The organism is Streptomyces cavernicola (assembly GCF_029968035.1).
GTDB classification, from domain to species: Bacteria; Actinomycetota; Actinomycetes; order Streptomycetales; family Streptomycetaceae; genus Streptomyces; species Streptomyces cavernicola.
Window position 1 is genome coordinate 1 of the sequence record NZ_JASCIQ010000031.1, and the last position, 114,139, is coordinate 114,139.

The window sequence follows — 114,139 nt, forward strand, 5'->3', positions numbered from 1 at the left end:
CCGCGCTCCCACCATCCGCTGCACGAGGTCGGCGTACATCTCGCCGACCTCGTTCGGCGTCCAGCGCCCGTCGACGTTGAACCAGCGGGCCACGTCGATGCAGAGGGAGAGCACGGCGAGGGTGGTTCCGGAGACGTCCGGCACCTCAAACTCGCCCGCGTCCACGCCGTCGCTGAGGATCCGGCGTACGGCGGCGTCGCAGCGGCGGCGCAGCAGGACGACCTCGGCGCGGTGGTCCTCGGCGAGCGCGTCCAGCTCGTACTGGACGACGCGTGCGGTGGTGTGGTGGCCGGCGTGCCAGACGACGAAGGAGCGCACGGCCTCGGCGAGGCGTTCGGCGGCGCTGCCGGGGCCGTCCGCGGCGGACTCCAGGATGTCGAGCGCCTTGGTGTGACCGATGGTGCTGATCTTGTGGAGCAGCTCTTCCTTGGTCTTGTAGTGGATGTAGAGCGCGGCGGGGCTCATGCCGGCGCGGCCGGCGATGTCACGCGTGGTGGTCGCGTGGTATCCGCGCTCGGCGAAGGCCTCCACCGCGGCGATCAGCAGCCGCCTGGCCGCGTCGGGCGTCACCTCGCCCCACGGCATGTCCTCGCCGCCGGTCTCCTCCGCGGTACTCATCCAGGGCCCCTTCCCTCTCGCAGGACGAACACCATACCCCTGCGGGTGAGCAAGCGCTTAGGGTTGGGGCCCGGTCCTTGTGCTGTCAGGACCTCTGAGACGGAGTCCACCAGTCATTGCAACCGAACCGCGAAGGCATACAGCCTGGTGATCTGGTGCTTGCTGTCGTTGTCGTCCGAGACGAGGTACAGCGGGTATCGGCCCTCGTACTGCCCCGTCTTCCACCGCGGGCCAAGAGCCATGCCCTCGACATTGCCCAGCAGCGGATTGACTTGGGCCGACTTCGCGTCCACTACTCCCTCACCGCCGGCCGGACAGTCTCGTAGGTCGAAGAGTTGCTTGCTGGCGATGAAGTGGTCCGCTGTCAGTGGGTAGATCGACTCTTCGTCGGTGACGTCCTGTGCACCGTCGAGCTTCAGATCCGTGACGTGAACGGCGTTGCCGATCCCCTCCGTGTACGCGCGCTGCAGCGCAAGCAGCCGGTTCTCTCCGACGGCCACCAGGTCCACGAGGTTCAACCCCGCCGGCATCCGCAGTGGGTACTGGCGGTCCGGTTTGTAACTCTTGCCCGGGGAGCCTTTGTAGCGCTGGATACGCATCAGGTTGTTGCCTCGGTCGTCGCCGTCCTGAGCCAGCGGCGCCTCCAACGCCACATACAGATAGCTGCCGTCCGGACTGACGGCGAGCGACTCGATCGTGCGGCCCTCCTGTGCGCCGCCCTTGGGCCATTCCCTGAATGCATCCGGCAGGGGAAGCTCGTCGCCCATCTGGTCACCGCTGTCAACGTCGAATCGACGGATGGCCGGCCCGGTTTCCGATGCCACCAGCATCGTCTTTCCGCCCTGCTCCACGACCAAGGCTTCCCCGTCGAAAGGCGGGTCGTAGATGTTCTTGCCGTCGCTCAGTGTCGTGCCCGTATCAACCTCGGGCTTCAACTCGGTAGCCGCGCCCAGGTTCAGCGGGAAGACCCTGCCCGGCTCGTTGTCCGCGATGGCAAGCGCCTCGTCGGACGACCCTGGCAGCAGGGTGATGCCGGACAGGCCGGAGACGTTCTCGTTGTCCACTTCGACCTTGTCGAGGGCGTCGGAGTAGTCCAGCAGCGTTGCCCCCTCCGAACAGGCCCCACCGGCCGGTTCGGGATTCCACTTCTCCCACATGGCCAAGGCCGGGCCCACTCCCAACCCCAGCGCGAGGCCCGCTGCCCCGGCGGTGAACAGCCATCGCAGGCGCGGCCGGCGCGGCTGTTCCGGACCCGGATCGTCGCGCTCCGGAGATGGCGGTAGGGCCGCATTGCGTACGAAGTCGAGTCCGCCCACACCGTTCACGGCCCGGGACTGCGGTTCCTGATGAATCCTGGGCCTGAGGGCCTCAAGTTCCACCTTGACCTGCTTGAAGAGCGCATCGAGCCCCAGCATCTCGGGCCCGTTCGAAATTCCCCCACGCATGACCTTCACGAGCGCTTCGGTGAAGGCGGTGCAACTTTCAGGGTGAGGAGCGTGGGACAACCTGTTACGGGGGGCCGAGGTCATCACATACGAGCCGTCGGAAACGTTGTCGTCCGGGGGCGTCAACGTCTCCACGGCCGCCTTCGGGCCAAGCTCGGCGCCGGACAGGGTGTCTTCCAGGAACCGACCGCTGTAGCAGCAGTCGAGAAGCAGCACACGGCGCCGGGCCGACCCATGGTCGCGCATGGCCTGGCGGATGTACTTGGAGTGCACCGAAGCGTACGACTCCTCTGCCACTGAATCGGGAAGGGTCAGGTAGAGCTCCTGGTCCTCCCTGTCCACCACGCCATGCCCGGCGTAGTACACGATCAGGGTGTCTTTGGCTCTCTTCGCGGCTTGGATGATCGGACGGATCAACGCCGCGCTGTCCTTCGGGTTCGGTACCGACACGATGGACTTGCTGTCGTCAGGTATTCCCCACACCGTTTTGTCGGTCAGGACCGCGCGTAGTTCGGTCAGGTTGTTGGTGACACTGGGCAGTCGGTTGAGGTACGTGTACTCGCTGACTCCGATCAGCACACAGACGGAGTTCTTCGGGTCGATCCGGCCTGCCGGATCGACCGTGCTCACCGGGATCCCCCGGAACCGGGCTCGCCTTCGTCGGGCTCCGGGTCCGGTTCCTGGAGCGCACGGAGGACCCTCTCGACCTGATCGGGAGTCAGCTCGGAGAGCGTGAGCCTGGTGCCGTGCTCCTTTCGGCTCGCACGCCACGCCGCGTACGCCGGCGGCAGTTGGGCGAGGGCACCTGCCGCACCGATCACAGCGACGACGGCCTCGATGCTGACGCCCATCGCACCGGGCGGCAGCTGCCGCTCGACTCCCTCGATGCGGACTCCGCCACGCAGTGCCCTGTCATCGGCGAGCCACGCCCGAAGAGACTCCAGGTCTTCGTTGCGCTCATCCTCGGCGATCCCGACCAGTTCGAACTTGATCTCCATCGCGTCCCCCAACCCTCGCGAACGGGAAGTCGAGCTGCACGTCACCTCGGTCACGGACGACCGTGACAACCACCAATTACGGTACAGATCAAGGGACTTCACGCACCAGTGAACAGGACGGAGATGCCCGGGAGTTCCCGCCCGAGCCGCAAACGTGATACGTGGCCCTACAGATCCAGTTCGGCGCGGACCGTCTTTCCTACGGGAAGCCGGTCAAGCACCGCCCATCGGTCGGCCAGCGTCCCGTACTCGGTCCAGACCGTCGCCAAGATCGAACAGGGGCGGCGCTTTCCGCAGCCGGACTTCGTGGAGCGGGCGGAGGAGATCCTGGACGCGTTCGGGGCGCTGCGGGGTGCGGCGCGGCATCTGTCCCGGCAGCCGGGGTTGGCGAGTTGGTTCCGCCAGTGGGCGAAGTTCGAGGCGGAGGCGGTGAGTCTGTACACGGCCCCCGCTTCCGGACGAGCAACAGCTGAGCGAGCGCATCGCCGCACGCCTGGCCCGCCAGCACCTGCTGGCGACGAGCCGGACACCGCCGACGGCGTTCAGCTTCATCGTGGAGCAGGCGGTGCCGGACCGGCACACGGGCGGGGAGAGTGTGACGCGGGAGCTGTACGACCACTTGGTGGGCGTGGTCGAGCGGCATGGAACGTGGAGTTCCAACTGATGCCTCTGCGGCAGCCGGTGCATGCGGGGTTGGATGGCCCGATGCGGCTGGCCGAGACGGGCGACAATTGCTGGTTCGGCTACTCGGAAGGCCAGGAGAACGGGCGCCTCATCACCGATGCGAAAGAGATCAGCCGCCTCCATCAGCGCGATGCCAGGATGCGCTCACAGGCCCTGACCCCCGAGGATTCCTTGGGCCTGTTGAAGCGAATGCGAGGAGCGCTATGAGCACGTCCGAACTGGCCTGGTTCAAGAGCAGTTACAGCGGCTCGCAGGGTGACGACTGCGTCGAGGTGGCGATGTCCGGGACGGGCTCGGAGTCGACCGGAACGGTCCACGTACGGGACTCCAAACTGCGGCAGAGCCCGCAGCTGGCCGTGACCCCCGAACCGTGGCGGCGCTTCCTCTCGTACGCAAGGCACGCCTGAAGCCGAACCGGTCGGGACCGCTAAGGCGTCTTGAACGGGTCGTGGTCCGCGAGGATCTTCTCCATCCTCGCCTGGTCGACCCGGCTGACCAGCGCCCCCGCCTCCTGTCGGTCCCGGACCACCTTGGCGAGGGTGAAGGACGACGTGACCAGGTACAGCATCGCGATGGCGAGGAAGGCCCGGATCCAGACGTCGACGTCCATGTAGAGGATGGCGATCACGACGGCCGCAAGGGCGACCGCGAAGGACGCCACCGCCATGCCGTAGTACGCGGCGGTGTTCTGCTGCTTGATCGGCGCTTCGGATGTCATGCCCCAGAGCATCGGCCCGCAAGGCCGAAACCCCTATCCGTACAGGTACTCAACTGCGTACTCAGAACGCCGAAACCCCGGTCAGGGCGCGTCCGATGACGAGTTTCTGGATCTGGCTCGTGCCCTCGTACAGCGTCATCACGCGGGCGTCGCGCAGGAGTTTGCCGACCGGGTACTCGTCGATGTAGCCGTAGCCGCCGAAGACCTGCAGGGCGTTGTTGGCCGCGCGGACCGCCGCCTCGGAGGCGAACAGCTTGGCCTTGGAGGACTCGGTGGTGAAGGGCCGGCCGCGGTCGATGAGGTCCGCGACCCGCCAGGTCAGCAGCCGGGCGGCGTCCACGTCGACGGCAATGTCGCTGATCAGTTCCTGGACGAGCTGGTGCTGCGCGATGGGCTTGCCGAACTGCTCGCGCTCGCCCGCGTACCCCACCGCCGCGTCGAGCGCCGCCTGCGCGATGCCGACGCAGCCCGCCGCGACCGACATCCGGCCCTTGGCGAGCGCCGACATGGCGACCGAGAACCCCTTGCCCTCGGTCCCGAGCATCGCGCTCGCCGGCACCCGTACGCCCTCCAGGACCAGCTCGGCGGTGGCCTGGCCGCGCAGGCCGAGCTTGCCGTGGACGGTGCGGCGGGTGAGGCCGGGGGTGTCTGTGGGGATCAGGAAGGCGGAGACGCCGCGGTGGCCGGGCTCTGCGCCGGTGCGGGCGAAGAGCAGGACGACATCGGCCCAAGTCCCGTTCGTGATGAACATCTTGGCGCCGTCGATGACGTACGAGTCGCCGTCCCGTACGGCCCGCGTGCTGAGGTTGCCCGCGTCGGAGCCGGTGCCGGGCTCGGTGAGGCCGAAGCAGCCGACGTACGCGCCGGAGGTGAGGCCGGGGAGCCACTGCTGCTTCTGCTCCTCGGTCCCCCAGGACGCGATGGTCTTGCCGACCAGGCCGAGCGAGACGGAGACGATGCCGCGCACGGACGAGTCGCCACGGCCCAGCTCCTCCGTCACCAGGCAGTACGCGAGGTGGTCGCCGCCGGAGCCGCCGTACTCCTCGTCGATCGTGAGGCCGAGGAAGCCGACCTCGCCGAGCTTCTTCACGATGGACCGGTCGACGCTCTCGGCCCGGTCCCACTCGACGACGTGGGGTGCGATCTCCCGGTCGACGAAGTCCCGTGCGAGCTGCCGGACGGCGTTCTGTTCCTCGCTCAGCTCCAGGTTCACGCGGTCCAGCTCCTTTTAATTACCACTGCTAGTTTTATGCTCGCAGGCCCTACTATGAGCCGCATGGCCCGCCCGCGCAAGCCCCTCCTCAGCCGAGACAGAATCGTCGACACGGCGCGCGCGCTCGTGGACGCCGAAGGGCTCGCGGCGCTCTCCACCCGCCGGCTCGCCGCCGAGCTGGGCGTGAGCGGGCCCTCGCTCTACAACCACTTCCGCACCAAGGACCAGATCCTGGAGGCGGTCGCGGACTCGGTGAGCGCGCGGGTCGACCTGGCGATGTTCGAGGACGGCAGGCCCTGGCGCACCGCCCTGCACGACTGGGCCGTCTCCTACCGCGCCGTGCTCACCGAGCACCCGAACATCGTCCCGGTGCTCGCCCAGGGTCCGGGCCGCCGCCCGGCCGGACTCCGGCTCGCCGACGCGGTGTTCGGCGCGATGACGGCCTCGGGCTGGCCGCCCGCGCAGGCCACCTCGATCGGCGCCCTGATGCGGTACTTCGTGATGGGCTCCGCGCTCGGCTCGTTCGCGGGCGGCTTCGTCGACGACGAGACGGCGTACGACCCGGCCGACTACCCGCACCTCGGCCAGGCCCACCTGCTCGCCGAGCGGCAGGAGAAGGTCGACGAGCGCGCCTTCGAGACCGGCCTGCAGGCCCTGCTCGACGGCCTCGCGGTGCAGTACGAGGCGCTGGCCCCGCGGGAGCGCAACAGGCGCAGCGCGCATGACGATTGACGGCTCCCGGCACGACGATTGACGGCTCCCGTCAATTCGTTCGGCGCCGAAGTGTTCCGCCCGTAGCGTCGTCCCATGAGTTCTTCCACGCCGCGGGCCGGCCGCCGACCCGAGGTGCTCGCGATTGCGGCCGCCACCGTGACCGTCGTGCTGTGGGCGTCCGCGTTCGTCTCCATCCGCAGCGCCGGCGCGGCGTACTCGCCGGGTGCGCTCGCCCTCGGCCGGCTGCTCTCCGGCACCGTGGTCCTCGCGCTGATCTGGGCGCTGCGCCGCGAGGGGCTGCCGCCGCGGGCCGCCTGGCCGGGCATCGCGGTCTCCGGCGTGCTGTGGTTCGGCCTTTACATGGTGGCGCTCAACTGGGGCGAGCAGCTGGTCGACGCGGGCACGGCCGCTCTCGTCGTGAACGTCGGGCCGCTGCTCATGGCGCTGCTCGGCGGGTGGCTCCTGAAGGAGGGGCTGCCGCCGCGGCTGCTCGCCGGGATGGCCGTGTCCTTCGGGGGCGCGGTGGTCGTGGGCCTGTCCATGTCGGGCGGCGGGGACGCCTCGCTGCTCGGGGTCGCGCTCTGCCTGGTGGCGGCGCTCACGTACGCGAGCGGTGTCGTCGCGCAGAAGCCCGCCCTGCGGTACGCGAGTCCGCTGCAGGTCACGACGTTCGGCTGCGCGATCGGGGCGGCGGCCTGCCTGCCGTTCGCGGGGCGGCTGCTCGACGAGGCCGCGCGCGCCCCGCTGACGGCCACGCTCAACATGGTCTACCTGGGCGTCTTCCCGACGGCCCTGGCGTTCACGACCTGGGCGTACGCCCTGGCCCGTACGACGGCGGGGAAGATGGGCGCGACCACCTACGCGGTGCCGGCGATCGTCGTCCTGATGTCCTGGCTGGTCCTGGACGAGGTGCCGGGGTGGCTCACGCTGCTCGGCGGCGTCTGCTGCCTCGCGGGCGTGGCGGTGTCGCGCTCCCGGCCGCGCCGGTCCCGCGACACCGCCCCGGTCCCCACACCCGAGGTCAGCGGGCGGCCGCCCGCCCGGCGAGCACCTTGATGCTGATCAGGGCGACCGCGGCGAGCAGGATGATGTACGCCGACACCGACATCGACGTGCCCGTCAGTTCGAGCAGCAGTACCATCACGAACGGTGCGAGCCCGCCACCCGCGACGGCCGCGATCTGGTAGCCGAGCGAAGCGCCCGTGTACCGCATCTCGGCCGTGAACAGCTCGGCGAACAGGGCGGCCTGGGGCCCGTACATGATGCTGAGGAAGCAGCTGCAGACGAAGGTGCCGACGGCCAGCCAGAGCAGTGAGCCGGTGTCGATGAGCAGGAACATCGGCACCGCCCACACCAGGAGTCCGACCGCGCCGAGCCCGTAGATCCTGATCCGGCCGATGCGGTCCGAGAGGGCCGCGGAGAGCGGGATCAGGGCGAGCTGGGTGAGGCTGATGCAGAGCGAGACCATCAGCACCGACTCGCGCTCCATGTGCAGGTGGCGGGTCGTGTAGTCGAGCACTCCGGTGATGATGATGTAGAAGGTCGCGGTGTTCACGGCGAAGGAGCCGCCCGCGAGGAACACCGTGCCGAGGTGCTCGCGCAGGATCGTGCGCAGCGGGGAGCGCTTGTCGCCGTCACCCTTCTCCTGCTCGGCGAGCGCCTGCTCGGCCTCCTTGAACGCGGGGGTCTCCTCGACCCGCGCGTGGATGTACCAGGCCAGGGCGAGGACCAACAGGCCGACCAGGAACGGCAGTCGCCAGCCCCAGGCCGCGAAGGCGCTCTCGCTGGTGAACGCCCCGGCGGCGAGGAAGACGGTGTTGGCCGTCACCACGCCGATGGGCACGCCGAGTTGGACGAGGCTGCCGTACAGGCCGCGCTTGCCCTCGGGGGCGTACTCGGTGGCCATCAGCATCGCCCCGCCCCACTGGGCGCCGACGGCCACGCCCTGCATGACGCGCAGCAGGACCAGGAGCAGCGGGGCGGCGATGCCGATCGTCTCGTACGTGGGGAGCAGGCCGATGCCCGTGGTGGCGAGGCCCATCAGGGTCAGGGCCATGACCAGCATCGGCTTGCGGCCGCGCTTGTCGCCGAGCTGGCCTGCGATGACGCCGCCGATGGGGCGGGCGAGGAAGCCGACGGCGAAGGTCGCGAACGAGGCGAGGACGCCGGCGGAGGGGCTGCCCGCGGGGAAGTAGAGCTCGCCGAGGACGAGGGCGGCGGCGATGCCGAAGACGAAGTAGTCGTACCACTCGACGGCAGAGGCGAGCGCGGCCGCGGTGGCCACCCTGCGGCGGTGCTTGTCCGTGGGGCCTTGGGTGATTTCGGGCGTGACTGCGGAAGGTGCCGAGTCCATGCGGATGCACACTCCGGTGGGTGCGGGGACGGTGGAGTCGGGGGGCGGCGCCGGTGATGTGCGGGGAACGTACCGACCAGTCGGTGCGCGGTCAACGGGTCGCGCGGTCACAGTTTTTGCTGCGGGTTTGCCCCGGGGTCGCTTTGTTTTTGGGCAGCACGACGGCCCCGGCCGCGGGGGCGTGCGGTCGGGGTCGTGGGTGGGTGCGGGTGCGCGCGGGGCGCGATGTTCCCCTCCCCGCCCCTTCCCGAAAGTCCTGCCGGACGGGCCTCCTCAATCGCCGGAGGGGCTCAAATTTGAGCCCCTCCGGCGATTGAGGAGCGGGGGCCTGGGGGCTGGCCCCCAGTTCGGGAAGGGGCGGGGGCGGGTAGGGGAAAAAGAACGGCTAGTCGGAGACCACCAGCGCCCGCCCGCCCCTGCCCGCCAGCATGTTCGCGAAGGCCGCCGGGATCCCGTCCAAGCCGATCCGCTCCGTGACCAGGGAGCCCAGGTCGAGGCGGCCCGCGCGGACGTGTTCCGCCAGGACCGGCAGGTCACGCGCAGGGTCGGAGTTGCCGTACACGCAGCCGGACAGCGTGCGGCCCCAGTGGAAGATCTCCAGCGCGTTGAAACTGACCTGCTGGTCCTTGCCGCCGATGCCGACGACCGTCGTACGCCCGCCGCGCCGCGTCGACTCCCAGGCCGTACGGATCGTCACCGCGCGGCCCACGCATTCGACGGCCACGTCCGCACCCTGGCCGCCGGTCAGCTTGCGGATCTCGCGCGCGGTGGTGTCGGAGGCGACGACGTACTCGGTGGCGCCGGCCGCGCGGGCCAGCTCCTCCTTCTCCGGGGAGACGTCGACGGCGACGATCGGGCCCGCGCCCGCGATCCGCGCGGCCTGCAGCGTGGCGAGGCCCACCCCGCCGACGCCGAAGACGGCCACCGACTCGCCCTCGCGCACCCGCGCCGAGTGGTGGACCGCCCCGTACCCGGTGAGGACCGCGCAGCCGAGGAGGGCCGCGTCGGCGAGCGGTACCCCGTCGGGCACGGGCAGCACGCAGTCGGCGGCGACGACGGTCTCCTCGGCGAACGCGGCGACGTTCAGGCCGGGGTGCAGCTCGGTGCCGTCGGGCAGCTTCGCGTAGACGTCCGCCGCGCCGGCGAGGGCGTTGGCGCAGAGCCACACCTCGCCGATCGAGCAGGCGTGGCAACTCCCGCAGGACGGGGCCCAGTTGAGGACGACGCCGTCGCCGGGGGCCACGTGGGTCACGCCCTCGCCCACGGAGACGACGGTGCCCGCGCCCTCGTGGCCGAGCACGCAGGGCGTGGGCACCCGCATGGTGCCGTTGGACAGGGACAGGTCGGAGTGGCAGACCCCGGCGGCGGCGAGGCGGACCCGCACCTGGCCGGGGCCGGGCTCGGGGAGGTCGATCTCCACTATCTCCAGGGGAGCGTCGACGGCGGGCAGGACTGCGGCGCGGACCACGTTGCGTACTCCTAGTTCGGAAGTTCAGCCAGTTCGGAAGTTCAGCCGGTTCAGAACTGCAGGGACTTGGTCTGGAGGTACTCGCCCAGGCCGTGCGGGCCCAGCTCGCGGCCGACGCCGGACTGCTTGTAACCGCCGAACGGGGCCTGCGGGTTGAAGCGGCCGCCGTTGATGTCGACCTGCCCGGTGTCCATGCGGCGCGCGAACGCGACGGCCTCCGCCTCGTCGCCGGCCCAGACCGCGCCGGCGAGGCCGTAGACGGTGCCGTTGGCGATGGCCAGGGCCTCGTCCTCGTCGGCGTACTTCAGGATCGACAGGACCGGGCCGAAGATCTCCTCCTGGGCGATCGTCATGTCCGGGCGCACGTCCGCGAAGACGGTGGGGGTGATGAAGTACCCCTTTTCGTAAGGGGATTCGGGGCCGCCGACGACCACGCGGGCGCCTTCCGCCACGCCCTTCTCGATGTAGCCGCGCACCCGCGCCTGCTGCTTGGCGTTGACGACGGGGCCGATGCGCTCGCCGTACTTGGCGGCGGCCGCGGCGGCGAGCTCGACCGCCTCGTCGTACCGGTCTGCGTGCACGAGCATCCGGGTCCAGGCGCTGCAGGTCTGGCCGGAGTTGGACATCACGTTGGCCACGCCGACGTTGACGGCCTTCGCCAGGTCGGCGCTCGGCAGGATCACGTTGGCGGACTTGCCGCCCAGCTCCAGGGCGACCGGCTTGATCGCCGCGCCCGCGGTGGCGCCGATCTGCTTGCCGACGGCGGTGGAGCCGGTGAACGAGACCAGGTCGACGCCCTCGTGCTCGGCGAGCGCCTGCCCGGCGACCGGGCCGAGCCCGGTGACGAGGTTGAACACCCCGGCCGGTACACCCGCCTCGTGCGCGGCCTCCGCGAAGAGCTGCGCGACGAGCGGGGTGTCCTCGGCGGGCTTGAGGACCACGGTGCAGCCGGCGGCGAGCGCGGGCGCGACCTTGGCGACGATCTGGTGCAGCGGGTAGTTCCAGGGCGTGATCGCGCCGACGACGCCCACCGGTTCGAGCAGCACGGTGGAGTTGCCGATCTTCGCCTCGAAGTCGTACGACGCGGCGAGTTCCGCGTACGAACCGGCCACGGCGATCGGCACGCCCGCGTGCACCATCTGCGAGAACGGCAGCGGCGAGCCCAGCTCGGCGGTGACGGTCTCGGCGATCTCGTCCTTGCGGGCGACCAGGACGTCCCGCAGGGCGCCGATCAGGGCCGCGCGCTCGGCGGGCGGGGTCGCGGACCAGCCGGGCAGCGCCGCGCGGGCGGCGCGCACCGCCGCGTCGACGTCCGCCGCGGTGCCGGCCGGGACGTGGGCGATCACCTGCTCGTCGACCGGGTTGACCACCGCGATGGTGTCCGCGCCTGTGGCGGGCCGCCATTCGCCGCCGATGTACATGCCGTCGTGCGCCTTCATGGCACTCCTTCCGAGCCTGCTGCCGTGGTCCTTGACCTGAGTCCGCGACCCAAACTAGCGGTGTTAGTTTTCGGGCGCCAGGGTCCCCCGGGTCATCTGGGTCACTGCGGTCCCGGGTGCAGCGTACGGCCGTACGGAACGGCCCGGCGGTGGGATGCGCCGCCGAGCCGTTCGCCGTACCGGAAGGGTCAGACCTCGGCTCCGGCGGCCACGGTGACCTTCACCGGCGGCGCGGCGCCCGCGAGCGCGTTGTGCCGCTCCTCCCAGGTGGCCAGGGCCAGCGCGCAGGCGTGGTCGACGTGGCGCAGGCCGCTGAGGTCGAGGTGCAGCTCGCGGTCGGCCGGCAGGGACTCCAGGGAGTCGAGCAGCTTGGGCAGGCGCAGGAAGGTCGCGTTGCCCAACACCCTTATCTTCAGGGCGGGTTGAGCGCCCTGAAGCGCGCCTTCCTCGGCGACCGGCTCTTCCGTGACCTCGATGTGGACGTGGCTGACCTGCCAGGCCGTCTTGGCGACGGCGAGGAACAGGCCGATGAGGACGCCCTCGAAGAGGTTGCCGACGACGATCGCGACGGCCGTGACCACCAGGATCGCCAGCTCGCCCCGGTGCTCGCGCCACAGCGGCCCGAGGTCCTTCCACGGCACGAGCTTGAACCCGGCGTGCACCAGGACGCCGGCGAGCGCGGCGACCGGGATGACACCGAGCGCGGCCGGGAACGCCGCGGCGAAGACGAGCAGCCAGACGCCGTGCAGGACCCGGGACGCCTTGGTGCGGGCGCCCGCCTGGACGTTGGCCGCGCTGCGCACGATCACCGCGGTCATGGGGAGCGCGCCGAGGGCGCCGCAGACCGCGTTGCCCGCGCCCTGGGCCATCAGCTCCTTGTCGTAGTCGGTGCGCGGGCCGCTGTGCAGCCGGTCGACGGCGGCGGCGCTGAACAGGGACTCGGCGGAGGCGATCAGGGCGAACGCGAGCACCGTGCCGAGCATCGCCACGTCGGCGAGCGCCGCGAACTCGGCCCCGCCGGGCGGCTGTACGGCGTCGAGCAGGCCCTTGACCTGGACGCGGGCGACGGGCAGACCGAACACGGCGACGGCGAGCGTGGCGGCGGCGACGGCGACCAGCGGGGCGGGCAGGACCCGGGCGGCGGCCTTCCAGCGCGGCCACAGGGCGAGCAGCGCGATGGTGCCGACGCCGACGCAGAGGGCGGCGAGCGCCTCGGGCGAGGCGGCCACGTCGAGGACGAGTCCGGGCAGCCCCGCGAGCTTGCCGAGGCCGCTGCCGGGCGCCTCCAGGTCGGCCAGGGCGTACACCTGCCCGGCGATCAGGACGAGCCCGATACCGGCCAGCATGCCCTGCACCACGGCGACCGAGATGGCCCGGAACCAGCGGCCCAACTTCAGGGCGCCCATGGCGAGTTGGAGCAGTCCCGCGGCGAGCACGAGCACGCCGAGCGCGGCGAGTCCGTACGTCTGCACGGCCTCGTAGACGAGCACGGTGAGGCCGGCGGCGGGGCCGCTGACCTGCAGGGAGCTGCCGGGCAGGAAGCCGGTGAGGAGGCCGCCGACGATGCCGGTGACGATCCCGAGCTCGGCGGGCACGCCGGAGGCGACGGCGACGCCGACGCACAGCGGAAGGGCGACGAGGAAGACGACGACGGAGGCGGTCAGGTCATACCGGAGGGCGCCGCGGGGGCGGCTTCCGGGTGCGGTTTCCGGGGTGGACGGGGGGTTGGGCATCGGTTCGGTTCCCTTCACAGCGGCAGGAAGGCGTCGGCCGCCGGGTCGTGCTCCATGACCAGGCCGGTGTCGATCGCGTAGTACCAGCCGTGCAGGCGCAGCCGCCCGGCCGCCGACCCCGCGCGTACGCAGGGGTATTGGCGGAGTCGGTCGAGCTGGGCCTTGACGTGGCGCTGCACGTGGCCGGCCACCTGGGCGTCGTCGTCGACGCCCGCCTCGGGGTCGCGGACCGGGAGGTGCGGGAGCTGGCGCTCCAGCCAGCCGGCGACGGCGGGCACGGCGGCGAGGTCCTCGCCGTGCACGCGGGCGCGGACGGCGCCGCAGTGCGAGTGGCCGCAGACCACGATGTCGGGGACGCGGAGCACGCTCACCGCGTACTCGATGGTGGCGGCCTCGCCGCTGGCGCCTTCGGCTCCGCCGTACTCGGGCACGGCGTTGCCCGCGGTGCGGAGCTCGAAGAGCTGGCCGGGGCGGGCGCCGGTGAAGAGGGACGGGATCACGCGGGAGTCGGAGCAGGTGATGAACAGGGCCTCGGGGGACTGGCCTTCGGCGAGGCGGCCGTAGGCCTCGCGCTCCTCCCCCGCGGCGGCGATGCGGCCGGGGAAGTTGCGGGCATGGTCGATGAACGAGTGCATGAGGGTTCCTCCTGGCGTTCCACGCCGGGCGGTTGAGGCAGCACCCTTCGCCGGGGCGGCGAAGGGTGCTGCCTCGGTCGGTGTGTGCGCCGGCCGTGCCGCCGTCGGGAAACGTGGTCGGTCGGGGGTGGTGCCGATGTGCGGTGCAGGTCGGGCGCCCGGGGGCCGCGTGGTGTGCGCCGAAGGGGCCGGGGCCGCGCGGTGGCCTACGGGAGAGGCGTCGCGGGGCGGGTGCCGTTCGGGGGCGCGGGCCGGGGCGGGCGGCCGGGGCTCAGCAGCGGAAAACCTGCAGGAGGGCGGGGCGTTCGCCGGGGTCGAGGGGCGCGGCGACGGCGGCGTGCCCGGTGGCGGACCTCGGGGTGCGCGCCGTGTGCGCGGCGGGCTCGCGGGCCGTGCATGCGGTGCAGGGCTCGGTCTGGAGCACGGGCGCGGCGACCGACGCGCGGTTCGCGCGTCGGTGCCGGCAGTCGTCGAACGGGCCGGGGTGGCGGTCCTGTTCGGCGTTGGACGCGCCGAAGCCTCGGGCCGTGCCGGCGACGGGGCCGGCGGCGGGGGCTGCGGCGACCGCGGCGTACGGGGTGTCTGCCGCGGGGTGTTGGGGGCCCGATCGGGCCACGGCGGTGTCCGCGGCGACCGCGAGGGCGAGGAGGGTGCACAGAGCGGCGGTCAGCGCACCGAGCAGGGCGCGGCACCGACGCATCTCAACCCCCTTGCACCTCGGGCACCTCTGGACGGTTCACTCCTGGAACGGCAAACGCCGCTTGCGCCTCGGGCGCTGCGGTGGTCGCCAGGCGGTGATCACCATTGTGCCCAAGTGCCGTGACCAGTGTGCGGGTTGGCATGTGAATGCTGGGTTAACTCGGCAGCCGGGGGTGGCTGGATTCACCCTGCTCAGTGCCGTGCGCGGTCCTTCGCGGCGGGCTTCGCGCCCTGTGCGCCGGTCGTGCTTTGCGTCCGCAGAGCGTCGCGCGGAGCGCCCCGCAGGCCGCCGCGCAGGCCGAGTCCCGCGGCGGTCGTGAGGAGCACGCCGAGCATCAGGAACGGTGCGGCGGCGCCCGCGACTCCGGCGACGAGTCCGGCCGACGCGGGGGCGGCGACCTGGCCGAGCCGGTTGCCGGTCAGACGCAGTGCGAGGGCGGTGGAGCGGGCGCCGTCGGGGGCGGCCTGGACGACGGTCGTCATGGACAGCGGCTGGCCCACGCCGAGGCAGAAGCCGAGCACGGCGAGCATCAGGGCGAGCGCCCACACCGGTACGGGCAGGGCGATCCCGGCGCAGAGCAGGCCGCCGACCAGGCAGGTCACCACGAGCAGGGCGGTGCGGCCGACGATCCGGATCATGGGCGTCATGACCAGGCGGCAGGCGATGGTGGCGGCCGCGCGCAGGCTCAGGAGCAGGCCGATCGTGGCGGGCGCGATGCCGCGGTGCTCGCCGACGACCGGCAGGTAGGCGGTGAGGATGTCGGTGGCGGAGAGCACGGCCAGGCTGATGAAGATGCCGGCGGGGACGCCGCGGGTGCGCAGGATGCGGTGGACGGGGACCCGGTCGGCGGCTTCCTTGCGGGTTCCGGCGGCGGTGCGGTGCTCGATGCGCCAGAGCGAGGTGAAGGCGACGGCGGCGACCGCGGCGGAGACGAGCAGGGCGAGTGCGCTGGTGCGCGCCATCGCGCCGTCCTGCTCGGAGATGAGGAATCCGGCGGCGATCGGGCCGACGAGCTGGCCGAGCGAGGCGCCGATCGTGAAATGGCCGAAATTGCGGTCCTGTTCGGCGGGTGCGGACTGCCGGGCGACGATCGACTGGGCACCGATCACGAAGCAGAGGTGCCCGAGCCCCATGACGCCGCTCCAGGCGGCCATGGCGGTCAGGGAGTTCGCGGCGCCGCTCAGGGCGCAGCCGCCGGCGATCAGGACGACGCCGACGGGCAGCAGCGGCGCGCACCGGCCGTGGTCGGTGCGGCGGCCGAGGGGGACGGCGGCGAAGAGCGGGAGCAGTGCGTACACGCCCGCGATGACGCCGACGGCGCGTTCGTCGGCGCCGAGGGCGAGGGCCCGGTAGGACACGGCGGGCCGTGCCATCGACACCGCCCCCTGCGCGAAGCTGAAGGCGATGACGAGGCGCAGCAGCCACGTCCTTCCGGGCCCTGCACTGCCGTCGGTCATGGGCTCAGACGATCCCGAAGAGGATGGCGGAAGCGAGCACCACGAGCGAGGTGAGCGCGGCCCATTTGACGGTGAACCTGGTGTGGTCGCCGAACTCGACCTTGGCCATGCCGACGAGGACGAACACGGCGGGCACCAGCGGGCTCGACATGTGCAGGGGCTGTCCTGCGATGGAGGCGCGGGCGATCTCCACCGGGGCGATGCCGTGGGCGGCGCCGGCCTCGGCGAGCACGGGGAGGACGCCGAAGTAGAAGCCGTCGTTGGACATGAAGTAGGTCAGCGGCAGGGAGAGGAGGCCGGTGACGAGGCCCATCTGGGAGCCCATGGCGTCGGGGATGGAGCTGACCATCCACTTGGCCATCGACTCGACCATGCCGGTGCCCTGCAGGACGCCGGTGAAGACGGCGGCGGCGAAGACCATGCCGGCGACGTTGAGGACGTTCTCGGCGTGGGCGCCGATGCGGGCCTTCTGGTCGGTCATGTTGGGGAAGTTGACCGTGAGCGCGAGCGCGGCGCCGAGCAGGAAGAGGACCGGGATCGGCAGCCACTCCATGATCATGGCGGTGAGCAGGACGACCGTGAGCAGCGCGTTGAACCAGTACAGCTTGGGGCGCAGGGTGGCGCGGTTCGGGTCGAGCCCGGAGAAGACCTCGCCGTCCTCGTTCTCGTACGAGGGAGCGCTGTGGTCACCCGAGCCGGAGCCGGAGCCCTTGCCCGAAGTGCCCTTGCCGGAGGTGCCGTTGCCGACGCCCGCGCCGACGAGGACCTTCTCGTCCGCGGTCTCGGTGACCGTCTCGGTGACCTCGCCGAGGGAGAGGTGGCCGAGGCGCTTGCGCTCACGGCGGCCGAGGACGTACGAGAGGGCGAAGACGGCGAGGAGGCCGACCGCGAGCGCCGGGATCATCGGCACGAAGATGTCGGTGGCGTCGACCTTGAGGGCCGTCGCGGCGCGGGCGGTGGGGCCGCCCCAGGGGAGGGTGTTCATGACGCCGTTGGCGGTGGCGGCGACACCGGTCAGCACGACCAGGCTCATCTTCAGGCGCTTGTAGAGCGGATACATCGCCGAGACGGTGATCATGAAGGTGGTCGAGCCATCGCCGTCGAGCGAGACGATCGCGGCGAGGATGGCCGTGCCGACGACGATCCGCATCGGGTCCGCCTTGCAGAACCGCAGGATGGCTCGGACGATCGGGTCGAACAGGCCGACGTCGATCATGACGCCGAAGTAGACGATGGCGAACATGAGCATCGCGGCGGTGGGCGCGAGATCAGTGACGCCGTCGAGGACGTAGTCCCCTAGCTTCGCTCCTTGTCCGACGAAGACGCAGAACAGCGCGGGAATGAGCACCAGTGCCGCTATCGGCGACATCTTCTTCATCATGATCAGGACCAGGAAGGTCGCGATCATGGCGAAGCCGAGGATTGTCAGCATTTGGGGCCTCTCACGTTCGCCCTTGAACTCCCACCACCAGGGCCGGCGGTTCGCATGACGTTAAGACCCGCTATTCATCGTTAACAAGACGTTGACATGCGAGCAATAAGAGCAAAACTCCAGGTCACAGCGTTGCCTGCGGGTTCGTGGCCTCCTCGTCGACGGGTGTGAGCAGAACCGGCACCCCGTTGAGCACCGCGGTCCCCGACAGCGGGTCCAGGAGCGTCCCGTCGAGCAGCTGGTTGCTGTTGACCCCGGGCGCGGCCGTCGCGACGGTCGTACGGGTGCCGGGCCGGTCGTGGCCCCAGCCGTGCGGCAGGCTCACGACGCCCCGGCGTACGGCCGCGGTGATCTCGGCGGGGGCCTCGATCTCTCCCCCGGCGCCCTTGACGCGTACGGGAGCGCCGTCGGCGATGCCGGCGCGGGCGGCGTCCTCGGGGTGGATCTGCAGCGTGCAGCGGTTGGAGCCGCGGTTGAGTACGGGCACGTTGTGCAGCCAGCTGTTGTTGGACCGCAGATGGCGGCGGCCGACGAGGACGAGGCCTTCGAGGGGGTCGCGGTCCAGGGCGGCGCGCAGGCGGGGCAGGTCGGCGGCGACGGGCTCGGGGAGCAGCTCGACGCGGCCGCTGCGGGTGCGGAGCACTTCGGGAAGCCGGGGCTTCAGGGGCCCGAGATCGATGCCGTGCGGGTGGTCGAGCAGCCGGTCGAGGCTGAGCCCCTCCGGCTGGGCCCCGAAGCCGTCGCCGTACGGGCCGAGGCGCAGCATCAGGTCGAGGCGGCGTTCGGCGCCGGTCTCGCCGGTGAGGAGGCCTGCCAACTCCTTCGGGTCGCGGCCGTGCACGGGCGCGTGTGGGTCGGCGACGGCCTTGCCGAGGGTGCGCCCGATCACCAGGTCGTCCACGGCGTGCGCCGGCGCCCCGTGCATCCCGGAGACGGCGAGGACGAGCCGAGCGTGGATCTCGCACTCGTCGAGACCGCCGTCCTGGAGCGGTACGGCGGCGCGGGTGTAGCGGACCTGGTTGCGTACGGCGAGGGTGTTGAACGCGAAGTCGTAGTGGGCGCTCTGCGCGGGCGGCGGCGGGGGCAGCACCACCTGCGCGTGCCGCGAGGTCTCGTTGAGGTACGGGTCGACGCTCACCATGAAGTCCAGGCTCGCGAGCGCCGCGTCGAGGCGGCCGCCGTCGGGTGCGGAGAGCACCGGGTTGGCGGCGATCGCGACGAGCGCGCGGATGCGGCCCTCGCCGGGGGTGTCGATCTCCTCGGCGAGCGCGGCGGCCGGCAGCTCGCTCTTGAGCTCGGGGTGGCCGCTGACCCGGCTCGTCCAGCGCCCGAGCCGGAAGCCCTTGCCCGGGGCGGCGGGGCGGGGCGCGCGGTCGGTGGCGGAGAGCGGGAAGAGGGCGCCGCCCGGCCGGTCGAGGTTGCCGGTGAGGACGTTCAGGACGTCGACGAGCCAGCTCGCGAGGGTGCCGAACTCGACGGTGCAGGTGCCGATGCGGCCGTACACGGCGGCGGTGGGCGCGGCGGCGAGCTCCCGGGCCAGCTCCCGGATCCCGGCGGCGGGCAGGTCGCAGCCGGCGGCGACGGCCTCGGGGCTGAACTCCCGTACAGCGTCCCGGACTTGGGCCACGCCCTGCACGTACACGTCGAGACGGCCGAGCGCGATCAGGTCCTCCTCGAAGAGGACGTGGACGAGCGCGGCGAGCAGCAGGGCGTCGGCGCCGGGGCGGATCGCGAGGTGGCGGTCGGCGAGCTGCGCGGTGCGGGTGGCGCGCGGGTCGACGACGGTGAGGGTCCCGCCGCGCTCGCGCAGCGCCTTGAGGCGGCCGGGGAAGTCGGGCGCCGTGCACAGGCTGCCGTTGGACTCCAGCGGGTTGGCGCCGAGGAGCAGCAGGCAGTCGGTGCGGTCCAGGTCCGGCACGGGGATCGCGAACGGGTCGCCGAAGAGGAGCCCGCCGGAGACGTGCTTGGGCATCTGGTCGAGGGTGCTGGCGGTGAAGAGGTTGCGGGTGCCGAGGGCGCTCAGGAGGGCGGGCGGGTAGAGGGCGCCGGCCATGGTGTGCACGTTGGGGTTGCCGAGGACGACGCCGACCGCGTTCGGCCCGTGCTCCTCGACGAGCGGCCGTATCCCTGCGGCGACCGCGTCGAAGGCCTCCTCCCAACTCGCCTCCTGCAGCGTGCCGTTGCGGCGGACCAGGGGGCGCGTGAGCCGGTCCGGGTCGCCGTCGAGCGCGCCGAAGGCGGCGCCCTTGGGGCAGACGAAGCCGCGACTGAACACATCGTCGCGGTCGCCGCGCGCGCCCGTGACCCGGGTCCCCTCGATGGTGAGCGTCAGGCCGCAGGTGGCCTCGCAGAGCGGGCAGATGCGGGGCGCGGTGCGGGACTCGGCGCCGGCCTCGGTGCGGTTCTCGGTGCGGGCGGTAGGCGCGGTACGGGCGTTGCGGGACACGGGCCCTCCCTGGGGCGGCAGCAGCGGCGCACGATCCGCCCCGAGCATACCGACCGGTACGCACGGGGGCGAGGGCCTGGCGGGAGGTTCGCTCGCCGTACTCCCCGGCTTCAGTCCAGGGACCGCGCCAGGTAGGCGTGCAGCAACTCCCGGGTCTCCGCGATCAGTTCGGGGTCCCCTTCGGGGCTCACCCGGAACGCCAGGCGCAGTACGGCGTCCGCGGCCTCCACACCGACCAGGAGGCAGCGGCGCAGTCCGGCGTCGAGCGGGCGTCCCAGGTGCCCGGCGAGCAGGTCGGCGAGGCGGTCGGCGAGCAGGTGGTTGGCCTCGGACGGCGCCTGCACGGGGCCCGCGAAGTCGACCAGGGTGAAGCCGGGGACGACGCGCTTCATCGCCAGGTACTCCTCCAACCCGGCGTCGACCGCGGTCCGCCAGTCGTCGTGCCCGACCGTCGCGAGCCGGCCGGAGATGCGCTCCGTGTACCGGTCGAGGTTGCGCTGCCCGAGGGCGTCGGCCATGGCGCGCTTGTTGCCGAAGAAGCGGTAGACGGAGCCGATCGGCACGTCCGCGCGCTCGGCGACGGAACGCGTGCTCAGGGCCTCGTACCCGACCTCGTCGAGCAGGCCCGCGCAGGCGTCGAGAATCCGGTTCAACCGCTCGGCGCTGCGCTGTTGCACGGGGGTACGGCGGAGGTTCGCCTTCGGCTCAGGGGTCCAGGACATGCGGGTGAGGGTAGCGGCCGAGCCGCCCGTACCCGTTGACGGAACCCCACCGCAATCCTACGGTGGCCCATAGGATTCAGTGATCCAGAGTTTCAGTGATCCAGCGGACGCAGAGATTGCTTCGGCAGCGGGGAGCGCAGATGAGCGGGACCGAGCAGGCGCGGAAGGCGGCGGAGGGGCTGACCTACCTCTCCGGATTCGGCAACGAGCACAGCAGCGAGGCCGTCCCCGGCGCTCTGCCCGACGGCCGGAACTCCCCGCAGCGCGCACCCCTCGGGCTGTACGCCGAGCAGTTGAGCGGCAGCGCGTTCACCGAGCCGCGGGCGCACAACCGCCGCTCGTGGCTGTACCGCATCCGCCCCTCCGCCGCGCATCCGGCGTTCACGCGGATCGACAACGGCGGGGTGCGCACCGCCCCGTTCACCGAGTCCGTGCCCGACCCCAACCGGCTGCGCTGGAACCCACTGCCGGAGCCCGCGCCCGGCACGGACTTCCTGGACGGCCTGTGGACGGTCGGCGGCAACGGCGACGCGACGCAGCGCACCGGTATGGCCGTGCATCTGTACCACGCCAACTCCCCCATGGAACGGCGGGTGTTCAGCAACGCCGACGGCGAGCTCCTGATCGTGCCCGAGCACGGCGGCCTGCTGCTCCGCACCGAACTCGGCCTGCTGCGGGCCGAGCCGGGCGAGGTCGCGCTGATCCCGCGCGGGGTGCGCTTCCGCGTGGAGCTGCTCGACGCGACCGCCCGCGGCTATGTCTGCGAGAACTACGGGGCGCCGTTCCGGCTGCCCGACCTCGGCCCGATCGGCGCCAACGGCCTGGCCAACGCACGGGACTTCAGGGCGCCCGTCGCCGCGTACGAGGACGTGGAAGGGGACGTGGAGGTGGTCAACAAGTACTGCGGCAACCTCTGGTCCGCGGTCTACGACCACTCCCCGCTCGACGTGGTCGCCTGGCACGGCAACCATGTCCCGTACGTCTACGACCTGCACCGCTTCAACGTCATCGGCTCGATCAGCTACGACCACCCGGACCCGTCGATCTTCACCGTGCTGACCTCGCCGACCGACACCCCGGGGCTCGCCGGCGTCGACTTCGTGGTGTTCGCGCCGCGCTGGCTGGTCGGCGAGGACACGTTCCGGCCGCCGTACTTCCACCGGAACGTGATGAGCGAGTACATGGGCCTGATCGAGGGCGCGTACGACGCCAAAGCGGAAGGCTTCGTGCCGGGCGGCGGCTCGCTGCACAACATGATGTCGGCGCACGGACCGGACCGGGAGACCTTCGAGAAGGCGTCCGCGGCCGAGCTGCAGCCGCAGAAGATCGACGACGGCTTGGCCTTCATGTTCGAGACGCGCTGGCCGGTGACCCTGGCCCCGCAGGCCGCCGAGGCGTCCTGCCTGCAGACGGGTTACGACGATGTGTGGCAAGGTCTCCAGCGTCATTTCCGGTCAGGAGACGCCTGAGCAAGATGCCCGAGAGATACGGAGCGGAGCAGCCGTGACCGCCTTTGCCCCGGACTCGATCGTCCTCAACCGCAAGCTGCCGCTGTGGTACCAGGTGTCGCAGTCCCTGCGCGCCTCGATACTCGGCCGCACCCCGGACGCGCCGCTGCGCCTGCCCACCGAGGAACAGCTCGCGCTGCACTACGGCGTGAGCGTCCTGACCATGCGGCAGGCGCTCAAAGAGCTGGAGGACGAGGGCCTGATCAGCCGGCACCGGCGGCGCGGCACGTTCATCGAGCCGAGCGCCGAACGCGGCGCTCCGGTACGCCTGTTGGGTTCCGTCGACGCGATCGTTGCGCAGCAGTCCGGCATGCGCACCGAACTCCTCGACCAGGGCAGCGGTCCGGCGCCCGCCGAGGTCGCCGAGTACTTCCCCGGTCTGCCCGCAGTGGCCTCGTACCACCGGCTGCGCAGCGACGAGCAGACCGGGGAGCCGACCAACCACGCGCGCAACTACGTCCGTCCGGACGTCGCCGAGCGGATCGACCCGGCCGATCTGGAGCGCTGGCCGATGACGAAGGTGCTGCGCGACGTGGTCCGCCTGAACATCAGCCGGATCACGGACACCGTGGAGGCGCGGCTCGCGGACCCGGAGACGGCGACGCTGCTCCAAGTCCCGCTGCTCAGCCCGATCCTGCACTACACCGGCGTCACCTACGACGAGGACGGCGAGGTCCTCGACGTCGCCCGCATCCACTACCGCGGCGACCGCTTCTCGTTCACGGTCACCCTGGACGCCCACTGATTCACGGTCGCCCAGGGCACTCGGGTCACCCAGGGCACCCTGGACGCTCACCCGCCACGCCGTACGATCGAGGCGTGACTCACTCGGACGTGGCAGCCGTTTCCGCCGCCCCGCTGCTCGACGATCTGCTGCCCTGGTCGGTCGCTCCGCTGCGGCTCGGCCGCGACTGGCCGATGGCGCCGGACGCGACGTCGCTGAAGGCGCGTTGGACGGCGTTCGTCCGCGCCGACGCCGGCGAGCGGGACGCGCTCCTGCGGCCCAGCCGCTCCCGGACCCTGATCACCTCCGTCGCCCAGCTCCCCGGCCAGTCCAGCGGCACGGGCGCGCTCGCCGCCGAGTCCGGGCCGTGCCCCGAGCCGGTGCGGGTGCTGCATGGGGCGTTCGACGAGCAGTGGCTGCTCCCCGACCACCGGCTGATCGACGCGGCCCGGCCCGAACTGTGGCGGGTCGCCGACGCCGAGCAGCTGTTCCTGGTCGAACCGGGGCACGTGCCGGACTCCGGCGGTCCCGCGCTCGTCGCCACCGCGCTGCTGCCCGACGGCCGCTCCCCCGCCGGGCGGCCCGGCCGCGTCCGCCCGCTGTTCCGCCGCCCCGGCGGGGCCGAACCCAACCTCGCGCCCGGCCTGCTCGACGCCCTCGCGGCCCGGCTCGGCACGGAGGTGCGCCCGGAGGAGGTGCTCGCCTGGTGCCTGGCCGCGGCCCGCCGCACCCCCTCGGGCTGCCGGGTGCCGCTCACCGCCGACCCCGACGTGTGGGCGCACGGCGTCGACCTCGGCCACCGCATCCTCTGGCTGCACCTGCGCACCGGAGAGCGCCCCAAACTCCCCGGCGGCCGCCGCCCGTACGTCCGCTCCGCGCTCCCCGCCCGCCCCACCGAACTGCTCTACGACCGCGAGGAGGAGGCCCTGCACATCGGCGAGGGCCGGATCTCCCCGGTGCCGGCGGCGGCCTGGGACTTCCACGTCTGCGGAGTACGGGTCCTTCAGCTGTGGTTCGAACGGCGTGCGTGGCCGGGCGAGGTCGAGGGGCTTGCGGCGTTGCGCCCGTCGGCTTGGCCGCAGGCGTGGACGTCGGAGCTGCTCGAACTCATCACGGTCCTGGCGCTTCTCGCCGAACTTCGGCCTCGGCAGGCCGAGTTGGTGCGGGCGGTGGGCTCGGCGCCCCTCTCCGCCGGGGCGTTGCGCACGGCGGGCGTGCTGCCCGCACCGGCCACGTCCCGCCGCCCGGCCTCAGTCCTCGACCACCACGAGGAGGGCCCCGGCGGCCAGTTCGCCCTGCTCTAGCCCCACCCCGCCCCTTCCCGGCTGTGTCCGATACGCGGCTGCCGCCGCGTGGCTGCAGCAACTTCGGGGCTGCGCCCCGGACCCGCGTCGTTCGGCTTTCCCGCCATCGTGGCTGGTCGCGCAGTTCCCCGCGCCCCTGTCGGGGCACGTGAAATTCAGCCCCATCCCGCAAAATCCAGCCCCTCCGGCGTTTGAGATGGGGGTCCCCCCTGCTCGAGCGAAGCCGAGAGCTTGGGGGAGGGGGTCCGGGGGCCGGCCCCGTGCCGACGGCGGCCACGCGGCGGCAGCCGCATATCGGACACAGCCGGGAAGGGGCGGGGAGGGGATCAAAGAAAGGCCTCAGCCCACCCCGCCCCGCGCAGGCCGACGCAACCGCCCCCGAGCAACCAACTCAAGCACCGCAGCGACCGCAACCGCCTGCACCGCCATCAACGCAACCAGCACAAACAGCTGAACCGCCCCGGCCTGCACAGGCGACGCCCCACCGAGCAGCATCCCGACGAACGCCCCGGGCAGCGTGACGAGCCCGACCGTACGGGTCTGGTCCAACCCCGGCAGCAGCGCGTCCGACGCGGCTGGCCGCGCGACCAGGAGGCGGGCCTCCGGGTCGGTCAGGCCCAGGGCCATCGCCGCCTCCACCTCCCCCTTCCGAAGCTCGAGTTCGTCCAGTGCACGCCGCCCGCCGAGCACGGTCGCGGTGAGCGCACCGCCGATGAGGATGCCGGCGACGGGAATCAACGCGATCCCCTTGAGCGGCACGAGCCCGGTGAGCAGCAGCGCCAGGACGACGGGGACGACGCCCGCCCCGATGGGCACGGCCGCCCACCACCAGCTGCCGTCGGCGGTGATCCTGCGTCCGGCGGTGCGCGCGGCCACCGCGTACATCAGGACTAGGAAGCCGAGCAGCAGCGGTACGGAGCGGACCACCCAGCCGATCAGCAGGGCGACGACGGCGAGTTGGGCGGCGGCGCGCAGCCCGGCGACGACGATCTCGCGGGCCCGCCCCCGGTCCTCGGCGGGGCTCAGCCGGGCGAGCGCGGCGACGAGCGCGGCCGCGGCGAGGAGCAGGGCGAGGACCGCGCCGAGGGTGAGATTGACGGGGAGCAGCGTGGTGGATGCGGCATACGCGAGCACCCGGCAACCCTAGAGCGAGACCGGCGCCCGCGCGGCTCCGCGACGGCCCCCGACGGCGCCCGACGGCCCGTGACGGCCGCCGTCACTTGCGCGGCCGTCACGCGAAACCGTCGAGCAGCCGCTCCACGGTCCGCTCGAAGGCCTCGTCCGCGTCCGGGGGCGGCGGGCCCTCGGCGAGGAGGGCGGCCAGGCGCGGGTAGGAGCCGGAGGCGACCTGGCTCGCCATGTACGCGCCGCGCACGGCCTGTTCCTGCTCCTCGGTCCAGGGCAGGGAGCGGCTGCGCTCGGCGATGGCCTGTTCGTTGGCGACGGAGATCATCGCGGTGCCGTTGACCATCGCGATCAGCTCCATCTTCGTGCCGCCGGGCGCGTCGAGCGCCTCCAGGCAGCCCAGGCAGTGCTCCAGATACCGCAGGGCGTTGGGGCCGAAGGCGTAGACCGTGGACATGACGTGGGTCAGCCAGGGGTGGCGGTGCAGGATGGCGCGGGTCTGGCGGCCGATGCCGAGCATGTCGGCCCGCCAGTCACCGCTGGGCGGCGCCGAGAGGTCGTACTCGCCGCTGGCCGCGTCGACCATCAGCTCGTACAAGTCCTCCTTGCGCGGCACGTAGTTGTAGAGCGACATGGTGCCGCAGCCGATCTCGGCCGCGATCCGGCGCATCGAGACCGCGTCGATCCCGTCGGCGTCGGCGATCCGCACCGCCGCCGCGACGATGTCGCTCCTGGTGTACCCGGGTTTGGGGCCGCGGCCCGTGCGCTCGGGGCGCGTCCAGATCACTTCGGGTACGGCCGCTCGGCCCGCCATCGATCATCACCTCCCCCTCATCGTAGTTACGTACACCGTACGTAGTGCGCTACGGTGGGCCGTATGACTTCTACGTACGCTGTACTTAGTGAAGGTCTGGAGAAGCGCTTCGGCGCGGTGCACGCGCTGCGCGGGCTCGAACTCGCCGTCCCCGAGGGCTCGGTGTGCGGACTGCTCGGCCCGAACGGCGCGGGCAAGACCACCGCGATCCGCGTCCTGACGACGCTCCTCGCCCCCGACGCGGGCAGCGCGCGCGTGGCCGGGCACGACCTGATGCGGGAGCCGCGCGAGGTGCGCCGGCACATCGGCGTCACCGGGCAGTACGCCTCCGTCGACGGGGACCTGACCGGCGCCGAGAACCTGCGCCTGTTCGCGCGGCTGCTGCGCGCCCCGCGCTCCCGCGCCGCCGAACTCCTGGAGCGCTTCGGCCTGGCGGCCGTCGCCGACCGGCCCGCGCACACGTACTCCGGCGGGATGCGCCGCCGCCTCGACCTCGCGGCGAGCCTCATCGCCCGCCCCCGCGTGCTGTTCCTCGACGAGCCGACGACCGGCCTCGACCCGCACAGCCGCAACGAGATCTGGGACTGCGTGAGGGAGTTGACGGGTCACGGCACGACCGTGGTCCTCACCACGCAGTATCTGGAGGAGGCCGATCAGCTGGCCGACGACATCGTCCTGATCGACGAGGGCAGGGCCGCACACCGCGGCACCCCGGCCGAGCTGAAGGCCGCGATCGGCAACTACGCCCAGGCCGTCGTCGCCGACGCCGCCGCGCTGCCGGCCGCCGCGGCCGTGCTCGACCGGCTCACCGGCACCGAGCCCGTGCTCGACGTGGAGCGCCGCACCGCCGCCGCGATCACCCTCGACGCCACGCTCACCCTGCCCCGCCTCGTCCGCGAACTCGACGCCGCCGGCGTCCCGTTGGTCGACGCGGGACTCCGCCCGCCCACGCTCGACGAGGTGTTCCTGCGCCTCACCGCACGCAAGGAGACCGCCGCCGCATGAGCACCCTCGCCTACGACACCTCCGCCGTCCTCGGCCGCCATCTCCAGCGCCTGCGGCACGCCTCGGCCATCGCGGTGATGACGCACACCATGCCGGTGGTCTTCCTGCTGTTCTTCGGGTACGTCTTCGGCTCCGCGCTCGCCATGCCGGGGACGGAGTACCGGGCGTTCCTGGTGCCGGGGCTGCTCGTCGCGACCGCCGCGAACGGCATCATGAACGGGATGTTCGGCGCCGCGCAGGACTCCCACCGCGGCGTGATGGACCGCTTCCGCACCCTGCCGATGAGCCGCGCCTCCGTCCCCCTCGGGCAGGCCGCCGCCGACCTCCTGACCACGGCCGCCGGCCTGATCCCACTGCTTCTCGTCGGGTACGCGATGGGCTGGCGGATCGAGGGCACGCCCCTGCAAGCCCTGGGCGCGTTCGGCCTGTTGCTGCTCTTCCGCTTCGCGACCACGTGTGTCGGGATACTCCTCGGTCTGGCCTCGCGCAGTGAGGAGGCGGCGGGGCAGTTGGGCGGCGCGACGTTCATGCTGCCGCTGCTGTCCAACGCGTACATCCCCACCGACAACCTGCCGGGGTGGCTGCGCACGGTTGCCGAATGGAACCCCATCAGTGCGGTGACGACGGCGGTACGCGACCTCTTCGGCAACGCACCCGTCCCGGAGGGCGCCGCCTGGCCGGTCACCCACCCCGTCCTGGGCTCGACCCTCTGGTGCGCAGCCCTGATCGCGACGTTCCTGCCGTGGGCGATCCACCACTACGCCAAACAGGGCTGACCCCGGCATCTCCCCCCCACCCCGCCCCTTCCCGAAAGTCCTGGCGGACGGCTCCGGGGGCTGCCGCCCCCAGCCCCCCGCCCCCGGGGCTGTCGCCCCTGAACCCCACCACGGGGCTCAACCCCGGACCCCGCCCCGGGGGCCAGCCCCCGGACCCCCGCTCCTCAAACGCCGGAGGGGCTGAATTTGGGCGGCGACACGGGCCCCGACAGGGGCGCGGGGAACTGCGCGACCAGCCACGACGGCGCAGCACCCGAACAACAACCGGGGCCGGGGGCGGAGCCCCCCGGGTGATCGTCCCCACGTCAACACCCGGGTGACAAAGCCATTACGCAGGGCTCAGGATCGGGAACCATGCAGAGCTCTCCGCGGCCCCCACAGCCGCTCCCCCTGGACGGCATCACGGTCGTCGCCGTAGAGCAGGCCGTCGCAGCCCCCTTCGCCACACGTCAACTCGCCGATCTGGGCGCCCGGGTGATCAAGGTCGAGCGTCCGGACGGAGGTGACTTCGCCCGCGGCTACGACACGGCGGCAGCCGGTCTGGCCTCGCATTTCGTGTGGGCGAACCGCGGCAAGGAGTCCCTCGCGGTCGACCTGAAGGACCCGCGGGGCCTCGCGGCCGTACGGGCGCTGATCGCGGAGGCGGACGTGTTCGTGCAGAACCTGGCGCAGGGCGCGGCGGCCCGCCTCGGCCTGGACGCGGCGTCGTTGTGCGCGGAGCATCCACGTCTGGTGGCGGTGGACATCTCGGGGTACGGGGCGGGCGGACCGTACGCGGACAAGAAGGCGTACGACATGCTCGTGCAGTGCGAGGCGGGCCTGGTGTCGGTGACGGGGACGCCGGAGCAGCCGGTGAAGGCGGGCATCCCGGCGGCGGACATCGCGGCGGCGATGTACGCGTTCTCGGGGGTGCTCGCGGCGCTGCTCCGGCGGTCGACGACGGGTCTGGGCGGCCCGGTGGAGGTGTCGATGCTGGAGGCCCTCGCGGAGTGGATGGGGCATCCGCTGCACCATGCGATGCACGGGGGCGAGCCGCCGGTACGGACGGGCCTGGCACATGCGGTGATCGCCCCGTACGACGCGTACGGGACGGCGGACGGGGCGCGGGTGCTGCTCTCCGTGCAGAACGACCGGGAGTGGCGGCGGCTCGCCGAACTGGTCCTGGAGCGGCCGGAGTTGGCGGTCGATCCGGCGTACGCGACGAACGCGGCACGGACGGCGCACCGGGCGGCGACGGACGAGCTGGTGGGGAGCGCGCTCGGCCGGCTGGACGTGGACACGGCCCTTGCGCGCCTGGAGAAGGCGGGGATCGCCTGTGCCCGGCTGCGGGATGTCACGGAGGTGGCGGCGCATCCGCAGTTGGCGGCGCGGGAGCGGTGGCGTGAGGTGGGGTCGCCGGTGGGGCCGTTGCGGGCGCTGTTGCCGCCGGTGACGCTGCCGGGCGGGGCGGATCCTGCGATGGGTGCGGTGCCCGCGCTCGGCGAGCACACCGGGGCGCTGCTGCGTGCCGTGGGGATGTCGGACGCCGAGATCGCAGCGTTGCGCCGGGACGGTGTGGTCGCCTGAGCGGGTCGGCCGCCGGAGCAGTCACCGGGGCGCGGTGACCGGTCGGGCGTGGACCGAGCGTGACGGGGCCGGGGTGTGGCCCGCGGGATGCGGGCTCACACTGTCGTGCTCTGCTCTGCCCTGCTCGCTCGGTGGCTCAGTGGCCGCCGAAGAGCGAGCGGGTCAGCCGCCGGAGCGGCGCGAAGAGAGAGACCCTGCGCACACGGGCCACACGGCTCGTGCGCTCGTGCGCCACATCACGCTTGGTGAGCTCGCGCATCAGCAGCGTCGCCTCGGCCGACTCGCGCTGCGGGACGGCGGGGCCGCCCAGCACCGACAGATGGCGGTCGAGACGAGAGCTGGTCGCACTGCTCCCGCACGTGATCGCAGGGATTCGCGCCCTGCTGCGCACTGTTATCTGTTCCATGTCACTCCCCACCCGTACGAGGGCACCCGGCTCGGGCAGGTTAACCCTATCGCCCCGCGCTGACACTCGTGTATCCCGGTCGCGGGATTCACTTCCACCTTAAGGATGTTGACGCTCACTCTCTGAATACGCCTGATTCCAGGGCGAGTTGGACAAGTAGGGCGAGGACGCCTCGTGATGACGGTCCGTCACCGCCGGGGCGGCCGAGAGCCAGCCCGCCCATGCCTCCAGATGGCGGACACGCGGCGTGTCGCGGTGGCCCTGTTGGACCGTAACTCGGCGCGAGAGCCCGGGGCCTGTGATGATCGCCACTTTCCGGCGTGGCGATGTTTACGAAGGCCGATCGCGGGACCGAACTGCTACCCGGCGCGCACCGCCGGTCACGCTCCGCGCCGATTCCGCGCCTCAAGTCCCGCGCGTACGTCCCGAGTTGACTGCCCGTCGGGCGGCGTGGGCCGCGCGGGCGGGAGCCCCGGTCGTACGAGGCTCCCGCCTGCGGTGCGGTGGTCGTTCCTGTGGGGGTGAAGCTGGTGGGGCCCTTGTGACGGGCCGGGACTGCTCGGCGCCGCTGCTACACGGTGCCGTTGAACGTGGGCAGGTATCCGCCCGACTGCCCCGCGGCGGTGGGGTGGTAGGACTCCCCGATGTTGCTCCAGTTGACGCTGTGCAACCAGGAGTCGCCGGAACAGATCTCGTGCCCGGTGAAGGCCTGGGTCGGGTTGCCGAACGCGAAGCCGTAATCGGCGGCCCGCTTGGCGGTGGCGGCGTTGAGGTGGTCGGCGGCGCCGTTGATGGCGGACCGCTCGTTCTCGGTGAGGCCGGCGACGCAGCTGCCGCTCAGCTTGTAGAAGCGGGGGTAACCGAGCACGGACACCTGGGCGTTGGGGGCCTTGCCGCGGATGGCGCTGTACGTGTCGTCGAGTTTGCCGGGAAGCGTCGTATCGACATATTGCTTCGCCTCGTTGACGCGGGCGATGCAGGCGCTCTCGGACTGCAGGACGCAGGTGGTCATGACGTCGGCGAAGCCCGCGTCATTGCCGCCGACGGTGATGGAGACCAGCGTGGTGCCGGAGTTGAGCGGCCCCAGCTGGTTGCTGATGACGTCTCCGGTGCGGGCGCCGGAGCAGGCGGTGAAGGAGAAGGACGACGGTGCGTGGGAGTTGGCCCACAGCACGGGGTACGCGCGGTTACTGCGCTTGCAGTCGCCGCTCCCGCTGTCGTATTCGCCGGCGCCGACCCCCGACGAGTAGGAGTCTCCGAGCGCCACGTAAGCTTCGGCCGCGGAGCCCTCGGTCGCTCCGGCGGTGCCCGCTCCGGTGAGAGCTAAGCCTGTGGCCAGGAGAAGTGACGAGGCGTAAGTCGTGATTCGGGACAGTCTCATGGAACCTCCCTTGAGCAGGATCTCTGCACCTGCCGTGGTAGCACGCAGCGCGCGCACCGGGGAGTGTCCATGCCAAGAAGGTTCGGTGTGGGGACCTTCACCCGGATCAGGTTTGACCTGGCATTCGTCCCTTCACAGGACAACTCCCTTGCTATGTCCGTGAAGTGAGGGAGATTCAATTACCGGCCAGTTTTACCAGCCGGTTCTGAGGCCCTGGCTCTACGAGGGCGCTCTTCGTGTTCTCCGTGGCCGCCGCAGCCGCAGCCAGGACCCGCCCGCCGCGTCGAGCACCAGAGGCAGCAACAGGTAGCAACAGGCAGACGGTGACGGCCGATCCGCCCCCGCCGCCGGGCCGCCCCGTTCCACCGCTCGCCCCGTCGGCGGGCCGCGCGCCCCGGGACATGCCCCGGCCTGAGGGAAATGCGGTGCGTCACCGGCGGGTGTGCCCGATCATGGGCCGCATGCCTGCTGACGACCCTCACGGCAACCTCCACGGCGACCCTCACGGCGCGCTGCCGATCCGGCTCAACGTCGACGACAGCGACTCCCCTTCGGACGTCGTCGACGCGCTGTTCCTCGGCCGCTTCGCGACGGGCGAGCAGCCGTACGCGCACAGCTCGTCCATCGACCGCGTCAAGTCCGGCCTGACGCTGCTCCCGCCGGGCGCGACCGTGCTGCGCGCCGCCCGCGACGACGACCGCAGCGCGACCCTCGCCCAGGGCGAGGGCTGGACGCTGCTGATCTCCCGCTGGAACCGCGGCGCCGACGTCACCGTCACCGCGGTCACCGCGGAACTCGCCCGCGAGATCGTGAAGCAGTCCACGGACGGCGCCGCCGACGAGCCCGAACCCCAGCCCGAGAACGTGACGATGGGCTTCTGGTACGTGTCGCCGCGCCGCGGCCCGCACCGCACCACCCGGCAGATCGCCGCCGGCACGTGGGACGAGATCCGCCCCAACTACACGGCGCCGGTCGCCGAGGCGATGGACCGGCTGATGAAGACCACGCCCGAGGACATCGCGGGCCGCCTGCTCCTCCTGCACGGGCCGCCCGGCACCGGCAAGACCTCCGCCCTGCGCACGCTCGCCCGCTCGTGGCGGGACTGGTGCCAGGTGGACTGCGTACTCGACCCGGAGCGGCTCTTCTCCGACGTCGGCTACCTCATGGACATCGCGATCGGCGAGGACGACGCGGCGGGCGGCCGCTGGCGGCTGCTGCTCCTGGAGGACTGCGACGAGCTGATCCGCGGCGAGGCCAAGCACACCGCGGGCCAGGCCCTCTCGCGGCTGCTCAACCTCACCGACGGGCTCCTCGGCCAGGGCCGCAACGTCCTGGTGGGCGTCACCACCAACGAGGACCTGGAGCGGCTGCACCCCGCCGTGGTCCGGCCCGGACGCTGCCTGGCCCGGATCGAGGTGGGCGGACTGACCCGCGCCGAGTCCCTCGACTGGTTGGGCGCGGAGTTTCCCGGCCGCGAGGAGGCCGTGGGCCGCGAGGGCGCGACCCTCGCCGAACTCTTCGCCCTGCGCCGCGGCACGAGCCCTACGTCCGTGCCGGACCAGCGGGACGGGGCGGATTCGGGGCTGTACCTGTAGACGCGGCCGGGTTGCTTCTTCCCCACCCCGCCCCTTCCCGAAAGTCCTGCGGACAGCCACGGGGGCCAGCCCCCGGACCCCCGCTCCTCAAGCGCCGGAGGGGCTGGATTTTGCGGGCTGGGGGCGGGATTCAGCCCCGGCAGGGGCTGGTTCTTAAGGGGCGCGGGGCTGTGACATCAGCGGCTCCGCCGCGGGGCGCGACCAGCCACGACGGCGCGGCAGCCGAAGGACGAAGCCGGGGCCCGGGGCGCAGCCCCGAGAAAGACCTACTCGTACGCCGCGCGCAGTGCGTCCCGTACCGCGTCGAGGGCGGCCCCTTGGCCGAGGCCGAGGCGACGGGCCTCCCTCGCGAACACCTGCGCGGCCGCAGCCGCACGCCGCTCCGCCGCATCCCCCGCCGCAGCGATGAACGTCCCGTTACGACCACGGGTCTCGATCACCCCGTCCGCCTCCAGCGCGCGGTACGCCTTGGCCACTGTGTTGGCGGCGAGGCCGAGTTGCTCCGCGAGGCCTCGTACCGTCGGAAGTTTGTGGCCCACGGGCAGTGCGCCCGACCTGGCCTGCTCGGAGATCTGGGCGCGCACCTGCTCGTAGGGCGCGCCGGCTTCATGGTCGACGTGGATCTTGAGGGTCACGGAGTCGATTCTGGCGTACGGAACGGAAATTCAAAGGCGCGGGCCGGGGTTCGCGTCGTACGGTCCGTCACCATGACTGTGCTCGTCAGAGAATTCCGCCCCGAGGACGCCGCGGCGACCGTCGACGTGCTCCGCGCGGCCATCCCGTTCCTGGTGACGACGGAGCAGGAGATCGTGTGGGCGGTGGCGCACGCCAACCCCGCGAGCGCCCATCGGCTCCTGGTCGCCGAGATCGACGGCCGGCTCGTCGGCCGTGCCCAGGTCGGCCTCGCGTACGAGAGCGGCACGCCGGGGCAGGCGTACGCGAACGTGTACGTCCACCCGGACCACCGCGGGCAGGGCGCGGGCTCACTGCTGCTGCGCACCGCCGAGGAGCATCTGGCGTGCGCGGGCGCGAGCTCCGTCTACTCCTGGGTCCTTGACGCGAGCGCGAACCGGTGCTTCGCCGAGCGGCGCGGCTACCAGGCGCGCCGCTCCGCGCGCTTCCTGCGGCTCGACCTGGCGGCGGACACGCTGCCGCCGCCGCCCGAGATCCCGGCCGGGGTGGAGCTGCGCACGGCGGCGGACTTCGCGGGCGATCCGCGGCCGCTGTTCGCCCTCGACGCGGCGACGACCGCGGACGAGCCGAGCGACATCGGCGCCGAACTCGACGACTACGAGGACTGGTTGACGACGACCTGGGGTCATCCGGGCCTGGACCGCGACCTCACCGTGGTGGCCGTCGTGGACGGGACTCCCGCGGCGTTCACCGCGGCCCGCACGGACCGGGTCAGCCGCTACTCCTCGGGGATGACGGGCGTGCTCCGTGCCCACCGGGGCCGCGGCCTGGCCAAGCTCGTGAAGGCGCACTCGCTGCACCGGGCGCGGGCGGCGGGCCTCACCGAGGCGTTCACCGGCAACGACGCGGAGAACCTGCCGATGCTGGCGGTCAACAAGTGGTTCGGTTACGAAATCTGTGCGACGGAGGTACGGCATGTCAGAGAACTCGGCATCGACTGAGGACGGCATGGGAGGTAACGGCGGTACGGGCGGCGCCGGCAGCGCTGGCGGCACCGTGGACGTGGTGCTGCGCAAGGCGGGGCGCACGAAGATCGGCTATCCGGCGACGCTGCTGAGCGACGACGGCGTCCACCTCGTCGTACGCGCGCTCTGGGCGGGCGAGGGCGTGCGCGACTTCGGCTTCGTACGCTTCGAGCCGGGCGACGTGTTCACCGAGCACTACTGGCGGGACCGGTGGTACGCGGTGAAGGAAGTCCGGGCGGGCGACGGGGAGTTGAAGGGCTGGTACTGCGATGTGACCCGGCCTGCCGAGGTCGGCGCGGACGGCGTCGTCGTGGAGGACCTGGACCTGGACCTGTGGGTGTCCGCCGACGGCACGTCCGTGCTGCGGCTCGACGAGGACGAGTTCGCCGAGAGCGGCCTCGCGGAGCGGGACCCCGAGGCCGCCACGGCTGCCACAGCGGCCCTGGACGAGCTCGAACTCCTCGCCAGGGGAGACAAGTTGGAGCCCCTGCTCGCGACCTGAGCCCCGCGCGCCCGGCGCTATCCCTCGCTCATCGGCAGCGGCACCGCCCTCCGGGCCTTCGGCTCGTACGCCACCGGGTCGTCATCCTCGTGCCAGTGGAGGACGAAGCGCTCGCCCGCGCGGTACGCGTCGAGGCCCGCTCTGCAGTACGCCACCATGTCGTCCGGCAGGGCGTCCAGGGCGTACCAGCCGAGCTCCGAGCACTTGTCCGGCTCGCGGTTGACGGGGGTGCCGCCCGCCCCGTGGGCCGCCTCGAAGAACCAGCCGATGCGGGGCTCGGCGCCGGGGCCGCGGTGCTGCATGACGAGGGCGACGCGCAGGTCCTCCGGCGCCAGGCGCAGGCCGACCTCCTCCTCGGCCTCGCGGATCACCGCCGCCCGTACGTCCTCGCCGTCCTCCGCGTGGCCGGAGGGGGCGTGCAGCAGGCCGTCCGCGTACCCCGTGCCGGCGCGGCGGGTGAGCAGGACCTCGCCGCCCCTGCGCACGATCAGGTGCACGTCGACCACCTCCCGGTGGCGGCGCGGGCCGTCCACGACCGCCACAAGCGCGTACCGCTCGTCGCTGACCGGGCCGCCCCACAGCCGGGCGTCGCCGGACAGCGACTCGGTGTGCACCCGCCCGGCGAGCGGGGCGAGGGCGCGGGCGAGCCGGGCCGCGGGGATCCCGACCGGGCTCTGCTCGCCCCACACTCCCTCGACCAGGACGAGTCGGCCGCCGGGCCGGAGCAGCGTGCACCAGTGGCGCAGGGCGGCCTCCGGGTCCGGCAGCATCCAGACGACGTGCCGGGCCAGGATCACGTCGAAGCGGCGGCCGCCGTCGAGCGGAGGTCTGCCCGCATCGCCGACGAGCACCTCGGCCCCGGTCCCGGCGAGCTTCGCGCGGGCCCGCTCGACCATGCGGGGCGCGCTGTCGACGGCGGTGACGCGGTGGCCCTGCCCGGCGGCGAGCAGTGACAGGCTGCCGGTGCCGCAGCCCAGGTCGAGCACGTCCGCGGGGGCCTGCGGCAGCCAGTCCGCGAGCCGACCCGCCCAGGCGGCGCGGACCTCGGCGTCGCGCAGGCCGTGGTCGGGGGCCTCGTCGAAGTGGGGTGCGGCTTCGTCCCAGTCGATGGGACGGTCGAGGGTGTCGAAGTCGAAACTTTCCGCGCTTTTCGGGCGGCCGGTGCGGGCGGTGCCGTCAGTGCCGTCGTTGGTGTCGGCGCTTCCTCGGCTCTCGGTGGTCATGAGGCCGATGGTCGCAGGCGCCACTGACAACGGCCGTCGAGCGCCGGTCAGTTGACGCGTCCCGCAGGCCTCACATCCGCTCCGTATCCGCTCCGTCACAGGAGTGCACAGAGGGCGCACGGGGCGCAGGAACGGCCCCGTAGAACGTGATCCACACCCCTGAGCGCGGCCCGACGCACCAGATGGAGTGACGCAGGCCACAGACAGCGGTCCGGCTATGGGTGACGCTCCTCTTCCGGGTCTGTCTCCCGAACGCGGAACCAGGCCTGCTCCACCCTAGGAGGCCGTCATGCGTCGCCAGACCCTGCACAAGCCCCTGACCAGGCCCGCCGCTCACCGCCGCGCCGAGGAGCGCCGCGAAGAGGCGGCCCGGCCGCGCCCCGAAGTCCGCGAGGACATCCGCAGAACATGGTGGCCAGAGAGCTGACCGCCGGCGCGGGGCCCCGATAGGGGCGCGGGGAACTGCGCGACCGGCCACGACGAAAGCCGCAGCCGAACGAACAGCGGCGCAGCCTTTCGGGAAGGGGCGGGGAGGGGAAAAGTCACGCCCCGGCGCCCACCCGCTTGCGGTAGTGGATCCGGTCGTACGGACCGTCCACGCGCCGCTCGACGACCTCGTACCCGTACCGGGCGTAGATCTTCTGGTTCTCCCACATCAGCGCATTCGTGAGCAGCCGCACCTCCGGCACCCCGAGCTCCACGGCCCGCCGCTCCACGAATGCGAGGAGAACACGGCCCACCCCGCGCCCGTGGGCGTCGGGGTGGACCGCGATGGACTCCAGGTAGAGGTGGTCCGCGTGCGGGACGAGGACCACCAGGCCGGTGAAGGGGTCACCGGTGACGAACACCCGGCCCGCCGCCACGTCCGCGGCGTGGTCCCGGTCCATCGGCGCGGGGCGGAGGCCGATGCGCTCGATGTAGCGGTGGTACGCGGCGTCCGTCACCGCGCGTACGGCGGCGACGTCGGTCGTGGTGGCGGGCCGGATGTCAGCAGGAGTCGTCATGCGTCGACGGTACGGTCCGATCGGTCCGGCCGGTCCGAACTGCCGCGTACGAACAGCTTCTTGAGCAGCGGCCAGGCGAGCAGGATCAGGACGACCGCGTACACCGTCACCGAGAACGGCGTGTTCACGAGGCCCGTGACGCTGCCGTCGCTGATCTGCAGGGCGCGGCGCAGCTGCTGTTCGGCGGCCGGGCCGAGGATGACTCCGATGACGGCGGGCAGGACGGGCAGTCCGTAGCGCCGCATGCCGAAGCCGATCAGGCCGATGACCAGGAGGATCACCAGGTCGAGCGCCTCACCGCCGACCGCGTACGCGCCGACCGCGGCGAAGAAGAGGATGCCCGCGTAGAGGTACGGCCGCGGGATGCGGAGCAGCTTCGCCCAGAGCGGGGCCAGCGGCAGGTTCAGGGCGAGCAGCAGCACCATGCCGACGAAGAGCGAGGCGATCAGGCCCCAGACCAGCTCCGGTTCCCGTTCGAAGAGGAGCGGGCCCGGCTGGATGCCGTACTGCTGGAACGCGGCGAGCATCACGGCCGCGACGGCGGTGGTCGGCAGGCCGAGAGTGAGCATGGAGACGAGGGTTCCGGCCGCCGACGCGGAGGCCGCGGACTCGGGGCCCGCGACGCCCTCGATGGCGCCCTTGCCGAACTGGTCCTTGTGCTTGGAGAGCCGCTTCTCCGTGACGTACGAGAGGAACGTGGGGATCTCCGCGCCGCCGGCCGGGATCGCGCCGAACGGGAAGCCGATGGCGGGGCCGCGCAGCCAGGACTTCCAGGAGCGCTTGACGTCGGCCTTGCCGAGCCAGGGGCGGCCGACCGGGATGGCCTCGCCGCTGGTGCGGCGCAGGTGCGCGGCGACCCACAGGGCCTCGCCGATCGCGAACAGGCCCACCGCGACGATCACCACGTCGACGCCGTCGGCGAGTTGGAGCGAGCCGAAGGTGAGGCGCTGCTGGCCGGTCATCTGGTCGAGGCCGATCAGGCCGATGGTGAGACCGATGAGCAGGGAGGCCATGCCGCGGATGCGGGAGGAGCCGAGGACGCTGGTCACCGCGATGAACGCGAGGACCATGATGGCGAAATAGTCGGGTGCGCCGATGTCGACGGCGAGTTCGGCGATCTTCGGGGCGAGGGCGACGAGCAGGATCGTGCCGACCATGCCGCCTGCGAAGTGGCCGATGGCGGCGGCCGCGAGCGCCTGTGCGCCGCGCCCCGCCTTCGCCATCGGGTTGCCCTCCATCGCCGCGACGACGGCGGCGCTCTCACCCGGGGTGTTGAGCAGGATGGAGGTCGTGGAGCCGCCGAACATCGCGCCGTAGTAGATCCCGGCGAACATGATGAACGCGGCCGTCGGGTCGAGTCCGTACGTCACGGGGAGCAGCAGGGCGACGGCCATGGCGGGGCCGATGCCGGGCAGGACGCCGATGGCGGTGCCGAGGAGCACGCCTATCGCGGCCCAGAGGAGATTGAGCGGGGACAGGGCCGTACCGAAGCCGTCGATCAGGGAGTTGAGGGCGTTCATGTCACAGCGCTCCCATCAGCGGACCGCCGGGCAGCGGCACCCCGAGCAGGTTGTTGAAGACGACGTAGGTGAGCAGGGAGAGCCCGGCGGCGATGAGCGGGTCGCGGTCGAAGCGGCGGCTGCCGAGCGCGAAGGCTGCGCCCCAGAAGAGCAGCGCTCCGGCGATCGGGAAGCCGAGCGGGTCGATCAGGACGGCGGTGGCCAGGAAGACCCCGGCGAGGAGCAGGACGGTGCGCCAGTCGGCGGGTTCGGACAGGTCGACGTCCTCGCCGGTCTCGGACTCGCCGCGGCCGCCGCGCAGCACGTCGACGGCGAGCAGGGCGGCGATGACGAGCAGCCCGACACCGACCACGATCGGCACGGTCTTCGGGCCGACGGGGCCGCGCTGGGTGATGTCGACGTCCATGGTGAGCGCGTCGGTGAGGACGAGCACGCCGAGCACCAACAGCAGGACGGACACGCCGAGTTCGGAGTGCTCCTTGAGCCAGGACCGGCGCGGTTCGGGCTGCGCGGGGGGCGTTTCGGTGGTCGTCGTGGTCACAGCCCGAGCTCCTTCAGTACGGACACGACACGCTTGTCCTGGGCGTCGAGGAAGTCGCCGAACTCGTCGCCGGTGGCGAAGGCGTCCTCCCAGCCGTTCTTCTTCATCGACTTCTGCCACTGCTCCGAGGCGTGCAGCTTCTCGACGAGGCCGGTGAGCTTCTCGCGTTCGCTGTCGGAGAGGCCGGGCGGGGCGACGACGCCGCGCCAGTTGGTGAAGTTCACGTCGTAGCCGGACTCCTTGAGGGTCGGCCCGTCGAGGCCCGCGACCCGCTTCGGCCCGGTCACGGCCAGCAGCCGCAGCTCGCCGGACTTGATCTGGTCGAGGTATTCGCCGACGCCGGAGACGCCGAAGGCGACCTTGTTGCCGAGGATCGAGGCGAGGAGTTCACCGCCGCCGTCGAACGGCACGTAGTTGACCTTCTTCGGCTCGATCCCGGCCGCCCGCGCCATGAGCATCGGCGCGATGTGGTCGGGCCCGCCGGGCGAGGAACCGCCACCGACCGGCATCTTGCCCGGGTTCTTCTTCCAGGCGTCGATGAGATCGTCGATGGTCTTGTACGGGGAGTCCTTGGCGACCACCACGACGTCCTGCTCCTCGGTGAGGCGGGCGATCGGGGTGGTGTCGGCGAGGGTCTTGGGCGAGTGGTTGGAGCGTGCGGCGCCGACGACGCCCAGGCCCATGGACATGGCGAGCTTGCCGTTGCCGTGCTCGCCGACGAGCCGGGTCAGGCCCACGGTGCCGCCCGCACCGGGCAGGTTGAACACCTCGATGTTGTGGGTGAGTCCGGCGTCCTCGGCGTCCTTGGCCGCGGTGCGGGCCGTGATGTCGTAGCCGCCGCCCGGGGTGTTGGGGACCATGAAGCGCAGGCCCGGGATCTGCGTGCCGGTCTCGGCGCCGCTGCCCGGGGTGAGCAGCGGCGGCCCGGCGAGCACGAGCAGCGCGGCCCCGAGCAGGGCGAGGGGTGTGCGCAGGCGCACGTGTGCCACCACCTGTCGGTACGTGAAGGGGAAAGAGTCGCTTGTGAGGTGGCCCACATGTTGCCTGGGCGTTAACAAGCTGTCTCTCTTCCGCAAGCAACGGACGTTGTGGTCGTTGTGGTCGGCTACCTAGCCTGACGCGGTGAACGAGCAGACGAAAGTCCCCGTCAACGTGCTTGTCGTGGACGACGACTTCATGGTGGCCAAGCTGCACGGCCGCTTCGTGTCCGCGATGGAAGGATTCGCCGTGGCCGGGGTCGCGCACAGCGGTGCGGAGGCGCTGCGGGCCGCCGAGCGGCTCCACCCCGATCTCGTACTCCTCGACGTGTATCTGCCGGACATGGACGGCATCGCCGTACTGCGGGAGCTCAGGGCGGCGGAGGAGCGGGATCCGGCGCGGCCGCGGGTGGACGCGCTGTTCATCACGGCGGCCAGGGACGCGGAGGTGATCCGTTCCGCGCTGCGCGCCGGGGCGCTGCACTACCTCATCAAGCCGTTCAACCAGGCGGCGCTGCAGGAGCAGTTGAGGCATGTGGCCGCGTTGCGGGCCCGCCTGGACGACCTGGGCGAGGCCCGCCAGGAGGACGTCGACCAGATCTTCGGCACCCGCCCGCCGGGCTCCCGCGAACTGCCGAAGGGCCTCGCGGCGCACACCGCGGACCTGGTCGAGCGGGTGCTGCGCGCCCAGGCAGGCGACCTCTCGGCCTCGCAGTGCGCCGAGGCGGGCTCCCTCTCCCGGGTCAGCGCCCGCCGCTACCTGGAGTTCTTCGCGGACACGGGCCGGGTCGAGGTCACGCTCAAGTACGGGGGGACTGGGCGGCCGGAGCGGCGGTACCGGTGGGTGGGGTGAGCGGGTCCGGTCCGTACAGCTGTCGCTCACCTGTCGTCCCCCGGGCCCGGGGAAGAAATCCGGACGTTCCACCACCCCCCTTTAACGACCTCTGAGCCGCCCCTTAAGCGCACCATAAGGATCCCCAAGACCCCACCTCAGCAGGCGATTTCACGGTTCTCAGCGGCTAGCTTCGACTCTCGCCAACCCCCGACGCGAACCGTTTCGCGAACTGTTTCGAGGAGCCCCATGAACACCCGCCGCACCGTCGCGACCGTCGCCGCCCTCGGCATAGCCCCGCTCGCGCTGACCGCCCTGGCCGCGTCCCCCGCCGCCGCGCACGGTTCGATGACGGACCCGGTAAGCCGCGTCTCGGCCTGTTTCGCGGAGGGCCCGGAGTCCCCGCAGTCGGCCGCCTGCAAGGCCGCGGTCGCGGCCAGCGGGGCGCAGGCCTTCTACGACTGGAACGAGGTCAACATCGCGGACGCCGCCGGCAAGCACCGCGAGATCATCCCCGACGGCAAGCTGTGCAGCGCGGGCCGCGACAAGTACAAGGGCCTCGACCTGCCGCGCGCCGACTGGCCGGCCAGCGAACTCGGCGCAGGGAAGCACACGTTCCGCTACAAGGCGACCGCCCCGCACAAGGGCTCGTTCGAGCTGTACATCACGAAGGACGGCTACGACCCGAGCAAGCCGCTGAAGTGGTCGGACCTGGAGTCGGAGCCGTTCGCGAAGGTCACCGACCCGAAGCTGGAGAACGGCGAGTACGTCTTCGACGGCACCGTTCCCGACAGGTCCGGCCGGCACCTGATCTACAGCATCTGGCAGCGCTCGGACTCCCCCGAGGCGTTCTACACCTGCTCGGACGTGACGTTCGGCGGGGGCGGCGCGGCCGCGAAGGCCCCGGAGGCCCCGGAGGCCCCGGAGGCCGAGGCCCCGTCGGGTGAGCAGATCGACGCCGGCGCCGAGAAGTCCACGGTGGACCACTCCGGCCACGGCGGGGACCACGCGGATCACTCCGAGGGCGCCACGGAGACCCAGCCGTCGGACGAGGGCGCGGGCACCGGCAACGCACCCGAGGCGAACGGCTCGGCCGAGCCCGCGGCCGCCGGCACCGAACTCGCTGAGACGGGCGGCGACTCGACCACCCCGTACATCGCGATCGGCGGCGCCGCGGCGCTCACCGTGGGCGCCGCGGCCCTGTTCGGCTCGGTCCGCCGCCGCGCTGCGACGTCCGGCCGCCACGGCCGCTGACTGCGGCTCGGCTACGCCGCCGCTCCCCCGTACGTCACGTCGAGGGGGCGGCGGCGCACCCGCGTTCAGCCGGCGCTGCCCGCCGGCCGTCCTACGCTGGCCGGGTGCCCGAGTTCCGCATCGCCCGCCGCTGCCCGCTCCCGCCCGCCGAGGCCTGGCACCGCGTCACCGACTGGCCCCGGCACGCGGCCCAGGTCCCACTGACCCGAACGACACTCCTGACGGCCCCGCCCACCACCAAGGGCACGCGCTTCGTGGCCCGCACGGGGGTGGGCCGATTCGCCTTCGACGACCCGATGGAAGTCACCGAGTGGCAACCGCCGCGCGCCGACGCCCAGTTCGGCCACTGCCGCCTACTCAAAACGGGCACGTTCCTGACCGGCTGGGCAGAGATCGAGGTACGGCCACTCGGCACGGGCTCGCACGTCGTATGGCGCGAGGACCTACGAGTACGCGTCCTGCCCCGCGCCCTGGACCCGTTGACGACTTACGCGGGCCGGGCCGTCTTCGGGTATGCACTGCGCAGGCTGCTCTCCTGACAAGGCGTTTCCTCCCCCACCCCGCCCCTTCCCGAAAGTCCTGGTGGACAGCCACGGGGGCCAGCCCCCGGACCCCCTCCCCCAAGCTCTCGGCTGCGCTCGAGCAGGGGGGACCCCCATCTCAAACGCCGGAGGGGCTAATTTTGGGCCGCGATGGAGCCCCGAAAGGGGCGCGGGGAACTGCGCGACCAGCACGACGGCGCGGCAGCCGAACGAAAACCGGGGTACGGGGCGCAGCCCCGAAGCTGTCCGCCAGGACTTTCGGGAAGGGGCGGGGAGGGGAAAAGCCGCCCGCAGGGCAACACCTACCCCACCAACACCCCAAACCGCTCCCGAACCCGATCCACCACAGCCTCCAAGCGCCGCGCCTTCTCATCGGCCGGGTCGAACATCAGCTGGCGAGCAGCCTGTGAGGCAGGACCGAGACCCTCCGCGCGCAGCGAGAGCGCCCGCACCCGGGCCCGCTGCAGCCCGAGCCCCTCGTACATCCCGTACGCGACGCCCCGCAACGCCGCCGAGTGCGCGGTCGGCTCGCGCAGCGCACGGGAGCGGGTGGTCGTGGAGCGGTCGGCGTAGCGCACCGTCAGCGTCAGGGAGCGGCACACCTGCCCCGCGCCCCGCATCCGCGCCCCCAGTTCCGCGGCGAGCGAGAGCAGCGCACGCCGGTGCCGGACCGGGTCCAACTCATCGCGGGAGAAAGGCCGTTCGGCGGCGAGGGAGCGGGCCGCTGCGTTGCGAACGACAGGCGTGCGGTCGACGCCCTGCGCCTTCTCGTACACCTCACGCCCCACCCGCACCCCCAGAATCCGCTGGAGCGTCCCGAGCGGTGCGGCGGCGACCCGGTCGACGGAGTCGAGGCCGTACGCGCACAGGGTGCGGGCGGTGGCGCGGCCGACGCCTTCGAGGGCGACGACCGGCTTGCGGTCCAGGAACTCCCGTACGCCGTCGGGCGTCGCGGGCACCACCCGGGTCCGGCCCGGCTCCGCCTCCCGGGCCGCCATCCTGGCCAGCATCGGGTTGGGGCCCGCGCCGATCACGCAGTCCACGCCGTGCAGGGCGAGCGCGCGGACCCGTACGAGCGCGGCCAGCTGCTCGGTGTCCCGGCCGAAGTAGCGCAGGGCGCCGCGCACGTCGGCGAGGGCCGTGTCGGGCGGCGCGGCCTCGACGACGGGCGTCAACTCGCCGAGCAGAGCGATGAGTTCGGGCAGCAGGGCCTCGCCGTCGCCGCTCCCGGTGTCGCTCGCCCCGTCCAGGGGCCGTACGAACCGTACACAGAGAATCATCCCGCGCTCCCCGGACTCTGGTGCCACAACTTCCGTCCGCCCGCGGGGCCTTCGCCGGGTGGCTGAAGGTCGGCCCACGGGTTCATCTCGTAGCCGGTGGGCATCCGGATCCGCCGCCCCGTATCGGCGGCCGGCCCCGCATCGACGCCCGGCCCCGTACCGGCATCCGCATCCGTATCCCCACCCGCAGCAGGAACCGCCAGCCGCTCCCCCACCGCCCCGAGCCCGCCCGACTCCCGCAGCTCGACCAGCTCCTGCAGATTCCAGGCGGCCGAGCCCACCACGGACAGGCTGCGCGGGCCGCGCCGTTGGACCACGCCGCGGACGAGGAGCAGCCAGGAGTGGAAGACGGTGTGCGCGCACCGTTCGTGGCTGTCGTCGAAGAAGGCGAGGTCGACCAGTCCGGTGCCGTCGTCGAGGGTGGTGAAGATGACGCGGCGGCCGGAGCGGATCGGCGGGGTCTGGGTGGCCGCCTTGGCGCCCGCGACCAGGACGGTCTGCCCGTTCTCGGCGAGGCGCAGCCGCTTCGCGGAGGTCACGCCGAGTTCGCGCAGGAACGCGTGGTGGTCGCCCATGAGGTGCCGGGACGCGTCCATGCCGAGGACGCCGAGCTCGGCGCTGAGCCGTTCGGCCTCGCCGAGGTCGGGCAGTCCGACGGCCGCGGTGCGGCGGCCGCCCGCGAGGGGCAGCTGCTCCCCGTACGAGCCGCGGGCGCCGCGGTGCAGTTCGGCGAGGTGCAGGAGCAGGTCGCGCCGGTTGCCGCCGAACGCGTCCAACGCGCCGACCTGCGCGAGCCGTTCGGCGACCGGCCGGCCGGGCCTGGCGCGCTGCCGGAAGTCGAGGAGCGAGGAGTACGGCTGCCCCTCCTCGATCCGCCGCGCCTCCGCCTCGCTGATCCCGTGCACGTCGGACAGCGCGAGCCGGATCCCCCACCGCGCACCCTCCGAACCGGCAGAATCCGACACCAGTTCGATACGGTGGGCGACCGCGGACCGGTTCACGTCCAGCGGCAGCACCGGCACCCCGCGCCGCCGCGCGTCCGCGAGCAGCAGCCGCTTCGGGTACATGCCGGGGTCGTGGGTGAGCAACCCGGCGTAGAACGCGGCCGGGTGGTGCGCCTTGAGCCAGGCGGACTGGTAGGTCGGCACGGCGAAGGCGACGGCGTGCGCCTTGCAGAATCCGTACGAGCCGAAGGCCTCGATGATCTCCCAGGTCCGCCCGATGGTCTCCGCGTCGTACCCCTTCGCGGCCGCGTGCTGAGCGAACCACACCTTGATCCGGCCCTGCGAGTCGGGGTCGGAGAGCCCGCGCCGCACCCGGTCGGCCTCGCCGCGGCCGCAGCCCGTCATGATGTCGACCATCGCGATGATCTGCTCGTGGAAGACGACGACTCCGCACGTCTCGCGCAGCGGCGCCTCCAGGTCGGGGTGCGGATAGCTGACGGGCCTGCGGCCGTGCCGGGACTCGATGAACGGCCGCACCATGTCGGCGGCGACCGGGCCCGGCCGGAACAGTGAGATGTCCACGACGAGGTCGTGGAAGGTCGAGGGCTGCAGGCGTCCGACGAGGTCCCGCTGGCCGGGCGACTCGATCTGGAAGCACCCCAACGTCTCGGCGCTGCGGATGAGTTCGTACGTCGCCGGGTCGCCCTGCGGGACCGCGTCCAGGTCGACGGCCGTGCCCGTGGCCCGTTCGACCTCCCGTACGGCGTGCGCCATCGCGGACTGCATCCGTACGCCGAGCACGTCGAGTTTGAGCAGCCCGAGCTCCTCCACGTCGTCCTTGTCGAACTGCGACATGGGCAGGCCCTCGCCACTGGTCGGCACGACAGGCGTACGGGCGAGCAGCGAGGCGTCCGAGAGCAGCACCCCGCACGGGTGCATGGCGATCCCGCGCGGCAGTGCGTCGAGCCCTTCGACCAGCTCCCACAACCGCCCGTACTTCTCCCGCTGTTGGGCCACGTCCTTCAGCTCGGGCAGTTCGTCGAGGGCGGCGCGGGCATCCTTGGCGCGGATGTGCGGGAACGCCTTGGCGAGCCGGTCGATCTCGGCGGGGTCCATGGACAGGGCGGCGCCGACGTCCCGGATGGCGTGCCGGACGCGGTAGGTCTCGGGCATGGAGACGGTGGCGACGCGTTCGGCGCCGAAGCGGCCGATGATCGCGCGGTACACCTCGATCCGCCGGGCAGACTCCACGTCGATGTCGATGTCGGGCAGGACGGAGCGCCGCGTGGACAGGAACCGTTCCATCAGCAGACCGTGCTCGACCGGGTCGGCGTGCGCGATGCCGAGCAGATGGTTGACGAGCGATCCGGCCCCGGACCCGCGCGCGGCCACCCGGATCCCCATCTCCCGTACGTCGTCCACGACTTGAGCGACCGTCAGGAAATACGAGGCGAAGCCGTGGTGGGCGATGACGTCCAGCTCCTGGTGCATCCGCTCCCAGTACGCGCGCCGGTCGCCGTAGCCGTGGAGCAGCATGCCGGCGGCGGCGCGGGAGGCGAGGGCGCGCTGCGCGGTGCGCCGCCCGGCGCCGACAAGCCGCGCCTCCGGGAAGTGCACGCTCCCGATGCCGAGGTCGTCCTCGGGGTCGACGAGGCAGGCGGCGGCGGTCCGCCCGGTGTTCTCGATCAGGCGGTACGCGGCCTCGCGCCGGTAGCCCGCGGCCTCCACGATCCGCTCGGCCTCGTGCAGCATCGCGTCGGCGCCCTTGAGCCAGCGCTCGCCGGTGTCCAGGCCGCCCCGCGGGTCGATGGGCACGAGCCGCCGGGCCGCGTCCAGGACGTCGGCGACGGGGCCCTGGCCGGGGTCGGCGTAGCGAACTGCGTTGCTGAGTACGGGAGTTATGCCCTGTTCGGCGGCGAAGCCCACGGTGCGGGCGGCGAGCCGCAGCGATCCGGGGCCGGTGCCCTTGAGCCCGTGGTGGACGGCTTCGAGGCGCAGCGCGTCGCCGTACCGCTCCCGCCAGGGCGTGAGGAGTTTCGCGGCGCGGTCGGGCCGGCCCGCGGCGAGCGCGCGGCCCACGTCGGACGCGGGACCGAGCAGCACGGTGAGTCCGTCGCCGTGGTTGTCGGGCCAGGGAAGGAGTGGCCCGTCGGCGTCCCGGTGTGCGGCGGTGACCAGGCGGCAGAGCTCGGCCCAGGCGGCGGCGCCGTCCCGGGCGAGATAGGTGACGCGGGGCGCGGACTCGTCCACGAAGGCCCCGCCGCGCACGGGGGTGCGCCGCTTCTCCTGCGCCGATCCGGACTCCCGTACGGCGGGGGCCACCGCCAGGTCGACGCCGAACAGCGGGCGGATCCCGGCCTTCTCGCAGGCCGCGGCGAAACGCACCGCTCCGGCCAGGGTGTCCCGGTCGGTGAGCGCGAGCGCGTCCATGCCCCGCTCGGCGGCGCGCTCGGCCAGCCGCTCCGGGTGCGAGGCGCCGTAACGCATCGAGAACCCGGAGGCGGTGCGCAGATGCGCGAACCCCGGCACACGCACCTCCTGAACCCACCTGAACCATCGCTCTCCGCATCCCCTTCTCCACCATAGACCAGTTTCGAACGTACGTACGACCTCGTGGCTCCGCACGATGCCGCTCACCCGTTCGGTCCCGCCCTGCTGCGGCCTCGGGGCTCGCCGCCGAGCGTGGGGGCATGACGAGGACCACACGCGGCGGCGGCCTTGACGGCGACCCGGGCACCGGATTTCTCCACGAGGTCAGAGACGCGGTCAGCGCCCGCACCGGCCTCCTGGTCGTCGGGGTGCTCCTGATCCAGCTCGCCTTCATCGCTTCGTACATCGGCGCTTTCCACAAGCCCGTGCCGCAGGAGATCCCGATCGCGGTGACGGCCCCGAACGCCCCGGTGACCGCGCAGGCCGTCGAGCGGCTGCGGGCCCTGCCGGGCGAGCCGCTGAAACCGCACGCGGTACGGGACGAGGCGGCGGCGGTCGAGCAGATCAGGAACCGGGACGTGGACGGCGCCCTGATCGTCGACCCGCGCGCGCCCGGCGACCGGCTCCTCGTCGCCAGCGCGGCGGGCGGCAGCCTCTCGCAGGCCCTCGAACAGGTCGTCGGCGCGGCGGAGCAGGCGCAGAAGCGCAGGCTGACGGTCACGGACGTGGTCCCGGGCGCGGCCGGGGACGCCCGCGGCCTGTCCTCCTTCTACCTCGTCGTCGGCTGGTGCGTGGGCGGCTATCTGTGCGCATCGGCCCTCGCGATCAGCGCGGGCGCCAAGCCCGCCAACCCGGCGCGCGCCCTGATCCGGCTCTGCGCGATGCTGCTCTACTCGCTCGCGGCGGGCCTGTTCGGCGCGCTGATCGCGGGCCCGTGGCTGGACGCGCTGCCCGGCAGCGTCATGGCCCTGTGGGGCCTGGGCACCCTCCTGGTCTTCGCGGTCGGCGCACTGACTCTGGCATTCCAGGGCATCGCGGGCGTGGTCGGCATCGGCCTCGCGATCCTCCTGGTCGTGGTCCTCGGCAACCCGAGCGCGGGTGGCGCCTACCCGTACCCCCTGCTCCCCGACTTCTGGCGCGCCCTCGGCCCGGCCCTCCCACCCGGCGCGGGCACGTACGCGGCCCGCTCCATCGCGTACTTCAAGGGCAACGGCGCGGGCGGCCCGTTCCTGATCCTCGCCGCCTGGGCGGTCGGCTCGGCAGCCCTCACCCTCCTCCTCTCCCTCCTCCGCCAGGACCGCCGCAACCCCGACAGGGACTTGGCCCGCATGGCGAGGTCGAGCTCGGTCAGCGCCTGACCCCGTCGTTCGACTGCTGCGCCGTCGTGGCTGGGCGCGCCCTGCGGCGGAGCCGCTGATGTCACAGCCCCGCGCCCCTGTCGGGGCCCGTATCGCCGCCCAATCCAGCCCCTCCGGCGTTTGAGGAGCTGGGGTCCGGGGGCTGGCCCCCGAAGCTGTCCGCAGGACTTTCGGGAAGGGGAGGGGAGGGGAAAGAACAACGGCCCGGCCCACCGAAGCGGGCCGAGCCGTCGAACCGTACGTACGAGAGAAGAACCTCAGCCGATCTGCGCCCCGAACGCCTCAAGCGCCTCAGGCACAGGCTGGAAGAACGTCTCCCCGCCCGAGGAGCAGTCCCCGCTGCCACCGGAGGTCAGCCCGAGCGCGGTGTCACCCGCGAACAGCGCACCGCCGGAGTCACCGGGCTCGGCGCAGACGTTGGTCTGGATGAGACCGTTGACGACGTCACCGTTGCCGTAGTCGACCGTGGCGTCGAGCCCGGTGACCTCACCGTCGTGCAGCTGCGTCGTGGAACCGCTGCGCTGCACCTGCTGTCCGACCGTCGCGTCACCCGCCTTGGCGATGGCCTGGGTCGACCCGTTGTACAGGTTGACCTCGCTGGGGTGCGCGGTGTCGCCGGTGTACTTGACGATGCCGTAGTCGTTGTCCGGGAAGCTGGAGCCGGCGTTCGTGCCGATGACCGGGCCGCCCTGCTCCTCCGACCACTCCTGGATCGACTCGGTGCAGTGGCCGGCCGTCAGGAAGTGCGGCTCGCCGCCGACCGTGACGTTGAAGCCGAGCGAGCAGCGGCCGCTGCCGCCCCAGATGGCGTCGCCGCCGGCGATGAACTTCTTGAACTCGCCCTTGCTGCGCTTGAGTTCGACCTGCGCGCCGAGGGCGTCGGTGGCCTTGGTGAGCTTGGCGAGCTCGGCGCCCTGGACCGTGCGGTCGGCGGTGACGACGACCTTGTTGGTCTTCGGGTCGAGGGCCCAGGACACACCCTTGGTGCTGGCCTTCTCGATCAGGTCGCTACGGGTGTTCTTGAGCTCGGCGAGCGAGTGCTCGACGACCTTGGCCTTGGCGCCAGCCTGCTCGACGAAGTCCGCGGCCTTCTGGTCCAGGACGTTCACGACGAGCGACTTGGACTCGGCGTCGTAGTACGCGCCGGCCGCGTCCGCCCCGAGGTCCTTGCCGAGCACCGAGCCGAGCTTGCCGGCCGCGGTGGCGGTGAGGGTCTTGAGCTCCGGGGTGGCGGGGGCGTCGCTCGCGTTCGCGCTCTGGATGGTGACGCCGGCGGCGACGAGTGCGGCTATGCCCGCACCTGCGACGGCCACGCGGCGCTTCTGTATGCGACGGTGCTTCAAGTCACGTCCTCCTGTGGGGGGTCGGGCCCGGATCGGTGGGGTTCACCGGGCCCTGAAGGCGTATCACGGACATAGAAGCGACATGTCTGGCTTTATCCCAATAGTCGCGTCCATGCCAACGGGCGACAGTTACTATTCCCACTTTCACAGGGGGCACACAAGGTCGGCTTCCGGACGCGCACTCGACAACCACGCCACAGCCCCGCCCCGTTCACGTTTTCTTCCCCCTCCCCGCCCCTTCCCGAAAGTCCTGAGCGGACAGCTCCGGGGCTGCACCCCGGCTTTCGTTCGACTGCCCGCTTCGTCGTGGCTGGTCGCGCAGTTCCCCGCGCCCCTGTCGGGGCCCGTATCGCCACCCAATCCAGCCCCTCCGGCGTTTGAGATGGGGGTCCCCCCTGCTCGAGCGCAGCCGAGAGCTTGGGGGAGGGGGTCCGGGGGCTGGCCCCCGAAGCTGCTGCAAGCTTTCGGGAAGGGGCGGGGAGGGGACAAAAAACGAGCCCCCGCCCGACACTTCGGGCAGGGGCTCGCAGAAGCCGTCGACGCAAGACGCACAAGATCAGTACACGCTGACCCCGTACCTGCTCAACGCCTCCTTCACAGGCTGGAAGTACGTCGTACCACCGGAGGAGCAGTTGCCGCTGCCGCCGGAGGTGAGACCGATCGCGCGGGTGCCGGAGTAGAGAGGGCCGCCGGAGTCGCCGGGCTCGGCGCAGACGTTGGTCTTGATCATCCCGTAGACGATGTCGCCGCCACCGTAGTTGACCGTCGCGTTCAGGCCGGTGACGGAGCCGCTGTGGGTGCCGGTGGTGGAGCCGCGCCGGGTGACGGACATGCCGACCGTCGCGTCGGCCGCGCTGGTGATGTCCTGGCTGCCGACGGTGCCCGGGTGCGTCAGGTTGGTGTTGGAGTAGCGCACCAGGCCGTAGTCGTTGGTCGGGAAGCTGGATCCGGCCGTCGGGCCGATGGTCGTCGTACGGGACGAGTTGGTGTACCAGGTGCCCGCGCCGTCGGTGCAGTGCCCCGCGGTGACGAAGTAGTACGTACCCGCCGAATTGCGGACGTTGAAGCCGGCGGAGCAGCGCCAGCTGGAGGCGTAGATCGCGTCGCCGCCGGAGAGCAGCTTGCTGAACTTGCCGGAAGTGCGCTCGATCTTGAGGGCGCCCGCGTTCGTGCCCGCTTCGCGCTTGATCTCGTTGACCTCGGCCTGGGAGACGGTGCTGTCGACCGTCACCACGACGCGGTCGGTCTTCGGGTCCACGTTCCAGGCCGTGCCCGCGACATCGGCCTCAAGGACCGCGTCGCTCGCCTTCTTCAGCTGGGCGCTGCTGTACGTGGTCGCCTCGTCCGCGCTGGCGGCGGGCGCGGCGAACGCGCCTGCCGCTACGAGAGATCCGGCCACGACGGCCAGGGACGCACGTCTCGCGACGCTGCTGCGGGGGGTGGTGCGCTTGATCCTCACTTCGCGTTCCTCCGAGGGAATCGGGGGCCCGCCTGGGAGGGAGCGGGCCCGTGAGGCGCAGCCGGGGGCCAGCGGTTCCGATCCCGCGTCCGGAATCCGAATTCGTTGTGCCCCTGACAAGCGCTGGCTCGGAGTATTCGGTCGGCGCGGAGGCCGCACAAGGGTGCCTTTCGGCCGTCTGCCCATGACGCACTCCGGCCCCGGCGGCGGGTGCGTCGCGTTCGTCCGCGGGTGCCGTCGGGGTCGCTCGTCGAGGTTGTGACGTACGCGCCCTGCTCGGGGTTCCGCCCTCAACTCGCCGTCGGCTGCGTCGAGTTGAGGGGTGTACCGATTCGCCCGCTCCGTCCGGGCGCGGGCATGGCTGGAATCAGTCGGTCCGGTGGGCTTCGCCGCCGTGGCGGCTCAACAACCGCAGTCGCAGCCGCAGTCGCAGCCGTCACAACATCCGCCGTCGCCGCCCTCGCCGCCCTCGCCCCCGCCGCCGCTCCCGCAACAGCTGCAGCAGTCGCCGCAGTTGGAGCAGCAGTCACAGGCGCTGCAGCAGTCGTTGCACAGCCCCTCCTTGCGCTCCCGGCTCCACGGGTCCTCGTGCGTGCCGCAGCACAGCTGGCACGTACAGGCGAGCCCCGCCCACACCAGGCACCCGGCGATCAGCCCCCGCCGGTCGCGCGGCGGCCGAGGCCCGCCGGGCGGAGGCCCGAAGGGCCCACCGGGACCGCCAGGCCCGTACGGACCGCCGGGCCCACCGGGGCCGGGCTGCTGCGGAGCGTAAGGACCCCCGGGCCCACCCGGCCCGCCGGGACCCGGCTGCGGATAGGAGGCGTACGGGTCGACGGGACCGGCCGGACCCGCCCCGCCGCCCGGCTGCTGATGCGAGCAGCTCGTCGTCCCGAAGGCGCGGTCGACGGAGCGCGGCAGTTCGTGCACGAGCAGCCGGTGCGCGAGCGAGGAATCCGTGAACTCCACGTCCCGCAGGGCGAGTCGGATGCCGCGCAGCGCGTCGTCGGCGAGCCTGCGGGCCTCCGTGAGCGAGGCGCCGGTCACGGTCAGCGGGTTCCACGCCCCGCGCGCGGCGTCCTCCTCGCGGTCCTCGACGGCGTCCAGGAGGTGTGCGAGCCGCCCGAAGAGCCGGCCCGCCTCGGCGAGCGGCGCCGCGTTGCCCGGCCGCCCGGCGAGCTGCGCGGTGTGCGCGAAGGCCGCGGCGGTCGCGGTCTCGGTCGGCTCGGTGACGACGAGCAGCGAGGTGCCGGGCCCGGCGAGCGCCTCGATGCCTTCCTGTCGGCTCACGGCCTCCACGAGTACGGCGGTGTCGAAGCCGACGTCGGCCCCGGTGCGCGCCCCGGCCCGGTCCCAGGAGCGGGCGACCCGGCGCGCGGCGAGGGCCACCGGCTTGCGCCCCAACACCCCGTCCCCGTCGGCCACGTGGTCGCGCACCTTCGCCGAGGCGAGGACGAGCGAGACGGCGGCGGCGAGGCGCGCACCCTCGCCCTGGGCGACCGAGGCGCCGCGCATCCCGCGCAGCGGACAGGGACCGGCGGTGCGCCGCCACCCGGTGGCCCGCTCGGCCTGAGCCTCCGTCAGAACCGAGACCAGTAGCCCGTCGTAGTTGGTGACGACCCGCGCGAACTGGCCATGATCACTGCGCAGCGCGAGGCAGAGCCCGCAAAGATGCGCCATCCACTGCGTCTTGAGACCTTCACCGAGCCGGTGGCTGCAGGGCCTGACGATGCCGAACAAGACGGCTCCCCCGTGAGTCGTTGATGACGTGCGACCGCATCGTATCGGCCACGCCGAGCAGCTCGACACGCCCGCCGTCACCCGTACGCGCCGACAAGTCATATTTCACTCACTGTCAGCAGACTTACCTGGCAGGACCCTTGGAGAATGGGGGTGCGTTCTGCACCAGTAGCGTCACGAAAGGCCCATGCGGCGACTAACCGCTTGGTCGGAGTGACGCGACATCCGCATCATGGACGACCATAGGGGTGCGGACAGCAGGGAACCGCTGTGAGAGGAGGCGTCCATGGGATCGGTGCGCAAGGCGAGTGCCTGGCTTGGCCTCGTCGACGACAACGATGACGAGCGTTACTACGACGGTTACGAGGACGAGGCGGCCGAAGGCCCCGAGTCCGGCGAGACCTGGGTGACCGACCCCCGGGTGCGGGTCGCCAGCGAGCAGGCCGAGGATTCCGGCCGCCGGATCGGCACGATCGCCCCGGACGGGTTCCGGGACGCGCGCGCCATCGGCGAACTGTTCCGGGACGGCGTCCCGGTCATCATCAACCTCACCTCGATGGACCCGGGCGACGCCAAGCGCGTGGTCGACTTCGCGGCCGGACTGACCTTCGGTCTGCGCGGCTCCATCGAGCGGGTGGCGACCCGGGTCTTCCTGCTCACCCCGGCCGACACCGCGATCGTCAACGGCGAGTCGGCGAGCCGCCCTTCGGACGGTTTCTTCAACCAGAGCTAGACCGGCAGGCCGCTCACCGACTCCCCCGGACCGCTCCGGTCCTACCGGAACGCGTCGAGCCCGGTGAGCGCCTTGCCGAGTACCAACTGATGCATCTCGACGGTGCCTTCGTAGGTCAGCACCGATTCGAGATTCGTCGCATGCCGCATCACGGGGTACTCGAGCGAGATCCCGTTGGCCCCGAGGATCGTCCGCGAGGTGCGGCAGATCTCGATGGCCTCTCGTACGTTGTTGAGCTTGCCGAAGCTGATCTGCTCCGGCCGCAGTCGGCCCGCGTCGAGGCGGCGCCCCAGGTGGTGGGCGAGCAGGATCCCCTTGTGCAGTTCGAGGGCCATGTCGGCGAGCTTGGCCTGGGTGAGCTGGAAGCCGCCGATGGGCCTGCCGAACTGCTCGCGCGTCTTCGCGTACTCCACCGCCGCTCCGAAGGACGAGCGGGCCGCTCCCATCGCACCCCAGACGATGCCGTAGCGGGCGTGGCTCAGGCAGCTGAGCGGGCCGCGCAGGCCGGTGACCTCGGGGAGGACCGCGTCGGCGGGCAACCGGACCTCGTCCAGGACGAGTTCGCTGGTGACCGAGGCGCGCAGGGACCACTTGTGCTTGATCTCGGGGGCGGAGAAGCCGGGGCTTTCGGTGGGGACGACGAAGCCGCGGATGCCCTCGTCGGTCTGCGCCCAGACGACGGCGACGCCGGCCACCGAGCCGTTGGTGATCCACATCTTGCGGCCGGTCAGGATCCAGTCCGTGCCGTCCTTCTTGGCGTGCGTCCGCATCGAGGCGGGGTCGGAGCCGTGGTCCGGCTCGGTCAGGCCGAAGCAGCCGATGACCTCGCCGGCCGCCATCCGCGGCAGCCACTGCTGCTTCTGCTCCTCGGAGCCGAACCTCCAGATCGCGTACATCGCGAGGGAGCCCTGCACCGAGACGAGCGAGCGGATGCCGGAGTCGGCGGCCTCCAGCTCCAGGCAGGCCAGGCCGTACTGGACGGCGCTCGCGCCCGCGCAGCCGTAGCCGGTGAGGGACATGCCGAGGGCGCCGAGTCCGCCGAGTTCGCGGGCGAGTTCGCGTACGCCGGGGAGTTCGCCGCGCTCGTACCAGTCGGCAATGTGCGGCAGTACGCGGTCCTCGGTCCAGCTGCGGACGGTGTCGCGGATCGCGAGGTCCTCGGGGTCGAGGAGGTCGTCGAGGCCGAGGGGGTCGGCGGGGTCGAACGGCGGCAGGGCGGGGCGGGACGAGGACGACATGGACGGGCCTCCGGACACGTAAAACTAGCAGCGTTAGTTACGGTGTGCTGCCGACAGTACGGCTCGGGGAAGCCGCACGTCCAGAGTGTCCCGGCCGGTGCGCGGCGTCAGGCGGAGGACTCGGCGGCGAGGGTCTCGCGGTCCCGCTGGGCGGGGGCGGTCTGCCGGCCGGGGTGCGGCACCGCGGCCTTGCCGGTCTCCGTGACCGCGTCGGCGCCTGTCGACTCGTCCGGCACGGAGGCGGAGAGGTCCATGGAGCGGGGCAAGCGCAGGGCGGCCAGGGCGCCGACGAGCAGCAGGGCGGCGCTGGCGTACAGCGTGACGTGCAGTCCGTGCACGAAGGAGTCGCGGGCCGCGGTGCGCAGGGCCTCGCCCGCCCCGGCGTCGAGCCCCTCGGCGATCTCGTAGGCCTCGCCGATGGAGTGCCGGGCGGCGGCGACGTCGGCGTGCGGGACGCCGGGCACGGAGTCGAGGCGGGGGCCGTAGGCGGCGTTCATGACGCTGCCGATGAAGGCGATGCCGATGCCGCTGCCCAGCTGGTACGAGGTCTCGCCGATGGCCGCGGCGCCGCCCGCCTGGCCCTGGCTGACGTCGCTGAGCATCGACTCGTACGCCCCGAAGAGCGTGGTCTGCAGGCCGAAGCCGAGCAGGACGAAGCCGGTCAGGAGCAGCGCGAGGTTGTCCTTGTGGCCCATGAAGGTGAGCGTGAGGACGGCGACGGCGGTGAGGCAGAAGCCGAGCGAGACCATCACGCGCGGGCCGAGCCGGGGCAGGATCGAGGAGCCGGTGAGCCCGCCGGCCATGGCGGCGAGGGTCAGCGGCACCATCCTGAGGCCGGTCTCCAGGGGCGAGAGGCCGAGCACGAGCTGCAGGTACTGCGCGGCGATCAGCATCAGGCCGACGAGCGCCAGCATCGCGATGATGATGCAGCCGATGGAGGTGCCGAAGGCCGGCCGGGAGAACAGGCTGAGGTCGACGAGCGGGTGCTCGCGGCGGCGCTGTCTGCGCACGAAGAGCACCAGGAGCAGCGCGCCGACAAGCAGCGGCACGAGCGTCATCGGGCTGACGACGCCCTCGCCGCCGCCCGCGCGCTTGATGCCGAGCACGACGCCGAAGAGTCCGGCCGCGGCCATCAGCGCGCCGACCACGTCCCACGGGCCGTTGCGGTCGCCGAGGGACTCGGGGAGCAGCCAGCGGCCGACGAGGAGGCTGGCGAACATCAGCGGGATGTTGATGAGGAAGACCGAGCCCCACCAGTAGTGCTCCAGGAGGAAGCCGCCGAGCAGCGGTCCCGCGGCGGCGCCGACGGCGGCCACCGCGCTCCAGATGCCGATGGCGAGGGCGCGCTCGCGCCGGTCAGGGAAGACCTGCCGGACGATGGAGAGCGTCGCGGGCATGATCATCGCGCCACCGACGCCGAGCAGGACGCGCGCCGCGATCAGGGTCTTGGGTTCGTGGGCGAGCGCCGCCATCGCGGAGGCGAAGCCGAAGAGGCCGTACCCGAGCAGGAGCACCTTTCTGCGGCCGACGCGGTCGCCGAGGGTGCCGAAGAGGATCAGGAGGGAGGCGCAGACCAGGGGGTACGAGTCGACGATCCAGAGCAGCTGGATCGCGCCGGGCTTGAGGTCCTCGGTGACGGCGGGCACGGCCACGTGCAGCACCGTCGAGTCGATGGCGACGATCGCGAGGCTCACGCACAGGACTATGAGGACCACCCAGCGGTTGGCCCCCTCCGGGCGTCCGATACCCATCCGCTCCAGGAACCGGGAAGCCGAGGGCCGCTTCGGAGCAGCCGTGGTCGTCCCGGTCATCTAGTACCTCCCAGTGATCCCGTACTCAGGCGGTCGGCGGCGGCTCTGCCAGCGGCGTTGGACCCGACCGGGTGTACGAGTGAGCAGTCAGCGTACGCGAGTTCAGAGCGGTGATGGGTGTCCCACCTCTCACGTAGCTGAACGACGCAGTGTGGCGTACGCCACGCCCGGCCCCCTCTCCCCCGTGCTCCCCCGCACCCCCGCGCCCCCGCGCAGAGGGCTCTCTCCCCTTCTACGACCGCCCGGGGGTATGTGGTTCCCCGCTCCGCCCATAATCGAGCCCGTGACCGATCTTGCCCCGTACGTGCCGACCGACCGCCGCGACCGGGTCCGCCGCGCGCTGCGCCGGACCGCGCCCGCGCTGCTCGTGTACGCCGGGGTGCGCGCGCTCGGGCTTCTGGTGCTCGCGGGGTGGTCGGCGGCGAACGGCAAGAGCGCGCACCGGCTGCTCAGCGCGCGCTGGGACTCGCTCTGGTACACCCGCGTCGCCGACTTCGGCTACGGCTGGGAGACCCGCCTGCCGGACGGCTCGGTCCACTCCAACCTGGCGTTCTTCCCGCTCCTGCCCTGGCTGGAGCGGCTCGGCCACGCCCTGACCCCGCTGTCGTACGCGGACGCCGGGCTGTTGGTCGCATGGCTCGCCTCGCTCGCGGCGGCGCTCGCGATCTTCCTGATCGCGGAGCGGCTGTACGGGCCAGGGCCCGTCTCTTCGGGCTTTGCGGATCAGGCCGCGGCGTCTGGTGCGGTGCATCGGCGCGCGGCCGGATCGCCCTCGTACTGGACGTACTTGGGTGATTCGGCCGTGCGGCGAGGCGCCGTGCCAGGCGTCGCGGGCCCGCAAAGCCCGGAGAGACGGGCACTGAGGGCCGGGGTCTGCGCGGTGGCGCTGTGGGCGGTGCTGCCGGTCGGGATCGTCCAGTCGATGGCGTACAGCGAGTCGCTGTTCACGGCGCTCGCGGCCTGGGCGCTGTGGGCGGTGCTGCGGGAGCGGTGGGTGTGGGCGGGGGTGCTCGCGGCGCTCGCAGGGCTGACGCGGCCGGTGGGCGCCGCGGTGGTGGCGGCGGTCTGGGTAACCGCGGCGGTCACGGTGGCGCGCGAGCGCCGGGCCGGATGGCGGCTCGTCCTCGGCGTGCTGCTCGCTCCGCTCGGGGCGGCCGGCTATGTGCTGTGGGTCGGCCGGCGGACCGGCGACGGCATCCTCGGCTATCTCGACGTACAGGCGCAGTGGGGCAACGGGTTCGACGGCGGGATCGCGTTCGCGCGGTTCGTCGGGGCGATGCTGACGTCGTTCCCCTCGGTGCTCGCCGGGCTCGGCCTGATCGCCGGGGTCGCTCTGGTGATCTGGCTGTACGTGCTGTGCGTACGGCAGAAGCAGCCGTACGCACTGCTCGTGTACTGCGGGATCGTCGTCGTGCTCGCGCTCTGCGCCTCGGGGTACTTCGGCTCCAAGCCGCGGCTGCTGCTGCCCGCCTTCCCGCTGCTGCTGCCGCTCGCGGTCGGCCTGGCGCGGTGGCGCACCTCCCGGTCGGCGGCGCTGCTCGCGGCGGTGGCGGTGGGCTCGGCGGTGTACGGGGCGTTCTGGCTGAACGGGTCGGGACCGCCCTGATCCGGCCGTCCCGACGCCACGGCGGCCGCCCCCGGACACAGCGGGTGACCGGCGAGCGGGCCGCAGCGGAATGGGCGGCACTCGGCGCGGAATGAATTCAGACGCCATCCGAAATCACAGCAGATGAAGATCGAATAAATACCGATCCAAGGTCATCAGCTTTTGCTCGGGGCTCTCGAATAACTCCCCCGCTGAGAGCAATCCCACATCACATCGTCATCACAAACCCTCTGATTCGGCCGGGTCGGGCACTCACTCGCTGTAGCGTCGATTGAGTGCGTACTGAACCAAACCTGACCCGTCTGGACCGGCTCTTTGCCCGGCTAGACCGGGAACCCGAACGGCCGGCGGGCCTCGAAGTACCTCGTATGAGTCCGCACCGGATCGTGCTGTTCGGCTCGACGCTGGTCTTCTACCTGCTCATCGTCGTGGCCGTCATCAACACGTCCTGGCTCGTCCGGCTCGACTGGCAGCTGATGTTCTTCCGGCCCTACCAGCAGTGGCCGGAGGTGCACGCGTTCATCGACTACTACGTGGTGCTCGGCCAGCGCGGCCCCACCGCCGTGATGGTCGCGGCCTGGCTCGGCTGGCGCTCCTGGCGGCAGCACACGTTGCGCCCGCTGCTCATGCTGGGCACCTCGCTGCTGCTGCTCAACGTCACCGTCGGCGCGGCCAAGCTGAGCATGGGCCGCGAAGGCCCGCACTACGCCACCTCCATCGGCTCCAACGAGATGTGGCTGACCGGCGACATATTCCCCTCGGGCCACACCGCGAACGCCGTCGTGACCTGGGGCATCCTCGCGTACCTCGCCTCCACCGCCCGGACCCGCCGGCACCTCTCGGCGCTCTCCGCGGTGGTCTCGCTCGGCGTCGGCCTGAGCACCGTCTACCTGGGCACGCACTGGCTGAGCGACGTGCTCCTCGGCTGGGCCGCCGGGCTCCTCATCCTGCTCGCGCTGCCCTGGTTCGAGCCGCTGGTCACCCGGGTCGAGGCCTGGATCCTGGCCAAGCTCGACCGGTACCTGCCGGGCCTGCGCGGCCGTATCCCCGCGCCCGCCCCGGCCGACGGACCCCCGCTGTTCCCGCAGCCGGTCCCCGGCACCGAGGACGACGTGCCGGTACGCGAGCCGGTGGGCGCCGCGCGCAGCGGCCGTACGCCGACGCACTTCAGCACGCAGCGGTACACAGTGCGCTCCGAGCGCTCCCCCGTCACGCCGACCGGCAGCCGCCGGCCCGCGCACGGCGACAGCGCCACCCGCACCGCCCGCTCCACGCCCGCCCACCCGGTGGCGGGCGGCTGACCCGAGGCCCGCGGGGGCGGTACGCACAGCTCTCCCCGCACGCACGAGGGCCCCGACCCCCCTGAGGGAGCCGGGGCCCTCGCCGTACCGGCGACAGGTTCCGTTCGGCGGCGGGCGCTCAGCCCTTCCAGCAGCGCTGCACGGTGCCTTCGCTGACCTCGAAGTTGAGCCGACCCGCGAGGTACTCCATCGTCACGAACGCGCCCGGCGCCAGCCTCCTGACGGTGGACCAGCCGCGCTCGCGGGCCTGCCGCTCGGCGCCCTCGGCGTCGAGTCCGACGTACGCCTCGGGGCTGTCGTCGGGTTCTGCGGGGGGTGTGGGTGTGGGTGCCATGCGATCACCGTAGGCCGCCCGCGGCGGGAAGTGAAAGGGCTGCAGAAAACCCGGGACGGGCGGGCACCCAGGGTCACTTGCACCTTCGAGGTCACGCTTGTGTCACAGGATTGCCACATGTGTTTGCCGATTCCCGCTTCACACGATCGGGCGGTCCCGAATTATTTCGGCCCGCGCCGCCTTTACCTGCGCATGGTCCAGCAATTCGCACGCCCGGGTTCGACCCACCGAATTCAACGGCCTTTCCACGAGCGGCTCCGGCCGTTTCCCGAGAGCCCGCCCCCAATTCCCGGTCACTTTCCCCGGTCCACCGCCCGCCCTGCGCCGCACGGCGGAAATCGGGCACGGGACTCCTGCCGGAGTGGGCGGTAGCAGGGGGTGGTCGTGCCCCCTGACAGGGCGGGTTCAGCGGGCCAGTGCGCGGGAGAGGCGGTCGCGGGCGGATCTGATGTGGGCGGTCAGTTCCGCGGGTTCCAGGACCTCGAAGTCGACGCCCAGGAGCATCAGATGGATCACCATCACGTCTAGGCTCGCGGCCCCCGTGCGCAGCAGGCAGGTGGACTCGCTCTCCGCTTCGAGCGTCCCGGCCGACGGCGAGATGCGCTGGGCGGCGTCGGCGAGCGGCACGAAGAGGCGGGCCAGGGCCTCTTCGGCGTACGCCCTGCGGGAGACGCCCTCGGAGACGTACGCGGCCAGGTCCTGCGCGGGCGGGGTGCGGGGCGTGAAGCGGGGGCCGTGCGGGGGCCTGGGCGTGATGCGGTCGGCGCGGAAGGTGCGCCAGTCGTCCCGGTCCAGGTCCCAGGCGACCAGGTACCAGCGGCGCTCGGTGCAGACCAGGCGGTGCGGCTCGACAGTGCGGCGGCCGGTGCGGCCCGCGTGGTCGCGGTACTCGAAGCGGAGACGTTCGGCGTCGCGGCACAAGTGGGCGAGTTCCGTGAGCACTTCGGGGTCGACGGCGGACGCTTCGGATGCGTGCAGCATCGGCACCGTGAAGGCGTTCAGCGCGCTCACCCGGCGGCGAAGACGGTCCGGAAGGACCTGTTCCAGCTTGGCCAGGGCCCGTACGGAGGTCTCGTCGATGCCCTCGATGCCCTGCCCGGCGGCGGTGCGCAGGCCGACGGCCACGGCGACGGCCTCCTCGTCGTCGAGCAGCAGGGGCGGCATCTCGGCGCCCACGCCGAGGCGGTAGCCGCCGCCGGTGCCGGGTGAGGCGTTGACGGGGTAGCCGAGCTCGCGCAGCCGGTCGACGTCGCGGCGGACCGTGCGCGGGGTGACGCCGAGGCGGTCCGCGAGGGCGGCGCCGGACCACTCGCGGTGGGCCTGGAGCAGCGAGAGCAGGCGCAGGAGTCGTGCCGAGGTCTCCAACATGCGGGCGAGTCTGCCAGCCGTCGCGGACAGCTGCGGTCCGCGATCGGAGTCGGTTCAGCCCACCTCCGTTCAGCCCACCTCCGTGACCCGCAGCGAGAGGTCGTTGTCGCGGGTGTAGTACGGGCCGACGGCCACGGGTCCGGTGCGGACGGCCGGGTACGTGAAGATCGGCTTCTTGTCGGCGACGTCGTCGAGCAGCCGGGCCACCCGCGCCTGCGGTCCGTGCGCGCCCTGGGGCAGCAGCCACAGGTCCCAGATCCCGGGCCCTTCGGCCAGCTCCGCGTACGCCACCGTGAGCCCGAACTCCTCGCCGGACGCGCCGAGTTCGACCCGGCGCGGGGCCTCACCGGCCCGCCGGCTGCGCAGCTCCGCGTACCCGCCCGGTGCGAACGGTGCGCCGATGAGCCGTCCGCGTACGGTCAACCCGGCGCCCTCGATGAGGAGTTCGCCGGCCTCGGCGTGCGGGGCTCGGTGCCAGGCGCGGACGGTGAGGTTGCCGTGCTTGGTGGCGTACGGGATGCGTACCGCGACGTGCGGGCGGGTGCCGCTGGGCGTCCGGTCGACGAGGGAGCGCAGGTCGTTGACGCCGGGTGAGAGGCGGCGCGGGGCGGCGTCGCCGTGGTCGACGTACACGTCCCAGCGGCCCTCGGCGAGCTGGACGCTGCTGGGCAGCACGGCGCGCAGCCGGCCGTCGGCGGCCGGGGTGAGCGGCAGCCGGGTCTCGGTGTGGGCGCGGTGCGGCTGCCGGTCGCGCAGCCGGAGCAGGAGGTACGCGGCGCCGGGGCGGCCCAGGTCGGCGAGGTCGAAGGTGAGCCCGCCGGCGGAGTCGGCGACGCAGTCGGCGCGGGGCTCGGCGTCGGTCGTCCCGGCCGCCTCGTGCACCTCGTCGGGCAACGGCGGGGGCAGCAGCGCGCTCATGCGGTCCGTCCCTTTCTCAGGGCGGCGCGCCCCGCGTCCCTGACCGCGTAGGCGCCGTCGAGCATCGCGCCGCGGGTGCGGTGCAGCGAGCCGCGGAACCGGCCGAGCGGTCCCGCGGGGCCACGTGCGGTCAGATCGGTGAACAGCGATTCGTAGCGCTCGGCGATCCGCGCGGGGTCGAAGCGCTGGGCGTCGACGAGCGCGGCGGCGGACATCCGGCCGCGCTTGTCGTCGTCGTTGATCAGTTCCAGGAGGCCGCCGGCGATGGCCCGGACGTCGCCGACGGGGACGAGGCGGCCGTCGACGCCGTTGTCGATGATCTCGCCGGGCCCGTGCGGGCAGTCCGTGGCGACCACGGGGAGGCCGCAGCGCATCGCCTCGACGATGGTCATGCCGAAGGACTCCAGGCTGGAGGTGACCGCGGCGATGGAGCCCTTGGCCCACTCCGGGTCGATGGGGTGAGCGGGCCCCATGAGGAACACGTGGTTGTAGAGGCCGAGTTGGCCGATCAGGGCGCGCAGCGCGTCCTTCTGCCGGCCGGCGCCGTAGATCCGCAGCCGCCAGTCCGGGCGCTGGGCGCGCACCTGGTCGAAGGCCCGGATCAGCAGGTCGTACCGCTTGACGGGGGCGAGCCGGCCGGCCGCGACGACCCACTTGCCGGTGCCGTCGGCGGGGGCCACGTCGGGCGCGGGCACCGGGTTGGCCATGGCGTCGACGCGCACTCCGGGCAGCCGCATCTTGTTCCGGTAGGCGGTGGCGTCGGCCTCGGTCGTCGTGGTCAGCGCGTCGAGGCGGGGGTAGGCGCCGCGCAGCTGGGTGCGCAGGGCCCTGGAGTGGCTGTCGAGGGTGAGGTGTTCCTGGCCGACGCGGAGCGGGCCGCGGCGGGCCCGGCGGGCGAGGGCCACGTTCAGGCCGGGGCGGGTGCCCACCAGGACGTCGGCTTCGGCGGTCGCGAGGTGGTCGGCGATGCGACGGTCGGTGAGCGCGTTGTACTGGTGGAAGCGGCCCTCGGCGCGCGGGAAGTCCTGGGCGGGGCGGCGGAATTCGGGGCTGTCGCCCTCGTAGCCCGCGGTGTCCTTGCGGATGTCGACGAGGTGGTGCACCCGCACGCGCGGGTCGGCCCGGAAGACCGGCTCGTCGCGGTGTCGGTAGACCGACACGACCTCCACGTCGTGCTGTTCGGCCAGGGTGTTGGCCAGGTTGTAGGTCGTCCGGATCGTCCCCCCGATTCCGTACGCGTTATGTATCAGGAATGAGATATGCATGCGTCCCCGTATCCCACGTTTCCCCGCGGACAGTCCGGTCTCGTCCGCCTACCGCAGGGTTAGACCGAAACCAGGGGGTGGGGGTTGGGCGGCATCATCATCTTGTTCTTGAACAGTTACCCTATTGGTAGGCGATTTCGGGAACCTGGCAGCTCTTCAGCACATCAGGGGCAGTGAGGGCTCATGGCTCGTACGCCAGTTGCGGTACGACGAAGCAGTTGCGGTTCATGTCGCCCTGGGTGACCCAGCCCTCGCCGTCGCGCCAACGGGCCACGGACAGACAGCTCTTGCGGGTCTCCGGCGGCTTCTGGAGGTGCTCGAAGGTGACGGGGACGAGCAGTCCGTCCGCGCTGTAGGGCTCGCCCCGCTCCATGTACGCGTCCACGCACGCGCGCGTGGCGCCGGTTTCGGGCTCCGCGCGTGTGCACGATTTCGCCGCGTCCGTGAACCACATGGCCGCCGCCCAGCCTTCGAGCGCCCACTGCGAGAGCGGCCGCCCCTTCATCGCGTCCCGGAACTCCCGTACGGCCGGGTTCCCGGTGTCCTCGTAGTTGCGGCTCGACCCGGTCACCCAGAGGGAGTTGCGGCAGCGCGGCGCGTCCTTGTAGGCGTCGCGGACCGTGTCCGTCCAGTTCTGGGCGTTGGTGACCTTCGCGGTGACGTGGGCCCCGACGTCGTCCATCGCCGCGCAGAGCCGGGCGTTGCCGTGCCCGTCGAGGGCGTCGAAGACCAGGTCGGCGCCGCGCTCCTTGAGGTCGGCGGCCACGGCACGGAAGTTGGGCAGCGCGAAGTCGACCTGCTCGGTGACCACGTCGTACCCCTCGGCCCGCAGCCCCTGGGCGACGAGCCGGGCGTAGGCGGCGGACGCGGACTGGTTGTAGGAGACGACGGCGGCGGTGCGGGCGCCGTGCTCGCGCTTGAAGTAGCGGTAGACCTCGGTGCCGCCGTACAGCTTCCCGTCCCAGCCCGGCTTGCCGCCGGTGCGCGGCGCGAGGCTCCCGTAGATCGAGTAGAGGTGCGGATACGTCTCGTACGCGGGCCCGATCGGCTGGCCGCCGATGTCGGGGACGCCGGCGGCGGAGACGCGCGGGGCGGCCGCGTAGTCGAGGACGGCGGTGGCGACGAGCGCGACGACGTGCTGTTCGTCGACGAGCTTGCGCACGCACTCGTTGTTGCCGACGCCGCTGCCGCCGTCGTCGCAGGTGTGCACCTCGACCCGGCGGCCGTCGACGCCGCCGCGCGCGTTGAGTCGGTCGAAGTAAGCCGTGGCGCCCTCGCGCGGGCCGGTGAAGGCCTCGCCGCCGACGGGGCTGGTGGCGCTGGTCACGATGCCGACGCGGAGCGGTTCGGCCCGCGTCGGCATCGGCCGGCTCGCGCCGTCGCGCCCGGTGAAGTCGCTCTCGGGCAGCCGGCTGCCGCAGGCCGCGCCCGAGAGGAGCACGAGCACGGTCAGCGCCGCGGCCAGGACGCGCCTCGGGGAGCCGCCTCCGGCGGTCTCAGCAGCCCGGCACCGGCGAGGCATTGCCGCTGTTCAGCTGCACCAGCGCGCACAGCGTCTTGACCGACACCTTCCAGGTGCCGTCCTGCTCCACCGAGACGCCCTTGGCGTCCCGCAGCGCGGGCTGCCCGTCCAGGGACAGCGTGTACGTCACGTCCGCCTCGGTCTTCGACGTGAACTTCACGTCGGTGACGCTCGCCTCGACCTGCTTGCCGCGCGGGTCCGCGTTGAAGCCCTGCAGGACCGGCCGCATCTTGGCGCCGTTCTCCAGGACCGCCTCCTTCTCGTTCAGCGGGACGTCAGCGCTGAAGAACTTCTCCCAGTTCGCCTTGACCTCCCGCTCCGCCGCCGCGGGGTCCGCGGGCACGTCCGGCGCCTCCTGGGTGCGCGTGACGGACGGCTCGGGCGGGGGCGTGCCGCCGTTGTCGTCCCCGCATCCTGTGGCGGCCACCCCGACCGCCAGCATCGCGGCGGCCGCCCACGCCGCGATCCGCGTCCCGCCCCGCTTGCGTGTACTGCTCCCGAGCACCATGTGGCTCACCGCCGGGGTCGATCGTCCGGGCAGTGATCGCCCGGTGCTTTCAGGGTCGACCGCCCGGAGGCAGAGTGCAAGCGGTCCCCCGGCATGAACAAATGGGTACAGAGCCCCACTCATCCCCCGGGAGCCTCGGATGCGCACCTCCCGACTCCGCACCGCCCGACTCCGCACCGTCCACCCGCTGCTCTGGGCCGGCACCGCCGCCCTCGCCGTCGGCGCCGTGCTGTGCGTGATCGGCTGGTACGGGGCCTCCGGCGAGCGCTTCGCCGAACGGCAGATCCCGTACCTCGCCTCCTGCACGGTGCCCGGGGCAGCCCTGATCGTGGCGGGCGCGGTCCTGCTCGTCGGCAGCCGGGGCGCCCTGGCCACGGCGCGCGTGCAGGAGCTGTACGAGCTGCTCGTCGCCGCCGACCCCGGCGCACCCGCGAGCCCGCCCGCCGCGCCGGGCCCCCGCAGCGACGCGCTCGTCCTGGTGCCGGGCGGCACGCTCTACCACCGCGCCGACTGCCCCCTGGTCGCGGGCAAACCCGAGGCCGTGCCCGCCGACCCGCACCCCGGCCTCACCCCGTGCCCGGTCTGCGAACCGCCGACGCCCGGCCACGCAGCCGAACCCGAGCCCGAACCCGAACCCGAGCGCAAGCCCGAGCCCATGAGCGGGCCGGACAAGGCGGACCCGGAGCCCTGACGTGGCCTCCCTGACGTACGACCTCACCCTCGCCGGACTGGCTGTCGGCAGCGCCGCCGCGCTCACCGGGATCGGCCTGATCGTCACGTACCGGGCGACCGGGGTCCTCAACTTCGCGCACGGCGCCGTCGCCATGGTCTGCGCGTACCTGCTGCGCCAGCTGAACGTCGACTGGAGCTGGCCGCTGTGGCCGGCCGCCCTCGTGACGCTCTGCGTGGTCGCGCCCGGCATCGGCCTCGTCCTGGAGCGGGCCGTGTTCCGGCCGCTCGCGTTGCTCGGCGGCGACCCGGCGCAGACCCTCGTGGCGTCCATCGGGGTCTTCGTGCTCCTCGTCGGGGGCGCGGCGCTCGTGTGGGGGCAGGGGGCGCGCGACGACGTCCCCGAGCTGCTCGGCGGCGGTGCGCCCTGGGGTCAGCTCGCGACGGCGCTCCTGCTCGCCGCCGCGGTGGGCGCGGTGAGCCGCTGGACCCGCTTCGGCAGCGAGCTGCGGGCCGTCGTCGACAACCGCTCCCTGGCCGTGCTCGGCGGCATCGACGCGGACCGGGTCGCGGCCGCGGGCTGGGCCTTCGGCTCGTTCACCGCAGGCCTGACGGGCGTCCTGCTCGCCCCTTACGTACGCCTCGACCCGTACGGCCTGCCGCTCCTCGTCATGGAAGTGGTGGCCGTCGCCGTGGCTGCCGGGATGCGCAGCCTGCCGCTCGCGGTGGCGGTCGCCCTCGGCATCGGCGTCGCGCAGGCCCAGCTGACCCGGCTGCACCCGTCCGGCTGGGGCGAGCCGCTGGTGCAGGCGCTCGGGGCGAACCTGTTCGTGGTGGCGCTGCTCGTCGCGGCGCTCGTCCTTCCGGGGCCAGGGCGCGGGCGCGGACCGCAGCTGCCGCGCACCGCCACCGCGCGCGTGCGCACCCCGCCCGGGGCGTGGCTCGCGGCGGGCGTGCTCTTCCTGCTCCCCCTCGGCCTCGCGGGCTCCGACCTGCACACGGCCGTCCAGGTCCCGGCGCTCGCGGTGGTCCTGCTCTCCCTGGTCGTGGTCACCGGCAGGGGCGGCCAGATCTCCCTCGGCCAGTCGGCGTACGCGGGTCTCGGCGCCCTGTTCACGGCCCTGCTCGCGGCCGGGCGCTTCCCCGGACTGCCCGCGCTGCCGACGCTCCCGGCGCTCGGCCTCGCGGTGCTCCTGGTCGCGCCGCTCGGGCTGCTCACTGGCGGGCCCGCGATCCGCCGGCACGGCCTGGCCCTCGCGCTCGCCACGTTCGCGGTCGGCGTCGGCGTGAGCCGCTTCGTCTTCGCCCAGCCGTACGCGACATCGGGGCTCGACCTCGACCGCCCGGCCGGACTCGGCGGCGACCGGGCCTACTACCTGCTCGAACTCGCCCTGCTCAGCGCCGCGTTGCTGGCCGTCGCCGCGCTCCGCAGAGGCCGTACGGGGCGGGCGCTCGCCGCGATGCGGGACCACGAGGCGGGCGCCGCGGCGGCCGGGGTGCCCGTGCCGCGCCTGAAGATCTGCGCGTTCGTGGCCGGCGCCGCCCTCGCCGCGCTCGGCGGCGGCATGCTCGGACTCGGCGTGCGCGCCTTCGACCCGGGCGCGTTCGACCCGGTGCGCGGGCTGCTCTGGTTCGCGGCCGTGGTGGTGCTCGGCGCGGACTCGCTGCTCGGCGCACTGCTCGCGGCGGCGCTCCTGGTGGGCCTGGACGAGGGCGCGCGGGGCGGCGTCGCGGCGGCGGCGATCGGTGTCCTCGCGGTCCTCGTCGGCCGGTTCCCCGGCGGCCCGTACGAGGCACTGCGCGCGGCGGCGGCCCGGCTCCGCCCACGCCGACGGACGGCCGCGCTGACGCCGTTGGGGCTGCGGGTGGCGGCACGTTTGCGGGTGGCGGCGCCGCGGGCTTCGGTGGCTGTGGCTTTGCCGTCCGCGCCCGTGACTTCGCCTCCCGCACCTGTCTCGGCCGGGCCCGCGCCCGCTCCCCCGGAACCCCTCTCCGGTCGTGGACTGACCGTCAGATACGGCGAGTTCACCGCGCTCGACGGGGTCGACGTGGAGGTCGCGCCGGGCCGGATCACGGCCGTGGTCGGGCCGAACGGGGCAGGCAAGAGCACCCTGTTCCACTGCCTGGCGGGCACGGTCCGACGACACTCCGAGATGACCGGCCGGGTCCGCTTCGCCGGCCTCGACCTCACGCGCCTGCCCGCGCACGCCCGCGCCCGGCTCGGCGTGGCCCGCACCTTCCAGCAGCTCGCCGTCTTCCCGTCCCTGACGGTCGCCGAGAACGTCGCCGTCGGCGCGGAGCAGGGCCGCGTGCGCGACGCCCGCTCGGTCGACCGCGCCCTGACCCTGCTCGGCCTGGACGGGCCCGTACGCGACCGGCCCGCGGCGCGGCTTCCGACCGGGACGCTGCGCCGGGTCGAGCTCGGGCGCGCGCTCGCCGGGGGCCCGCACGTGCTGCTCCTCGACGAGCCCGCGGCGGGGCTCGACACGGCCGAAGTCGCCGCTCTGGCACGGGTGTTGCGGGCGCTTGCGGCGGAGGGCACGGCGCTGCTGATCGTCGAGCACGACCTGGACCTCGTGGCCCACCTCGCCGACACCGTGCACGTCATGAGAGCGGGCCGCGTCATCGCCTCGGGGCCCCCGGACGAGGTTCTCTCGGCCGCCGCGACCACGGGGGGCGAGCCATGAAGGCTTCGGGGGCCAGCCCCCGGACCCCCTCCCCCAAGCTCTCGGCTGCGCTCGAGCAGGGGGGACCCCCATCTCAAACGCCGGAGGGGCTGGTTTTAAGGGGCGCGGGGCTGTGACATCTGCGGCTCCGCCACGTGGGCGCGACCAGCCACGACGGCGCAGCAGCCGAAGACAGCGGGGTCCGGGGCGCAGCCCCGAAGCTGCTGCAAGCTTTCGGGAAGGGGCAGGGAGGGGAGAAGAAAGGGCCACCCATGACCACAGAACTCGAACTACGCGACGCACACGTCCGATACGGCCCCCTGGAAGCCCTGCACGGAGTGACCCTCCCCGTCCCCCGAGCCACCCTCACCCTCCTCCTCGGCCGCAACGGCTCAGGCCGAACGACGACCCTGCGCGCCCTCGCCGGCACGGCACCCCTGTCGCAGGGCAGGGTCCTGTGGCGAGGCAGAGACATCACGCGACTCACGGCCCACGCACGCACGGCCCTCGGCCTGACCCTCGTACCCGACCGTGAAGCGGTGTTCGGCTTGCTGACGGTCGCCGAGAACCTCCAACTAGCAGCCCGCCAGGGCGACTTCACCCCGGCCCTAGACGCGTACCCGGAACTCCGCCCCCTGCTCCCCCGCACCGCGGGCACCCTCTCCGGCGGGGAGCAACGCATGCTCGCCCTCTCCCGCGCCCTGCTCTCCCCCGCCCACACCCTGCTCCTCGACGAGCCGACCCAAGGCATGTCCCCGACCGTCGCGGCCCGTACGTACGCGCTCCTCGCCGCCCTGCCGAAGACGCTCCTCCTCGCCGAACAGCAGCTCCCACCCGCGCTGCGCGCCGCCCCGCGCCCCGTTCTCGTACACGAACTGCGGCGCGGGGCGGTGACGTTCAGCGGGGAGGCGGCGGAGGTCGGACAAGACTCCGAGTAGAAGTCCTCAGATCATCCGCCCCTTGGGACCGAGGTCGGGCACGACGAGCAGCATGCCGACCGAGATGAGGTCCGGACGCGGCCCCACCACCTTGCGGTTGGCCTTGTACAGCGCCTGCCAGCCGCCCTTGACGTCATAGCGGCGGGCGATCGCGCTGAGGTTCTCGCCGGGGGCGACCTTGTGGACGCGGCGGTCGAAGCGGATGCCCTTCGAGCACTCCGGCCACGCCTCGGGCCCCTGGCTGACGAGCACCTTCTCGGCCACCTTCACCTGTTCCTCGGGGGTCGCGAGATCGGCGCGCGGCGCGTATTTCAGGCCGCCGTGCTCCTTCCAGGTCGGCTGGTAGAACTGCAGGCCGCCGTAGAAGCCGTTGCCGGTGTTGGCGTTCCAGCGGCCGCTGCTCTCGCAGTCGGCCAGGCAGGTCCAAGGGGACTTCCCCGGACCGCACTTGCGCTGCTTCTTCACGGCGGGCCCGGCGGCGGGACTCGCGCCGTGCGCTCCGGCGACGCCTTCCTGCGCCGGGCCGCCCGCGGGGGGCGAGGGCTCGGCGGCGAAGGCGCTGGTGAGCGGCGCACACGAGAGGAGAGCTGCGGCGAGGGCAACGAACCAGACACGAGTGTTGGACATCGCGTCAGCTAAGCAACCGCCGTCCGAGCCACCGCGCCGCCGCGCCCCGCCGCCCCGGACCCCACCCGGTCGGGCGGCGTCCGGGTGGGGCAGCGAGAAACAGCGCGGAGGCGGTACGGAGAGGTCGTTCGCAGACGGTGCGGAGCTGGTACGGAGCGGTCGTACGGAACCGGCACGGAGAGGTCGTACGGAGGCGTGCACGGCGCGGCCGCACGCCCCTGTCCGACCCCGCACCCTCCCCCAAATCCGGATGATCAACTTCCGTATGACTGGCCGGGGTTGCCCGGAAGTCGGCGTTTTCGGGAGGTCTCCCGCATTCCGCTCCGGATGGCGTGATTCCGTACGACGTCCAGCGTGACTTGCCCGCAGAGTCACCGTTGAACTCTTCATGAGCCGGGCTCCGTCCGGCCGTCCACGCATCGAACGACGTACCGAACTCCTAGGAGCACCCGTGCCGCGCATGCTCGACGTCAGCGACGACGTACGCGCCGAGATCGGCGACGAAGAGGCCGACCGGCTGCTCGCCGGCGACAACTCCCCGGGCAGCTACGACTGCACCTCCTGCCGCACCCCCGGCGACTCGGCGCAGGAACGCACCAGCACCGTGCTGTTCATCGGCGACGAGACCGCGGTCCTGGCCTTCGCCCACGCCACCTGCCTGCCCTCCCAGGTCGTCAAGGTCGCGGAGGAGCAGCTGCAAGGCGCCGTGCGGTCCATCACCGGCGACAGCGGCGCGGCCGGCGCTCCGCCCGCGGCGCACTCCGGGGTTCCCGCTGCCGCCGCCCAGGCCGCTCCCGCCGCGCCCGCCACCGCCGCCGCTCCCGCCCCGGGAGCCCAGCCGCAGCCCGCCGTCCTCGGCGTCACCAGCGGGCTCGTACTGCTCGAGGAAGAGCTGTACCCGGCGCTCGTGGTGGAGCCCACCGGCCCCATCGCGCGCCCCGGCACGACCGGCGGCAGCGACGAGTTCCTCGCGCTCCTGAGCGAGCAGGGCTTCCAGCCCCTCGGCCAGGTCCACGAGGTCCCGGCGGCGCTGCCCGGCTGGTCCGTGCTGCTCGCCGTCGGCCAGCTGCACGCCGTGCTGCAGCCGGGCAACGGCGGCTCGCCGGTGGCCTGGTGGCAGGCCCACCAGCCGCTGCAGGTCACCGACGGCTGGCGGACCGCCGCGTCCAAGCTCGGCAAGGTCCTCGTCTTCGCGGCACCGGTCGGCACGATCGGCCGGCAGCCGCGCGAGGACCTGCTGCGCGACGCCCTCGACAAGGCCGCGGCCAACGGCCGGCTGGTGGCCGCCTCGATGCCGCTCGCGGGCACCTGATCCGCCGCACGTCCGCAAGGGGCCCGAGGGGTCATCGGTGATCGGCTGCCCGTTCACCGCATCCCAACGGGCCCCGGGTCGTTGGCAGATACGTGCCGCCATACGATCCCTCCCACCACCAGATCCCCCCGATGCGTCCGGCCCGTGACACCGCCGCGGACCGCTCGGCCACGCCGATCTACGACGCGCTCTACTCGGAGTGGCGCCGGTTCTTCCGGGCCCTGCCGGGAGACCGGAGCGGCGAGGAGGATCTGAGGTTCCGGGGCTTCGCCGCCGGCTCCCGCTACCCCGGTGACAGCTCGTCGCACACCGGTCACACCCCGCCCGGCTTCTGGTTCGCCGAGCCCCCGCAGCGGCCAACCGGCAACCGCGACCGGCCGCAGCCCGCGCTCCCGCCGGCCCGGCGCCGCGACAGCTGAACTCCCGTACCGCGTACGGCAGAAGAGTCCCTCACCACATACGAGTGCGCCGTACGGAACCGGATCTCCGGTGCCGTACGGCGCATTCGTATGTCGCGTATGCCGACCCGCTGGGGGTTACTTCTTGCGGCCGCGCTTCTCGCGGACGCGGACCGAGATGTGGATCGGCGTGCCCTCGAAGCCGAACTCCTCGCGCAGGCGGCGCTCCACGTACCTCCGGTAGCCGTGCTCGATGAAGCCGGAGGCGAAGAGCACGAAGCGGGGCGGCTTGGTGCCCGCCTGGGTGCCGAAGAGGATGCGGGGCTGCTTGCCGCCGCGGATCGGGTGCGGGTGCGCGGAGACCAGCTCGCCGAGGAAGGCGTTCAGGCGGCCGGTCGGCACGCGCGTCTCCCAGCCGTCCAGGGCCGTCTCGATCGCGGGGACCAGCTTCTCCATGTGCCGGCCGGTGCGCGCCGAGACGTTGACCCGCGGGGCCCACGCGATCTGACCGAGCTCGGTCTCGATCTCCCGCTCCAGGTAGTAGCGGCGCTCCTCGTCGAGGGTGTCCCACTTGTTGTACGCGACGACGACCGCGCGGCCCGCCTCGACGGCCATCGTGACGATGCGCTGGTCCTGGATGGAGATGGACTCGCTGGCGTCGATCAGGATGACCGCGACCTCGGCCTTCTCGACCGCGGCGGCGGTGCGCAGCGAGGCGTAGTAGTCGGCGCCCTGCTGCAGGTGGACGCGCTTGCGGATGCCCGCGGTGTCCACGAACTTCCAGGTGACGCCGCCGAGTTCGATGAGCTCGTCGACCGGGTCGCGGGTGGTGCCCGCCAGCTCGTTGACGACGACGCGCTCCTCCTTCGCGACCTTGTTGAGGAGCGAGGACTTGCCGACGTTCGGGCGGCCGATCAGGGCGATGCGGCGCGGGCCGCCGACACCCGCCCCGCCGAAGGTCTGCATCGGCGCCTCGGGCAGCGCGTCGAGGACGGCGTCCAGCATGTCGCCGGTGCCGCGGCCGTGCAGCGAGGAGACCGGGTGCGGCTCGCCGATGCCGAGGCCCCACAGCGCGGTCGCGTCGGCCTCGCCGCTCGGGCCGTCCACCTTGTTGGCGCAGAGCACCACCGGCTTCTTGGCCTTGCGCAGCAGGCGTACGACGGCCTCGTCGGTGTCGGTGACGCCGACCGTGGAGTCGACCACGAAGACCACGGCGTCGGCGGTCTCGATGGCGTACTCGGCCTGGGCGGCGACGGAGGCGTCGATGCCGAGGACGTCCTGCTCCCAGCCGCCGGTGTCGACGACCTTGAAGCGACGCCCTGCCCACTCGGCCTCGTAGGTGACGCGGTCGCGGGTGACGCCCGGCTTGTCCTCGACGACGGCCTCGCGGCGGCCGATGATGCGGTTGACCAGCGTCGACTTTCCGACGTTGGGGCGGCCGACGACGGCGAGCACGGGCAGCGGGCCGTGGCCCGCCTCCTCGATGGCGCCCTCGACGTCCTCTACGTCGAAGCCCTCTTCCGCGGCGAGCTCCATGAACTCCGCGTACTCGGCGTCGCCAAGCGCTCCGTGGTCGTGCTCGTCCGACCCGCCGGAGTGGATCTGCTCGTTCATGAAGTCCGTACCTCTGTCATCAGTCATCGATGGACCGCGGTCCGCGGTCCACTACTCAAAGTCTCGCTCAGCGCCCGGTCAGGCGCCTGGCGTTCTCCAGGTGGGCGGTGAGCCGCTCCTGGATGCGCACGGTGGCCTCGTCGAGCGCCTTGCGCGTACGCCGCCCGCTGCCGTCTCCGGCCTCGAAGGCGTCGCCGAAGACGACGTCCACGCGGCTGCGCAGCGGGGGCATCCCCCGTATCAACCGTCCCTGGCGCTCTCCGCTTCCCAGCACCGCGACCGGCACGATCGGCGCCCCGCTGCGCACCGCGAAGTACGCGAGGCCCGCGCGCAGCGACGCGAAGTCGCCCTCGCCGCGGGTGCCTTCGGGGAAGATGCCGAGCACGCCGCCCTGCGACAGGACGTCGAGAGCGCCGGTGATCGCCGTGCGGTCGGTGGTCGAACGGTCCACCTTCAGCTGCCCGATGCCGCGCAGGAACGGGTCGAGCGGGCCGACGAACGCCTCCTTCTTGATGAGGAAGTGCACCGGCCGGGGCGCCGTCCCCATCAGCATCGGGCCGTCGAGGTTGTGCGCGTGGTTGACGGCCAGGATGACCGGGCCGCTCGCGGGCACCCGCCAGGCGCCGAGGACGCGCGGCTTCCAGAAGCCGTACATCAGGCCGACGCCGATGCGCCGGCCGACCTCCGCGCCCTTCTCGGAGGGCGGGACGGATGCGGTCACGCGGCGGCCCGCTTCTCCTCGACCAGGGTCACGACGCACTCGATGACCTGCTGCAGGGTGAGCTCGGTGGTGTCGACCTCGACCGCGTCGTCCGCCTTGGCGAGCGGGGAGGTCTTCCGGCCGGAGTCGGCGGCGTCCCGCTTGATCAGGGCTTCCCTGGTCGCGTTGACGTCGGCGCCCTTGAGCTCGCCGCTGCGGCGGGCCGCGCGGGCCTCCGGGGACGCGGTGAGGAAGATCTTCAGGTCGGCGTCGGGCAGCACCGTCGTACCGATGTCACGGCCCTCGACCACGATGCCGAGCTCGGCGCCGCGGGCGATGGAGCGCTGCAGCTCGGTGATCCGCGTCCGCACCTCGGGGACGGCGCTGACGGCGCTGACCTTGGAGGTGACCTCCTGGGTGCGGATCGGGGCCGCGACGTCCGTGCCGTCGACCGTGATGGTCGGGCCCGACGGGTCGGTGCCCGAGACGATGTCCGGCTTCTCCGCGGCGGCGGCGATGGCGGCGGGGTCGGCGATGTCGATGCCGTTGTTCACCATCCACCAGGTGATGGCGCGGTACTGGGCGCCGGTGTCCAGGTAGCTGAGGCCGAGCTGCGCGGCGACGGCCTTGGAGGTGCTCGACTTGCCCGTGCCGGAGGGGCCGTCGATGGCGACGATCACTGCTGCCGGGGCGGCGTTTGCGGCGGTTTCCACGGGGGACGGACACCTTTCTCAGGGCACAGGGCAGGGGGAGGGCGTGAGAAACGCCCCGGACAAGGTTACTGGCTCGGGGCACGGCTCATCACGGGGCTGTGGATAACCAGGGAAACAGCAGGTGGCGGGGGCCGCTGCGACCCCCGCCGGAAGCTGCTCCTACTGCCGGATCGACCAGCCGCGCTCACGCAGCGCGGCGGTGAGCACCGGGGCCGCGCTGGGCTCGACGGTCAGCTGGATCAGGCCCGCCTGCCGCCCGGTGGCGTGCTCAATGCGGACGTCCTCGATGTTGACCCCGATCGCGCCCGCGTCCGCGAAGATCCGCGCGAGCTGGCCCGGCTGGTCGTCGATGAGCACGGTGACGATCTCGTACGAGACGGGAGCCGAGCCGTGCTTGCCCGGCACCCGGACCTGTCCGGCGTTGCCCCGGCGCAGGACCCGCTCGACGCCCTGCGCGCCGTCTCCCCGCTTCTCCTCGTCGGCGGACTGCAGGGCCCGCAGCGCGCGTACGGTCTCGTCCAGGTCGGCGGAGACCTCGGCGAGCAGGTCGGCGACGGGGCCCGGGTTGGCCGAGAGGATGTCGATCCACATGCGCGGGTCGGACGCGGCGATCCGCGTGACGTCCCTGATGCCCTGGCCGCAGAGCCGTACCGCGGTCTCCTCGGCGTGCTCCAGGCGGGCCGCGACCATGCTGGAGACGAGGTGCGGCATGTGCGAGACGAGGGCGACGGCGCGGTCGTGGGCGTCGGCGTCCATCACGACGGGGACGGCGCGGCAGAGCGAGATCAGTTCGAGGGCGAGGTTGAGCACCTCGATGTCGGAGTCCCTGGTCGGGGTGAGGACCCAGGGCCTGCCCTCGAAGAGGTCGGCGGTGGCGGCGAGCGGACCGGAGCGTTCCCGGCCGGACATGGGGTGCGTGCCGATGTACGCCGTCAGGTCGAGGCCGAGCTCCTCCAGCTCGCGGCGCGGCCCGCCCTTGACGCTGGCCACGTCGATGTACCCGCGCGCGGCGCCGCGGCCCATCAGCTCGGCGAGGGTGCCGGCGACGTGCGCGGGCGGCACGGCCACCACCGCCAGGTCGACGGGTCCCTCGGGCGGGGCGTCGGTGCCGGCGCCGAGGGCCGCGGCGGTGCGGGCCTGCTCGGGGTCGTGGTCGACGAGGTGCACGGTCACGCCCCGGCTCGACAGGGCGAGGGCGACGGAGGTGCCGATCAGGCCGGTTCCGATGACGGCGGCTGTTCTCACTGGGCGATGTCCTTGCGCAGGGCGGCCGCGGCCCCGAGGTAGACGTGCGCCACCTCGGACCTGGGCCGGTCGGACTCGATGTGCGCGAGGAGGCGTACGACGCGGGGCATGGCGCCCGCGATGTCGAGCTCCTGGGCGCAGATGAGGGGTACGTCGGTGATGCCGAGGTTGCGGGCGGCGGCCGCCGGGAAGTCGCTGTGCAGGTCGGGGGTGGCCGTGAACCAGATGCTGATCAGCTCGTCCTGTGTCAGGCCGTTGCGCTCCAGGACCTCGGTGAGCAGCGCACCGACCTGCTCGTCCATGTGCTGCGCGTCGTCCCGCTCAAGTTGGACGGCGCCCCGGACCGCTCGTACCGCCACGCTGCTGCTCCTTGCCTGCTGAACCGTCGGAACCTCTCGGAACCTGTACGCGCCAAGGGTAGTCAGCCGTTGTGCCGCACACGCGCGGTGCCCGTCAGCCGAGACGGGCACCGCGCGTGTGCGGTGCCGGACGGCGACCTTGTCGAGCGTCTCGTCGGGCACCGCCTGCTCGACCTGCTCGGGGCTGAGCGGCTGGTTGGCGCCGGTGCCGACCCAGGAGTCGAGCCGGCCGCGGTCGCAGAGGCGCCACGCCACGCGACTAGTCCCTCGCGTACGCTCCCCTCGCATGCGCCTCCACGACGTGCCGAGCCCTGAGAACTGGGTACACGAACACACCGTCTACGCCTGCGTGATGGGCTCCCGCGCCTTCGGCCTCGCGACGGACGGCAGTGACACCGACCGGCGCGGCGTCTACCTCGCGCCCACGTCGTCGTACTGGCACTTCCAGAAGCCGCCCACGCATGTGGAGGGGCCGCTCGACGAGCAGTTCTCCTGGGAGTTGGAGCGGTTCTGCGAGCTGGCGCTGCGGGCCAACCCGAACATCCTGGAGTGCCTGCACTCGCCGCTGGTCGAGCACTGCGACGCGACGGGCCGTGAACTCCTCGCGCTGCGCGGGGCGTTCCTGTCCCTGAAGGCCTACGAGACCTTCGGCCGGTACGCGCTCGGCCAGCGCAAGAAGCTCGACGCGGACGTACGGGTCCACGGCGCCCCGCGCTGGAAGCACGCCATGCATCTGCTCCGGCTGCTCATGTCCTGCCGCGACCTGCTGCGTACGGGTGAGCTGGTCATCGACGTCGGCTACGCGCGCGAGGAGCTGCTCGCGGTGAAGCGGGGAGAGGTGGGTTGGGCGGAGGTGGAGGCGCGGATGAACCGCCTCGGCGAGGAGGCGGACGAGGCGGCACTGCACTCCCCCCTCCCCGCGGAACCGGACACCGCGCGTGTGGCGGATTTCCTCTACCGCACCAGGCGCGCCTCAGCACTGACATCCCCTTGATCTCCCCACCCCACCCCTTCCCGAAAGTCCTCGCCGGACGGGCCTCCGCAATCGCCGGAGAGGCCGCCCCAGGGGCGCGGGGAACTGCGCATCTTTAAGGGGCGCGGGGAACTGCGCGACCAGCCACGACGACGGGAGAGCCGACCGACAGCCGGGCCCGGGGCCCGGGGCGGAGCCCTGGAGCTGTCCGCAGGACTTTCGGGAAGGGGCGGGGAGGGGAAGGAAAAAGCCCCCTAGCCCACCCGCACCCGCACCACAAAGTCATCCAACGCGTCATGGACGGACGGCGCATCCGGCAGCCCCGACCCCGCCTGCGCCGACTCCAACTCCCCCAGCAACGCATCCAAATCCGCCCCCACGCGCGCGTGGTCCACCTCCGCCCCGCCATGCTCGGCCTCCGCCTTGGCCGCGATCAGCTCCGGCAGATACCCAGGCACAGACGCAGACGCAGGCACAAGTTCGAGCAACGTGGGCAGATGCGCCTGCACCTCCCCCGTACGCATCAGGTGAATCCCCGTGAGCAGCACGCGGAACGCGTAGAGCAGCGGCTTGAGTTCGCCGGTCTTGTCGAACAGCCGCCGCTGCGTACCCGCGAACCCCCGGTAATGGTGGGCGTGATGGGAGGTCAGCACACCCGGCGCCAGAGCCACCAGCTCCGCGTGCGCGTCCGAGGTGTGCACGACGAGCGGCGAGAGCAGCTGCTCCAGGACGTAGCCGTTGCGCCGCAGCATCAGGCGTACGAACTTGCGCAGGTCATGGGTGACGAGGTCCATCTCGACCGCGTCCCGCTCCCACATCCGCGACCGCGTCTCCTCCGGCTCGCGCAGCCCGACCAGCGCGGGGACGGGCAGCAGGTGCACGCCCCGCAGGTCGACGTCCGAGTCCCGCGAGGGGAACCCGTACAGATGCGCCCCCGAGACCGTCGCGAACAGCAGCGGATCCGGCTGCTCGGCGACGACCGGCCCGAGGTCGAGGTCCGGGAGCCCGGCGTCCCGCAACAACCCCGCCGCCCCGCTCACCCGTCCCACCGTTCCCCCAACGCCAGCAGCTCGTCCCGGTGCTCGACCCGGTCCACCCAGTCCGCGGGCCAGACGTCCGCGCCGAGGTGGGCGCCGGCGAAGGCCCCGGCGAGGCAGGCGATGGAGTCGGAGTCGCCGGCGGTGCAGGCGGCCCTGCGCAGCGCGGTGACCGGTTCGTCGGGGAAGAGCAGGAAGCACAACAGGCCGGTGGCGAGGGCCTCTTCGGCGATCCAGCCCTGCCCGGTGGCCAGGCACGGGTCCAGCTCCGGGTTGGCGTCCGCGACGGCCGCGGCGAGCCGTTCGAGCACGGCGAGGCACTCGTCCCAGCCGCGCGCCGTGAAGTGCTCGGCGCTCGGGTCCTGCGAGCGGGTCCACAGGTCGCCGAGCCACTCCTCGCGGTACGTGGTGCGGTTCTCCAGGGCGTACGAGCGCAGCCTGCCGACCAGGCCGACGGGGTCGACGCCGTCGGCGAGCAGCCGTACCGCGTACGAGGTGAGGTCGCTGGCGGCGAGCGCGGTGGGGTGGCCGTGGGTGAGCGCGGACTGCAGCTGCGAGGCACCCGCCCGTACGTCGTCGGCGAGGCCGGGCAGCAGGCCGAGCGGGGCGACGCGCATGTTGGCGCCGCAGCCCTTGGAGTGCACCTGGCTGGCGTCCCGCCAGTCCCGGGCCTCGTCGGCGAGGAGTTCGCAGGCGCGGATGCAGGTGGCGCCGGGGGCGCGGTTGTTGTCGGGCGACACGTTCCAGGCGACGTACTCCTGCCGTACGCGCCGCGCGAACTCCTCGGGCCCGCCGAGCAGTTGACCGTCGGCGTCGCGAAGGGCGCGTGCGAGGGCGAGCGTCATCTGAGTGTCGTCGGTGATGTACGCCTGCCGGGGCAGCTCCAGCTGCCGCCAGGGCCCGAACTTGGCGAGGATCTGCGGTACGTCGTTGAACTCGGTCGGGAAGCCGAGCGCGTCCCCGAGCGCGAGGCCGAGGAGGGACCCCGTGGCGGCCCCCTTGGTCGGAGTGGTCGGAGTGGTCGTCATCAGGAACGTCCTTCCGGTCGCAGCAGCGGCGGGTGCAGGGCGGAGGCGCCGCCCGCGCGGTACACGGCGGCGGGCTTGCCGCGCCCGCCGGTGAGGCGTGCCGCCCCGGGCACGGCCTCGACGAGTCCGGGCGTGGCCAGGACCTTGCGCCGGAAGTTCGCGGGGTCCAACTCGGCGCCCCACACGGCCTGGTAGACCTGCCGCAGCTCGCCGAGCGTGAACTCGGGCGGGCAGAAGGCGGTGGCGAGCCCCGTGTACTCCAGCTTGGCGCCGACGCGTTCGTGGGCGTCGGCCAGGATCCGGTCGTGGTCGAAGGCGAGCGGCGCGTACGCGGGCCGGTGCTCGCCGTACGGCAGCCAGTCGGCCTTGGCCGCGTCGCTGCCCGCCTGCGCCTCGGGCGCGTCGGGCACGAGGGCCGTGAAGGCGACGGAGACGACGCGCATGCGCGGGTCGCGGTCCGGTTCGCTGTAGGTGCGCAGCTGCTCCAGGTGCAGCCCGGCGACGTCCGCGAGGCCGGTCTCCTCGGCGAGCTCGCGGCGCGCGGCGGTCTCGGCGGCCTCGTCGGGCTGCACGAACCCGCCGGGCAGCGCCCTGCGTCCGGCGTACGGCTGCTCGCCGCGCTCGACGAGGAGCACGTGCAGGCGGCCTTCGCGGATGGTGAAGACGGCCAGGTCGACGGTGACGGCGAACGGCTCGTAGGCGTACTTGTCATAGCCCTGCATGCGGGACCACCCCCTCTCTTTAATGGTCGTGACGACTATAAAGAGAGGGGGTGGTCCCGCACAAGGGGATTCGGCCCAGAGGTCGACCAAGAGATCGGCCCAGAGGTCGGCCTAGAGGTCGACCTCGCGCATCAGCATCCCGACCTCCGTGTTGGAGAGCCGCCGCAGCCAGCCCGACTTCTGGTCGCCGAGCGTGATCGGCCCGAAGGAGACCCGCACCAGCTTGTCGACCGGGAACCCGGCCTCGGCCAGCATGCGTCGCACGATGTGCTTGCGGCCCTCGTGCAGGGTCACCTCGACCAGGTAGTTCTTGCCGGTCTGCTCGACGACGCGGAAGTGGTCCGCGCGCGCGTACCCGTCCTCCAGCTGGATGCCGTCCTTGAGCTGCTTGCCCAGGTCGCGCGGGATCGGCCCGACGATGTGCGCCAGGTAGACCTTCTTCACGCCGTACTTGGGGTGGGTCAGGCGGTGCGCCAGCTCGCCGTGGTTGGTGAGCAGGATGACGCCCTCGGTCTCGGTGTCGAGCCGCCCCACGTGGAACAGCCGCGTCTCACGGTTGTTCGTGTAGTCCCCGAGGCACTGCCGTCCTTCGTTGTCCTCCATCGTGGAGACGACGCCGGCCGGCTTGTTCAGCGCGAAGAACTGGTACGACTGCGTGGCCACGGTCAGGCCGTCGACCTTGATCTCGTCCTTCTCCGGGTCGACCCGCAGGCCCTGCTCCAGGACGATCTCGCCGTTGACCTCGACACGGGCCTGGTCGACCAGCTCCTCGCAGGCACGCCGAGAGCCGTAACCGGCACGGGCGAGCACCTTCTGCAGCCGCTCGCCCTCCTGCTCGGCGCCGGGGAAGGTCTTCGGCAGCTTCACGTCCTTCTTGCCCGCGTACCGGTCGCGGTTGCGCTCCTCGGCCCGCGTCTCGTACTCGCGGGAGCGCGAGGGGGCCGTACGGCCGCCGGCCTGCTGCCCGCGCCGCGGGCCGCCCTTGGCGCCGCCGCGCGCGGACGCGCCGCGACCCGACTTCGGGCCGTCCTGCGTGCCGCCGGGGCCCACGTCGTAACGCCGCTCCTCGGGGCGCGGCTTCTTCGGACGGCCGGCGCCGCCCTGCCTGTCGTCGCGGTTGTTCCCGGCGCCGCGGTAGTTACCGCGGCCACCGCCGCTCCCGCCGCGACCGCCGCCGCTTCCGCCGCGGCCGCCGCTGTTGCCACCACGGCTCCCGCCGTTGTTTCCGCTGCTGTTCCTGCCGCTGCTGCTTCGCATCAAATTTCCGTCTGGTCGGCCGTCTGCTCGATGGGTTCGAATCCCGGCGCATCGGGTGCGTCCGGATCGAACGACGGAACGCCTTCCTGGGTCTCGCCCTCGATCGCGTCCGCCTCGGGAAGGAAGGGCGCGAGCTCCGGCAGCTCGTCCAGGCCACGCAGGCCCATCCGCTCCAGGAAATAGTTCGTCGTCCTGTACAGGATCGCACCTGTTTCGGGTTCCGCGCCCGCCTCCTCCACGAGGCCCCGCTGCAGCAGGGTCCGCATGACCCCGTCACAGTGCACCCCGCGTACGGCGGAGACCCGGGAGCGGCTGACCGGCTGCCGGTACGCGACCACCGCCAGCGTCTCCAGGGCCGCCTGCGTGAGCCGCGCCTGCTGCCCGTCCAGGACGAAGCCCTCCACGGCCGCCGCGTACTCGGGCCGCGTGTAGAACCGCCAGCCCCCGGCGACCAGGCGCAGCTCGAAGCCGCGGCGCTGCGCCGTGTACTCCTCGGCCAGCTCCCGCAGCGCGTGCGCGACGTCACGCGGGCGCCGCTGCAACACCTTGGCCAGGTGCTCCTCGGTGGCCGGTTCGTCGACGACCATCAGGACCGCCTCCAGGGCCGGTTTCAGGTCGAGCTCGGCGACCTCGAGCAGCCCCGCCGGCGTCTCGGCACTCCGCTCACTGCTCACGCGCCGTCCTCCACTGGCTCGGTTGTCTTCTCTTCCGGCACCTCGGGCGGCCGGTCGAACTCGTCGGTGACCTGCGGCCCGGCCCCCTCGCCGCCGGTCCAGCGCACGGTCAGCTCGCCGAGCGCCTCGTCCTGGTCCATCGCCAGGGCCTTCTCCCGGTACAGCTCGAGCAGCGCCAGGAACCGGGCGACGACGGTCAGCGTGTCCGCCGCGTCGTCGATCAGCACCTGGAAGCTCGCCTCGCCGACCTCCCGCAGCCGCGCCACGACGACCTCGGCCTGCTCGCGCACGGACACGAGCGGCGCGTGGATGTGGTCGACGTACACCTGCGGCTTCGGCTTCGGCTGCATCGCCTTCACGGCCAGCCTGGCGAACCCCTCGGCGCCGATGCTGATGACCACCTCGGGCAGCAACTCGGCGTGCTCCGGCTCCAGTCCGACGGTACGCGGATACCGGCGGGCCTCGTCGTCGAGCCGCGCGTTGAAGATGTCCGCGATCTGTTTGTACGCGCGGTACTGCAGCAGCCGCGCGAAGAGCAGGTCCCGCGCCTCCAGAAGCGCGAGGTCCGCCTCGTCCTCGACCTCGGCGGCGGGCAGCAGCCGCGCGGCCTTCAGATCGAGCAGCGTCGCGGCGACGACAAGAAACTCGGTGGTCTGGTCGAGATCCCAATCAGTCCCCATGGCCCGGATGTACGCCATGAACTCATCGGTGACCTTGGAGAGCGCGACCTCGGTGACGTCCAGCTTGTGCTTGGAGATCAACTGCAACAACAGGTCGAACGGCCCCTCGAAGTTGTCGAGCCGAACCTTGAACCGCCCGTCGTCGACGGGGACTTCACCGTCAACCCCATCCGGGGACACGCCGGCCTCCGGCTGGGTCTGGGTGCCGGATGCAGCCGAGGGCTCGGGCCCAGCCTCGGCGGACTCGGACTCGGACTCGGCACCCCTCCCGGCATCCGACTCGGGCTCGGGCTCGGCCGCACGTTCGCCCACAGCCTCGGGCTCGACGTCAACAGTGCCGCGGAGCTCGGGCTCGGGTGCCGCCCCCGGCCCCCGCCCCAGCGCGCGGCGCCGGGCAGGGCGCGCCGGTCCGGTGGGGGTGGCGGAGGAGTCGTCGGTGGTCGGCATCGCGGTCCAGGGGGCGGGGAAACGTTCGTACGCGTACGAACGGGCAGGTTATCGTCCCCGCACTCCCACCCGGGGACGGCGCGTGCGGCGGATCAGCGTCCGCGCAGGCGCCGTACGAGGATGCTCGCCTCGCCGCGGGACTCCAGGTCCGCGAGGACGACGGCGACGGCCTCGCGCACGATCCGGCCGCGGTCGACCGCGAGCCCGTGCTCGCCGCGCAGCACGAGGCGCGCGTGCTCGAGGTCCATCAGCTCCTCGGCGGAGACGTACACCGTGATCTTCTCGTCGTGCCGCTCGCGGCCGCTGGGCCGCCGCGCCGCCGCCCGGCCGCGGCGCCGCGAGGGCTGGCCCGCGGAGTCGGCCGCGGACTGCCGGCGCCCGGCGCCCTCCTGGGCCTTCGCGCCCTCGCCGCCGCGGCTGCGGTGCTCGCCCGACTCCGCCTCGGCGGTGGTGTGTTCGGCGCTCTCGCCGCTCTCGCCCGCTGCGGCCGCGTCGGCCTTGGCGTCCTCGTCGGACGCCGGGCCCGCCGCGGCCGCGGCGTCGCTCTCTCCCGCCGGGGCGGGCACCCGGGCCTCGCCGTTGGTCTGGCGGCGGCCGGCCTTGGGCGAGGACGCCTGCAGCGCCATCCCCCCGGTGGTACGGAACAGTTCGTCGGCCCCGGGCAGACTCACTCGGCGTGACACCGGGCGAGCACCTCCCTGGCGAGCTGGCGATAGGCGGCCGCACCGACGGAGTTGGAGGCGTACGTCGTGATCGGCTCACCGGCGACCGTGGTCTCCGGGAAGCGGACCGTGCGCCCGATGACCGTGTGGTAGACGTGATTGTCGAAGGCCTCGACGACGCGGGCGAGCACCTCACGGCTGTGCACCGTGCGGGAGTCGTACATCGTCGCGAGGATGCCGTCCAACTCCAGGTCGGGGTTGAGACGTTCCTGCACCTTCTCGATGGTCTCGGTGAGCAGCGCGACACCGCGCAGCGCGAAGAACTCGCACTCCAGCGGCACGATCACCTTGTGCGCGGCGGTGAGCGCGTTCACCGTGAGCAGGCCGAGCGAGGGCTGACAGTCGATCACGATGTAGTCGTAGTCGTTCATCAGCGGCTTGAGCGCACGCTGCAGCGTGGACTCGCGCGCGACCTCGCTCACCAACTGCACTTCCGCAGCCGAGAGGTCGATGTTGCTCGGCAGCAGGTCCATATTGGGGACCGCGGTCTTCAGGAGCACCTCATCCGCCGCCATGCCCCGCTCCATGAGCAGGTTGTAGACGGTGAGGTCGAGCTCCATCGGGTTCACCCCGAGGCCGACCGAGAGGGCGCCCTGCGGGTCGAAGTCGACCAGGAGGACCCGGCGTCCGTACTCCGCGAGCGCTGCGCCCAGGTTGATGGTCGACGTGGTCTTGCCCACGCCGCCCTTCTGGTTGCACATCGCGATGATCTTCGCGGGACCGTGATCGGTCAGCGGACCCGGGATCGGGAAGTACGGCAGCGGGCGTCCGGTCGGGCCGATCCGCTCGCGGCGCTGGCGGGCAGCGTCGGGGGCGAGAGTGGCCGCGTACTCGGGGTCCGGCTCGTACTCGGCGTCGGGGTCGTAGAAATGCCCCTCGGGCAACTCGTCGTAGTCGGCGAAGTGTGTGGGGTTCTCGCCACTTGGGTCGCCGGCCATGGCGTTCACTTGATGGCCATCCATGCTCTGGTGGGCTGAAAGCGTCGACTGCGGACGCTGCGTCGCGTGCGCGCGCTGCTGGTTCTGGTGGTCGGCGTGGGTACGGACGGCGATGGAGCCGACAGCCTCGTGCCCCGCGGAACCCGATCCCTGCGCAGGCATTCCTGGTTGACCACCCCCGGGAGTAAATGTCGACTCATTCACAAGTCGTCTTACCTCCTTGGTGACCAGGAAACTTCTAGATAGGTCAGCGTGGCACCATGCCGACGGTTGGCGACTCTATGGCGTGTCACCGCTCCGCAGCAACACAATCCGCCGGACCCGGCCCGATGTGTCGGCATCCGAACACCCCCGTGTCAAGGGTGCGCGGGTGTCTCCGGGGGTGTTTCGCGGGTGTGCGAAACGGTTAAAGGGTTACGTTCGACGCGAGTTGACCGAGCCTCACAAAGTGACCCGATACACATACGGCCGGACCTTGGCGAGCAAGGTCCGGCCGTGTGCGCGAAGTTGACGTCCCGCGTTGACGGGGGCTTTGTCGACTAGCCGAGGAGCGTGCTCAGTTCGACGTGCTCCACGCCGTGGGCCTCGGCGACCTCACGGTAAACGACCTTGCCGTCATGGGTGTTGAGACCCAGGGCGAGGGCGGAGTCGCGGCGCAGCGCCTCGGTCCAGCCGTTGTTCGCAAGCGACACGATGTACGGCAGCGTCGCGTTGGTCAGCGCGTACGTCGAGGTGTTCGGGACGGCGCCGGGCATGTTGGCGACGCAGTAGAAGACCGAGTTGTGGACCTTGAAGGTCGGCTCGGCGTGCGTGGTCGGACGCGAGTCCTCGAAGCAGCCGCCCTGGTCGATCGCGATGTCGACAAGAACACTTCCCGGCTTCATCTTGGCGACGAGCTCGTTGGTGACCAGCTTCGGGGCCTTGGCGCCCGGGATGAGCACGGCACCGATGACGAGGTCGGCCTCGATGACGGCCTTCTCCAGCTCGTAGGCGTTGGAGACGATCGTCTGCACCTTGGTGCCGAAGATCTTGTCGGCCTCGCGGAGCTTGTTGATGTCCTTGTCGAGCAGGGTCACGTGGAAGCCCATGCCGACGGCGATCTGGGTGGCGTTCCAGCCGGAGACGCCGCCGCCGATGACGACGGCCTTGCCGGCGTGGGTGCCGGGGACGCCGCCGGGCAGCACGCCGCGGCCGCCGTTGAACGCCATCAGGTGGTACGCGCCGACCTGCGGGGCCAGGCGGCCCGCGACCTCGGACATCGGGGCGAGCAGCGGCAGGGCGCGGTTCGCGGTCTCGACCGTCTCGTAGGCGATGGCCGTGGTGCCGGACTCCAGGAGGGCGTCCGTGCACTCCTTGGAGGCGGCCAGGTGCAGGTAGGTGAAGAGCGTCTGGTCCTTGCGGAGGCGGTGGTACTCCTCGGCGACCGGCTCCTTGACCTTCAGGAGCAGGTCGGCGGTGGCCCAGACCTCGTCGGCGGTGGGGAGGATCTGCGCTCCGGCCGAGACGAACTCGTCGTCCGTGATCGAGGAGCCGACACCGGCGTTCTGCTCGATGAAGACCTGGTGGCCGTGGCGCACCAGCTCATGCACACCGGCGGGGGTGATGGCCACCCGGAACTCGTTGTTCTTGACCTCGCGGGGGATGCCGACCTTCATCGTCGATCACGGTCCTTGGCTCAGGGGATGTTTCAGGCATTGACACACATACCCGTATGCACAGCGGCACAACGGGAGACACCACGGGAGAACGCGGTGGAGCCAGTCTAATGAAGGATTTTGAGCTGTCTAGCCTTTCAAAGCATCAATCTTCCAGAGGCCCACTACGGATTTCGTAGGCGATCACCCGGCTCCGTCTTCGGAGCTCCCTTCAGCGCCGTCGCCGGCCGCGCCTTCGGATCCCGCAGTCGCACCGGCCTCGGCGGCCTCTTCTCCCAGCATGCGCTCGGCGGCCGCCCGGTGCAGCCCGGCCGAGGCGCTGTCGCCGAGCCGGTCGAGGGTGTCCGCGAGCCGCAGCTGCAGCGCCGCCTGCAGGCGTACGTCCTCGGCCTGCCGGGCCCACTCCACGGCCTCCTGGCAGGTGCGCAGCGACTCCTCGGGCCGGCCCGCGTACTCCTGCACCCGGGCCATCTCGCTCAACGCCCTTGCGTACGAGGGGACTTCACCCGCCCTGCGGTAACCGTTCGCCGCGGAGCGCCAGTTGCGCAGCGCCTCGCCGTACCGGCCCGCGTAGGTGAGGGTGGAGCCGATGCGGCCGTAGAGGCGGGCCGCGTCGAGGCGCTCGCCGCGCGCGAGGCGGTCGCTGAGGGCCCTGCCGAACCAGTCGGCGGCCCGCTGAAGATCGCCCAGCTCCTGGTAGGTGCCGCCTACGGATTCCATCGCGCGACCGAGTGCGTACGGGTCCCGAGCGGCCCGCGCGGCGTCCAGAGCCGCCCGGTAGCGGACCAGTGCCTCGCGGGTGCGCCCGGTGCCCGCGTCCAGATCGCCGAGGTTGAGGAGCGCCGCCGCCTGCTCGCGGGGCAGACCGCGCCGCTCGGCGACGTCGAGGACGAGGCGGTGGATGCCGTACAGATCGACGGCCGCCTCCTCATCACAGTGCGTGACGAGCGCACGCGTGAGGGCGGCCATCAGGCGCCGGGCCAGGGTGTCCAGGTTGCCGTCCGCCACCGCGAGGCGGGCCGAGGCGAGCAGCGCGGGCCGGCGAAGGAGCAGCCACTCGGCGGCGGCCTGCGGGGAGTCGAAGCGCAGGGCGCGCGGCAGCCCGGCGAGCCGGCCGCGCGCCGGCGAGCCCTCGGGTTCGGTCACGGCCCGGCAGGAGTGCAGCAGCCGCACTGTGCGCTCCAGCATCCGGGCCCGCGCGAGCTGCACCTCGCCGGGCCGGTCCTGGGTCTCGAGCAGCCCCCGCAGCATGGGCTGCAGGTACCCGGGCACGGAGTACTCCGGCCCCTGGTCGAGCTCGGGCCCGCTCCGGCGTACGAGTCCGAGGCGGGCGAAGTCCTCCAGGGTGGTGGCCGCCGCGGAGACCGAGCAGCCGGCGAGCGCGGAGGCGGTGTGCGGGTCGGCGAGGCCGGCGGGCGCGAGACAGAGCAGTCGCAGTATCCGAGCGGCCGGGCCGGGCAGCGAGTCGTACACGAAGCGGAAGACCCGCGCCAGGCTGCCCGGCGAGCGCTGCTCCGCGCCGTCTTCCTCGGGGAGGTTGTGCAGCATCTTGGCCAGCTCCGCGACGGACGCCTTGGGCCGGTCCGCGAGCCAGCCGCCCGCCAGGACCAGGGCCGAGGGCTGGTGGCCGCACTGCTCGGCGAGGTGCTCGGCGGCGCGCGGGTCGACCGTGATGCGGACGGACCCCGTGTAGCCGTTGAGCAGATCGAGGGCGGATTTGGTGTCGAGGCCGCCGAGCGTGCACGGGCGGACGTCGGAGATCCCCGTCAGCGGCCCGAGCGAGGTCGCCACGACCAGGCACTGCGGGGCGTCCGGGAGCAGCGGGTCGACCTGCTCCGCGTCCGCCGCCCCGTCGAGCAGCATCAGCACGCGTCGTACGGCGAGGGCCTCGCGGAGCTTCTCGGTCAGCTCGTCCTCGGTGGCCCCGGGGGTGACCTGCACCGACAGGGCGTCGAGGAGGGCGCGGGCAGTGCGCTCGGTGGGGACCTGCCGGCCGTCGGGCTCGGTGAGGCGGGCGCGCAGCGTCCCGTCCGGGTAGTCGCCGGCGAGCTCGGCGACGAGGCGCTCGGCGAGTGCGGTGCGGCCCGAGCCGGGGCGTCCGGCGATGAGCAGGACGCGGGCGCGGGCGGGTTTGCGGCCGGAGAGGGTGTCGAGCCCGGTGCGCGCGATGTCGGCGCGCAGCTCCTTCAACTCCCGTTGCCTGCCGACGAATTCGGGTGCCCCCGGGTCCCGCACCGCCCCTGGTGCGGAGGTCTCCGCCTGGGGCGAAGAGACCTGGGTGTCCACCGCCTGATCCGTCACGGGCCACGCTCCCGTCCAGCTGCGCACAGAGCCCGCCCGCGGTCGCGGGACGGGGAATTCCGAGCGTAGTTCACGCTCTGTGCCTGATCGGGTGGAGCGCGGCGGACACATCCCCCGATCGGATCAGGAGATGGTCACACCGCAGAACAGCAGGGCTGGGCGCTCAGGCCTCGAAGGGGCGGGCCGGCCAGGGGGCGTCGGCCGGGCGGAGCGCGCCGAGACCGTCGCCGTGCTGGGCGGCGAACAGCGAAAGGACGCCCACGACAAGGCAGTTGTGGTGCAGCTCACCGGCGAGGACGCCGCGGACGAGCTCGGCGAGGGGGACGCGGTCGAGCTGCATGTCGGCCTCCTCCTCGTCGACCTCGAAGCGCTCGCCGTCCGCCTCGGACAGGTCGCGGGCGAGGAAGACCCGGATCGCCTCGTCGCAGCCGCCGGGCGAGGAGTAGATGTCGGTGAGGACCCGCCAGTCCTCGGCCTTGACGTGCGCCTCCTCGTACAGCTCGCGCTGGGCGGCGTGCAGCGGGTTCTCGCCGGGGATGTCGAGCAGTCCGGCCGGGATCTCCCAGAGCCGCTGCCGTACGGGGTGGCGGTACTGGTTGATGACCAGGACGCGGCCCTGCTCGTCCAGGGCGAGAACGGCGACCGAGCCGGGGTGGACCTGGTAGTCACGGGTCGCGACGCTGCCGCCGGGCATCACCACGTCGTCCGTGCGGACACTGGTCTTGTTGCCCACGAACGGGGTCGCGGTGGCCGTGATCTGCCATTCCTCGGCAGAGTCCTTGAGCGTCATGACGTGCGTCCTCCCACATGCCCACATGAAGAAACCGGGGTACAGGCCGCGAACGACCCGTACCCCGGCAACCGTATCGCCGTTACTTGGCGGCCTTGCCCTTGCCCTGCTTCGCGGCCTGCTGCCGCTCGACGGCGGCCTTCACCAGACCGGCGAAGAGCGGGTGCGGGCGGGTCGGGCGGGAGCGGAGCTCCGGGTGCGCCTGGGTGGCGACGAGGTAGGGGTGCACCTCGCGCGGGTACTCGACGTACTCGACGAGCTTGTTGTCCGGGGACGTGCCGGAGAAGACCAGGCCGGCCTTCTTCTCCAGCTCCGCGCGGTAGGAGTTGTTGACCTCGTAGCGGTGGCGGTGGCGCTCCTCGACGTACTCCTTGCCGTCGTACGCCTCGCGCACCAGGGAGCCCTCGCCGAGCTTCGCCGGGTACATGCCGAGGCGCATCGTGCCGCCCATGTCGCCCTCGCCCGCGACGATGTCGAGCTGCTCGGCCATGGTGGAGATCACCGGGTGGGCCGTGGCCGGGTCGAACTCGGTGGAGTTGGCCTCGGGGATGTCGGCGAGGTTGCGGGCCGCCTCGATCACGATGCACTGCAGGCCCAGGCAGATGCCGAGCAGCGGCACCTTGTTCTCACGGGCGTACTGGATCGCGCCGATCTTGCCGTTCACGCCGCGGTCGCCGAAGCCGCCGGGGACGAGGATCGCGTCGACGTCGGCGAGCTGCTTCTTGGCGCCGGCCGGGGTCTTGCAGTCGTCCGAGGTGACCCACTTGACCTTGACGCGGGCCTTGTTGGCGAAGCCGCCGGCGCGCATGGCCTCGGTGATCGAGAGGTACGCGTCGGGCAGGTCGATGTACTTGCCGACCAGGGCGACGGTGACCTCGTGGTTCGGGTTGTGCACCCGGTCGAGGAGGTCGTCCCACTGGGTCCAGTTGACGTCGCGGAACGGCAGGTCCAGCTTGCGCACGACGTACGCGTCCAGGCCCTCGGTGTGCAGCACCTTCGGGATGTCGTAGATCGACTTGGCGTCGATGGCGGCGACCACCGCGGCCTCGTCGACGTCGCACATCAGCGAGATCTTGCGCTTGATGGACGTCGGCACCTCGCGGTCGGCGCGCAGCACGATCGCGTCCGGCTGGATGCCGATGTTGCGCAGCGCGGCCACTGAGTGCTGGGTCGGCTTGGTCTTCAGCTCACCGGACGGGCCGATGTACGGAAGCAGCGAGATGTGCACGACGAAGACGTTGTCCCGGCCCACCTCGTGGCGGACCTGGCGGACGGTCTCCAGGAACGGCAGCGACTCGATGTCGCCGACGGTGCCGCCGACCTCGGTGATCACCACGTCGACCTCGTCCGTCGCCATGCGGCGGATGCGGGACTTGATCTCGTTGGTGATGTGCGGGATGACCTGCACGGTGTCGCCCAGGTACTCGCCGCGCCGCTCCTTGGCGATGACCTGCGAGTAGACCTGGCCGGTGGTGACGTTGGCGGAGCCGTCGAGGTCGACGTCGAGGAAGCGCTCGTAGTGGCCGATGTCCAGGTCGGTCTCGGCGCCGTCGTTGGTGACGAACACCTCGCCGTGCTGGAAGGGGTTCATCGTGCCGGGGTCGACGTTCAGATACGGGTCGAGCTTCTGCATCGTGACCCGGAGGCCCCGCGCCTTGAGAAGCTGCCCCAGGCTGGAGGCCGTCAGGCCCTTGCCGAGGGAGCTGGCGACACCCCCGGTGACGAAGATGTGCTTGGTCGTCGTGGCTTTGGGCGCAATGGCCAAGAGGGGGCTCCCGTGGTCGCGAGGTGGTGGTGCGTACCGGCAACCAGGGCCCGGGAGCGTTGATTTCCCGGGAGTTGCCGTCGCTGCGGTTCGGGGTTCTTGAAACCACCGCTCCACGGGCTACCAGGGTAACAGCGACCCGGGGAGGCTGCTTCCGGCCACGCTCCGCGCAGCCCGCGGGACCGTCCGTGTCCAGGACGTCAGGGCGGGGCGCGCGGGCGTCACCCGACGGTCACCCGTTCGGCGCAGCAGCATTGCCTCGACCCGCGCGCGCATCACTAGGGTGCGTCGTATCCTGCTCGGACGTTCGCTGCCGAGCCGGGCCGGAGTACGGCATCACCCCCGCCCGACCGGAACCCCCAAGCTCGTCAACGACCCTTGACCGCAGTGCAAGCGCCCCGCGGGGCGGACGTGGCCGTTCGACTGGAGATGTACGTGGCCGGGCGCATCGAGGACTACGCACTCATCGGAGACATGCAGACCGCGGCGCTGGTCTGCAGAGACGGCACGGTCGACTGGCTGTGCCTGCCGAGATTCGACTCCCACGCCGTGTTCGCCGGGCTTCTCGGCACCGAGGAGCACGGCTTCTGGCGGCTCGGGCCCGAGCACGGCGAGGACACCGCGCCGCCGGCCGCGACCCGCAGGACCTACCGCGGCGACTCCCTGATCCTGGAGTCCGAGTGGGACACCCCGCACGGCACGGTCCGCGTGATCGACTTCATGCCGCCGCGTGACGGCGCCCCCCAGCTCGTGCGCATCGTCGAGGGCGTCACCGGCCGGGTGCCGATGCGCTCCGCGCTGCGGATGCGGTTCAGCTACGGCCGGATCGTGCCGTGGGTGCACAAGGTCGACGGTCGCACGGTGGCCGTCGCGGGCCCCGACTCCGTATGGCTGGACACGGACGCGGAGACGTACGGCGAACACCTCACCACCTACTCGGACTTCACGGTCGCCGCCGGGGAGCGGATGGCGTTCACGATCAGCTGGGAGCCCTCGCACAAGGCGCCGCCCGCGCTGCACGAGCCGGAGCACGCCCTCGAGGCGACCGCCGAGTTCTGGCGCGAGTGGGTCGAGCACTGCACGTACCACGGGCCCTACCGCGAGGCCGTCGTGCGCTCGCTGATCACGCTGAAGGCGCTGACGTACGCGCCGACCGGCGGGATCGTCGCGGCGCCCACGACCTCGCTGCCCGAGGACATCGGCGGCTCCCGGAACTGGGACTACCGCTTCACCTGGCTCCGCGACGCGGCCATCACGCTCTCCTCGCTGCTGCGCACCGGGTACCGCGAGGAGGCCCGTGCCTGGCGCGAGTGGCTGCTCCGCGCGGTCGCGGGCGACCCGGAGAACCTGCAGATCATGTACGGCATCGCGGGCGAACGGGAGCTGGGCGAGGCCGAGTTGGACTGGCTGCCGGGGTACGAGAACTCCGGCCCGGTGCGCGTCGGCAACGGTGCCGCGCACCAGCTGCAGCTCGACGTGTACGGCGAGGTCACCGAGGCGCTGCACCTGGCGCACATGACGGGCCTGGCGCGCAGCGACTACGCGCAGGCGCTGCAGCTCAAGCTGATCCGGTACCTGGAGACGCACTGGAACCAGCCCGACGAGGGCATCTGGGAGGTACGCGGTCCGCGCCGCCACTTCGTGCACTCCAAGGTGATGGCCTGGGTCGCCGTCGACCGCACGATCAAGCTGCTTGAGTCCGGCGACGCCGAGGGCCCGCTCGACCGGTGGCGGGAACTTCGGGACGAGATCCACCGGGACGTGTGCGAGAAGGGCTACGACCCGGAGCGCAACACGTTCACGCAGTCGTACGGCTCCCGGGAGCTGGACGCCTCGCTGCTGCTCATCCCGCAGATGGGCTTCCTGCCGCCGGACGACAAGCGGGTCGTGGGCACCATCGAGGCGATCCAGCGGGAGCTGTCCACCGAGGACGGTTTCGTACTGCGCTACCCGACGCAGGGCGAGGACGCGGGCGTCGACGGGCTCGAGGGCGACGAAGGAGCGTTCCTGGCCTGCTCGTTCTGGCTCGCGGACGACCTCGCGATGATCGGCCGGGTCGACGAGGCGCGCGAGCTGTTCGAGAAGCTGCTCTCGCTCCGCAACGACCTGGGGCTGCTCGCCGAGGAGTGGGACCCACGGCTGCAGCGGCAGGTCGGCAACTTCCCGCAGGCCTTCAGCCACGTCCCGCTGATCGACACGGCCCTGCGGCTGACGGCCTCGGGGGCGTACGGCGGCTGACCGCCGCACACGGGGTCAGGTGAGGGCGGCGATCACCTCGTTCGCCGCCCGCTCGCCCTCGGTCGCACCTCCGTTCATGAAGCCCTGGAAGTCGTAGCTGCAGTGCTCGCCGCCGATGTGGACGTTGCCCTGGGCCGTGCCCTCGTAGCCGGCGTAGCGGTGCAGATAGCCGACGGGCCACATCGAATACGCGCCGAGGGCGTGCGGGTTGCGGTGCCAGGCGGAGAGCTGGGCGCGGCCGTTCCAGACGGCCTTGGTGCCGGGGAAGAACGCGTCGATGTCTGTCAGCCTGCGCTCGGCCAGGGCCTTGACGTACGGGTCGGACTCGGTGGCGAAGGGGGCGGCCGGGGTGAGGGCCTTCGCGAGGCTGCCGGCGCCGTACTGGATGAGGATGCCGCCGGTGCCGGGCTGCACCTTGGTGGTGTCCCAGGTCTGCTGGACGTCGAGGTCGGTGAAGCAGTCGCCGGCGGAGACGCCGGGCCAGGGGCCGCTGCCGCGCCAGGGGCGGGCCGTGAACTGCAGGTTGAGCTTGGTGCAGTGGCCCATGCGGGCGTCGCGCAGGAGCGCGGTCATCCGGGGGTCGAACGCGGCCTGGGACAGGTCGAGTTGCTGCAGGACCGGCAGCGGCAGGCAGAGGACGGTGTGGTCGGAGGTGACGGTGCGGGTGCTGCCGCCCTCGTCGAAGGTGAGGGTCTGGGTGCCGTCGGCGTTGGCGCGTACGGCCTTGAGGCTCGTGCCCTGCTGGAGGGTGCCGGCGGGGAGCGACTCGGCGATGGCGCGCGGGAGTTGGTCGTTGCCGCCGACGATGTGGTAGCGCTCGTCGGACAGGCCCCAGACGTTGAAGTTGCCCGGATTCGTCTGGTAGCCCATCAGGAGCACGAGGGCGAGGCAGGACTGGTCGACGGTGTCCGCCCCGTACTCGACGTTGTAGGCGACGTCGAAGAACTGCCCGAGGGGTGAGGCGTAGCCGCCGGGGACGCGCGAGTCGATCCATTCCCGGATCGACATGTTGTCGAGCGCGGTGCCTTCCGGGGTGGTCTGGTTCCACATCACCTCGCCCGCCTGCTGCAGGTCGGTCTTCAGGGCCTGCCAGACGCCCTTGAAGTCCTCGTCCGCCTGCGAGCGCGGGTAGTACGTGCCGTCGAACCACAGGATCTCCTCGGCCCCTTGAGGTCCGCCGCCGAGGAAGTCCTCCGTCTGCAGTCCGAAGCGGCGGGCGAGCTCCAGCATCTTCTTGTGCTCGACATCGATGAGCTCGCCGCCGATCTCGGAGCTCTGGCCGTACGCCCAGTGGTCGCGCTGGGTCCACATGCGGCCGCCCACCCGGTCCGAACTCGCCTCGTACAGCGTGCAGTTGATGCCCGCGTCCTTGAGGGTGAGCGCTGCGGTCAGGCCCGCGATGCCGGCGCCGACGACGGCTATGCGGGCGTCGGCACGCGCGCGTGCTGGGGCGGCTGCGGCGGGGGTCGTGCTTCGGTCGTACGCGGCGCTGCCGATGCCCGCCGCGAGGCCGACGGCGCCGGCCCGCTTGAGGAGTTCGCGGCGGCTGCTGCCGTGCGGGCCGTCGGCGGCGGCCTCGGCGCGCAGGCCGCGCAGGTCGGCGACGGGGATGCGGAGGCGTTCGGCGTCGGCGTGGTCGCGGGTGAGGCGCTTGAGGAGGTGCATCGGGTTCGTACGGGCCATGGTGCTCTCCTTCTGCGGCGTTCTGGGGGTTCTGCAGCTACGGATCAGGGGCGGGCGGGGGCGGCCTGGCCGGTGGGCTCGTCGGTGCGCTCCTGGCTGTCCTCCAGGACGATCCGGCCGATCAGCTCGTAGCTGTCCGGCCGCTTGGCGCGCAGGTACAGGGCCAGGGCGAGGCCGCCGAAGAAGACCGTGCCGACGATCCACGGGATCAGGCGGAAGAGCACCGAGTCGGCGGCGGTGCCTGCCGCGGTCTCCATGTTGAGCAGCAGCAGGACCACCACGGCGGTCATGCCGATGCCGCCGAGCAGCGGCGCGGTGAAGGTGCGGAACCAGTGCCGGTCCTCGGGGTGGTTGCGGCGGAAGTAGCCGATGACGGCGAACGAGCAGAGCGTCTGCACGATGAGGATCGCCATCGTGCCGAGGATCGCGAGCAGCGTGTAGAGGTGGATGTACGGGTCCTGGCCGGTGGCCCAGAACAGGGCGACCAGCGCGACCGCGATGGTGCTCTGCACGGCGGACGCGATGTACGGGGAGCCGTGCTTCGGGTGCGTACGGCCGAGGGCCCGGTGCAGGAAGCCCTCGCGCCCGACGGCGTACAGATAGCGCGCGGCGCACTGGTGGAAGGCCATGCCGCAGGCGAACGAGCCGGTGAGCAGCAGCCACTGGAACGCGGTCACGGCCCAGTCGCCGATGAAGGTGCGGGCCGGGGCGAAGAACAGGTCGAGGGGGTTGTCGGAGCCGGCCAGGCGGACCGACTCTGCCAGGCCGTTGCCGGCGATGGTCATCCAGGACACGAAGACGTAGAAGAGGCCGACGCCGACGACCGCGACCAGGGTGGCCTTGGGGATGATCCGCTTCGGGTTGCGGGACTCCTCGCCGTACATGGCGGTGGACTCGAAGCCCACCCACGACCAGAACGCGAAGAACAGGCCGAGTCCGGCCGAGGCGCCGGTGAAGGCGCCCGCGGGATTGACCGGTTCCAGCGGGATGCCGTCCGGGCCGCCGCCGTTCACGACGACCGCCATGGCCACCCCGAAGAGCACCGCGATCTCGGCGACCAGGACGATGCCGAGCGCGCGGGCGGTGAGGTGGATGTCGAAGAACGCGAGGACGCCGGTGACCGCGAGCATCAGCGCCGCGTACAGCGTCCAGTGCAGGTCGACGCCGAGCTGGGCGCCGACGGTGGTCTTCGCGAAGTAGGCGAAGACGCCGACGATCGACGCCTCGAAGACGACGTACGCGAGGACCGCGAGCATCCCGGACGCCATGCCGGCGGCCCGGCCGAGGCCGTGCGAGATGTAGCCGTAGAAGGCGCCGGCGGCGGTGATCCGCTTCGCCATGGCGACGTACCCGACGGAGAAGACGGTCAGGACGAGCGTGGCGAAGAGGTAGCCGGCGGGCGCGCCGGTGCCGTTGCCGAAGCCGACGGAGATGGGCACGTTGCCGGTCATCGCGGTGATCGGGGCGGCGGTGGCCACGGCCATGAAGACGACGCCTACGAGGCCGACCGAGTTGGCCTTGAGGCGGTCGACCGGCGGGCGGTCCGCGCCGCCGCCCGTACCGCCCGCGGGTCTGCTGGATTCCTGGGAGGGAGCACTCATGGCAGCGCAGCCTGACCCCGGAGTGACTTAGGCCACAACCGACAGGAGGTCGTGCAATTCCCTTGTGCGGGCGACGAGTTGTCGTCCCGGAGAGGCCGCGGATCGTGCCTGTGATCGCCCGGAGATGTTCCTGGAACGCCCGCGCGGGTAGCGTCCGAAGGATGGACACGCACACCCCCCAAGCCGGTATCACCGTGCAGCGCGCCCTCGAACTTCCGGGGCTGCGCGGCGGTCTCCCGGAAGTCGTCACGGGCGCCGACCGGCTGCAGCGCACGGTCCGCTGGGTGCACGCGGGCGAGGTGCCCAACATCGCCTCGCTCCTCAAGGGCGGCGAGCTGCTGCTCACCACGGGGCTCGGGCTCGGCACCCGGCCCGCCGACCAGCGGGCCTTCGTCCGCAAGCTGGCCGAGCGACGGATCGCGGCCCTGGTGGTCGAGCTGGGGCCGCGGTTCGCCCGGCTGCCCGCCGCGATCGTGGACACGGCCAGGTCGGCCGGGCTTCCGCTGGTGCAGCTGCATCGCGAGGTGCCGTTCGTGACCGTCACCGAAGAGGTGCACACGGAGATCGTCAACGGCCACTACGCGCTGCTTCAGCAGGCCGAGGAGGTGCACCGGCAGTGCACGGAGGCGCTGCTCGGCGGGGGCGGTGTGCCGCAGGTCCTCGCGGTGCTCGCGGAGTTCAGCGGCAACCCGGTGTTCCTGGAGACGGCGGACGGTCAACTCCTGTACGCAGCCGGGGCGCCGGAGCCGGGAGGCCGGTCCCGGACCGCCCGGGGCGCGGGGGCCGGTGCGGGGCGCGGTCCGGGTTCGGGCACGGGGGTCGACCCGCTGCAGGTCTGGGAGGGGCTGCGGAGCGGCCGCTCGCGCGACGAGGGTCCTTCGGCCGGGGCCGTCCTCGTGGACGTGCCGGGCGGCGGACCCGGGGCGCCGGGTGTGGGCGGGGCTCCGGCGGACTCCGGGGCGGCCGGGGGCGCGGGGCTCGGCGGGGTCGGGCTCGGCGGAGTGGGGGCGGTCGGGTCCGCCGGGGTCGGCGGGCCGGTCGGGGCCGGGTCCGGCGCATCCGGCGCGTCGTCCGATGCGTCGTCCGGGGCCGATGACGGGGCGGCCGGGGGCAGCGGACCCTCCGGAGGGCTCGGTTCCGTCGGGGGACGCGGTTCCTTCGGGGCGTACACGCCCACGTCCGTGCGGGCCCGGATCGTGCTGCTCCCGGTGGCGGGCCCGCTGCAGCCGGTGCACCGGATCGCGGCGGAGCGCGCGGCGGGCAGCCTCGCGGTCGTCCTGATGCAGGCGCGGCAGGAGGAGGAGCTGGCGGCGCGCGGCCGCGGCGACTTCCTGACCGACCTCGCCGAGGGCCTGATCAGCGCGGAGGACGCCCCGGCCCAGGCACGCGTCCTCGGCTTCAAGCCGGGCGACGGCCCGCTGCTCCCGGTGGTGATGCGGCTGCCCGACGGCACCGTGAGCCGCTCACCCAGCGGCGCCCTCGCGGTCCTGGCGCGCGCCGTCGCGGAGGAGCTTGCGGCGGTGGGCGTGCCGACGCTGCTCGGCGTCCGCCCCGTGGAGGGCCGCGTTCCGCTGCTGCTCGGGCTGCGTTCGGAGTCGGAGCGTACGGCCGTCGCGGACCGGGTGGCGGCGGCGCTGCGGACCGGTGTGGAGCGGGCGGGCCTGCACGGCGCCGGGGTGCAGCCGCCGGTCGTGGTGGTGGGCGTCGCGGGCGGCTGGGCGGCGGCCTCGGCGGGGCTGCGGCACGCCGCCGAGACGGCCACGGCGGCGCAGGGCCTCACCGACCGGCCCTGGTACGACGCCCGCCGACTGGACACCGAACTCCTGCTGTGGCGCCTTCGCCACCACGACGACGGCACCGCGCTCGCGGCCTTCGTGGAGCGGGCGATCGGGCCGCTGCGGGAGCACGACCGGAAGTCCAAGTCACCGCTCCTGCCCACCCTGGAGACGTACCTGACGCACGCGGGCCGCAAGGCGGAGACCGCCCGCGAGCTGCACCTGAACCGCCAGACCCTCTACAACCGCCTCGCCCGGATCGCGGAACTCCTCGGCACGGACCTGGACGACCCGCAGACGGTGCTGGCCCTCAGCCTGGCCCTGCGGGCGCGGCGGCATGTGGGCTGAGGACTCCTCGGACGCCTCGGTGGGCGACCGGTGGGGCGCCCTGGACGCCGGGACGCGCGGGGAGGTCGACGCCGACGTGCTGCGCGACCGCCGGTTGTCGGCGCTCAGCTCCGTCCTGCAGGCCCTGCGCCTGGCGAGCCTCGGCGGCCTGCCCGAGGCGGAGCGGCTGGTGCACTGGCGGTACGAGGAGCTCGCCGACCGGGTCCGGACCGCCCCGCCCGACCCGCTGGACGTTCCCTCGCTCGCCGCGCGGGCAGCGGCTCACCCGGGCCGTGTGGCCGCGGTGGCGGCGCTGTGGGACGGGGACACCGTGCACGGGTGGTACGTCCTGCTGCTCGCGTCCCTCCAAGTCCCGGATGGCGAGGGCCACTTGGCGACGATCCGCCGCGCCCCCGACGGCCCTCCCCCCGACGCGGTCGCCGCGGAGGCGGGCCGAGCACTCGCCGAGCACCTGGGCGTACCGTTCCGCTTCGCTTCGCCGGACACCCCTGCCGACGCGGCCCCACCCCGACGGTAAGCCCGTGACCAGCCCCGCCAGGACCGCCCCACACACGCGGAGCGCCCCTCACCGTCGGAACGGCTCCGCCAGCTCGTCGTAGACGCTGAGGATCTGGGCCACCGTGTCGTCCTCCGTGGGCCAACTCGCCGCCTGGGCACGGCCGTCCGTGCGGAGGCGGGCGTGGTGGGTCGGGTCGGAGAGGAGGCGGGTGACGGCGGCGGCGAGAGCGGGGGCGTCGCCGTACGGGACGAGTTCGGCCGCGTCGCCGAGGAGTTCCGGGAGGCCGCCGACGGACGTCGCGACGAGGGGAACGCCCGCGTGCAGCGCCTCGTGGGCCAGGAGCGAGCGGGACTCCCAGCGGCTGGGCAGCAGCGCCACATCGGCCGCGGCGAGCAGGTCCGGGACGTCGCTGCGGCGCCCCACCAGGCGTACCGGCAGGTTCTCCGCCTCGATGCGGCGCTGCAGCGGGCCGCGCTCGGGGCCCTCGCCGGCGATCACCACGAGCGGTACGGGGTCGAGGGCGCGCCAGGCGTGGGCGGCGTCGAGGAGGGTGTCGTAGCCGCGGTACCGGTCGAGGGAGCCGACCGCGAGCAGCAACGGCCGGTCCACCGCGCCCAGTTCGGCCCGCGTCTTGTGGCGCGCCGGGTCCGCCTCGTCCCGCCCGTCCGGCTCCGCCGGGCTCGTGCCGCGCGGCGCCGGGAAGGCGATCGGGGCGAGGCGGGCGTCGCGGGCGCCGCTGCTGCGCGCCCGGTCGACCAGATCGGACGACGTGCCGAGGAGCACCGCGCTGGAGCGCGCGACCCGGCGTTCGAGGAGCCGCTGCACCCGCGCCCGCGCGCCCTCGGCGTGCGCCCGGGTGTGCCAGGTGACGACGAGGGGCGCACGGCCGAGGACGGGCACCGGGCGGCGGCCGCGCAGCGCGAGCGCGGAGCGGAGCGCGGCGTGCAGCCCGTGCGCGTGCACCAGGTCGGCGTCGGCGCAGGCGGCGCGCAGGGCGACCACGGAGACCGGGTCGCTGCGCCGCGGCACGGGCACGAACTCCGCACCGACGGCGGTGAAGTCGTACATCCCGTCGAGCTCGGCGGGGGCGCACACGGTCACGCGTACGCCGCGCGCGACGAGGCCCGCGGCGAGCGAGCGGACGTGCGCGCTGCTGCCCGCGCTGCCGCCGCCGAGCACCTGCACGGTGTGCAGGGGCGGCCGGCCCTGTGGTGGGGGGCTGCTCACGTGGGTCACGTGGCCGGACTCCTGGGTCGGCTTCGTCGGATGGGTCCGCCGCGGTCCCCGGTGCGGACGCCGTGGAGGCGGGCCCTTCGGGACGGCTGGTGCCGGTGGTGTCCGGGACGTGCGCGGGGCGGCTGTGCGGAACGCCTCGCCAAGGATGCCAGCCCGTACGGGAGTTCCGGCACCGCCTCAGGTGGGCAGCCGTGTCGGGCCGGGGCTCGGGCTCGGCGGATCACCCACACGGGTGATCGTTCGCGTCCCCGTCCGCGGGGTGCAGTTCTACTCGCCGTAGGGGTGCCTGTCTCGCTGCCGGGTGCGGGCCGTCCTGGGCTGGTCGCGCAGTTCCCCGCGCCCCTGAAGGCGTGCGGCTGCGCCGCGGCCTTCCCGGGAGAGCGCGGCGAAGCCGCAAGCTCTCAGGGGCGCGGGGCTGTGACATCAGCGGCTCCGCCGCGGGGCGCGAGGACGGACCACCGGGCCCCACCCGGCGACGAGACAGCGACCCCTACGACGAGTGGCGAGCCGCCGCCAACAACTCCTCCGCGTGCGCCCGCGCCGTCTCCGAGTCCTCCTGGCCCGCGAGCATCCGGGAGAGTTCGCGGACCCGGTCCTCGCCCTCCAGGACCTTCACGCCGGACCGGGTCACCGAGCCGTCGTTGGTCTTCTCGACGAGCAGCTGCCGGTCGGCGAACGCCGCCACCTGCGGCAGGTGGGTGACCACGACGACCTGGGCGGAGCGGGCGAGCTTCGCGAGCCTGCGGCCCACCTCGACGGCCGCCTTGCCGCCGACGCCCGCGTCGACCTCGTCGAAGAGGTACGTCGGCACCGGGTCGGAGCCCGCGAACACCACCTCGACGGCCAGCATCACGCGGGACAGCTCACCGCCCGACGCGCCCTTGGCGATGGGCCGCGGCGGGGCGCCCGGGTGCGGGGCGAGCAGCAGCTCCACCTCGTCGACACCGGTCGCGGTGTACGCCACGGGCCGGCCGCCGACCTCGATGCCGCCCGCGTCCTCGGCCACCTCCGTCTGCCGGATGGCGATCGTCACGCGCGCGTGCGGCATGGCGAGGGAGGCCAGCTCGTCGGTGACGGCGGCGGCGAAACGCTCCGCCGCCTCCGTACGCGCATCGGTCAACGCCTGGGCGAGACCGGCGAGTTCGACGCTGAGGGCGTCCCGCTCGGCGGTGAGTTCACCGATCCGGTCGTCGTCCCCGTCGAGTTCGGTGAGGCGGGCGGCGCTCTGCTCGGACCAGGCCAGGACCGCGTCGACGGAGTCCCCGTACTTGCGGGTGAGCTGGGTCAGCGCGGCCCGGCGCTCCTCGACGGCGGCGAGGCGCAGCGGGTCGGCGTCCAGGTCGTCGGCGTACCCGGCGAGCTCGCCCGCCACGTCGGCGAGCAGGATGCCGATCTCGCCGAGGCGTTCGGCGAGGGCGGCGAGGGCCGGGTCGTGCGCGCGGACCGCGTCGAGGGCGCGCTGCGCACCGCCGACGAGGAGCCCGGCGTCGACGCCCTCCGGGTCCTCGGGGTTGCCGGCGAGCGCGGCGTGCGCGGCCGTCGCGGCGGAGGCGAGGGCCTCGGCGTGGCCCAGGCGCTCCGCCTCGGCGGCGAGTTCGACATCCTCGCCCGCGCGAGGTTCGACGGCGGCGATCTCGTCGAGGCCGAAGCGAAGGAGGTCCGCTTCCTGGGCGCGTTCGCGGGCGCGCGTCGTCAGCTCGTCCAGCTCTGCGGCGACGGCGCGGAGCCTGCGGTAGGCGGCCGCGTACTTCTCCAGGGGCACGGCGACCGCGTCCCCGGCGTACCGGTCGAGGGCCTGGCGCTGCCGGGCCGGCTTGAGGAGGCCCTGCTGGTCGGTCTGGCCGTGCACGGCGACCAGGTCGTCGGCGAGCTCGCCGAGCAGCCCGACCGGCACGGACCGACCGCCGAGGTGCGCGCGTGAGCGGCCTTCGGCGGAGATCGTGCGGCTGATGAGCAGCGCCCCGTCGTCCAGTTCGGCGCCCGCCTCCTCGGCGCGCAGCACGGCCGCGGCGTCCGCGGGTACGGCGATCCGCCCCTCCACCACCGCCGACTTCGCGCCGATCCGCACCAGGGCCGGGTCCGCGCGCCCGCCGAGCAGCAGGCCGAGGCTGGTGACGACCATCGTCTTGCCCGCGCCCGTCTCGCCGGTCACGGCGGTGAAGCCTGGTGACAGCTCGACGACCGCGTCGTCGATGACTCCGAGCGACCGTATCCGCATCTCCTCCAACACGGACCTGACCATACGAGGTTTCCCCCGCGCGGCGCGACGTCACCCCGGTTTCGTCACCGAAGCCACAGGTCGGCGGGGTCCCGCCGACCACCCGGAGTCACTCTTTAGTGCGGCGCCCCGCGCCAGCCCGAGACCGGCAGGGCGAACTTGGCGACGAGCCGGTCCGTGAACGAGGCGTGGTGCAGCCGCGCCAGGCGTACGGGCACGGCCCCGCGCCGCACCTCCACGCGCGCGCCCGCGGGCAGCTCCACGGTCCTGCGCCCGTCGCACCACAGCACGCCGTGCGGCGTGTGCGGCTGCACCTCGACGGCGAGCACCGAACTCGGCGACGTCACAAGGGGCTTGGCGAACAGGGCGTGCGCGCTGATCGGCACCATGAGCAGCGCCTCCACCTCCGGCCACACCACCGGCCCGCCCGCCGAGAACGCGTACGCCGTCGAACCGGTGGGGGTGGCGCAGACGATGCCGTCGCAGCCGAAGCCGGAGACCGGCCGGCCGTCGATCTCCAGGACGACCTCCAGCATCCGCTCGGGCGACACCTTCTGCACCGCGGCCTCGTTCAGCGCCCAATCGGCGTGCACGACCGAGCCGTTGTCGCGTACGAGGACGTCGAGGGTCATCCGCTCCTCGACCTCGTACGAGCGCGTCACGACGCGGTGGACGACCTTGTCCAGGTCGTCCCGCTCGGCCTCGGCGAGGAAGCCGACCCGGCCCAGGTTGACCCCGAGCATCGGCACTCCGGAGGCGCGGGCGAACTCGGCGCCGCGCAGCAGCGTGCCGTCCCCGCCGAGGACGACGATCAGCTCGCAGCCGTCGAGTACGTCCGGGCCGGCCTCGTGGACCCGCTCGACGGTCGACGGCAGCGGCAGGTCACGCGCCTCGGCCTCCAGGACGCGCACGCCGAGGCCGTTCTTCAGCAGGCCGAGGACGACGAGTTCGGCGCTGCGCACGGCGGCGGGGCGGCCGGTGTGCGCGAGCAGGAAGACCGTCCGCCCCGCCTCGTCGGCCTCCCCGGTGTCCTCGGCGGACTCGCCTGTCGTCACCGCTCCCCCTCCGCTGGTCGTCAACTCGGTCCCTCCGCCACTGCACGGTCGACATCGGCCGGGTCGAGCTCGGGCTCCCCGGCCCTGAGCCACAGAAAGTACTCGACGTTCCCGGACGGTCCGGGCAGCGGGCTCGCGGTCACTCCGCGCACTCCGTAGCCCAGCTTCCAGGCCTGCGCCGCCACGGTCCGCACGGCCTCCGCGCGCAGCTCGGGGCTGCGCACGACGCCGCCGCTGCCGAGCCGCTCCTTGCCCACCTCGAACTGCGGCTTGACCATCAGGACCAGATCGGCCCCGGGCGCCGCGCAGCCCACGAGGGCGGGCAGGACCAGGCCGAGCGGGATGAACGACAGGTCGCCGACGACCAGGTCGACCGGCTCGCCGTCGATCGCTTCGAGCGTCAACTCCCGTACGTTCGTACGGTCCTTGACGGTGACCCGCTCGTCGCTCTGCAGGGACCAGGCGAGCTGCCCGTACCCGACGTCCACGGCGACGACATGGGCGGCGCCGGCGCGCAGCAGCACATCGGTGAAGCCGCCGGTGGAGGCGCCCGCGTCGAGCGCGCGCCGACCCTCCACCTGGAGGCCCTGCGGGACGAAGGCCGCGAAGGCGCCCGCGAGTTTGTGCCCGCCGCGCGAGACGTAGTCGGGGTCGTCCTCGTCGACGGCCACCACGATCGCGGCGGCCGTCGCGACCTGCGTCGCGGGCTTGGTCGCGGTGTTGCGGTCGACGGTGACGCGTCCTGCGGCGATCAGCTGGCTCGCGTGCTCGCGTGAGCGCGCGAGTTTGCGGCGCACCAGCTCGGCGTCGAGGCGGCGGCGTGCCACTCCTGCCACGTTCGGTTCAGCTCCTGTGGTCGTACGGCCTTGGCGGGGCGGGGGCCGGTGGGCCCTGGCGTGCGTCGAGCGCGGTCAGCGCGGAGCGCAGCCCCTGGTGTACATCCTCGTACACCTCGATGTGTCCGTCCGTGGCGAGGTGGTCGACATCGGCCAGGCGCTCCAGCTGCGCGTCCACGTCGGCGTCGCCGGTCGCGGTGCGCGGGACGTCGAGCGGGCGGGGCTCGGCGGGCTGCGGCGCGGGGTCGTGGGCCTGCTGCGGCTCGGCCTCCGGCATGGTGTCGCTCATGGCCCCGACGCTACCGCGAAGGGCTGGGGTACGGTCGGTCGCGATGGCGACGATCGCGGAGTGCAGCAGCGCACTGAGCAGGCTTTCGGACAATCTCGCGCAGGCCGACGGGGAGGTCCGTGGCGCCGCCGCGCTCGACCGCTCGTTGAGCTGCCGCATCACGGACCTCGACGTCACGTTCACGGGACGCCTGGAGGACGGCCGCATCCGCGTCGCCGACGTGCACGAGGGCCCGCCCCGCGAGAAGGCCCAGATCCGCCTGGCGATGACGGGCGACGACCTGGTGGCGATGGTCGACGGCGAACTGAACTTCGCCAAGGCCTGGGGCACGGGCAGGGTCCGCCTGGAGGCGGGCTTCCGGGACTTGCTGCGACTCAGGGCCCTGCTGTAGCCACACCCGGGGGCCGCCGCCCCCTCCGCCCCCGGCTGTCTCGGGGCTGCCGCCCGGCTGGTGCCTGACCACGCGATATCAGCCCCTCCCCGCCCCTTCCCAAAAGCCTGCGGCGCCGCGCTTTCGACTGCCGCACCGTCGTGGTCGCTCGCGCAGTTCCCCGCGCCCCTGAGGGCCAGCCCTCCCCGTCCCTTCCCAAAAGCCTGCGGCGCCGCGCTTTCGACTGCCGCACCGCCGTGGCCCCTCGCGCAGTTCCCCGCGCCCCTGACCGGGCCCCCATCGCCTTCAACCGACCCACCATCGTGGCCGCTCGCGCAGTTCCCCGCGCCCCTGACCGGGCCCCATCGCCGTCCGAATTCAGCCCCTCCGGCGTTTGAGGAGCGGGGGTTCCGGGGGCTGGTCCCCGAAGCGGGGTCCGGGGCGGAGCCCCGTGGTGGGGTCCAGGGGCGGCAGCCCCGGGCAGGGGGCCGGGGGCGCAGCCCCCGATGCCGTCCGCCAGGACTTTCGGGAAGGGGCGGGGAGGGGATCAAACCGACGGCGCCCGAGTCGACGGCGCGAAACCCACCCCCCGAGGCACCCCTACGTACGCCCCCTCCGCGCCGCCGGCACCACCAACGGAGTCCCCGTCTCCGGATCCTCGATCACCTGGCACGGCAACCCGAACACCGCCTCCACCAACTCCGCAGTGACGATCTCGGACGGCGCCCCCTCCGCGATCACCTCCCCACCCCGCAACGCGATCAGATGCGTCGCATAACGGGCGGCATGGTTCAGGTCGTGCAGCACGGCCACCAACGTCCGCCCCTGCTCCTCGTGCAACTCCGCGCACAGATCAAGCACATCGATCTGATGCTGAATGTCGAGATACGTCGTCGGCTCGTCAAGCAGCAGCAGCGGCGTCTCCTGCGCCAGGGCCATGGCGATCCACACCCGCTGCCGCTGCCCGCCGGAGAGTTCGTCGACATAGCGATCGGCGAGCTCGCCGACCCCCGTCGCCGCCATCGACTCCCGTACGACCCGCTCGTCCTGCGCCGACCACTGCCGCAGCAGCCCCTGGTGCGGGTAGCGGCCGCGGGCCACGAGGTCGCCGACCGTGATCCCGTCGGGCGCGATCGACGACTGCGGCAGGAGGCCGAGCGTCCGGGCGACCTTCTTCGCGGGCATCGAGTGGATGGTCTGCCCGTCCAGCAGCACCCGCCCGTGCGAGGGCTTCAGCATCCGCGAAAGGGCCCGCAGCAGCGTCGACTTGCCGCAGGCGTTCGGCCCGACGATCACCGTGAACGAGTTGTCCGGGATCTCGACCGAAAGCCGCTCCGCGATCACGCGCTGGTCGTAGCCGAGGGTCACGTCGTCGGCGATGAGGCGAGGCACTGCGGTACTCCCTGAGGACGAGGACGAGGACGAGGACGGGACCGGGGACGGGACCAGGGACGGGACCGGGCACACGGGGGCGAGGCCGCGCGGGTCGCTCATATCCGCCCCGCCCTGCGCTCGGCGACGAGCAGCCACAGCAGGTACACCCCGCCGAGCACCCCCGTCAGCACGCCCACGGGCAGCGCGTCCGCGCCGAACGCCCGCTGCGCGGCCAGGTCGGCGGCGATCAGCAGCAGGGCGCCCATCAGCAGCGACGCCACCAGGTTCGGCCCCGGCGAGCGCGTGAGCCGGCGCGCCAGCTGCGGCGCGGTGAGCGCCACGAACGAGACGGGCCCGGCCGCGGCGGTCGCGGAAGCGGTGAGCAGCACGGCCGACAGCATCAGCACGATCCGCGTCCGCTCCGGCCGCACCCCCAGCGCGTACGCCGCGTCGTCGCCCATCTCCAGCATCCGCAGCGGCCGCCCGTACGCGAGGATCAGCGGTACGAGGACGGCGCAGAGCCAGAGCAGCGGCCAGACCTGCTCCCAGTCCCGGCCGTTGAGCGAGCCCGCCATCCACACATAGGCGCGGGCCGCGTCGACCAGGTCGGCCTTGGTCAGCAGGTAGCCGTTGAGCGCGGTGAGCACGGCGGCGGCGCCGATGCCGACGAGCACGAGCCGGTAGCCGTGCACCCCGCGCTTCCAGGCGAGCAGGTAGATCAGCACGCCGGTGAGGAGCCCGCCCACGAGCGAGCCCGCGGCGACCTCGACCGCGCTGCCGTGGAACAGCACGATGACCGTGAGCGCCCCCACCGTCGAGCCCTGCCCGAAGCCGATGACGTCCGGACTGCCCAGCGGATTGCGGGAGATGGACTGGAAGATCGCCCCGGAGAGGCCGAGCGCGGCCCCGACGAGCAGCCCGACCAGGACCCGCGGCAGGCGCAGGTCGTTCACGATGAACGTGTGCGCGGTCGTGCCCTCGCCGAGCAGCGTCCTGACGACGTCGGCGGCCGGGATCGCGAAGTCGCCGGTGCCGATGAGCACCACGGCGACGGCGACCGTGACCAGGCAGAGCAGCACGCCTACGACGAGGGCGCGCGGCTCGATCCGTACGGAGAGACCGCCCTCGGTACGGATCGCCTTCAGGGCTTTCACAGCTGGGCCATCCTCCGGCGTCGTACGAGGTAGATGAAGAGCGGGCCGCCGATGAGCGCGGTGACGATGCCGACCTGCAACTCGGCGGGGCGGGCCACGACCCGGCCCAGCACGTCCGCGCCGAGCAGCAGCACCGGCGACAGGACGGTCGCGTACGGCAGGATCCAGCGCTGGTCGGGCCCGGTGAAGGCGCGGACCATGTGCGGCACCATCAGGCCGACGAAGGCGATCGGCCCGCAGGCGGCGGTGGCCGCACCGCAGAGCAGCGTCGCGGCGGCCATGGCGAGGACGCGGGTGCGGTTCACACGGGCGCCGAGCGCGACGGCGGTGTCGTCGCCGAGGGCCATCGCGTTGAGCGGCCGCGCGATCCCGAGCGCGAGCAGCAGCCCGACGGCGAGGAACGGGGCGACCTGGCCGATGGTCGCCATCGAGGCCGAGGCCAGCGAACCGACCGTCCAGAACCGCATCTTGTCGAGGGCCGAGTTGTCGAGCAGCATCACGGCGTTGATGTAGCCGATCAGCGCCGCGGTGACCGCCGTGCCCGCGAGCGCGAGCCGTACCGGAGTGGCGCTGCGGACCCCGCCGAGCGCGTACACGAGCACGGAGACGACGGCGGCCCCGGCGAACGCGAACCACACATAGCCGGTGAGCGAGGTGACGCCGAGAAAGCTGATCGCGCTGACCACGGCGGCCGAAGCGCCCGCGTTGATGCCGAGCAGCCCGGGGTCGGCGAGCGGGTTGCGGGTCAGCGCCTGCAGCACGGCCCCGGCGAGGCCGAGCGCGGCCCCGACGAGCAGGCCGAGGAGGGTGCGGGGCAGCCGCAGGTCCCGGACGACGACGTCGTTGTCCGTGCCGGTGGCGGAGAACAGCCCGTGCCACACCTCGGCCACGGGTATCTGCTTCGCACCGACGGCGATGCTCGCGACGACTACCAGGGCGAGCACGCCCACGGCGAGCAGCAGCCCGGCGGCACGCATCGCCTGCCGCCCACGGGCCGGAGCGGGCTCGGGCGGGGGCGTCTCGCTGCGCGCGGGAGAGGGACTGTCGACCAACACCCGGTTAGGTTAGCCTACCCTGCCAAGGAGTTGACGTCCCCGTACCTGCTCCCCGCTCACCACCCAAGGCGTGCCAACGCCTTCCCCGCGTCCAGGCCGCACTCCCCCGCACCGGCCGCCGTCCACGCCGCCGCGCACAGCGCCCGCAGCCCGTCCACCGGCTCGCCGTCCCCGTCGAGTTCGAGCAGCTCGCCGGCGGCCCGCGCCACGAAGGAACCGCAGCGGAACCCGTCCCCGTCCGCGCGGACCTCGGGCTGCCCGGTCAGCATGCCGCGCAGATCCGTGTCCACGTACGTCGGCCGGTGCTCGGGCGGGGCCGCGAGCAGCTGGGCCGCGTCGGTCACCCCGGTCAGCACGAGCAGCGAGTCCACCTCGCCGTTGAACGCGCCCTCGATATCGGTGTCCAGACGGTCGCCGACGACCAGCGGCCGCTCGGCCCCGGTCCGCAGGATCGTCTCCCGGTGCATCGGCGGCAGCGGCTTCCCCGCCACCTGCGGCTCTGCGCCCGTCGCGATCCGTACGACCTCGACCGCCGCACCGTTGCCGGGCGCGATGCCCCGCGCGCTCGGAATCGTCAGGTCCGTGTTGGACGCGAACCACGGCACGCCCCGCGCGATCGCATAGCAGGCCTCCGCGAACCGCCCCCATGCCAACTCCGGCCCGCCGTAGCCCTGCACGACCGCCGCAGGCCCGTCCTCCGCCGACTCCACCGGCACGAGCCCCCGCTCCCGCAGCGCGACCCGCAGCCCCTCGCCGCCGATCACCAGGACCTTCGAGCCCGCCGGCACCTGCTCGGCGATCAACCGGGCCACCGCCTGCGCGGAGTTGATCACGTCCGCGGCCTCGGTGGGCACCCCGAGCTCGGTGATGTGCTCGGCCACCACTTGCGGCGGCCGCAGCGCGTTGTTCGTCACGTACGCGAGGTGCATCCCCCCGGCCCGCGCCGCGAGCAGCGACTCCACGGCATGCTCGATCGCCTCGCCGCCCGCGTACACCACCCCGTCCAGGTCGAGCAGCGCCGTGTCGTACGCCTCGCTCAACGCCCGCTCACTGCCGGCCGGGCTCGTCCTGACGGTGTGGCTCATTGCGTACGACTCCTCGCTAGACGACTCTCCCCCGATCATCCCGCACACCCCGTCCCACATACGATGCAGCCATGAACACCACAGGTCCGGACGGCAAGGGGCTGCGCCTCACCCCCATCCGGGGGCTGCGCTACGTCCCCGACCGCGTCGGCTCACTCGCCGCAGTGACGTCCCCGCCGTACGACGTGGTGGTACGCCCCGACGGGCTGCACTATCTGGAGTCCCTCGACCCGCACAACATCGTGCGCCTCATCCTGCCGCAGGCCGACACCTCTCAGGCCCGGCACCAGCAGGCCGCCGACACCCTCCGAGAGTGGCTCGCCGACGGCATACTCGCCCCCGAGTCGGAGCCCGCCCTCTACGTCTACGAGCAGCGCAACGGCGACCTCCTGCAGCGCGGCCTGATCGGAGCCCTGGAGCTGTCCGAGGCCCACGAGGGCGTCGTCCTGCCGCACGAGGACGTCATGCCGCACATCGTCGAGGACCGCGCGGACCTGATGCGCGCCACCGCCGCCAACCTCGAACCGCTGCTCCTCACCTACCGCGGCGAGGGCACCAGGACCGGCGCGACGGCCGTCATCGAACGCGCCGTGGACCGCCCGCCGCTGCTCTCCACAACCACCGAGGACGGCTTCAGCCACCGCCTGTGGTCGGTCACCGACCCGGCCGAACTCGCCGAGATCCAGGCGGACTTCGCGCACCGCCAGGCCCTGATCGCCGACGGCCACCACCGCTGGGCGACCTATCTGCGGCTGCGCGGCCGCCACCCCTCCCCGTCCCCGTGGGACCACGGCCTGGTCCTGCTCGTCGACACGACCCGCTATCCGCTGCAGGTCCGCGCCATCCACCGCGTCCTGCACCGCCTCCCGGTCGCCGAGGCCCTGGCCGCCGTCGTCGGCTCCTTCCGCGTACGCCGGATCGACGCGCCGCTGCCCCGCGCCCTGGACGCCCTCGCGGAGGCGGCCGCCGAGTCCAACGCGTTCCTGCTGGCCGGCGACGGCACGTTCCACCTGGTCGACCGCCCGGACCCCGAGCTCCTGGCGAGCACCGTCCGCCACGACCGCCCGGAGGCCTGGCGCACCCTGGACGCCACGGTCCTGCACTCCACGCTCCTGGACCACGTCTGGGGCATCCCGGACGCCCCGGAGCACATCGCGTACATCCACGGCACCCGCGCCGCCGTCGAGAAGGCCGAACGCGACGGCGGTACGGCGGTCCTGATGCACCCGGTCCGCGAGGAGGTCGTCCGCGAACTGGCCCGCCAGGGCGTCACGATGCCCCGCAAGTCCACGTCCTTCGGCCCGAAGCCGGCGACGGGCCTGGTCCTGCGCAGCCTGGAGCACTGAGCGCCGAGAACGCGAAAGAGGGGCGGGACCGCATCACGGTCCCGCCCCTCTTCGTTGTCCCTGCTACTTGTCGCTGCCCTCGGCGTCGTCGTCGGCGTCGTCGTCGGCGTCGTCGTCGGCGTCGGCTTCCTTCGCCTGGTCCGCCGCAGGCGTCACGTCCGCGCCCGCGCCTTCGTCCTCCTCCTCGTCGAAGGCGTCGACGAACGCGACCCCGTCGAGCTCGGCGAGCCGGTCGGAGGCGTCGGTGCTGCCGTCCCGGTCGGCTTCGACGACCTTGGCGAACCACTCGCGCGCCTCGTCCTCACGCCCGGCGGCGAGCAGCGCGTCGGCGTACGCGTACCGCAGTCGCGCGGTCCAGGGCTGCACGGAGTTCGACGCCAGCTCGGGGCTCTGCAGCGTCACGATGGCCGCGTCGAGCTGCCCCATGTCGCGGCGCGCACCGGCGGCGACGAGACGCATCTCGACCTGCCCGGCCTTGTCGAGCTTCTGCACCTCGGGCTCACCGGCCATGTCGAGCGCCTTCTCGGGCCGCCCCATGCCGCGCTCGCAGTCCGCCATGACGGGCCACAGCTCCGCCGACCCGGTCATCCGCCGCGCGGCCCGGAACTCGGCGAGCGCCTCGGAGTACTTCTGGTTCGCGTACGCGGCGAAGCCGGCCGCTTCCCGCACGGCCGCCACACGCGAGGCGAGCCGCAGGGCCACCTTGGAGTAGCCGTAGGCCTGCTCGGGGTCCTCGTCGATGAGCTTGGCGACCATCACCAGGTTCCTGGCGACGTCCTCCGCAAGCCCCTTCGGCAGGCTCTGCAGCTCCTGGCGTACGTCGGCGTCGATCTCCTCGCCGGTGACGTCGTCCGGGATCGGCAGCCGCTTGATCGGCTCGCGGTCGCCACGGTCGTCCCTGCGGGGGCCACGGTCGTCCCGGCCGTCGCGGCCACGGAAGCCGCCGCCACCGCGCCGGTCGTCCCGGCGGTCGTCGCGGCGGTCGTCGCGGCGGTCGTCGCGCCCACGGAACCCACCGGGACGTCCGCCCCGGTCGTCACGCCGGGGCCCACGGCCACCGCGGTCGTCACGCCGGTCATCGCGCCGATCGTCGCGGCCACGGAAGCCACCGCCACCACGCCGGTCGTCGTCCCGCCGGAATCCACCACGGTCATCACGCCGGTCGTCACGCCGGTCGTCGCGCCGGTCGTCGCGCCGGAAGCCACCACGGTCACCGTCACGACGGTCATCGCGCCGATCGTCCCGACGGAACCCACCGGGCCGGTCATCCCGACGGTCATCACGACGGAACCCACGGTCCCGATCGTCACGACGGTCATCACGGCGATCGTCACGCCGGTCATCCCGACGGAACGCGGGCCGCCCACCACGGTCATCACGCCGGTCGTCCCGCCGGAATCCACCGCGGTCATCATCGCGACGGAACCCACCGCGGTCACCGTCACGGCGGTCGTCCCTACGGAACCCACCGGGCCGGTCATCCCGACGATCATCACGACGGAACCCACGGTCCCGATCATCACGACGGTCATCACGGCGATCGTCACGGCGGAAGCCGGG

General features: G+C 72.5%; 99 protein-coding genes and 3 pseudogenes (1 of these 102 cut by a window edge). 32 read left to right on the plus strand and 70 right to left on the minus strand.

Annotated features, from left to right (window positions below):
• The 4 genes and pseudogenes from QIS96_RS26005 to QIS96_RS26020 form a co-directional block, all read right to left on the minus strand.
• On the minus strand, positions 1-618 hold a 618-nt coding region (locus QIS96_RS26005; protein ID WP_282545173.1), incomplete at its 3' end, for a TetR/AcrR family transcriptional regulator.
• A gap of 113 nt (positions 619-731) precedes the next feature.
• A complete protein-coding gene (locus QIS96_RS26010) occupies positions 732-2,693 on the minus strand; it encodes a caspase, EACC1-associated type (RefSeq protein WP_282545174.1) in 1,962 nt (653 codons plus the stop codon).
• Positions 2,690-3,061 (minus strand): effector-associated constant component EACC1, encoded by a 372-nt coding sequence (locus QIS96_RS26015; protein ID WP_282545175.1) that lies wholly within the window; start codon positions 3,059-3,061, stop codon positions 2,690-2,692. Before QIS96_RS26015 ends, QIS96_RS26010 begins: the two co-directional genes overlap by 4 nt.
• Positions 3,062-3,228: 167 nt before the next feature.
• A pseudogene (locus tag QIS96_RS26020) lies at positions 3,229-3,300 on the minus strand (ATP-binding protein); the annotation flags it as partial.
• Position 3,301: 1 nt separating this feature from the next.
• Between QIS96_RS26020 and QIS96_RS26025 the strand changes: the two are divergent.
• Both QIS96_RS26025 and QIS96_RS26030 read left to right on the plus strand, forming a co-directional pair.
• Positions 3,302-3,952 (plus strand): annotated as a pseudogene (locus QIS96_RS26025) (Scr1 family TA system antitoxin-like transcriptional regulator); the annotation flags it as partial.
• The gene (locus tag QIS96_RS26030) at positions 3,949-4,152 is read left to right on the plus strand and encodes a DUF397 domain-containing protein (RefSeq protein ID WP_282545176.1); all 204 of its coding nucleotides are present in this window, start codon (positions 3,949-3,951) and stop codon (positions 4,150-4,152) included. The pseudogene QIS96_RS26025 and the gene QIS96_RS26030, both read left to right, overlap by 4 nt.
• A 20-nt stretch (positions 4,153-4,172) precedes the next feature.
• On the opposite strand, the gene QIS96_RS26035 is transcribed toward QIS96_RS26030, so the two are convergent.
• Positions 4,173-4,463: a YiaA/YiaB family inner membrane protein gene (locus QIS96_RS26035; protein ID WP_282545177.1), complete on the minus strand. Its 291-nt coding sequence runs from the start codon at positions 4,461-4,463 to the stop codon at positions 4,173-4,175.
• 61 nt (positions 4,464-4,524) lie between these two features.
• The gene (locus QIS96_RS26040) at positions 4,525-5,676 is read right to left on the minus strand and encodes an acyl-CoA dehydrogenase family protein (protein WP_282545178.1); all 1,152 of its coding nucleotides are present in this window, start codon (positions 5,674-5,676) and stop codon (positions 4,525-4,527) included.
• Between the two features lie 63 nt (positions 5,677-5,739).
• On the opposite strand from QIS96_RS26040, the gene QIS96_RS26045 reads away from it, so the two are divergent.
• Both QIS96_RS26045 and QIS96_RS26050 read left to right on the plus strand, forming a co-directional pair.
• Positions 5,740-6,408 carry a TetR/AcrR family transcriptional regulator gene (locus QIS96_RS26045; RefSeq protein ID WP_282545179.1) on the plus strand — a complete coding sequence of 223 codons (669 nt, stop codon included), beginning with the start codon at positions 5,740-5,742 and terminating at the stop codon, positions 6,406-6,408.
• Positions 6,409-6,483: 75 nt separating this feature from the next.
• Positions 6,484-7,446 (plus strand): DMT family transporter, encoded by a 963-nt coding sequence (locus tag QIS96_RS26050; protein WP_282545180.1) that lies wholly within the window; start codon positions 6,484-6,486, stop codon positions 7,444-7,446.
• Here the strand turns inward: QIS96_RS26050 and QIS96_RS26055 are convergent.
• The 10 genes from QIS96_RS26055 to QIS96_RS26100 form a co-directional block, all read right to left on the minus strand.
• Positions 7,412-8,743 carry an MFS transporter gene (locus QIS96_RS26055; RefSeq protein WP_282545181.1) on the minus strand — a complete coding sequence of 444 codons (1,332 nt, stop codon included), beginning with the start codon at positions 8,741-8,743 and terminating at the stop codon, positions 7,412-7,414. The two genes, QIS96_RS26050 and QIS96_RS26055, sit on opposite strands and share 35 nt — an antisense overlap.
• 385 nt (positions 8,744-9,128) lie before the next feature.
• Complete coding sequence (locus QIS96_RS26060) at positions 9,129-10,211, minus strand: Zn-dependent alcohol dehydrogenase (RefSeq protein WP_282545182.1); 1,083 nt, start codon at positions 10,209-10,211, stop codon at positions 9,129-9,131.
• A 50-nt stretch (positions 10,212-10,261) separates the two neighbouring features.
• Positions 10,262-11,650 carry an aldehyde dehydrogenase family protein gene (locus QIS96_RS26065; protein ID WP_282545183.1) on the minus strand — a complete coding sequence of 463 codons (1,389 nt, stop codon included), beginning with the start codon at positions 11,648-11,650 and terminating at the stop codon, positions 10,262-10,264.
• A 188-nt stretch (positions 11,651-11,838) separates the two neighbouring features.
• On the minus strand, positions 11,839-13,383 hold the full coding sequence (locus tag QIS96_RS26070; RefSeq protein ID WP_282545184.1) for a SulP family inorganic anion transporter: 1,545 nt from the start codon (positions 13,381-13,383) through the stop codon (positions 11,839-11,841).
• A 14-nt stretch (positions 13,384-13,397) separates the two neighbouring features.
• Positions 13,398-14,018, minus strand: coding sequence for a carbonic anhydrase (locus QIS96_RS26075; RefSeq protein WP_282545185.1), 621 nt, complete (start codon positions 14,016-14,018; stop codon positions 13,398-13,400).
• Positions 14,019-14,289: 271 nt separating this feature from the next.
• Positions 14,290-14,718 (minus strand): hypothetical protein, encoded by a 429-nt coding sequence (locus tag QIS96_RS26080; protein WP_282545186.1) that lies wholly within the window; start codon positions 14,716-14,718, stop codon positions 14,290-14,292.
• 191 nt (positions 14,719-14,909) lie between these two features.
• Positions 14,910-16,175 (minus strand): MFS transporter, encoded by a 1,266-nt coding sequence (locus QIS96_RS26085; protein ID WP_282545187.1) that lies wholly within the window; start codon positions 16,173-16,175, stop codon positions 14,910-14,912.
• A 4-nt stretch (positions 16,176-16,179) separates the two neighbouring features.
• Positions 16,180-17,607, minus strand: coding sequence for a CitMHS family transporter (locus QIS96_RS26090; RefSeq protein WP_282545188.1), 1,428 nt, complete (start codon positions 17,605-17,607; stop codon positions 16,180-16,182).
• A 124-nt stretch (positions 17,608-17,731) separates the two neighbouring features.
• Complete coding sequence (locus QIS96_RS26095; RefSeq protein WP_408907255.1) at positions 17,732-20,053, minus strand: molybdopterin oxidoreductase family protein; 2,322 nt, start codon at positions 20,051-20,053, stop codon at positions 17,732-17,734.
• Positions 20,054-20,163: 110 nt separating this feature from the next.
• Positions 20,164-20,775, minus strand: a complete 612-nt coding sequence (locus QIS96_RS26100; protein WP_282545189.1) for a TetR/AcrR family transcriptional regulator — start codon at positions 20,773-20,775, stop codon at positions 20,164-20,166.
• Between the two features lie 140 nt (positions 20,776-20,915).
• Between QIS96_RS26100 and hmgA the strand changes: the two genes are divergently transcribed.
• The 3 genes from hmgA to QIS96_RS26115 all read left to right on the plus strand — a co-directional run bounded on the left by hmgA (position 20,916) and on the right by QIS96_RS26115 (position 24,311).
• On the plus strand, positions 20,916-22,244 hold the full coding sequence (gene hmgA / locus QIS96_RS26105) for a homogentisate 1,2-dioxygenase (protein ID WP_282545190.1): 1,329 nt from the start codon (positions 20,916-20,918) through the stop codon (positions 22,242-22,244).
• A 34-nt stretch (positions 22,245-22,278) separates the two neighbouring features.
• The gene (locus QIS96_RS26110) at positions 22,279-23,028 is read left to right on the plus strand and encodes a GntR family transcriptional regulator (RefSeq protein ID WP_282545191.1); all 750 of its coding nucleotides are present in this window, start codon (positions 22,279-22,281) and stop codon (positions 23,026-23,028) included.
• 74 nt (positions 23,029-23,102) lie between these two features.
• Positions 23,103-24,311 carry a type ISP restriction/modification enzyme gene (locus QIS96_RS26115; RefSeq protein ID WP_282545192.1) on the plus strand — a complete coding sequence of 403 codons (1,209 nt, stop codon included), beginning with the start codon at positions 23,103-23,105 and terminating at the stop codon, positions 24,309-24,311.
• Positions 24,312-24,650: 339 nt separating this feature from the next.
• Here the strand turns inward: QIS96_RS26115 and QIS96_RS26120 are convergent, their stop codons facing one another.
• Complete coding sequence (locus QIS96_RS26120; protein ID WP_282545193.1) at positions 24,651-25,445, minus strand: ABC transporter permease; 795 nt, start codon at positions 25,443-25,445, stop codon at positions 24,651-24,653.
• Positions 25,446-25,542: 97 nt separating this feature from the next.
• Positions 25,543-26,250, minus strand: a complete 708-nt coding sequence (locus QIS96_RS26125; protein WP_282545194.1) for a TetR/AcrR family transcriptional regulator — start codon at positions 26,248-26,250, stop codon at positions 25,543-25,545.
• A gap of 63 nt (positions 26,251-26,313) precedes the next feature.
• Between QIS96_RS26125 and QIS96_RS26130 the strand changes: the two genes are divergently transcribed.
• The 3 genes from QIS96_RS26130 to QIS96_RS26140 all read left to right on the plus strand — a co-directional run bounded on the left by QIS96_RS26130 (position 26,314) and on the right by QIS96_RS26140 (position 29,597).
• Entirely contained in the window at positions 26,314-27,255 is a 942-nt protein-coding gene (locus QIS96_RS26130) for an ATP-binding cassette domain-containing protein (protein WP_282545195.1), read from the plus strand.
• Positions 27,252-28,031, plus strand: a complete 780-nt coding sequence (locus QIS96_RS26135) for an ABC transporter permease (protein WP_282545196.1) — start codon at positions 27,252-27,254, stop codon at positions 28,029-28,031. The genes QIS96_RS26130 and QIS96_RS26135 overlap by 4 nt, the downstream gene beginning before the upstream one ends.
• A gap of 354 nt (positions 28,032-28,385) precedes the next feature.
• Complete coding sequence (locus QIS96_RS26140) at positions 28,386-29,597, plus strand: CaiB/BaiF CoA transferase family protein (RefSeq protein ID WP_282545197.1); 1,212 nt, start codon at positions 28,386-28,388, stop codon at positions 29,595-29,597.
• Positions 29,598-29,733: 136 nt separating this feature from the next.
• On the opposite strand, the gene QIS96_RS26145 is transcribed toward QIS96_RS26140, so the two are convergent.
• The gene (locus tag QIS96_RS26145; RefSeq protein WP_282545198.1) at positions 29,734-30,003 is read right to left on the minus strand and encodes a hypothetical protein; all 270 of its coding nucleotides are present in this window, start codon (positions 30,001-30,003) and stop codon (positions 29,734-29,736) included.
• Positions 30,004-30,574: 571 nt separating this feature from the next.
• The gene (locus QIS96_RS26150) at positions 30,575-31,384 is read right to left on the minus strand and encodes an SGNH/GDSL hydrolase family protein (protein ID WP_282545199.1); all 810 of its coding nucleotides are present in this window, start codon (positions 31,382-31,384) and stop codon (positions 30,575-30,577) included.
• 452 nt (positions 31,385-31,836) lie between these two features.
• Here QIS96_RS26150 and QIS96_RS26155 point away from each other — a divergent pair, with 452 nt between their 5' ends.
• On the plus strand, positions 31,837-32,979 hold the full coding sequence (locus tag QIS96_RS26155; protein ID WP_408907256.1) for a DUF5925 domain-containing protein: 1,143 nt from the start codon (positions 31,837-31,839) through the stop codon (positions 32,977-32,979).
• Positions 32,980-33,245: 266 nt separating this feature from the next.
• Here QIS96_RS26155 and QIS96_RS26160 read toward each other — a convergent pair whose 3' ends face one another.
• Positions 33,246-33,614, minus strand: a complete 369-nt coding sequence (locus tag QIS96_RS26160; RefSeq protein ID WP_282545201.1) for a GntR family transcriptional regulator — start codon at positions 33,612-33,614, stop codon at positions 33,246-33,248.
• 72 nt (positions 33,615-33,686) lie between these two features.
• Here QIS96_RS26160 and QIS96_RS26165 point away from each other — a divergent pair, with 72 nt between their 5' ends.
• Together QIS96_RS26165 and QIS96_RS26170 are read left to right on the plus strand one after the other, a co-directional pair.
• Positions 33,687-34,613: a GNAT family N-acetyltransferase gene (locus QIS96_RS26165; RefSeq protein WP_282545202.1), complete on the plus strand. Its 927-nt coding sequence runs from the start codon at positions 33,687-33,689 to the stop codon at positions 34,611-34,613.
• A gap of 7 nt (positions 34,614-34,620) precedes the next feature.
• Positions 34,621-35,139, plus strand: a complete 519-nt coding sequence (locus tag QIS96_RS26170) for a DUF402 domain-containing protein (protein WP_282545263.1) — start codon at positions 34,621-34,623, stop codon at positions 35,137-35,139.
• 32 nt (positions 35,140-35,171) lie between these two features.
• Here QIS96_RS26170 and QIS96_RS26175 read toward each other — a convergent pair.
• Positions 35,172-36,248: pseudogene (locus QIS96_RS26175) on the minus strand (methyltransferase domain-containing protein); the annotation flags it as partial.
• Positions 36,249-36,651: 403 nt separating this feature from the next.
• Between QIS96_RS26175 and QIS96_RS26180 the strand changes: the two are divergent.
• On the plus strand, positions 36,652-36,789 hold the full coding sequence (locus QIS96_RS26180; protein WP_282545204.1) for a hypothetical protein: 138 nt from the start codon (positions 36,652-36,654) through the stop codon (positions 36,787-36,789).
• Positions 36,790-36,904: 115 nt separating this feature from the next.
• Here QIS96_RS26180 and QIS96_RS26185 read toward each other — a convergent pair whose 3' ends face one another.
• Genes QIS96_RS26185 through QIS96_RS26200 form a run of 4 tightly spaced genes read right to left on the minus strand, consistent with a single transcriptional unit; the run spans position 36,905 to position 40,407 of the window.
• Positions 36,905-37,366: a GNAT family N-acetyltransferase gene (locus tag QIS96_RS26185; RefSeq protein WP_282545205.1), complete on the minus strand. Its 462-nt coding sequence runs from the start codon at positions 37,364-37,366 to the stop codon at positions 36,905-36,907.
• Positions 37,363-38,886, minus strand: a complete 1,524-nt coding sequence (locus tag QIS96_RS26190; RefSeq protein WP_282545206.1) for a tripartite tricarboxylate transporter permease — start codon at positions 38,884-38,886, stop codon at positions 37,363-37,365. The genes QIS96_RS26185 and QIS96_RS26190 overlap by 4 nt, the downstream gene beginning before the upstream one ends.
• Before the next feature lies 1 nt (position 38,887).
• Positions 38,888-39,427 carry a tripartite tricarboxylate transporter TctB family protein gene (locus tag QIS96_RS26195; RefSeq protein WP_282545207.1) on the minus strand — a complete coding sequence of 180 codons (540 nt, stop codon included), beginning with the start codon at positions 39,425-39,427 and terminating at the stop codon, positions 38,888-38,890.
• Positions 39,424-40,407: a Bug family tripartite tricarboxylate transporter substrate binding protein gene (locus QIS96_RS26200; protein WP_282545264.1), complete on the minus strand. Its 984-nt coding sequence runs from the start codon at positions 40,405-40,407 to the stop codon at positions 39,424-39,426. Before QIS96_RS26200 ends, QIS96_RS26195 begins: the two co-directional genes overlap by 4 nt.
• A gap of 142 nt (positions 40,408-40,549) precedes the next feature.
• Between QIS96_RS26200 and QIS96_RS26205 the strand changes: the two genes are divergently transcribed.
• The 3 genes from QIS96_RS26205 (at position 40,550) to QIS96_RS26215 (ending at position 43,029) form a co-directional block, all read left to right on the plus strand.
• Positions 40,550-41,257, plus strand: a complete 708-nt coding sequence (locus QIS96_RS26205; protein ID WP_282545208.1) for a response regulator — start codon at positions 40,550-40,552, stop codon at positions 41,255-41,257.
• 228 nt (positions 41,258-41,485) lie between these two features.
• Entirely contained in the window at positions 41,486-42,490 is a 1,005-nt protein-coding gene (locus tag QIS96_RS26210; protein ID WP_282545209.1) for a lytic polysaccharide monooxygenase auxiliary activity family 9 protein, read from the plus strand.
• A gap of 104 nt (positions 42,491-42,594) precedes the next feature.
• Complete coding sequence (locus tag QIS96_RS26215) at positions 42,595-43,029, plus strand: SRPBCC family protein (RefSeq protein ID WP_282545210.1); 435 nt, start codon at positions 42,595-42,597, stop codon at positions 43,027-43,029.
• Between the two features lie 305 nt (positions 43,030-43,334).
• On the opposite strand, the gene QIS96_RS26220 is transcribed toward QIS96_RS26215, so the two are convergent.
• Positions 43,335-44,312, minus strand: a complete 978-nt coding sequence (locus QIS96_RS26220) for a DNA polymerase Y family protein (protein ID WP_282545211.1) — start codon at positions 44,310-44,312, stop codon at positions 43,335-43,337.
• Complete coding sequence (locus QIS96_RS26225; RefSeq protein ID WP_282545212.1) at positions 44,309-47,785, minus strand: DNA polymerase III subunit alpha; 3,477 nt, start codon at positions 47,783-47,785, stop codon at positions 44,309-44,311. The genes QIS96_RS26220 and QIS96_RS26225 overlap by 4 nt, the downstream gene beginning before the upstream one ends.
• Before the next feature lie 161 nt (positions 47,786-47,946).
• Between QIS96_RS26225 and QIS96_RS26230 the strand changes: the two genes are divergently transcribed.
• On the plus strand, positions 47,947-49,044 hold the full coding sequence (locus QIS96_RS26230; RefSeq protein ID WP_282545213.1) for an ABC transporter permease: 1,098 nt from the start codon (positions 47,947-47,949) through the stop codon (positions 49,042-49,044).
• 257 nt (positions 49,045-49,301) lie between these two features.
• On the opposite strand, the gene QIS96_RS26235 is transcribed toward QIS96_RS26230, so the two are convergent.
• The 3 genes from QIS96_RS26235 to QIS96_RS26245 all read right to left on the minus strand — a co-directional run bounded on the left by QIS96_RS26235 (position 49,302) and on the right by QIS96_RS26245 (position 53,583).
• On the minus strand, positions 49,302-50,387 hold the full coding sequence (locus QIS96_RS26235; protein ID WP_349017416.1) for a S1 family peptidase: 1,086 nt from the start codon (positions 50,385-50,387) through the stop codon (positions 49,302-49,304).
• A 556-nt stretch (positions 50,388-50,943) separates the two neighbouring features.
• On the minus strand, positions 50,944-51,846 hold the full coding sequence (locus QIS96_RS26240; protein ID WP_282545215.1) for a S1 family peptidase: 903 nt from the start codon (positions 51,844-51,846) through the stop codon (positions 50,944-50,946).
• A gap of 402 nt (positions 51,847-52,248) precedes the next feature.
• Entirely contained in the window at positions 52,249-53,583 is a 1,335-nt protein-coding gene (locus tag QIS96_RS26245; protein WP_282545216.1) for a DUF5685 family protein, read from the minus strand.
• Between the two features lie 286 nt (positions 53,584-53,869).
• Here QIS96_RS26245 and QIS96_RS26250 point away from each other — a divergent pair, with 286 nt between their 5' ends.
• Positions 53,870-54,316, plus strand: coding sequence for a cell division protein SepF (locus QIS96_RS26250; protein ID WP_282545217.1), 447 nt, complete (start codon positions 53,870-53,872; stop codon positions 54,314-54,316).
• A 41-nt stretch (positions 54,317-54,357) separates the two neighbouring features.
• Here QIS96_RS26250 and QIS96_RS26255 read toward each other — a convergent pair whose 3' ends face one another.
• Both QIS96_RS26255 and QIS96_RS26260 read right to left on the minus strand, forming a co-directional pair.
• A complete protein-coding gene (locus QIS96_RS26255) occupies positions 54,358-55,554 on the minus strand; it encodes an acyl-CoA dehydrogenase family protein (protein WP_282545218.1) in 1,197 nt (398 codons plus the stop codon).
• A 107-nt stretch (positions 55,555-55,661) separates the two neighbouring features.
• Positions 55,662-57,365, minus strand: coding sequence for an MFS transporter (locus QIS96_RS26260; protein WP_408907257.1), 1,704 nt, complete (start codon positions 57,363-57,365; stop codon positions 55,662-55,664).
• A 283-nt stretch (positions 57,366-57,648) separates the two neighbouring features.
• Between QIS96_RS26260 and QIS96_RS26265 the strand changes: the two genes are divergently transcribed.
• Both QIS96_RS26265 and QIS96_RS26270 read left to right on the plus strand, forming a co-directional pair.
• On the plus strand, positions 57,649-58,971 hold the full coding sequence (locus QIS96_RS26265) for a hypothetical protein (RefSeq protein ID WP_282545219.1): 1,323 nt from the start codon (positions 57,649-57,651) through the stop codon (positions 58,969-58,971).
• Positions 58,972-59,246: 275 nt separating this feature from the next.
• Complete coding sequence (locus QIS96_RS26270; RefSeq protein WP_282545220.1) at positions 59,247-60,272, plus strand: phosphatase PAP2 family protein; 1,026 nt, start codon at positions 59,247-59,249, stop codon at positions 60,270-60,272.
• Positions 60,273-60,390: 118 nt separating this feature from the next.
• Here the strand turns inward: QIS96_RS26270 and QIS96_RS26275 are convergent, their stop codons facing one another.
• The 6 genes from QIS96_RS26275 to QIS96_RS26300 all read right to left on the minus strand — a co-directional run bounded on the left by QIS96_RS26275 (position 60,391) and on the right by QIS96_RS26300 (position 66,187).
• Positions 60,391-60,606, minus strand: a complete 216-nt coding sequence (locus tag QIS96_RS26275; RefSeq protein ID WP_282545221.1) for an I78 family peptidase inhibitor — start codon at positions 60,604-60,606, stop codon at positions 60,391-60,393.
• A gap of 405 nt (positions 60,607-61,011) precedes the next feature.
• Positions 61,012-61,974 (minus strand): helix-turn-helix transcriptional regulator, encoded by a 963-nt coding sequence (locus QIS96_RS26280; RefSeq protein ID WP_282545222.1) that lies wholly within the window; start codon positions 61,972-61,974, stop codon positions 61,012-61,014.
• A 69-nt stretch (positions 61,975-62,043) separates the two neighbouring features.
• A complete protein-coding gene (locus QIS96_RS26285; protein WP_282545223.1) occupies positions 62,044-62,892 on the minus strand; it encodes a hypothetical protein in 849 nt (282 codons plus the stop codon).
• Positions 62,889-64,157 (minus strand): glycosyltransferase family 4 protein, encoded by a 1,269-nt coding sequence (locus QIS96_RS26290; protein WP_282545224.1) that lies wholly within the window; start codon positions 64,155-64,157, stop codon positions 62,889-62,891. The genes QIS96_RS26285 and QIS96_RS26290 overlap by 4 nt, the downstream gene beginning before the upstream one ends.
• A gap of 181 nt (positions 64,158-64,338) precedes the next feature.
• Positions 64,339-65,679, minus strand: a complete 1,341-nt coding sequence (locus QIS96_RS26295; protein WP_282545225.1) for an ABC transporter substrate-binding protein — start codon at positions 65,677-65,679, stop codon at positions 64,339-64,341.
• The gene (locus QIS96_RS26300) at positions 65,654-66,187 is read right to left on the minus strand and encodes a hypothetical protein (protein WP_282545226.1); all 534 of its coding nucleotides are present in this window, start codon (positions 66,185-66,187) and stop codon (positions 65,654-65,656) included. Before QIS96_RS26300 ends, QIS96_RS26295 begins: the two co-directional genes overlap by 26 nt.
• A 139-nt stretch (positions 66,188-66,326) precedes the next feature.
• Here QIS96_RS26300 and QIS96_RS26305 point away from each other — a divergent pair, with 139 nt between their 5' ends.
• From QIS96_RS26305 to QIS96_RS26315, 3 genes are all read left to right on the plus strand, one after another.
• Positions 66,327-66,878, plus strand: a complete 552-nt coding sequence (locus QIS96_RS26305; RefSeq protein ID WP_282545227.1) for a hypothetical protein — start codon at positions 66,327-66,329, stop codon at positions 66,876-66,878.
• Between the two features lies 1 nt (position 66,879).
• A complete protein-coding gene (locus tag QIS96_RS26310) occupies positions 66,880-69,543 on the plus strand; it encodes an ABC transporter permease subunit (protein ID WP_282545228.1) in 2,664 nt (887 codons plus the stop codon).
• 251 nt (positions 69,544-69,794) lie between these two features.
• Positions 69,795-70,460, plus strand: coding sequence for an ATP-binding cassette domain-containing protein (locus tag QIS96_RS26315; protein ID WP_282545229.1), 666 nt, complete (start codon positions 69,795-69,797; stop codon positions 70,458-70,460).
• A 6-nt stretch (positions 70,461-70,466) separates the two neighbouring features.
• Here the strand turns inward: QIS96_RS26315 and QIS96_RS26320 are convergent, their stop codons facing one another.
• Positions 70,467-71,087, minus strand: a complete 621-nt coding sequence (locus QIS96_RS26320; protein ID WP_282545230.1) for a LysM peptidoglycan-binding domain-containing protein — start codon at positions 71,085-71,087, stop codon at positions 70,467-70,469.
• 451 nt (positions 71,088-71,538) lie between these two features.
• Here QIS96_RS26320 and QIS96_RS26325 point away from each other — a divergent pair, with 451 nt between their 5' ends.
• Together QIS96_RS26325 and QIS96_RS26330 are read left to right on the plus strand one after the other, a co-directional pair.
• Entirely contained in the window at positions 71,539-72,399 is an 861-nt protein-coding gene (locus QIS96_RS26325; protein ID WP_282545231.1) for a hypothetical protein, read from the plus strand.
• Between the two features lie 131 nt (positions 72,400-72,530).
• On the plus strand, positions 72,531-72,818 hold the full coding sequence (locus tag QIS96_RS26330; RefSeq protein WP_282545232.1) for a hypothetical protein: 288 nt from the start codon (positions 72,531-72,533) through the stop codon (positions 72,816-72,818).
• Between the two features lie 117 nt (positions 72,819-72,935).
• Here QIS96_RS26330 and der read toward each other — a convergent pair whose 3' ends face one another.
• The 5 genes from der to aroH form a co-directional block, all read right to left on the minus strand.
• Positions 72,936-74,411 carry a ribosome biogenesis GTPase Der gene (gene der, locus QIS96_RS26335; protein WP_282545266.1) on the minus strand — a complete coding sequence of 492 codons (1,476 nt, stop codon included), beginning with the start codon at positions 74,409-74,411 and terminating at the stop codon, positions 72,936-72,938.
• 67 nt (positions 74,412-74,478) lie between these two features.
• Positions 74,479-75,171, minus strand: coding sequence for a lysophospholipid acyltransferase family protein (locus tag QIS96_RS26340; RefSeq protein WP_282545233.1), 693 nt, complete (start codon positions 75,169-75,171; stop codon positions 74,479-74,481).
• On the minus strand, positions 75,129-75,824 hold the full coding sequence (gene cmk, locus QIS96_RS26345; RefSeq protein ID WP_282545234.1) for a (d)CMP kinase: 696 nt from the start codon (positions 75,822-75,824) through the stop codon (positions 75,129-75,131). Before cmk ends, QIS96_RS26340 begins: the two co-directional genes overlap by 43 nt.
• Positions 75,825-75,983: 159 nt before the next feature.
• Positions 75,984-77,069, minus strand: a complete 1,086-nt coding sequence (locus QIS96_RS26350) for a prephenate dehydrogenase (protein WP_282545235.1) — start codon at positions 77,067-77,069, stop codon at positions 75,984-75,986.
• Positions 77,066-77,428 carry a chorismate mutase gene (aroH, locus tag QIS96_RS26355; protein ID WP_282545267.1) on the minus strand — a complete coding sequence of 121 codons (363 nt, stop codon included), beginning with the start codon at positions 77,426-77,428 and terminating at the stop codon, positions 77,066-77,068. The genes QIS96_RS26350 and aroH overlap by 4 nt, the downstream gene beginning before the upstream one ends.
• Positions 77,429-77,714: 286 nt before the next feature.
• On the opposite strand from aroH, the gene QIS96_RS26360 reads away from it, so the two are divergent.
• Positions 77,715-78,422 carry a nucleotidyltransferase domain-containing protein gene (locus QIS96_RS26360; RefSeq protein ID WP_282545236.1) on the plus strand — a complete coding sequence of 236 codons (708 nt, stop codon included), beginning with the start codon at positions 77,715-77,717 and terminating at the stop codon, positions 78,420-78,422.
• A 233-nt stretch (positions 78,423-78,655) separates the two neighbouring features.
• On the opposite strand, the gene QIS96_RS26365 is transcribed toward QIS96_RS26360, so the two are convergent.
• The 12 genes from QIS96_RS26365 to QIS96_RS26420 all read right to left on the minus strand — a co-directional run bounded on the left by QIS96_RS26365 (position 78,656) and on the right by QIS96_RS26420 (position 92,411).
• A complete protein-coding gene (locus tag QIS96_RS26365; protein ID WP_282545237.1) occupies positions 78,656-79,441 on the minus strand; it encodes a nucleotidyltransferase domain-containing protein in 786 nt (261 codons plus the stop codon).
• Positions 79,438-80,466, minus strand: coding sequence for an ADP-ribosylglycohydrolase family protein (locus tag QIS96_RS26370; protein ID WP_282545238.1), 1,029 nt, complete (start codon positions 80,464-80,466; stop codon positions 79,438-79,440). Before QIS96_RS26370 ends, QIS96_RS26365 begins: the two co-directional genes overlap by 4 nt.
• On the minus strand, positions 80,466-81,188 hold the full coding sequence (locus QIS96_RS26375; RefSeq protein WP_282545239.1) for an NUDIX hydrolase: 723 nt from the start codon (positions 81,186-81,188) through the stop codon (positions 80,466-80,468). The genes QIS96_RS26370 and QIS96_RS26375 overlap by 1 nt, the downstream gene beginning before the upstream one ends.
• A gap of 111 nt (positions 81,189-81,299) precedes the next feature.
• A complete protein-coding gene (locus tag QIS96_RS26380) occupies positions 81,300-82,445 on the minus strand; it encodes a pseudouridine synthase (RefSeq protein ID WP_282545240.1) in 1,146 nt (381 codons plus the stop codon).
• The gene (gene scpB, locus QIS96_RS26385; protein WP_282545241.1) at positions 82,445-83,119 is read right to left on the minus strand and encodes an SMC-Scp complex subunit ScpB; all 675 of its coding nucleotides are present in this window, start codon (positions 83,117-83,119) and stop codon (positions 82,445-82,447) included. The genes QIS96_RS26380 and scpB overlap by 1 nt, the downstream gene beginning before the upstream one ends.
• Positions 83,116-84,246, minus strand: a complete 1,131-nt coding sequence (locus tag QIS96_RS26390) for a segregation and condensation protein A (RefSeq protein ID WP_282545242.1) — start codon at positions 84,244-84,246, stop codon at positions 83,116-83,118. The genes scpB and QIS96_RS26390 overlap by 4 nt, the downstream gene beginning before the upstream one ends.
• 92 nt (positions 84,247-84,338) lie before the next feature.
• Positions 84,339-84,929 carry a hypothetical protein gene (locus tag QIS96_RS26395; protein ID WP_282545243.1) on the minus strand — a complete coding sequence of 197 codons (591 nt, stop codon included), beginning with the start codon at positions 84,927-84,929 and terminating at the stop codon, positions 84,339-84,341.
• Positions 84,914-86,068 carry a ParA family protein gene (locus QIS96_RS26400; RefSeq protein ID WP_282545244.1) on the minus strand — a complete coding sequence of 385 codons (1,155 nt, stop codon included), beginning with the start codon at positions 86,066-86,068 and terminating at the stop codon, positions 84,914-84,916. The genes QIS96_RS26395 and QIS96_RS26400 overlap by 16 nt, the downstream gene beginning before the upstream one ends.
• Before the next feature lie 377 nt (positions 86,069-86,445).
• Positions 86,446-87,561 (minus strand): alanine dehydrogenase, encoded by a 1,116-nt coding sequence (gene ald, locus QIS96_RS26405; RefSeq protein WP_282545245.1) that lies wholly within the window; start codon positions 87,559-87,561, stop codon positions 86,446-86,448.
• A 183-nt stretch (positions 87,562-87,744) separates the two neighbouring features.
• On the minus strand, positions 87,745-89,862 hold the full coding sequence (locus QIS96_RS26410; protein ID WP_408907258.1) for a tetratricopeptide repeat protein: 2,118 nt from the start codon (positions 89,860-89,862) through the stop codon (positions 87,745-87,747).
• A 163-nt stretch (positions 89,863-90,025) separates the two neighbouring features.
• Complete coding sequence (locus tag QIS96_RS26415) at positions 90,026-90,652, minus strand: NUDIX domain-containing protein (protein WP_282545246.1); 627 nt, start codon at positions 90,650-90,652, stop codon at positions 90,026-90,028.
• A gap of 82 nt (positions 90,653-90,734) precedes the next feature.
• Positions 90,735-92,411 carry a CTP synthase gene (locus QIS96_RS26420; RefSeq protein ID WP_408907259.1) on the minus strand — a complete coding sequence of 559 codons (1,677 nt, stop codon included), beginning with the start codon at positions 92,409-92,411 and terminating at the stop codon, positions 90,735-90,737.
• Positions 92,412-92,852: 441 nt separating this feature from the next.
• Here QIS96_RS26420 and QIS96_RS26425 point away from each other — a divergent pair, with 441 nt between their 5' ends.
• Positions 92,853-94,655 (plus strand): glycoside hydrolase family 15 protein, encoded by a 1,803-nt coding sequence (locus QIS96_RS26425; protein WP_282545269.1) that lies wholly within the window; start codon positions 92,853-92,855, stop codon positions 94,653-94,655.
• 15 nt (positions 94,656-94,670) lie between these two features.
• Here the strand turns inward: QIS96_RS26425 and QIS96_RS26430 are convergent, their stop codons facing one another.
• A complete protein-coding gene (locus QIS96_RS26430) occupies positions 94,671-96,338 on the minus strand; it encodes a flavin monoamine oxidase family protein (protein ID WP_282545248.1) in 1,668 nt (555 codons plus the stop codon).
• 44 nt (positions 96,339-96,382) lie between these two features.
• Positions 96,383-97,822: an APC family permease gene (locus tag QIS96_RS26435; protein ID WP_282545270.1), complete on the minus strand. Its 1,440-nt coding sequence runs from the start codon at positions 97,820-97,822 to the stop codon at positions 96,383-96,385.
• A gap of 278 nt (positions 97,823-98,100) precedes the next feature.
• On the opposite strand from QIS96_RS26435, the gene QIS96_RS26440 reads away from it, so the two are divergent.
• Together QIS96_RS26440 and QIS96_RS26445 are read left to right on the plus strand one after the other, a co-directional pair.
• The gene (locus QIS96_RS26440) at positions 98,101-100,062 is read left to right on the plus strand and encodes a PucR family transcriptional regulator (RefSeq protein ID WP_282545249.1); all 1,962 of its coding nucleotides are present in this window, start codon (positions 98,101-98,103) and stop codon (positions 100,060-100,062) included.
• Complete coding sequence (locus tag QIS96_RS26445) at positions 100,052-100,579, plus strand: hypothetical protein (protein ID WP_282545250.1); 528 nt, start codon at positions 100,052-100,054, stop codon at positions 100,577-100,579. The genes QIS96_RS26440 and QIS96_RS26445 overlap by 11 nt, the downstream gene beginning before the upstream one ends.
• A 48-nt stretch (positions 100,580-100,627) precedes the next feature.
• On the opposite strand, the gene QIS96_RS26450 is transcribed toward QIS96_RS26445, so the two are convergent.
• The 5 genes from QIS96_RS26450 to QIS96_RS26470 all read right to left on the minus strand — a co-directional run bounded on the left by QIS96_RS26450 (position 100,628) and on the right by QIS96_RS26470 (position 106,195).
• The gene (locus tag QIS96_RS26450; RefSeq protein WP_282545251.1) at positions 100,628-101,797 is read right to left on the minus strand and encodes a glycosyltransferase family 4 protein; all 1,170 of its coding nucleotides are present in this window, start codon (positions 101,795-101,797) and stop codon (positions 100,628-100,630) included.
• A gap of 490 nt (positions 101,798-102,287) precedes the next feature.
• Positions 102,288-104,039: a DNA repair protein RecN gene (recN, locus tag QIS96_RS26455; protein ID WP_282545252.1), complete on the minus strand. Its 1,752-nt coding sequence runs from the start codon at positions 104,037-104,039 to the stop codon at positions 102,288-102,290.
• Between the two features lie 92 nt (positions 104,040-104,131).
• Positions 104,132-105,070, minus strand: a complete 939-nt coding sequence (locus QIS96_RS26460) for an NAD kinase (RefSeq protein ID WP_282545253.1) — start codon at positions 105,068-105,070, stop codon at positions 104,132-104,134.
• Between the two features lie 20 nt (positions 105,071-105,090).
• The gene (locus QIS96_RS26465; RefSeq protein WP_282545254.1) at positions 105,091-105,906 is read right to left on the minus strand and encodes a TlyA family RNA methyltransferase; all 816 of its coding nucleotides are present in this window, start codon (positions 105,904-105,906) and stop codon (positions 105,091-105,093) included.
• Positions 105,907-105,913: 7 nt separating this feature from the next.
• Positions 105,914-106,195 (minus strand): hypothetical protein, encoded by a 282-nt coding sequence (locus QIS96_RS26470; protein WP_282545255.1) that lies wholly within the window; start codon positions 106,193-106,195, stop codon positions 105,914-105,916.
• Positions 106,196-106,238: 43 nt separating this feature from the next.
• On the opposite strand from QIS96_RS26470, the gene QIS96_RS26475 reads away from it, so the two are divergent.
• On the plus strand, positions 106,239-106,586 hold the full coding sequence (locus QIS96_RS26475; RefSeq protein ID WP_282545256.1) for an SCP2 sterol-binding domain-containing protein: 348 nt from the start codon (positions 106,239-106,241) through the stop codon (positions 106,584-106,586).
• Positions 106,587-107,165: 579 nt separating this feature from the next.
• Here the strand turns inward: QIS96_RS26475 and QIS96_RS26480 are convergent.
• The 4 genes from QIS96_RS26480 to QIS96_RS26495 form a co-directional block, all read right to left on the minus strand.
• Positions 107,166-107,957: an ABC transporter ATP-binding protein gene (locus tag QIS96_RS26480; RefSeq protein ID WP_282545257.1), complete on the minus strand. Its 792-nt coding sequence runs from the start codon at positions 107,955-107,957 to the stop codon at positions 107,166-107,168.
• Between the two features lie 98 nt (positions 107,958-108,055).
• Entirely contained in the window at positions 108,056-109,093 is a 1,038-nt protein-coding gene (locus QIS96_RS26485; RefSeq protein ID WP_282545258.1) for a FecCD family ABC transporter permease, read from the minus strand.
• Positions 109,090-110,148 carry a FecCD family ABC transporter permease gene (locus tag QIS96_RS26490; RefSeq protein ID WP_282545259.1) on the minus strand — a complete coding sequence of 353 codons (1,059 nt, stop codon included), beginning with the start codon at positions 110,146-110,148 and terminating at the stop codon, positions 109,090-109,092. The genes QIS96_RS26485 and QIS96_RS26490 overlap by 4 nt, the downstream gene beginning before the upstream one ends.
• Before the next feature lie 56 nt (positions 110,149-110,204).
• The gene (locus QIS96_RS26495; protein WP_282545260.1) at positions 110,205-111,233 is read right to left on the minus strand and encodes an HAD hydrolase-like protein; all 1,029 of its coding nucleotides are present in this window, start codon (positions 111,231-111,233) and stop codon (positions 110,205-110,207) included.
• A 71-nt stretch (positions 111,234-111,304) separates the two neighbouring features.
• On the opposite strand from QIS96_RS26495, the gene QIS96_RS26500 reads away from it, so the two are divergent.
• Positions 111,305-112,579 (plus strand): DUF1015 domain-containing protein, encoded by a 1,275-nt coding sequence (locus QIS96_RS26500; RefSeq protein ID WP_282545261.1) that lies wholly within the window; start codon positions 111,305-111,307, stop codon positions 112,577-112,579.
• A gap of 63 nt (positions 112,580-112,642) precedes the next feature.
• Here QIS96_RS26500 and QIS96_RS26505 read toward each other — a convergent pair whose 3' ends face one another.
• A complete protein-coding gene (locus tag QIS96_RS26505) occupies positions 112,643-113,443 on the minus strand; it encodes a tetratricopeptide repeat protein (RefSeq protein WP_282545271.1) in 801 nt (266 codons plus the stop codon).
• Positions 113,335-114,139 carry the 3' portion of a hypothetical protein gene (locus tag QIS96_RS26510; RefSeq protein WP_282545272.1) on the minus strand. The gene runs 101 nt beyond the window's last position, so the window shows 805 of its 906 coding nt (coding positions 102-906); its start codon lies beyond the right edge, outside the window — the gene reads right to left on this strand; its stop codon occupies positions 113,335-113,337. Before QIS96_RS26510 ends, QIS96_RS26505 begins: the two co-directional genes overlap by 109 nt.

What these genes read in the sequence shown, in the direction of transcription:
- QIS96_RS26015 (WP_282545175.1), bottom strand. Translation starts at nt 3,061, where the DNA reads ATGGAGATCAAGTTCGAACTGGTCGGGATCGCCGAGGATGAGCGCAAC.
- QIS96_RS26030 (WP_282545176.1), top strand. Translation starts at nt 3,949, where the DNA reads ATGAGCACGTCCGAACTGGCCTGGTTCAAGAGCAGTTACAGCGGCTCG.
- QIS96_RS26035 (WP_282545177.1), bottom strand. Translation starts at nt 4,463, where the DNA reads ATGACATCCGAAGCGCCGATCAAGCAGCAGAACACCGCCGCGTACTAC.
- QIS96_RS26045 (WP_282545179.1), top strand. Translation starts at nt 5,740, where the DNA reads ATGGCCCGCCCGCGCAAGCCCCTCCTCAGCCGAGACAGAATCGTCGAC.
- QIS96_RS26050 (WP_282545180.1), top strand. Translation starts at nt 6,484, where the DNA reads ATGAGTTCTTCCACGCCGCGGGCCGGCCGCCGACCCGAGGTGCTCGCG.
- QIS96_RS26055 (WP_282545181.1), bottom strand. Translation starts at nt 8,743, where the DNA reads ATGGACTCGGCACCTTCCGCAGTCACGCCCGAAATCACCCAAGGCCCC.
- QIS96_RS26065 (WP_282545183.1), bottom strand. Translation starts at nt 11,650, where the DNA reads ATGAAGGCGCACGACGGCATGTACATCGGCGGCGAATGGCGGCCCGCC.
- QIS96_RS26070 (WP_282545184.1), bottom strand. Translation starts at nt 13,383, where the DNA reads ATGCCCAACCCCCCGTCCACCCCGGAAACCGCACCCGGAAGCCGCCCC.
- QIS96_RS26075 (WP_282545185.1), bottom strand. Translation starts at nt 14,018, where the DNA reads ATGCACTCGTTCATCGACCATGCCCGCAACTTCCCCGGCCGCATCGCC.
- QIS96_RS26080 (WP_282545186.1), bottom strand. Translation starts at nt 14,718, where the DNA reads ATGCGTCGGTGCCGCGCCCTGCTCGGTGCGCTGACCGCCGCTCTGTGC.
- QIS96_RS26085 (WP_282545187.1), bottom strand. Translation starts at nt 16,175, where the DNA reads ATGACCGACGGCAGTGCAGGGCCCGGAAGGACGTGGCTGCTGCGCCTC.
- QIS96_RS26090 (WP_282545188.1), bottom strand. Translation starts at nt 17,607, where the DNA reads ATGCTGACAATCCTCGGCTTCGCCATGATCGCGACCTTCCTGGTCCTG.
- QIS96_RS26100 (WP_282545189.1), bottom strand. Translation starts at nt 20,775, where the DNA reads ATGTCCTGGACCCCTGAGCCGAAGGCGAACCTCCGCCGTACCCCCGTG.
- hmgA (WP_282545190.1), top strand. Translation starts at nt 20,916, where the DNA reads ATGAGCGGGACCGAGCAGGCGCGGAAGGCGGCGGAGGGGCTGACCTAC.
- QIS96_RS26125 (WP_282545194.1), bottom strand. Translation starts at nt 26,250, where the DNA reads ATGGCGGGCCGAGCGGCCGTACCCGAAGTGATCTGGACGCGCCCCGAG.
- QIS96_RS26130 (WP_282545195.1), top strand. Translation starts at nt 26,314, where the DNA reads ATGACTTCTACGTACGCTGTACTTAGTGAAGGTCTGGAGAAGCGCTTC.
- QIS96_RS26135 (WP_282545196.1), top strand. Translation starts at nt 27,252, where the DNA reads ATGAGCACCCTCGCCTACGACACCTCCGCCGTCCTCGGCCGCCATCTC.
- QIS96_RS26140 (WP_282545197.1), top strand. Translation starts at nt 28,386, where the DNA reads ATGCAGAGCTCTCCGCGGCCCCCACAGCCGCTCCCCCTGGACGGCATC.
- QIS96_RS26145 (WP_282545198.1), bottom strand. Translation starts at nt 30,003, where the DNA reads ATGGAACAGATAACAGTGCGCAGCAGGGCGCGAATCCCTGCGATCACG.
- QIS96_RS26150 (WP_282545199.1), bottom strand. Translation starts at nt 31,384, where the DNA reads ATGAGACTGTCCCGAATCACGACTTACGCCTCGTCACTTCTCCTGGCC.
- QIS96_RS26155 (WP_408907256.1), top strand. Translation starts at nt 31,837, where the DNA reads ATGGGCCGCATGCCTGCTGACGACCCTCACGGCAACCTCCACGGCGAC.
- QIS96_RS26165 (WP_282545202.1), top strand. Translation starts at nt 33,687, where the DNA reads ATGACTGTGCTCGTCAGAGAATTCCGCCCCGAGGACGCCGCGGCGACC.
- QIS96_RS26170 (WP_282545263.1), top strand. Translation starts at nt 34,621, where the DNA reads ATGGGAGGTAACGGCGGTACGGGCGGCGCCGGCAGCGCTGGCGGCACC.
- QIS96_RS26180 (WP_282545204.1), top strand. Translation starts at nt 36,652, where the DNA reads ATGCGTCGCCAGACCCTGCACAAGCCCCTGACCAGGCCCGCCGCTCAC.
- QIS96_RS26185 (WP_282545205.1), bottom strand. Translation starts at nt 37,366, where the DNA reads ATGACGACTCCTGCTGACATCCGGCCCGCCACCACGACCGACGTCGCC.
- QIS96_RS26190 (WP_282545206.1), bottom strand. Translation starts at nt 38,886, where the DNA reads ATGAACGCCCTCAACTCCCTGATCGACGGCTTCGGTACGGCCCTGTCC.
- QIS96_RS26210 (WP_282545209.1), top strand. Translation starts at nt 41,486, where the DNA reads ATGAACACCCGCCGCACCGTCGCGACCGTCGCCGCCCTCGGCATAGCC.
- QIS96_RS26220 (WP_282545211.1), bottom strand. Translation starts at nt 44,312, where the DNA reads ATGATTCTCTGTGTACGGTTCGTACGGCCCCTGGACGGGGCGAGCGAC.
- QIS96_RS26230 (WP_282545213.1), top strand. Translation starts at nt 47,947, where the DNA reads ATGACGAGGACCACACGCGGCGGCGGCCTTGACGGCGACCCGGGCACC.
- QIS96_RS26250 (WP_282545217.1), top strand. Translation starts at nt 53,870, where the DNA reads ATGGGATCGGTGCGCAAGGCGAGTGCCTGGCTTGGCCTCGTCGACGAC.
- QIS96_RS26255 (WP_282545218.1), bottom strand. Translation starts at nt 55,554, where the DNA reads ATGTCGTCCTCGTCCCGCCCCGCCCTGCCGCCGTTCGACCCCGCCGAC.
- QIS96_RS26260 (WP_408907257.1), bottom strand. Translation starts at nt 57,365, where the DNA reads ATGACCGGGACGACCACGGCTGCTCCGAAGCGGCCCTCGGCTTCCCGG.
- QIS96_RS26275 (WP_282545221.1), bottom strand. Translation starts at nt 60,606, where the DNA reads ATGGCACCCACACCCACACCCCCCGCAGAACCCGACGACAGCCCCGAG.
- QIS96_RS26280 (WP_282545222.1), bottom strand. Translation starts at nt 61,974, where the DNA reads ATGTTGGAGACCTCGGCACGACTCCTGCGCCTGCTCTCGCTGCTCCAG.
- QIS96_RS26285 (WP_282545223.1), bottom strand. Translation starts at nt 62,892, where the DNA reads ATGAGCGCGCTGCTGCCCCCGCCGTTGCCCGACGAGGTGCACGAGGCG.
- QIS96_RS26290 (WP_282545224.1), bottom strand. Translation starts at nt 64,157, where the DNA reads ATGCATATCTCATTCCTGATACATAACGCGTACGGAATCGGGGGGACG.
- QIS96_RS26295 (WP_282545225.1), bottom strand. Translation starts at nt 65,679, where the DNA reads ATGCCTCGCCGGTGCCGGGCTGCTGAGACCGCCGGAGGCGGCTCCCCG.
- QIS96_RS26300 (WP_282545226.1), bottom strand. Translation starts at nt 66,187, where the DNA reads ATGGTGCTCGGGAGCAGTACACGCAAGCGGGGCGGGACGCGGATCGCG.
- QIS96_RS26305 (WP_282545227.1), top strand. Translation starts at nt 66,327, where the DNA reads ATGCGCACCTCCCGACTCCGCACCGCCCGACTCCGCACCGTCCACCCG.
- QIS96_RS26315 (WP_282545229.1), top strand. Translation starts at nt 69,795, where the DNA reads ATGACCACAGAACTCGAACTACGCGACGCACACGTCCGATACGGCCCC.
- QIS96_RS26320 (WP_282545230.1), bottom strand. Translation starts at nt 71,087, where the DNA reads ATGTCCAACACTCGTGTCTGGTTCGTTGCCCTCGCCGCAGCTCTCCTC.
- QIS96_RS26330 (WP_282545232.1), top strand. Translation starts at nt 72,531, where the DNA reads ATGCGTCCGGCCCGTGACACCGCCGCGGACCGCTCGGCCACGCCGATC.
- der (WP_282545266.1), bottom strand. Translation starts at nt 74,411, where the DNA reads ATGAACGAGCAGATCCACTCCGGCGGGTCGGACGAGCACGACCACGGA.
- QIS96_RS26360 (WP_282545236.1), top strand. Translation starts at nt 77,715, where the DNA reads ATGCGCCTCCACGACGTGCCGAGCCCTGAGAACTGGGTACACGAACAC.
- QIS96_RS26370 (WP_282545238.1), bottom strand. Translation starts at nt 80,466, where the DNA reads ATGACGACCACTCCGACCACTCCGACCAAGGGGGCCGCCACGGGGTCC.
- QIS96_RS26375 (WP_282545239.1), bottom strand. Translation starts at nt 81,188, where the DNA reads ATGCAGGGCTATGACAAGTACGCCTACGAGCCGTTCGCCGTCACCGTC.
- QIS96_RS26380 (WP_282545240.1), bottom strand. Translation starts at nt 82,445, where the DNA reads ATGCGAAGCAGCAGCGGCAGGAACAGCAGCGGAAACAACGGCGGGAGC.
- QIS96_RS26390 (WP_282545242.1), bottom strand. Translation starts at nt 84,246, where the DNA reads ATGCCGACCACCGACGACTCCTCCGCCACCCCCACCGGACCGGCGCGC.
- QIS96_RS26400 (WP_282545244.1), bottom strand. Translation starts at nt 86,068, where the DNA reads ATGCCTGCGCAGGGATCGGGTTCCGCGGGGCACGAGGCTGTCGGCTCC.
- ald (WP_282545245.1), bottom strand. Translation starts at nt 87,561, where the DNA reads ATGAAGGTCGGCATCCCCCGCGAGGTCAAGAACAACGAGTTCCGGGTG.
- QIS96_RS26415 (WP_282545246.1), bottom strand. Translation starts at nt 90,652, where the DNA reads ATGACGCTCAAGGACTCTGCCGAGGAATGGCAGATCACGGCCACCGCG.
- QIS96_RS26430 (WP_282545248.1), bottom strand. Translation starts at nt 96,338, where the DNA reads ATGGCCCGTACGAACCCGATGCACCTCCTCAAGCGCCTCACCCGCGAC.
- QIS96_RS26435 (WP_282545270.1), bottom strand. Translation starts at nt 97,822, where the DNA reads ATGGCCGTGGCCACCGCCGCCCCGATCACCGCGATGACCGGCAACGTG.
- QIS96_RS26440 (WP_282545249.1), top strand. Translation starts at nt 98,101, where the DNA reads ATGGACACGCACACCCCCCAAGCCGGTATCACCGTGCAGCGCGCCCTC.
- QIS96_RS26445 (WP_282545250.1), top strand. Translation starts at nt 100,052, where the DNA reads ATGTGGGCTGAGGACTCCTCGGACGCCTCGGTGGGCGACCGGTGGGGC.
- recN (WP_282545252.1), bottom strand. Translation starts at nt 104,039, where the DNA reads ATGGTCAGGTCCGTGTTGGAGGAGATGCGGATACGGTCGCTCGGAGTC.
- QIS96_RS26470 (WP_282545255.1), bottom strand. Translation starts at nt 106,195, where the DNA reads ATGAGCGACACCATGCCGGAGGCCGAGCCGCAGCAGGCCCACGACCCC.
- QIS96_RS26475 (WP_282545256.1), top strand. Translation starts at nt 106,239, where the DNA reads ATGGCGACGATCGCGGAGTGCAGCAGCGCACTGAGCAGGCTTTCGGAC.
- QIS96_RS26495 (WP_282545260.1), bottom strand. Translation starts at nt 111,233, where the DNA reads ATGAGCCACACCGTCAGGACGAGCCCGGCCGGCAGTGAGCGGGCGTTG.
- QIS96_RS26500 (WP_282545261.1), top strand. Translation starts at nt 111,305, where the DNA reads ATGAACACCACAGGTCCGGACGGCAAGGGGCTGCGCCTCACCCCCATC.